Origin of the sequence: Tabrizicola sp. TH137 (genome assembly GCF_002855575.1) — a bacterium.
In the GTDB taxonomy this organism is placed as follows: domain Bacteria; phylum Pseudomonadota; class Alphaproteobacteria; order Rhodobacterales; family Rhodobacteraceae; genus Paragemmobacter.
This window is the reverse complement of record NZ_PKRQ01000002.1, coordinates 1-114570: the sequence shown is the minus strand read 5'-3', so window position 1 is coordinate 114570 and position 114570 is coordinate 1. Positions and strand designations below refer to the sequence as shown.

The 114570-nt window shown below is 65.2% G+C and carries 100 protein-coding genes and 1 pseudogene (1 of these 101 only partly in view); 40 read left to right on the top strand and 61 right to left on the bottom strand.

The features are described 5' to 3' along the window. Positions 1-841, bottom strand: the 5' portion of a protein-coding gene (locus tag C0V75_RS05940; RefSeq protein ID WP_101920015.1) for a LysR family transcriptional regulator. 59 nt of this gene lie to the left of the window's left edge; only the first 841 of its 900 coding nucleotides appear in the window; it begins with the start codon at positions 839-841; its stop codon lies off the left edge, out of view. 135 nt (positions 842-976) lie between these two features. Between C0V75_RS05940 and C0V75_RS05935 the strand changes: the two genes are divergently transcribed. From C0V75_RS05935 to gph, 4 genes are all read left to right on the top strand, one after another. Next, on the top strand, positions 977-2200 hold the full coding sequence (locus tag C0V75_RS05935) for an acyl-CoA dehydrogenase (protein WP_101920014.1): 1224 nt from the start codon (positions 977-979) through the stop codon (positions 2198-2200). Positions 2201-2397: 197 nt separating this feature from the next. Further along, positions 2398-3759, top strand: a complete 1362-nt coding sequence (locus C0V75_RS05930; RefSeq protein ID WP_101920013.1) for a glutamine synthetase family protein — start codon at positions 2398-2400, stop codon at positions 3757-3759. A 9-nt stretch (positions 3760-3768) separates the two neighbouring features. Further along, positions 3769-5151 (top strand): FAD-binding oxidoreductase, encoded by a 1383-nt coding sequence (locus tag C0V75_RS05925; RefSeq protein ID WP_101920012.1) that lies wholly within the window; start codon positions 3769-3771, stop codon positions 5149-5151. Next, positions 5151-5801 (top strand): phosphoglycolate phosphatase, encoded by a 651-nt coding sequence (gene gph, locus C0V75_RS05920; RefSeq protein WP_101920011.1) that lies wholly within the window; start codon positions 5151-5153, stop codon positions 5799-5801. Before C0V75_RS05925 ends, gph begins: the two co-directional genes overlap by 1 nt. Here gph and C0V75_RS05915 read toward each other — a convergent pair. After that, positions 5788-6465 (bottom strand): VOC family protein, encoded by a 678-nt coding sequence (locus C0V75_RS05915; protein WP_143710386.1) that lies wholly within the window; start codon positions 6463-6465, stop codon positions 5788-5790. The genes gph and C0V75_RS05915 overlap by 14 nt on opposite strands. A 212-nt stretch (positions 6466-6677) precedes the next feature. Here C0V75_RS05915 and C0V75_RS05910 point away from each other — a divergent pair, with 212 nt between their 5' ends. Continuing rightward, positions 6678-7817, top strand: coding sequence for an efflux RND transporter periplasmic adaptor subunit (locus C0V75_RS05910; RefSeq protein ID WP_101920009.1), 1140 nt, complete (start codon positions 6678-6680; stop codon positions 7815-7817). Beyond that, positions 7814-10876, top strand: a complete 3063-nt coding sequence (locus tag C0V75_RS05905; RefSeq protein ID WP_101920008.1) for an efflux RND transporter permease subunit — start codon at positions 7814-7816, stop codon at positions 10874-10876. The genes C0V75_RS05910 and C0V75_RS05905 overlap by 4 nt, the downstream gene beginning before the upstream one ends. Positions 10877-10907: 31 nt before the next feature. Here C0V75_RS05905 and C0V75_RS05900 read toward each other — a convergent pair whose 3' ends face one another. Beyond that, the gene (locus C0V75_RS05900) at positions 10908-11195 is read right to left on the bottom strand and encodes a DUF1330 domain-containing protein (protein ID WP_216821419.1); all 288 of its coding nucleotides are present in this window, start codon (positions 11193-11195) and stop codon (positions 10908-10910) included. Next, positions 11192-11872 (bottom strand): GntR family transcriptional regulator, encoded by a 681-nt coding sequence (locus tag C0V75_RS05895; protein ID WP_101920006.1) that lies wholly within the window; start codon positions 11870-11872, stop codon positions 11192-11194. Before C0V75_RS05895 ends, C0V75_RS05900 begins: the two co-directional genes overlap by 4 nt. A 93-nt stretch (positions 11873-11965) precedes the next feature. Here C0V75_RS05895 and C0V75_RS05890 point away from each other — a divergent pair, with 93 nt between their 5' ends. Genes C0V75_RS05890 through C0V75_RS05870 form a run of 5 tightly spaced genes read left to right on the top strand, consistent with a single transcriptional unit; the run spans position 11966 to position 16806 of the window. Further along, the gene (locus C0V75_RS05890) at positions 11966-12568 is read left to right on the top strand and encodes an amino acid synthesis family protein (RefSeq protein ID WP_101920005.1); all 603 of its coding nucleotides are present in this window, start codon (positions 11966-11968) and stop codon (positions 12566-12568) included. After that, a complete protein-coding gene (locus C0V75_RS05885) occupies positions 12540-13370 on the top strand; it encodes an alpha/beta fold hydrolase (RefSeq protein WP_101920004.1) in 831 nt (276 codons plus the stop codon). Before C0V75_RS05890 ends, C0V75_RS05885 begins: the two co-directional genes overlap by 29 nt. Then, positions 13367-14293, top strand: coding sequence for a flavin reductase family protein (locus C0V75_RS05880; protein WP_101920003.1), 927 nt, complete (start codon positions 13367-13369; stop codon positions 14291-14293). Before C0V75_RS05885 ends, C0V75_RS05880 begins: the two co-directional genes overlap by 4 nt. Further along, a complete protein-coding gene (locus C0V75_RS05875; RefSeq protein ID WP_101920002.1) occupies positions 14293-15330 on the top strand; it encodes an LLM class flavin-dependent oxidoreductase in 1038 nt (345 codons plus the stop codon). Before C0V75_RS05880 ends, C0V75_RS05875 begins: the two co-directional genes overlap by 1 nt. Before the next feature lie 9 nt (positions 15331-15339). After that, positions 15340-16806, top strand: a complete 1467-nt coding sequence (locus C0V75_RS05870) for an aldehyde dehydrogenase (RefSeq protein WP_101920001.1) — start codon at positions 15340-15342, stop codon at positions 16804-16806. Between the two features lie 104 nt (positions 16807-16910). Here C0V75_RS05870 and C0V75_RS05865 read toward each other — a convergent pair whose 3' ends face one another. Next, positions 16911-17216, bottom strand: coding sequence for a hypothetical protein (locus C0V75_RS05865; protein WP_101920000.1), 306 nt, complete (start codon positions 17214-17216; stop codon positions 16911-16913). Between the two features lie 258 nt (positions 17217-17474). Here C0V75_RS05865 and C0V75_RS05860 point away from each other — a divergent pair, with 258 nt between their 5' ends. Further along, complete coding sequence (locus tag C0V75_RS05860) at positions 17475-19490, top strand: BTAD domain-containing putative transcriptional regulator (RefSeq protein ID WP_158241788.1); 2016 nt, start codon at positions 17475-17477, stop codon at positions 19488-19490. 13 nt (positions 19491-19503) lie between these two features. Here C0V75_RS05860 and C0V75_RS05855 read toward each other — a convergent pair whose 3' ends face one another. Then, positions 19504-19884: a hypothetical protein gene (locus C0V75_RS05855; protein WP_101919998.1), complete on the bottom strand. Its 381-nt coding sequence runs from the start codon at positions 19882-19884 to the stop codon at positions 19504-19506. 161 nt (positions 19885-20045) lie between these two features. Between C0V75_RS05855 and C0V75_RS05850 the strand changes: the two genes are divergently transcribed. After that, complete coding sequence (locus tag C0V75_RS05850; protein WP_158241787.1) at positions 20046-21104, top strand: YcaO-like family protein; 1059 nt, start codon at positions 20046-20048, stop codon at positions 21102-21104. Between the two features lie 94 nt (positions 21105-21198). Further along, entirely contained in the window at positions 21199-22785 is a 1587-nt protein-coding gene (locus C0V75_RS05845) for a peroxidase family protein (protein WP_158241786.1), read from the top strand. 51 nt (positions 22786-22836) lie between these two features. Here C0V75_RS05845 and C0V75_RS05840 read toward each other — a convergent pair whose 3' ends face one another. From C0V75_RS05840 to C0V75_RS05785, 12 genes are all read right to left on the bottom strand, one after another. Continuing rightward, positions 22837-24084, bottom strand: a complete 1248-nt coding sequence (locus C0V75_RS05840) for a ribulose-bisphosphate carboxylase large subunit family protein (RefSeq protein WP_101919995.1) — start codon at positions 24082-24084, stop codon at positions 22837-22839. 285 nt (positions 24085-24369) lie between these two features. Beyond that, positions 24370-25101 carry a transcriptional regulator NanR gene (gene nanR, locus C0V75_RS05835; protein ID WP_101919994.1) on the bottom strand — a complete coding sequence of 244 codons (732 nt, stop codon included), beginning with the start codon at positions 25099-25101 and terminating at the stop codon, positions 24370-24372. 159 nt (positions 25102-25260) lie between these two features. Next, positions 25261-26898 (bottom strand): AMP-binding protein, encoded by a 1638-nt coding sequence (locus C0V75_RS05830; RefSeq protein WP_101919993.1) that lies wholly within the window; start codon positions 26896-26898, stop codon positions 25261-25263. Positions 26899-26955: 57 nt separating this feature from the next. Beyond that, positions 26956-28407 (bottom strand): APC family permease, encoded by a 1452-nt coding sequence (locus tag C0V75_RS05825; RefSeq protein ID WP_101919992.1) that lies wholly within the window; start codon positions 28405-28407, stop codon positions 26956-26958. A gap of 90 nt (positions 28408-28497) precedes the next feature. Next, a complete protein-coding gene (locus C0V75_RS05820; RefSeq protein WP_158241785.1) occupies positions 28498-29010 on the bottom strand; it encodes a flavin reductase family protein in 513 nt (170 codons plus the stop codon). A 4-nt stretch (positions 29011-29014) separates the two neighbouring features. Continuing rightward, positions 29015-30355 (bottom strand): glutamine synthetase family protein, encoded by a 1341-nt coding sequence (locus C0V75_RS05815; protein ID WP_101919990.1) that lies wholly within the window; start codon positions 30353-30355, stop codon positions 29015-29017. Then, the gene (locus tag C0V75_RS05810; RefSeq protein WP_101919989.1) at positions 30352-31032 is read right to left on the bottom strand and encodes a TetR/AcrR family transcriptional regulator; all 681 of its coding nucleotides are present in this window, start codon (positions 31030-31032) and stop codon (positions 30352-30354) included. The genes C0V75_RS05815 and C0V75_RS05810 overlap by 4 nt, the downstream gene beginning before the upstream one ends. After that, complete coding sequence (locus tag C0V75_RS05805) at positions 31029-32318, bottom strand: alpha/beta fold hydrolase (RefSeq protein ID WP_158241784.1); 1290 nt, start codon at positions 32316-32318, stop codon at positions 31029-31031. The genes C0V75_RS05810 and C0V75_RS05805 overlap by 4 nt, the downstream gene beginning before the upstream one ends. A gap of 4 nt (positions 32319-32322) precedes the next feature. After that, positions 32323-33666: an acyl-CoA dehydrogenase family protein gene (locus C0V75_RS05800; protein ID WP_254216393.1), complete on the bottom strand. Its 1344-nt coding sequence runs from the start codon at positions 33664-33666 to the stop codon at positions 32323-32325. Beyond that, entirely contained in the window at positions 33666-34715 is a 1050-nt protein-coding gene (locus tag C0V75_RS05795) for a peptidase M29 (RefSeq protein WP_101919987.1), read from the bottom strand. The genes C0V75_RS05800 and C0V75_RS05795 overlap by 1 nt, the downstream gene beginning before the upstream one ends. A gap of 179 nt (positions 34716-34894) precedes the next feature. Then, positions 34895-35653, bottom strand: coding sequence for a molybdate ABC transporter substrate-binding protein (modA, locus tag C0V75_RS05790; protein ID WP_101919986.1), 759 nt, complete (start codon positions 35651-35653; stop codon positions 34895-34897). Positions 35654-35715: 62 nt separating this feature from the next. Further along, positions 35716-36081: a winged helix-turn-helix domain-containing protein gene (locus tag C0V75_RS05785; protein ID WP_254216392.1), complete on the bottom strand. Its 366-nt coding sequence runs from the start codon at positions 36079-36081 to the stop codon at positions 35716-35718. Positions 36082-36353: 272 nt separating this feature from the next. On the opposite strand from C0V75_RS05785, the gene C0V75_RS05780 reads away from it, so the two are divergent. After that, a complete protein-coding gene (locus C0V75_RS05780; protein ID WP_101919984.1) occupies positions 36354-37295 on the top strand; it encodes a helix-turn-helix domain-containing protein in 942 nt (313 codons plus the stop codon). A gap of 142 nt (positions 37296-37437) precedes the next feature. Continuing rightward, on the top strand, positions 37438-38958 hold the full coding sequence (locus C0V75_RS05775; RefSeq protein WP_101919983.1) for an aldehyde dehydrogenase family protein: 1521 nt from the start codon (positions 37438-37440) through the stop codon (positions 38956-38958). 347 nt (positions 38959-39305) lie between these two features. On the opposite strand, the gene C0V75_RS05770 is transcribed toward C0V75_RS05775, so the two are convergent. The 13 genes from C0V75_RS05770 to C0V75_RS05710 all read right to left on the bottom strand — a co-directional run bounded on the left by C0V75_RS05770 (position 39306) and on the right by C0V75_RS05710 (position 52446). Beyond that, on the bottom strand, positions 39306-39824 hold the full coding sequence (locus C0V75_RS05770; protein ID WP_101919982.1) for a VOC family protein: 519 nt from the start codon (positions 39822-39824) through the stop codon (positions 39306-39308). 198 nt (positions 39825-40022) lie between these two features. Further along, positions 40023-40355 (bottom strand): hypothetical protein, encoded by a 333-nt coding sequence (locus tag C0V75_RS05765; RefSeq protein ID WP_101919981.1) that lies wholly within the window; start codon positions 40353-40355, stop codon positions 40023-40025. Between the two features lie 55 nt (positions 40356-40410). Then, a complete protein-coding gene (locus tag C0V75_RS05760) occupies positions 40411-41448 on the bottom strand; it encodes a ketopantoate reductase family protein (protein ID WP_101919980.1) in 1038 nt (345 codons plus the stop codon). Beyond that, positions 41445-42230 (bottom strand): SDR family NAD(P)-dependent oxidoreductase, encoded by a 786-nt coding sequence (locus tag C0V75_RS05755; protein WP_371410666.1) that lies wholly within the window; start codon positions 42228-42230, stop codon positions 41445-41447. Before C0V75_RS05755 ends, C0V75_RS05760 begins: the two co-directional genes overlap by 4 nt. 18 nt (positions 42231-42248) lie before the next feature. Next, complete coding sequence (locus C0V75_RS05750; RefSeq protein ID WP_101919979.1) at positions 42249-43112, bottom strand: intradiol ring-cleavage dioxygenase; 864 nt, start codon at positions 43110-43112, stop codon at positions 42249-42251. Positions 43113-43240: 128 nt separating this feature from the next. Then, on the bottom strand, positions 43241-45772 hold the full coding sequence (locus tag C0V75_RS05745) for an ATP-binding cassette domain-containing protein (protein WP_216821418.1): 2532 nt from the start codon (positions 45770-45772) through the stop codon (positions 43241-43243). 76 nt (positions 45773-45848) lie between these two features. Continuing rightward, complete coding sequence (locus C0V75_RS05740) at positions 45849-46892, bottom strand: substrate-binding domain-containing protein (protein WP_216821417.1); 1044 nt, start codon at positions 46890-46892, stop codon at positions 45849-45851. A gap of 10 nt (positions 46893-46902) precedes the next feature. Further along, positions 46903-47934 carry an ABC transporter permease gene (locus C0V75_RS05735; RefSeq protein WP_216821416.1) on the bottom strand — a complete coding sequence of 344 codons (1032 nt, stop codon included), beginning with the start codon at positions 47932-47934 and terminating at the stop codon, positions 46903-46905. Positions 47935-47970: 36 nt separating this feature from the next. Beyond that, on the bottom strand, positions 47971-48951 hold the full coding sequence (locus tag C0V75_RS05730; RefSeq protein WP_101919977.1) for a zinc-binding dehydrogenase: 981 nt from the start codon (positions 48949-48951) through the stop codon (positions 47971-47973). 25 nt (positions 48952-48976) lie between these two features. Next, on the bottom strand, positions 48977-49981 hold the full coding sequence (locus C0V75_RS05725) for a Gfo/Idh/MocA family protein (RefSeq protein ID WP_101919976.1): 1005 nt from the start codon (positions 49979-49981) through the stop codon (positions 48977-48979). Further along, the gene (locus tag C0V75_RS05720) at positions 49981-50265 is read right to left on the bottom strand and encodes a YciI family protein (protein ID WP_101919975.1); all 285 of its coding nucleotides are present in this window, start codon (positions 50263-50265) and stop codon (positions 49981-49983) included. Before C0V75_RS05720 ends, C0V75_RS05725 begins: the two co-directional genes overlap by 1 nt. 10 nt (positions 50266-50275) lie before the next feature. After that, complete coding sequence (locus C0V75_RS05715) at positions 50276-51346, bottom strand: SDR family oxidoreductase (protein ID WP_101919974.1); 1071 nt, start codon at positions 51344-51346, stop codon at positions 50276-50278. 32 nt (positions 51347-51378) lie between these two features. Then, positions 51379-52446 (bottom strand): zinc-binding dehydrogenase, encoded by a 1068-nt coding sequence (locus C0V75_RS05710; RefSeq protein ID WP_101919973.1) that lies wholly within the window; start codon positions 52444-52446, stop codon positions 51379-51381. 275 nt (positions 52447-52721) lie between these two features. Here C0V75_RS05710 and C0V75_RS05705 point away from each other — a divergent pair, with 275 nt between their 5' ends. Beyond that, complete coding sequence (locus C0V75_RS05705) at positions 52722-53642, top strand: NAD(P)-dependent oxidoreductase (RefSeq protein WP_158241783.1); 921 nt, start codon at positions 52722-52724, stop codon at positions 53640-53642. 13 nt (positions 53643-53655) lie between these two features. Continuing rightward, entirely contained in the window at positions 53656-55389 is a 1734-nt protein-coding gene (locus tag C0V75_RS05700; protein ID WP_101919971.1) for an extracellular solute-binding protein, read from the top strand. Between the two features lie 139 nt (positions 55390-55528). Here C0V75_RS05700 and C0V75_RS05695 read toward each other — a convergent pair whose 3' ends face one another. After that, entirely contained in the window at positions 55529-57736 is a 2208-nt protein-coding gene (locus C0V75_RS05695; protein WP_101919970.1) for a heavy metal translocating P-type ATPase, read from the bottom strand. A 72-nt stretch (positions 57737-57808) separates the two neighbouring features. Between C0V75_RS05695 and C0V75_RS05690 the strand changes: the two genes are divergently transcribed. Together C0V75_RS05690 and C0V75_RS05685 are read left to right on the top strand one after the other, a co-directional pair. After that, positions 57809-58258 carry a helix-turn-helix domain-containing protein gene (locus C0V75_RS05690; protein WP_101919969.1) on the top strand — a complete coding sequence of 150 codons (450 nt, stop codon included), beginning with the start codon at positions 57809-57811 and terminating at the stop codon, positions 58256-58258. 107 nt (positions 58259-58365) lie between these two features. Then, positions 58366-59262, top strand: coding sequence for a GNAT family N-acetyltransferase (locus tag C0V75_RS05685; RefSeq protein WP_216821415.1), 897 nt, complete (start codon positions 58366-58368; stop codon positions 59260-59262). On the opposite strand, the gene C0V75_RS05680 is transcribed toward C0V75_RS05685, so the two are convergent. Beyond that, positions 59259-60578 carry an FAD-binding oxidoreductase gene (locus C0V75_RS05680; protein ID WP_101920709.1) on the bottom strand — a complete coding sequence of 440 codons (1320 nt, stop codon included), beginning with the start codon at positions 60576-60578 and terminating at the stop codon, positions 59259-59261. The two genes, C0V75_RS05685 and C0V75_RS05680, sit on opposite strands and share 4 nt — an antisense overlap. Before the next feature lie 187 nt (positions 60579-60765). On the opposite strand from C0V75_RS05680, the gene C0V75_RS05675 reads away from it, so the two are divergent. Then, positions 60766-61242 carry an Lrp/AsnC family transcriptional regulator gene (locus C0V75_RS05675; protein ID WP_101919968.1) on the top strand — a complete coding sequence of 159 codons (477 nt, stop codon included), beginning with the start codon at positions 60766-60768 and terminating at the stop codon, positions 61240-61242. On the opposite strand, the gene C0V75_RS05670 is transcribed toward C0V75_RS05675, so the two are convergent. From C0V75_RS05670 to C0V75_RS05660, 3 genes are read right to left on the bottom strand one after another with little or no spacing between them, the layout of a single operon-like run. Beyond that, the gene (locus tag C0V75_RS05670) at positions 61239-62153 is read right to left on the bottom strand and encodes a glyoxylate/hydroxypyruvate reductase A (RefSeq protein ID WP_101919967.1); all 915 of its coding nucleotides are present in this window, start codon (positions 62151-62153) and stop codon (positions 61239-61241) included. The genes C0V75_RS05675 and C0V75_RS05670 overlap by 4 nt on opposite strands. Next, complete coding sequence (locus tag C0V75_RS05665; protein WP_101919966.1) at positions 62153-63529, bottom strand: aminotransferase class III-fold pyridoxal phosphate-dependent enzyme; 1377 nt, start codon at positions 63527-63529, stop codon at positions 62153-62155. Before C0V75_RS05665 ends, C0V75_RS05670 begins: the two co-directional genes overlap by 1 nt. A 4-nt stretch (positions 63530-63533) precedes the next feature. Beyond that, complete coding sequence (locus C0V75_RS05660; protein ID WP_101919965.1) at positions 63534-64361, bottom strand: GNAT family N-acetyltransferase; 828 nt, start codon at positions 64359-64361, stop codon at positions 63534-63536. Between the two features lie 341 nt (positions 64362-64702). Here C0V75_RS05660 and C0V75_RS05655 point away from each other — a divergent pair, with 341 nt between their 5' ends. Both C0V75_RS05655 and C0V75_RS05650 read left to right on the top strand, forming a co-directional pair. Then, positions 64703-65368: a haloacid dehalogenase type II gene (locus tag C0V75_RS05655; RefSeq protein ID WP_101919964.1), complete on the top strand. Its 666-nt coding sequence runs from the start codon at positions 64703-64705 to the stop codon at positions 65366-65368. Beyond that, positions 65365-66642, top strand: coding sequence for an FAD-binding oxidoreductase (locus C0V75_RS05650; RefSeq protein WP_254216391.1), 1278 nt, complete (start codon positions 65365-65367; stop codon positions 66640-66642). The genes C0V75_RS05655 and C0V75_RS05650 overlap by 4 nt, the downstream gene beginning before the upstream one ends. Before the next feature lie 46 nt (positions 66643-66688). On the opposite strand, the gene C0V75_RS05645 is transcribed toward C0V75_RS05650, so the two are convergent. From C0V75_RS05645 to C0V75_RS05635, 3 genes are read right to left on the bottom strand one after another with little or no spacing between them, the layout of a single operon-like run. Beyond that, on the bottom strand, positions 66689-68128 hold the full coding sequence (locus C0V75_RS05645; RefSeq protein WP_101919963.1) for an NAD-dependent succinate-semialdehyde dehydrogenase: 1440 nt from the start codon (positions 68126-68128) through the stop codon (positions 66689-66691). Continuing rightward, positions 68128-69156: a tartrate dehydrogenase gene (locus tag C0V75_RS05640; RefSeq protein WP_101919962.1), complete on the bottom strand. Its 1029-nt coding sequence runs from the start codon at positions 69154-69156 to the stop codon at positions 68128-68130. Before C0V75_RS05640 ends, C0V75_RS05645 begins: the two co-directional genes overlap by 1 nt. 3 nt (positions 69157-69159) lie before the next feature. Next, positions 69160-70629, bottom strand: a complete 1470-nt coding sequence (locus C0V75_RS05635; protein WP_101919961.1) for an aldehyde dehydrogenase — start codon at positions 70627-70629, stop codon at positions 69160-69162. Positions 70630-70830: 201 nt separating this feature from the next. Here C0V75_RS05635 and argE point away from each other — a divergent pair, with 201 nt between their 5' ends. Continuing rightward, the gene (gene argE, locus C0V75_RS05630) at positions 70831-71970 is read left to right on the top strand and encodes an acetylornithine deacetylase (protein WP_101919960.1); all 1140 of its coding nucleotides are present in this window, start codon (positions 70831-70833) and stop codon (positions 71968-71970) included. On the opposite strand, the gene C0V75_RS05625 is transcribed toward argE, so the two are convergent. Together C0V75_RS05625 and C0V75_RS05620 are read right to left on the bottom strand one after the other, a co-directional pair. After that, on the bottom strand, positions 71964-72317 hold the full coding sequence (locus C0V75_RS05625) for a cupin domain-containing protein (RefSeq protein WP_101919959.1): 354 nt from the start codon (positions 72315-72317) through the stop codon (positions 71964-71966). The two genes, argE and C0V75_RS05625, sit on opposite strands and share 7 nt — an antisense overlap. Then, positions 72308-73579, bottom strand: a complete 1272-nt coding sequence (locus C0V75_RS05620; RefSeq protein WP_158241782.1) for an MFS transporter — start codon at positions 73577-73579, stop codon at positions 72308-72310. Before C0V75_RS05620 ends, C0V75_RS05625 begins: the two co-directional genes overlap by 10 nt. 182 nt (positions 73580-73761) lie before the next feature. Between C0V75_RS05620 and C0V75_RS24180 the strand changes: the two are divergent. The 7 genes and pseudogenes from C0V75_RS24180 to C0V75_RS05590 form a co-directional block, all read left to right on the top strand. After that, positions 73762-73995: pseudogene (locus tag C0V75_RS24180) on the top strand (hypothetical protein); the annotation flags it as partial. A 100-nt stretch (positions 73996-74095) separates the two neighbouring features. Beyond that, positions 74096-74758 (top strand): ABC transporter permease, encoded by a 663-nt coding sequence (locus tag C0V75_RS05615; RefSeq protein WP_216821413.1) that lies wholly within the window; start codon positions 74096-74098, stop codon positions 74756-74758. Further along, a complete protein-coding gene (locus C0V75_RS05610) occupies positions 74748-75617 on the top strand; it encodes an ABC transporter permease (RefSeq protein ID WP_101919957.1) in 870 nt (289 codons plus the stop codon). The genes C0V75_RS05615 and C0V75_RS05610 overlap by 11 nt, the downstream gene beginning before the upstream one ends. A gap of 13 nt (positions 75618-75630) precedes the next feature. Continuing rightward, positions 75631-76626, top strand: a complete 996-nt coding sequence (locus tag C0V75_RS05605; RefSeq protein WP_101919956.1) for an ABC transporter ATP-binding protein — start codon at positions 75631-75633, stop codon at positions 76624-76626. Further along, positions 76623-77681, top strand: a complete 1059-nt coding sequence (locus tag C0V75_RS05600) for an ABC transporter ATP-binding protein (RefSeq protein WP_216821412.1) — start codon at positions 76623-76625, stop codon at positions 77679-77681. Before C0V75_RS05605 ends, C0V75_RS05600 begins: the two co-directional genes overlap by 4 nt. 136 nt (positions 77682-77817) lie before the next feature. Next, the gene (locus C0V75_RS05595; protein ID WP_216821411.1) at positions 77818-79314 is read left to right on the top strand and encodes an ABC transporter substrate-binding protein; all 1497 of its coding nucleotides are present in this window, start codon (positions 77818-77820) and stop codon (positions 79312-79314) included. 79 nt (positions 79315-79393) lie between these two features. Then, entirely contained in the window at positions 79394-80335 is a 942-nt protein-coding gene (locus tag C0V75_RS05590; protein WP_101919955.1) for a cation diffusion facilitator family transporter, read from the top strand. Positions 80336-80950: 615 nt separating this feature from the next. Here the strand turns inward: C0V75_RS05590 and C0V75_RS05585 are convergent. The 5 genes from C0V75_RS05585 to C0V75_RS05565 all read right to left on the bottom strand — a co-directional run bounded on the left by C0V75_RS05585 (position 80951) and on the right by C0V75_RS05565 (position 86368). Next, positions 80951-81541: a DUF1349 domain-containing protein gene (locus C0V75_RS05585; protein WP_158241781.1), complete on the bottom strand. Its 591-nt coding sequence runs from the start codon at positions 81539-81541 to the stop codon at positions 80951-80953. A 187-nt stretch (positions 81542-81728) separates the two neighbouring features. Next, entirely contained in the window at positions 81729-82493 is a 765-nt protein-coding gene (locus C0V75_RS05580; RefSeq protein WP_101919953.1) for a phosphate/phosphite/phosphonate ABC transporter substrate-binding protein, read from the bottom strand. Further along, on the bottom strand, positions 82490-83485 hold the full coding sequence (locus C0V75_RS05575; protein WP_101919952.1) for an Ldh family oxidoreductase: 996 nt from the start codon (positions 83483-83485) through the stop codon (positions 82490-82492). The genes C0V75_RS05580 and C0V75_RS05575 overlap by 4 nt, the downstream gene beginning before the upstream one ends. Before the next feature lie 8 nt (positions 83486-83493). Beyond that, on the bottom strand, positions 83494-84675 hold the full coding sequence (locus C0V75_RS05570) for a mandelate racemase/muconate lactonizing enzyme family protein (RefSeq protein ID WP_158241780.1): 1182 nt from the start codon (positions 84673-84675) through the stop codon (positions 83494-83496). Positions 84676-84751: 76 nt separating this feature from the next. Continuing rightward, positions 84752-86368: an ABC transporter substrate-binding protein gene (locus C0V75_RS05565; protein WP_216821410.1), complete on the bottom strand. Its 1617-nt coding sequence runs from the start codon at positions 86366-86368 to the stop codon at positions 84752-84754. A 187-nt stretch (positions 86369-86555) separates the two neighbouring features. Here C0V75_RS05565 and C0V75_RS05560 point away from each other — a divergent pair, with 187 nt between their 5' ends. Then, positions 86556-87437 carry a LysR family transcriptional regulator gene (locus tag C0V75_RS05560; RefSeq protein ID WP_158241779.1) on the top strand — a complete coding sequence of 294 codons (882 nt, stop codon included), beginning with the start codon at positions 86556-86558 and terminating at the stop codon, positions 87435-87437. 76 nt (positions 87438-87513) lie between these two features. On the opposite strand, the gene C0V75_RS05555 is transcribed toward C0V75_RS05560, so the two are convergent. From C0V75_RS05555 to C0V75_RS05505, 11 genes are all read right to left on the bottom strand, one after another. Beyond that, on the bottom strand, positions 87514-88275 hold the full coding sequence (locus tag C0V75_RS05555; RefSeq protein ID WP_101919948.1) for a GntR family transcriptional regulator: 762 nt from the start codon (positions 88273-88275) through the stop codon (positions 87514-87516). Positions 88276-88395: 120 nt separating this feature from the next. Beyond that, the gene (locus C0V75_RS05550) at positions 88396-89880 is read right to left on the bottom strand and encodes an aldehyde dehydrogenase (RefSeq protein WP_101919947.1); all 1485 of its coding nucleotides are present in this window, start codon (positions 89878-89880) and stop codon (positions 88396-88398) included. 25 nt (positions 89881-89905) lie between these two features. Next, complete coding sequence (locus C0V75_RS05545; protein ID WP_101920705.1) at positions 89906-91855, bottom strand: acetoacetate--CoA ligase; 1950 nt, start codon at positions 91853-91855, stop codon at positions 89906-89908. 5 nt (positions 91856-91860) lie between these two features. Further along, positions 91861-92841, bottom strand: coding sequence for a 3-keto-5-aminohexanoate cleavage protein (locus C0V75_RS05540; RefSeq protein ID WP_101919946.1), 981 nt, complete (start codon positions 92839-92841; stop codon positions 91861-91863). Then, positions 92838-93767 (bottom strand): 3-hydroxyacyl-CoA dehydrogenase NAD-binding domain-containing protein, encoded by a 930-nt coding sequence (locus C0V75_RS05535; RefSeq protein ID WP_101919945.1) that lies wholly within the window; start codon positions 93765-93767, stop codon positions 92838-92840. Before C0V75_RS05535 ends, C0V75_RS05540 begins: the two co-directional genes overlap by 4 nt. After that, entirely contained in the window at positions 93764-94804 is a 1041-nt protein-coding gene (locus C0V75_RS05530) for a branched-chain amino acid ABC transporter permease (RefSeq protein ID WP_101919944.1), read from the bottom strand. Before C0V75_RS05530 ends, C0V75_RS05535 begins: the two co-directional genes overlap by 4 nt. After that, positions 94804-95706 (bottom strand): branched-chain amino acid ABC transporter permease, encoded by a 903-nt coding sequence (locus C0V75_RS05525; protein WP_101920704.1) that lies wholly within the window; start codon positions 95704-95706, stop codon positions 94804-94806. Before C0V75_RS05525 ends, C0V75_RS05530 begins: the two co-directional genes overlap by 1 nt. Positions 95707-95719: 13 nt before the next feature. Continuing rightward, positions 95720-96436 carry an ABC transporter ATP-binding protein gene (locus tag C0V75_RS05520; protein WP_101919943.1) on the bottom strand — a complete coding sequence of 239 codons (717 nt, stop codon included), beginning with the start codon at positions 96434-96436 and terminating at the stop codon, positions 95720-95722. Beyond that, positions 96436-97608 carry an ABC transporter substrate-binding protein gene (locus C0V75_RS05515; protein ID WP_158241778.1) on the bottom strand — a complete coding sequence of 391 codons (1173 nt, stop codon included), beginning with the start codon at positions 97606-97608 and terminating at the stop codon, positions 96436-96438. The genes C0V75_RS05520 and C0V75_RS05515 overlap by 1 nt, the downstream gene beginning before the upstream one ends. A gap of 29 nt (positions 97609-97637) precedes the next feature. Then, positions 97638-98405 (bottom strand): ABC transporter ATP-binding protein, encoded by a 768-nt coding sequence (locus tag C0V75_RS05510; RefSeq protein ID WP_216821409.1) that lies wholly within the window; start codon positions 98403-98405, stop codon positions 97638-97640. Further along, on the bottom strand, positions 98402-100030 hold the full coding sequence (locus C0V75_RS05505) for a choline dehydrogenase (RefSeq protein ID WP_101920702.1): 1629 nt from the start codon (positions 100028-100030) through the stop codon (positions 98402-98404). The genes C0V75_RS05510 and C0V75_RS05505 overlap by 4 nt, the downstream gene beginning before the upstream one ends. Before the next feature lie 548 nt (positions 100031-100578). Here C0V75_RS05505 and C0V75_RS05500 point away from each other — a divergent pair. Genes C0V75_RS05500 through C0V75_RS05490 form a run of 3 tightly spaced genes read left to right on the top strand, consistent with a single transcriptional unit; the run spans position 100579 to position 103548 of the window. After that, complete coding sequence (locus C0V75_RS05500; protein ID WP_101919941.1) at positions 100579-102000, top strand: aspartate aminotransferase family protein; 1422 nt, start codon at positions 100579-100581, stop codon at positions 101998-102000. Next, complete coding sequence (locus C0V75_RS05495; protein ID WP_101919940.1) at positions 101997-102791, top strand: SDR family oxidoreductase; 795 nt, start codon at positions 101997-101999, stop codon at positions 102789-102791. The genes C0V75_RS05500 and C0V75_RS05495 overlap by 4 nt, the downstream gene beginning before the upstream one ends. After that, entirely contained in the window at positions 102784-103548 is a 765-nt protein-coding gene (locus C0V75_RS05490) for an SDR family NAD(P)-dependent oxidoreductase (RefSeq protein ID WP_158241777.1), read from the top strand. The genes C0V75_RS05495 and C0V75_RS05490 overlap by 8 nt, the downstream gene beginning before the upstream one ends. Here the strand turns inward: C0V75_RS05490 and C0V75_RS05485 are convergent. Beyond that, positions 103545-106628 (bottom strand): efflux RND transporter permease subunit, encoded by a 3084-nt coding sequence (locus C0V75_RS05485; protein ID WP_101919938.1) that lies wholly within the window; start codon positions 106626-106628, stop codon positions 103545-103547. The genes C0V75_RS05490 and C0V75_RS05485 overlap by 4 nt on opposite strands. Further along, complete coding sequence (locus C0V75_RS05480) at positions 106625-107665, bottom strand: efflux RND transporter periplasmic adaptor subunit (RefSeq protein WP_158241776.1); 1041 nt, start codon at positions 107663-107665, stop codon at positions 106625-106627. Before C0V75_RS05480 ends, C0V75_RS05485 begins: the two co-directional genes overlap by 4 nt. Positions 107666-107797: 132 nt before the next feature. On the opposite strand from C0V75_RS05480, the gene C0V75_RS05475 reads away from it, so the two are divergent. Next, positions 107798-108508 (top strand): TetR/AcrR family transcriptional regulator, encoded by a 711-nt coding sequence (locus C0V75_RS05475; protein ID WP_101919936.1) that lies wholly within the window; start codon positions 107798-107800, stop codon positions 108506-108508. Positions 108509-108634: 126 nt separating this feature from the next. On the opposite strand, the gene C0V75_RS22930 is transcribed toward C0V75_RS05475, so the two are convergent. Further along, complete coding sequence (locus C0V75_RS22930) at positions 108635-108826, bottom strand: hypothetical protein (protein ID WP_158241775.1); 192 nt, start codon at positions 108824-108826, stop codon at positions 108635-108637. 564 nt (positions 108827-109390) lie between these two features. Next, entirely contained in the window at positions 109391-110272 is an 882-nt protein-coding gene (locus tag C0V75_RS05470; protein ID WP_101919935.1) for a LysR family transcriptional regulator, read from the bottom strand. Between the two features lie 113 nt (positions 110273-110385). Between C0V75_RS05470 and C0V75_RS05465 the strand changes: the two genes are divergently transcribed. The 4 genes from C0V75_RS05465 to istA form a co-directional block, all read left to right on the top strand. Beyond that, the gene (locus tag C0V75_RS05465; RefSeq protein ID WP_216821408.1) at positions 110386-111087 is read left to right on the top strand and encodes a type 1 glutamine amidotransferase domain-containing protein; all 702 of its coding nucleotides are present in this window, start codon (positions 110386-110388) and stop codon (positions 111085-111087) included. Continuing rightward, the gene (locus C0V75_RS05460; protein ID WP_101919933.1) at positions 111084-111524 is read left to right on the top strand and encodes a VOC family protein; all 441 of its coding nucleotides are present in this window, start codon (positions 111084-111086) and stop codon (positions 111522-111524) included. The genes C0V75_RS05465 and C0V75_RS05460 overlap by 4 nt, the downstream gene beginning before the upstream one ends. 66 nt (positions 111525-111590) lie before the next feature. After that, on the top strand, positions 111591-112478 hold the full coding sequence (locus tag C0V75_RS05455; protein ID WP_101919932.1) for an aldo/keto reductase family oxidoreductase: 888 nt from the start codon (positions 111591-111593) through the stop codon (positions 112476-112478). 630 nt (positions 112479-113108) lie between these two features. Beyond that, the coding region (istA, locus tag C0V75_RS05445; RefSeq protein WP_101919931.1) for an IS21 family transposase at positions 113109-114570 on the top strand (1462 nt) is incomplete at its 3' end.

The window sequence follows — 114570 nt, the reverse complement described above, 5'->3', positions numbered from 1 at the left end:
CCGGAGACTCGGCCCCCGTTTGCGGCCAGACCAGCCAGTAGCTGCCCGCCGCCCGCACGGCCCCGCCCCAGACCGGAACAAGGCGCCCCGTCGCAAGATCCTCTTCAATCAGGAACCGGGGGAGGAGCGCCACGCCCAGCCCATGGATCGCCGCCTGCTGCATCGTGGCGAACTGGTCAAAGACCATGCCCGCCGGACGTTGCCCCGGCAGACCATGCGCCGCGAACCATCGTCCCCAATCGCCCTTGCGGCTTTCGATCTGCAAGAGCGGCAGCGACAGCAGGTCACCCGGACCCGTGACCCTCTCGATCGCCAGATCCGGCGCGGCAACCGCCTGAACCTCCTCTTCCATCAGCAAGAGATGTTCGGCCTCCGGCCAGTCGGCCCGCCCATAATGGATCGCCGCATCCACCCCTTCGGCCCGCAGGTCGAAGGGACGAAGGCGCGTGCTGAGGGTCAAGGTCACATCCGGGTTCCGCTGGCGAAAGGCCCGGAGCCGGGGGGCGAGCCAATGCATCCCGAAGGCCGGCAGGATGGCAAGCGACAGGACCGCCCCGCCCCCGCCCGTGCGCAGCCGCAGCGAAGCCTGTCCGAGCAGGTCCAGCGCCCGACGGGCCTGCGCTACATAGTCACGCGCCGCCGCCGTCGGGCGCAGACGCTGCCGGTCGCGGATGAGAAGCGGCACGCCCAGTTGCGCCTCTACCTCCTGAAGCGCGCGGCTGATCGCGCCCGGCGTCAGGTTCAGTTCGCGGGCCGCGGCCGTGGTGGTGCCCAGACGTTCCACCGCTTCCAGCGCCAGAAGGCCGGACAGCGCGGGCAGATGCCTGCGGGAGGGAAGCATGTGCAATTTCCTCAAAATATTGCGATTAAGTTTCGCTATTCTTGCACAATCATCGCTGCCATAGAAGATGCATCCCGGCATGGCGCGACTCGCGGCCCGCTGGCAGACTGCATCGCACCTTTCGGAGGAACCGACATGAGCCTTGACGCCCCCAAACTGAAAGCCAAGGACGCTCCGGATCTGGCCCGCTTCGACTGGGAAGATCCCTTCCGTCTGAACGATCAGCTCACGGAAGAAGAGCGCATGTTGCGCGATGCGGCGCGGGCCTATGCGCAGGAGAAACTGCAACCCCGCGTGATCGCCGCCTATCGCGAAGAGACGACCGATCCCTCGATCTTCCGCGAAATGGGCGAGATGGGCCTGCTGGGCGTCACGATCCCGGAGGAATACGGCGGGCTGGGGGCCTCTTACGTGGCCTACGGCCTTGTCGCCCGCGAGGTGGAGCGGGTGGACAGCGGCTATCGGTCGATGATGTCGGTGCAAAGCTCGCTGGTGATGTATCCGATCTATGCCTATGGGACCGAGGCGCAGCGGGCGAAATACCTGCCCAAACTGGCAAGCGGGGAATGGATCGGCTGCTTCGGGCTTACCGAACCGGATGCCGGGTCCGATCCTGCGGGGATGAAGACGGTCGCGAAGAAGACGGCGAATGGCTATGTCCTGAATGGCGCGAAGATGTGGATTTCCAACGCGCCCATCGCGGATGTCTTCGTCGTCTGGGCCAAGTCCGAGGCGCATGGCGGCAAGATCAAGGGTTTCGTGCTGGACAAGGGCATGAAGGGCCTGTCGGCCCCCAAGGTGGGCGGCAAGCTCAGCTTGCGCGCCTCCATCACGGGCGAGATCGTGATGAAGGACGTCGAAGTCGGCGAAGAGGCGTTGCTGCCCAATGTCGAAGGCCTGAAAGGCCCCTTCGGCTGCCTGAATCGCGCGCGCTATGGCATTTCCTGGGGCGTGATGGGCGCGGCAGAGTTCTGCATGCATGCCGCCCGCCAATATGGCCTTGACCGCAAGCAGTTCGGCAAGCCCATCGCTGGCACGCAGCTCTTTCAGTTGAAGCTGGCCAACATGATGACCGAGATTTCGCTGGGCCTACAGGCCTCGCTCCGCGTCGGGCGGCTGATGGACGAGGCCAATGCCGCGCCCGAGATGATCTCGATCATCAAGCGCAACAATTGCGGCAAGGCGCTGGAGGCGGCCCGCTGGGCGCGCGACATGCATGGCGGCAACGGCATCCAGGAAGATTTCCAGATCATGCGGCACATGGTGAACCTTGAAACGGTGAACACCTATGAGGGCACGCATGACATCCATGCCCTGATCCTCGGCCGGGCGATCACGGGTGTTCAGGCCTTCTTCTGAACCTGCGCCACGGCTGGAAAACTCTTCCAGAAGAGTTTTCCAGACAAACACCGCAAAACTCTTCCCGAAGAGTTTTGCGAGAGTCGGGCCGAAAATTCTTTGCAAAGAGTTTTCGGCCTTTCCCTGCACGACATTCCAGGCGCGTCCCGGTCGTTTTCGGGGATGACAGGGCGGTTTTGCCCGCTACGCTCGGTTTCATGACACATGCGACCCTGCCCCCCGAACTCGACGCCTATCTCGCCGCGCATCCCGGCACCCGCTTCCTCGATGCGGTGATGTTCGATCTTTGCGGCACGGCCATCGGCAAGCGATACCCGATCCGCGATGCGGCGAAGGTCTGGACCTCGGGCGTGGCCTTCTGCGCCGGGATCACCACGCTCGACGCGCTCGGGGCCTGCTGGGATGTCGAAGGGATCGGCTTTTCCGATGGCGATCCCGACGCGATCTCCTACCCGATCCCCGGCACCGTGGCCGAGGTGCCCTGGCAGGCCGATACCGCACAGGTTCTCATCGCCCCTGCCCCGCCGGAAGGGATGGCACAATGGTGGTTCGATCCGCGCAGCATCCTTGCAGGTGTCGTGGCCCGCTTCGCCGATCTGGGCCTTACCCCGGTCACGGCCTGCGAACTGGAATTCTACCTCGTCGATCCTGCCCGCGATGCGGCAGGTCGCATCGCCCCGGCCCGTCCCGCCCGGTCGGGCCGTGCGCCGGAAGCCCCGCGCGTGCTGGCCTTCGACAAGCTGGATGAATGGGCGGACATCCTGGCCGAGATCGACGCGGCCTGCATCGCCCAGGGTGTCCCCGCCGGGGCGGCCACCGCAGAATATGGCGGCGCGCAGTTCGAGGTGAATCTCGGTCACCTGCCCGATCCGGTCCGCGCCGCAGACCATGCGCTGATGCTGCGTCGGATCGTGAAGGGCGTGGCCAACCGGCATGGGCTGGACGCGACCTTCATGTCAAAGCCCTTTGCCGATCAGTCCGGCTCGGGCCTGCACATCCATCTCAGCGTTCTGGATGCCGAAGGGCGCAACATCTTCGACGACCGCCTGCCCATGGGTGACGCCATGCTCGGCCATGCCATTGCGGGCTTGCAGGCCACCACCCATGACGCCATGGCCATCTTCGCCCCCAATCTGAACGCCTATCGCCGCTTCGCGCCCAACCAGTTCGTCCCCGTCAACACCTCCTGGGGCACCAACAACCGGTCGGTCAGTTTCCGCATCCCGGCAGGCGGCGGCGCGGCGCGGCGGATCGAACATCGCATCGCAGGGGCGGAAGCGAACCCTTACCTCGTCATGGCCGCCGTCCTTGCTGGCATCCATCACGGGCTGTCGCAGCGTCTTGCCCCCACGCCCCCCTCCACCGGCAATGCAGGCGAAGAGGCGGATCCTGACATGCCGCTGAAGCTGTGGACTGCGCTGGATCGGCTGGAGGGCTCGGCGCTGATGGCAGAATACCTCGGCCCGCGCTACCCCGCCGCCTATGCAACCATCAAGCGGGCGGAGTTCGAAGCCTTCATGGCCGATGTGCTGCCCCGCGAATATGACTGGTATCTCTGAGGTGATGCGATGACCGCCCCTGCCCGCATCGGCGATGTCTCTTTCTGGTATGCCGATATCGGCCTGCCGCAGACCCGCCGCCCCCCGCTTCCCGGCGACACCACCGCGGATATCTGCATCATCGGTGCAGGCTATACGGGCCTCTGGTCGGCCTATTACCTGAAGAAGGCTGATCCCGGCCTTCGGATCATCATCTGCGAAAAGGAATTCGCGGGCTTCGGCGCCTCGGGCCGCAATGGCGGCTGGCTGACCGGCGGCTTCGCCTGGAACCATGACCGCTATCTCGCCACATCGGACGAGGCGGGTGTGCGCGCCATGGTGCAGGCGATGAACGGCACGGTGGACGAAATCATCCGCGTGGCGGGCGTCGAAGGGATCGAGGCCGACATCCTGCGCACGGATGAATTGATGGTCGCGACCACCCCCGCCCAGTTGGCCCGATGCGAGGCCGAGACCGCCCATCGCCGCCACTGGGGCGAGGACCGCGTCCACATGATCGGCGCAGGCCAGACCGCCAGCCGGGTGAACATCCCCGGTGTCCTGGGCGCGATGGTGGTGGAAGGCGTCGCCCGCATCCAGCCGGCGAAACTGGTCCGCGGGCTCGCGCAGGTGGTCGAGGCGATGGGGGTCACCATCCACGAAGGGACCGAGGTCACCGCCATTTCGCCCGGACGTGTGGCCACAGTTTGCGGCACAATAAGCGCACACACCATCCTGCGCTGCACCGAAGGCTTTACGGCGACCCTGCCGGGGCTGAAACGGGAATGGCTGCCGCTCAACTCCGCCCAGATCGCGACCGAACCGCTGCCGCCCGAGGTCTGGGCGCAGATCGGCTGGCAGGGCCATGAAATCCTTGGCGATTTCGCCAATGCCTATTGCTATTGCCAGCGCACCCGCGAGGGGCGCATCACTGTGGGCGCGCGCGGTGTGCCCTATCGCTTTGGCTCCGCCATCGACTCTTCGGGCATCCCCGATCCGGAAACCATCCGGCGGCTGACCGATATCCTGCACCGCCATTTTCCCGCCGCCCGCCCCTACCGCATCGACCATGCCTGGTGCGGGGTGATCGGCGTGCCCCGCGACTGGTGCGCGACGGCGGGCCTTGATCCCGTCACCCGCATCGGTTGGGCCGGCGGCTATGTGGGGGTGGGCGTTTCGACCTCCAACCTTTCGGGCCGCACGCTGGCCGACCTGACGCTGGACCGGAAAACGGACCTTACCCGCCTGCCCTGGGTCAACCGCCGGGTGCGGAAATGGGAACCCGAACCGCTGCGCTGGCTGGGCGTGCATGGGATGTATGGGCTTTACGGCATGGCCGACCGGCGCGAGACCGCAAGGCAAGGCCCGCCGTCGCGGCTTGCCAAATTCGGCAACTGGCTGACGGGGCGCTGATGACGGCACTCATCTTCGATCTGGATGGCACGCTGGTGGACAGCGCCCCGGATATTCATGCCGGCGTCAATCAACTTCTGGAACAGGAGGGGATCGCCCCACTGCCCTTCGCCGTGGTGCGCGGCTTCATCGGCGGGGGCGTGCCGATCCTGATCAGCCGCGTGATGCGGGCAACGGGCATGGAGGACGATCCGCAGCGTCATGCAACCCTCTGCGCCCGGTTCATCGAAAGATACGAGCGTGATCCGGGTGGGCTGACACGCCCCTATGCCGGGGTCGAGGCCGCCCTGGCCGCGCTTGACCGGCCGCTTGCGCTTTGCACGAACAAGCCGGAAGGCCCGACCCGCGCGCTGCTTGCGCAACTTGGCTGGAGCGGTCTTTTCAGCGTCATCGTCGCTGGCGACACGTTGCCGGTGCGCAAGCCCGATCCTGCCCCCTTGCTGCATGGCATCTCCCTTCTGGGCGGAGGGCCGGTTCTTTTCGTCGGTGACAGCGAGGTGGATGCCGAAACGGCAGAGCGGGCGGGCGTGCCGCTTCTTCTCTTTACCGAAGGCTATTGCAAGACGCCGGTCGCAGAATTGCCGCACCGGGCCGCCTTCGCCGATTGGGCCGCCTTTCCCGATCTGGTTCGCAGCGTCATACCAGCGTGACGCGCAGCCCGTCCGGGCCTGTGCGCAGGCCCGTGCCCATCGCGGCACCGAACAGACGCAGGCCGTGCCACAGACCTCCGCCCCTCGGGGCGAGACGCCGGCCGCGCAGGGCGGGAGGCTCGTAGAGTTCCACCATATCGGTCCCCGAGGTCAGGAAGCGGACCCTGGTCACGCCATCGGCGCGGTCCAGATCAACCGCGGCAACCTGCGTCAAGCCAAGACTGAGGAAGAAAGCCTCGGTCGCAGCAAGATCGGTGCAGGGAATACCGATATGATCATGCCCGGGCAGGCCGGATCGCGGCGGGCCGCCGAGCCGGGCGCAGAGTTCGATCCGCGCGCCTTCCGGCCCCTCGAGAAAGACATAGCGCACGCCGCTGCCCCAGAATTCCGCGATTTCGCGCGGGCCATCCGGCGTTGTCGCCTCCAGCACGGCACCTCGTTCCCGCGCCAATCGAAGGGCAGCATCCAGATCGTCAACCGCCAGCGCCAGATGGTCGATCACCCCATGTTCAGGCGATGGGCCGGCAGGAACAAGGGCGATCCACTGATCCCCGAGGGACAGCATATCCTCGTGTCCCGAAAGCGGCGCGAAGCCGAACACGCGGGCCAGCAGCCCAGCCGCAGCCTCGCGGTCCCTGACGGCGAGTTCGGGAACGATACGCACGATGCCCTTCCTTTGCATGTCTGTTACCTGCCTGTGGCAGAAGCGCTTGCCGCAATCAACCTCGTCTTGCACTATGCCGCCTCCGGCCACCAAGGGAACGGCCCGAAGCCGGGTTCAAGCCGCCCGATTTCTTGACATTCCGGTGGCTAAGGTAAATGCAGGGTTCAGCAATTTTCAGCGGACGTCGTCCCCTCCACCTGAAAGTCCTTCCCATGGTCAAACGCTTCATCCTTGCCATTCTGCTGCTTGGTCTCGTCGGCGGTGGGCTTGTCGGCTTCAATCTGTTCCGTGACAACATGATCACGCAGATCTTCGCCAACATGCCGCGCCAGCCCGCGACCGTGTCCACCATCGAGGCGAAGCCGGTGGACTGGACCCCGACGATCGACGCCATCGGCACGGTGAATGCGGCCCAAGGCGTTGACCTGACGGTCGAAACGGCCGGGGTGGTGAAGGAGATCGCCTTCGAGCCGAATACCGAGGTGGCGGCGGGCGAAGTTCTGCTTCGGCTGGATGATGTGGTGCAGAAGGCGGATGTGGAAGCAGCCCGCACGACGGCGGAACTGGAACGGTCGAACCTGCTGCGCGCGCAAGACCTGACGCGGCGCGGTGTGACCACCAATGTCTCTCTTGATCAGACGCAGGCGGCCGCGCAGGCCGCAGAGGCGCAATTGGCCCGCGCCATCGCGGTGCTGGAACAGCGGCAATTGACGGCCCCTTTCGCAGGAACAGTCGGCCTGCCGCGCGTGGACCTTGGCCAGTATGTGGCCCCCGGAACCATCGTCGCGACACTCCAGGACATTTCGACCATGCGGGTGGATTTCAGCCTGCCGGAGCAGGAGCTTCCCAACCTCTCCATCGGACAGAAGATCGAGGTGAGGATCGAAGGGCTGGATGAAACCTTCCCGGGCGCCCTGACCGGCATCGACCCGCGGGTCGATCCTGCGTCCCGCCTTGTCGCCCTGCGCGGCTCCATCGACAATGCACAGGGCAAGCTGACCCCGGGGCAGTTCGTCCGTATCCGCGTCGTCCTGCCCAGCGAAAGCGGCGTGATCGCGCTGCCGCAAACCACCGTTTCGACCAGCCTCTATGGCGACTATGTCTATGTTGTCCGTCCGTCCGAGGCCGATGCAGAGCAACTGGAACTGCGGCAGGTCTTCGTGCAGCTTGGGCGGCGCTCGGGCGGCGTGATCGAGATTGTCGAAGGGGTCAGCCCCGGAGATCAGGTCGTCACCGCAGGGCAGAACCGTCTGTCGAACGGGCAACCCGCCACCATCGACAACAGCGTCAATCCGGCCGCGACCGCCACCGGCGATGCTGTTTCTGGGGCTGTCTCTGGGGGTGACCAATGAGCCCCTCAGACATCTTCATCAAGCGGCCGGTCCTTTCCACCGTTCTTGGCCTTCTGATCATGCTTCTGGGCCTGCAAGGGTTCTTCAACTTGCAGGTCCGTGAATATCCGGAAGTGGACGAGACCGTCGTGACCATCACCACGGTCTATCCCGGCGCATCCCCGGACCTGATCCAGGGCTTCATCACCTCGCCCATCGCCGCCGCCGTGGCGACGACGGAGAATGTCGATTACATCACATCCTCCTCGCGCCCCTCCGCCTCGACCGTTACGGTGAACATGCGTTTGGGCGCCGATCCCGACGTCGCGCTCACAGAGGTCATGTCGAAGGTGCAGCAAGTCCGCTCGCGCCTGCCATCCGAGGCGGAGGATCCGACCATCGTCAAGGGGACGGGGATGACCTTCGCCACGATGTATCTGGCGTTGCAGAACCCCAACATGACGTCCGAACAGGTGACCGAATACATCGAACGGGTCATCCGTCCGCGCATGTCCACCATTCCCGGCGTGGCGGAGATTCAGGTTCTGGGTGGACAGGTCTATGCGATGCGGGTCTGGATCGACCCGGTTCGCCTTGCAGGCCGCAACGTGACGGCAGCCGAAGTTTTGGCGGCGATCAACGCCTCGAACTTCCTTGCCGCTCCGGGCAGCACGCGCGGGGACCTTGTCTCCTATCCGATCACGATGGAAACGACCCTTCAGACGCCGGAAGCCTTCGGCGCCCTCCCGATCAAGGGCAATGGGGCAGATGTCGTGCGCCTGTCAGACGTTGCGCGCGTAGAACTTGCCGCAGAATCAACCGATACCATCGTGAACTTCAACGGAGAGCCCGGCACCTTCATCGGGGTCTTTCCGACCCCGGGGGCCAACCCTCTGGACATGTCTGCCGCCGTTCTGGCGGAACTGCCCTTGATTCAGAACAGCCTGCCGGAAGGCATGACCCTGACGCTGATGTATGACGCGACCGAGCAGATCAGCGCCTCGATCAACGAGGTGTTCAAGACCATCGCCGAAGCCGTCGCCATCGTCATCGTCATCATCCTTCTCTTCCTCGGCTCGTTCCGGTCTGTCCTGATGCCGGTGGTGACAATCCCCTTGTCGCTGATGGGCGTCCTGTTCGTGCTCTATCTCTTCGGCTATTCGATCAACCTCCTGTCGCTTCTGGCGATGGTGCTGGCCATCGGCCTTGTCGTCGATGACGCCATCGTCGTGGTAGAGAACGTCCACAGGCATATCGAAGAGGGTTTCCGTCCGATCCAGGCCGCCTTCATCGGGATGAAGGAGATTTTCGGCGCGGTCGTCGCCATGACCATCACGCTGGCTGCGGTCTTTGCGCCGCTGGCCTTCACCGGCGGTCTGACCGGGGCATTGTTCCGCGAATTCGCCGTGACGCTTGCAGGGTCCGTCATCATCTCGGGGATCGTGGCTGTCACCATCACCCCGATGATGTCGGCCCGCCTGCTTCAGAAAGGGGGCCATTCCCGCTTTCAGATCGTGGTGGACCGCGCCTTCGACCGGCTTGCGAACTGGTACGAACGCCGCGTTTCCTCGTCTCTCGACTATCGGCCTGTCACGATCCTCATGGTGGTCGTGCTGGCCGGGCTTACCGGGTATCTCTTCACCAAGACCTCCACGGAACTGGCACCGGAAGAAGATTCCGGCGCCCTGTTTTCCTTCGTGAACGCGCCGCCCTACGCGACGTCCGATTACACGCGGACCTATGTGGATCAGATGAGGGAACTGACAGAGGATCTGCCCGAGCTTTCGGCCAATTTCTCGATCACGGGCTTTGGCGGGGGCACGAATACGGCCATCGCTCTGTGGGCCTTCAAGGACTGGTCGGAGCGCGACCGTTCACAAGCCGAAATCCAGCAGGAATTGCAGGCCAAGATCAGTGGCGTCGCGGGCGTGGAGGCCTTTGTCTTTGCGCCGCCCTCACTCCCCGGCGCGGGTGGTGGATTGCCGATCAGCGTGGTGCTGCAATCGACAGGCCCCTCGGACCGCATCTTCGAAGTGGCCGAAGAGGTGAAGGCCGCAGCCATGGCCTCGGGCCGGTTCATCGTGGTCCAGAACTCGCTGTCCTACAACTCGGCGCAGGTCGTTCTAAGGATCGACCGCGACCGCGCAGCCGCGCTGAACCTGCCTGCACGCGACATCGGCACGACGCTGGGTCTTCTGGTCGGCGGCGGGGCGATTGCGCAGTTCGACCGGGATTCGAACAGCTATGACGTGATCATGCAGGTTCCGGCGGAGTATCGGAACAACCCGGAAAAGCTGACGGAATTCTACATCCGTTCGGCCACCGGGCAGATGGTTCCGCTTTCGGCGGTGGTGACGGTGGATACCGAAGTGGCACCGACAGCCATCGAGCAGTTCAACCAGTTGAACTCCACCACCATCTCGGCGCTGCCGATCCCCGGTGTCTCGACAGGCGATGCCTTGCAGGTCATCGTGGACGAGGCGCGCAAGGTGATGCCAGACGGGTTCTTCATTGATTATTCCGGCCAGTCGCGGCTGGAGGTCACGGAAGGCAACACCATCCTTCTCGCCTTCGGGCTGGCCATCGTTGTCATCTACCTGGTACTGGCCGCACAGTTCGAAAGCTTCCGCGACCCGCTGATCATCCTGATGTCGGTTCCGCTGTCGATCTTCGGGGCCATCGTGCCCCTCAACCTCGGTCTGGGAACGCTGAACATCTATACGCAGGTGGGGCTGATCACGTTGATCGGCTTGATCACGAAGCACGGGATCCTGCTGGTGGAATTCGCCAATCAGGCCCGGCGAGAGCGGGGCCTCACCGCGCGGGAAGGGATCGTCGCCGCTGCCAAGGTGCGGTTGCGCCCGATCCTGATGACCACTGCGGCGATGGCGCTGGGGGTGATCCCGCTGATCATCGCTGATGGCGCAGGTGCTGCGGCGCGCTATTCGGTGGGTCTGGTGATCTTCTCGGGCATCACGATCGGAACGATCTTCACCCTTTTCGTGGTGCCTGCGTTCTACACGCTGATCTCGCGCAAGGAACTGGCAAAGCCGGTGGAAGACCCGGTCGCCACGCATTGACCCGTGATCGCGGCCCCTTGCGGGCCGCGCATTACAGGCCTTCGACGATGACCACCGCCACCGTTGCTGCGGTCGCCCGCGCTGCGCGGGCAGTGGCGTATTCCTCGGAATGATAGCAGGCCCGCGCCGCCGCCAGATCGGGGAACTCGATCACCACATGCCGCTCTGCCGGCGGGCCCTCCAGCACCTCGGCCTCGCCGCCACGGGCGAGGAACCTTGCCCCGAAGCGGGCGAAGGCCGCAGGTGCCAGTGCCTGATAGCCCCGATAGGCCTCCGGGTCCGTCACCGTGACATGCGCGATCCAATAGGCGGCCATCACTCCGCCTCCAAGGCCTTCTGCGCCAGAGCGGCGGCCTCGGTCAGGTGATCTTCGACCGCCTGCCGCGCAGCCTTGCCGTCGCGTGCGGCGATGGCAGCGGCAATGCGGGCCATCCGTTCCGGCCCCGGCACGGCACGGTCCCGCGCGGCGAGGGTCAGCGCCCGCAGGCGGCTGATCCGTCCATTCAGGCGCTGCACGATCTCCCACGCGATGTGATGCCCGGCAGCGGCGAAGATTTCCGCATAGAAGCGGGTCGTCGCCGCGAAAACCCGATCTTCCCCACCGGCGCGGCCACCTGTGCGGATCGTCTCCAGCGCATCGGCTAGCGCGGCATCAACAGCCGCATCGGCGACCAGCGCGCAGGCCTCTGCCGCGCTGCCTTCAAGCTGCCGCCTGATGTCATAGACCTGCCGGGCCTGCGGCCAGTCAAGCCGCGCCACCACCGGCCCCCGGTTCGGCAGCGTCTCGACAAGACCTTCCGTTTCCAGCACCCGGATCACCTCGCGCACCACCGAACGGCTGACGCCGAGCTGATCGCAGAGCGTGCGTTCCACCAGCCGCGTGCCCCCCGGGAAGCGGCCGGCGATGATTGCGGCGCGCAGCCTGTCCAGCGCGATGCCGCGCAGCGTCTGCGGCGGACGGTCGATCCGCAATTCGTCTGGTGCCAGATGTTCCATCCCCAACCCCTTCGGCTGCCGCGGCAAACGACTCATTGACATTCTGTCGTATGGTATACCAGCATATGACATATCGAAAGCCCGAGGTTTCCCATGCCCGCCCTGATCCGAAAGACACTCCTGCATGTCGAGACGACGCTGATCGAAGGCGGACGCGCCGCGCCCCGCCCGCTCAAGCTGATCGGGGCGGCGGCGGTGCTGCGGAACCCTTGGGCGGGACTGGGCTTTGTCGAGGATCTGAAGCCCGCCATCCATGACGTGGCGCCGGAGCTTGGCGAGACCCTGACCGCCATGGTTCTGGAGGCGGCAGGCGGTGGCGACAAGGTCGAAGCCTATGGCAAGGCCGCCATTTGCGGCCTGGCGGGAGAGGTAGAACATGCCTCGGCGCTGATCCACACGCTGCGCTTTGGCAATCACTATCGGCAGGCGGTCGGGGCGAAGACCTATCTAGCCTTCACCAACATCCGGGGTGGGGCCAATACGCCGGTGATGATCCCCCTGATGGACAAGCATGACGAAGGGCGCCGGTCGCATTACCTGACTGTCCATTTCTCCATCCCCGACGCGCCGGCCGAGGATGAGATCGTCGTCGCGCTTGGCGCCTCGATCGGCGGGCGTCCGCATCACCGCATCGGCGACCGCTATCAGGATCTGAAGGATCTGGGCCATGAAGTCACGAACCCTGCGGCTGTCTGACGGCCTCTCTGTCGGGCTGATTGAAGTCGGCCCCAAGGACCGCGCAGGGGAACCGCTGGTCCTGATCCACGGTGTCGGCCTGAATGCCCGTGCCTGGGCCCCGCAGATCGCGGCGCTGGCCGCAAGCCACCGGGTCTTTGCTCTCGACATGCCGGGACATGGCGCTTCCTCCCCCCTGCCCGCGGGCGCGCGTCTGCCCGACTTCGTCACCTGGGCCGCTCGCACCATCCTTGCATTGAATGTCGGAGCGGTGAATGTGGCAGGCCATTCCATGGGCGCGCTGATCGCCACTGGCCTTGCCGCCGACTATCCGGAACTTGTCCGCCGCGTCGCGGTGCTGAACGCCGTCCATCGCCGCACGCCAGAGGCCCGCGCCGCCGTCATCGCCCGTGCCAACGCGCTCGTGATCGGTGATTTCGACCCGGAAGCCCCGCTGGACCGCTGGTTCAGCAGGGCCTCTGCCGATGCGGCCCCTCGCGCACAGGTGGCACGCTGGCTGAATGAGGTGAACCCGCAGGGTTATGCCGCCGCCTACCGTGCCTTCGCCGAAGGCGATGATGTCTATGCCGATCGTTGGGAGGCGATCTGTTGCCCGGCGCTCGTCCTTACGGGGGATGGCGACCCCAATTCCACACCCGAAATGACGCGCCTCATGGCGGCCACCGCCCCTTGCGGTCGCGCCGTGGTGATCGAAGGGCATCGCCACATGGTCAATCTTACTGCCCCGGACCGCGTCACCGCCGCCTTGCGCGACTGGCTCAACACGCCGCTGATGGCGGAACCGGAAAGATTGCGGGCATGACAGACACGGGCGATGCACGCCGCGCCCTGCGCGATGCTTTCGGCACCTTCATGACGGGTGTCACGGTGGTAACCACCCTGGACGGAAGCAGGAACCCGCTTGGATTCACGGCGAACAGCTTCGCCTCCGTCTCGCTCGACCCGCCCCTGCTGCTGGTTCAGATTGCACGGAATTCCGTAAATTACGTAAATTTTACCACCAGCCAGCACTTCGCGGTGAACATCCTGGCCGAAGGACAGAAGGACATTTCCTCGACCTTCGCCCGCCCCGTGGCCGACCGCTTTGCCGGGATCGACTGGCAGATCGGCCCGGTCGGCAGCCCCATCCTGCCCGCTGTCGCGGCCTGGTTCGACTGCACCCTGTTCCAGGTGGTGGAAGCAGGGGATCACGCCATCCTGATCGGCAAGGTCGAGGCCTTCCATGCCACGAACGCGCCGGGCCTGGGCTATTACCGTGGCACCTATTTCACCCCCGTCGCGACCCAGGCCAGCATTCCCACCGGTCCGGATATCATCGTTTCGGCCATCCTTGAAAAGGCGGGGCAGGTTCTGCTTGTCGATGACGGCTTCGGCGGATTGACCCTTCCCACCGCCCGCGTCGGGCGCGATGGAACCGGCGCCGCTCTTGCCGCGCTCATCGGGCAGTCCGGGCTGACCGCCGCCGCGGGGCCGCTCTACTCCGTCTATGAAGACGTGGCGCGCGCCCAGCAGCACATTGCCTTCCGTTGTCCCTGCACCGCCGGGCAACCTGCCCGGGGTGCCTTCGTCGATCTCGCGCCCGACAGCTTTGCCGAGGTTACCGATCAGGCGCTTCGCGTGATGCTGGAACGCCTGGCCGAGGAATCGCGGATGGGCAATTTCGGCATCTACTTCGGAAATCAGGACAGAGGCCAGGTCGCGCTGGTCACCGGGGAGACCACGTGATGAAGTTTTCGCTGTTCGTGCATATGGAACGTGTCAGCCCCAACGATCCCGAGCCACGCCTTTATCAGGAAATGCTGGAGCTTTGCCACATGGCCGATGAAGGCGGCATGTGCGCGATCTGGACGGGCGAACATCATGGCATGTCCTTCACCATCGCACCGAACCCGCTGTTGAACCTTGTCGATCTGGCACGGCGGACAAAGAATGTCCGCCTCGGCACCGGCACGGTGATCGCCCCCTTCTGGCACCCGATCAAGCTGGCGGGCGAGGCCGCCATGGCCGACATCATCATGGACGGCCGCCTTGACCTTGGCATCGCGCGAGGGGCCTACAGCTTTGAATATGAACGCATCCTGCCCGGCCTTGACGCATGGAACGCAGGTGGGCGAATGCGCGAACTCATCCCCGCGATCAAGGGGCTTTGGGCCGGGGACTATGTCCATGACGGGCAATACTGGCAGTTCCCCGCCACCACCTCGGCCCCCCAGCCACTGCAACAGCCGCATCCCCCGATCTGGGTCGCGGCACGGGATCCGAACAGCCATGAATTTGCCGTCGCGAACGGCTGCCACGTGCAATGCACCCCCCTGCACAACCCCTTTTCCGAAGTCGAAAGCCTGATGCAGCGCTTCAACGATGCCTGCGCCAAGAACCCCGAAGTGCCGCGGCCGAAGATCATGGTGCTGCAACATGGCTTTGTCGCGAAGGACCGAGCCGATGCCGAGATGGCGGCGCAGGAACTCAACCATTTCTACAACTATTTCGGGGCGTGGTTCCTGAACAAGCGGCCGATCCGGCAGGGCCTGATCGCCCCCCTGACGGAAGAGGAAATCGCCGCCCACCCCTTTTATTCCCCACAGGTCATGCGCGACAACCTACTGATCGGCGACGTGCCCGAAGTGATTGACCGGCTCCACCGCGTAAAGGCCTTGGGATATGATGAATTCTCGCTCTGGATCGACAGCGGGCAAAGCTTTGAACGCAAGCGCGCGAGCCTGAAACGCTTCATCGAAGACGTGATGCCCGCCTTCCAGTAGGATCCCCCGATGGACCGTTTCCAACTCTATATCGACGGGGCCTTCGAGGATGGCGCGGCCCGCTTTCCCAGCCTCGATCCCGCGACCGGCACAGCATGGGCCGAGATGCCCGAGGCCCGTGCCGCCGAGGTGGACCGTGCCGTCGCTGCCGCCCATCGCGCCTTCCTCTCCGGCCCCTGGCCGAAGCTGACCGCCAGTCAGCGCGGCAAGCTGCTGATGCGGCTCGCCGATCTGGTGGCCGAGGCCGCGCCTGATCTGGCGCGGCTGGAAACCCGCGACACGGGCAAGATCATCCGCGAAACCTCTGCGCAGATCGCCTATGTGGCGGACTACTACCGGTATTACGCGGGCCTCGCCGACAAGATCGAAGGCGCGCATCTGCCCATCGACAAACCCGACATGGAAGTCTGGCTGCGCCGCGAGCCTGTCGGGGTGGTCGCCGCCATCGTGCCCTGGAATTCGCAACTGTTTCTATCGGCTGTGAAGCTTGGCCCAGCACTGGCTGCGGGCTGCACTGTGGTTCTCAAGGCTTCGGAGGATGGCCCGGCACCGCTGTTGCACTTCGCCCGCCTTGTGCATGCGGCGGGTTTCCCCCCCGGCGTGGTGAATATCCTCACCGGCTTTGGCCCGGACTGCGGGCAGGTGCTGACCAGCCATCCCAAGGTTGCCCATATCGCCTTTACCGGGGGCCCCGGCACGGCCCGTGCCGTGGTGCGGAACTCGGCCGAGAACCTGGCGTCCACCTCGCTGGAACTTGGCGGCAAGTCGCCCTTCCTCGTTTTCGACGATGCCGACCTTGAAAGTGCCGCCAATGCGCAGGTCTCGGGGATCTTTGCCGCAACAGGGCAAAGCTGCGTGGCAGGCTCGCGCCTTCTGGTGCAGGATACCGTCAAAGATGCCTTCCTCGCGCGTCTCAGGACCAAGGCAGAGGCGATCCGCATCGCAGCCCCCGATGCGATGACGACAGAGGTCGGCCCGCTCTGCACCGCCCGCCAACGCGACCACATAACGGAGGTGATTGCTGCCTCGCTCGCCCAAGGGGCGCGGCTGGTGACGGGTGGAAGTCCCCTGCCCGGCCCCGGATTCTACTTTCCGCCAACCATTCTTGATTGTTCCGCCTCTCCCGACGCCCCGGCCTTGGCCGAAGAATTCTTTGGCCCCGTGCTTGCCGTCGATACCTTCAGGACCGAAGAGGAGGCATTGGAGAAGGCCAATGCCACTGCCTATGGCCTGGCATCCGGTGTCTTCACCCGGTCGCTGACCCGGGCGCACAGGATGATCCGGGGAATTCGGGCAGGTGTGGTCTGGGTCAATACATATCGGGCCGTTTCGCCGATTGCACCTTTCGGCGGTCATGGACTTTCGGGCCACGGGCGCGAAGGCGGGCTTGCCGCCGCTCTGGACTATACACGCAGCAAGACCGTCTGGCTGCGCACCTCCGATGATCCGATCCCGGACCCTTTCGTGATGCGCTGAGGCAGCCATCCCGGAAGGAAGGGAACGGCGTTTCTCGCCTTGGTCGAGAAAAGATGGACGGGCCCGCGAGGGAGCGAGCATACGGGCCCGTCCGCAAGAATGGGTCAGTCGGCGAGACCCATTCTTTCCCGCACTTCCCGATCGCATATCAGCATCCGCGCCCGGTTCGTGTGGGAGTTGTGTGTGAACTGGTCATCGGTGCTCACCGATGCCTTGACCTTCAGTTGCTGCATGCAGCTATCGACACCGTCACGAAAGGTCACGCGCAGCGCCTGGCAGGCCTCGCTTTGCCCGACGGCCGGACCGGTCAGCGGGCATTGCGACAAGGGGTCGATCACGGCACCATCGGCAAGCGCGGGGCCGGCAAGACAGGCAAGGACAATGCTCGTCCAAAGGAATTTGGTCTTCATAAGTTGCTCTCCACTGTTGCTCCGCCAATGCTGTGATCGGCTGGATCAAGACAGCTTGCCCCCGCCTGCGTGATGGCTGCGTGAAGCGAACGGTAATCGCAGCGTGAAGCCGGGGCATGAAATGCGGGACAAGACTTCACGGCAGCCGATTGCGCGCGTCCGGACGAGCCGTCCCGTTGCGGTTTGGTGATCGCTTGTTGAAAGGAACCTGCCGAACGTGCAACTTGACGTTAGGTAATGTTTTCGAGGCCGCCGATCATGGTGCGATTTCAAGTCGATCTCCTAGGCGGCGTCCGCGCCGTACGGGTATCGACAGGTCAGGAGATCGCCTTCCGCACCCGCAAGGCGCGCTGTCTTCTTGGCCTTCTGCTGCTGAGTCCGGGTTACCGGCTGAACCGCGAACAACTGGCTTCGCTGCTCTGGGACCCGGCGCCGGAGGCCTTGGCCCGCAGCAGCCTGCGGCAGGCCCTCAAGGAACTCCGCGATGTGCTGGAGCCCGATGCGGAGCTGATCGACACCGATCGCTTTACCGTCGGCCTGCGGGGCGAAGCCTTTTCTGTCGATGTGCTGCGCCTGCGCGCCCTGATCAGCGACGAAGCGGCGGACCAAGCCGCGCTTCTGACGGCTGCGGGGCTGTGGCGGGGGGAGTTGTTCGGCGCCTCCCAACCCAGCGCGCCGGTGTTCGAGGCCTGGCTGCAAATCGAACGGTCGCAACTCCGCTCGGCCCTCACGATGGCGCTGACGGATCATGTCGGACATCTGATCACGGCCAATGCCTTCGGCGATACAAGGATCGCGGATGAACTGGTCCGGATCGAGCCCAGCCATGAACTGGCCCATCAGTTCCTGATGCGGTTCCATGCCCTGCGGGGGGACCAGTCGGCAGCCTTGCGACAGTATTCGCTTCTGGAACAGGCCCTGGCCGACGAATTGGACAGCGAGCCGAGCGAGGCGACGAATGAGCTGCTGGTGGCGATCAAGTCCGGGCAGGTTGCGCTACAACGCTCTGCGGCCCCGGCTCCTGCCGCGGCGGAAACCAATCCGAGACGCGGTGGACCGCCCCGCCTGACGATCCGGCCACCGCTGACGAGATATCACGATGACAGCAAGGACTATCTCAGCGAGGGCTTCGCCTTCCTTGCCAAGACCTGTCTGTCCCGCTTCCGTTGCTGGATCGTCATTCCCTGGCCCTCGATCGGGTTCGAGTCCGACAGCGTGGTGGATTTCACGGCCATCGGCCGTGCCATCGACGCGGATTTTGCCGTGGATTGCGTGCTGGACTGGCGATCACCGACGGGCAAGCTTTTCGTCGCCCTGATTGATTGCCGCAATGGCAGCGAAGTCTGGTCCGGCCTGTTCCCGACCGCAGAGGATGAGTTGCAGGCGACCTCCTCCTCGGTTGCGGGTGCCGTGGCCGCCAACCTCGCCTCGCAGGTCAATCACATCACCCTCCTGCGCCATGCCCGCAGTTCGGCCAGCGACCCGGCGGCCTATGACCTCTGGCTGCGCGGGCATCAGCTTTCGCGACTGTGGTCAGCCGAAGCGGATGACGAGGCAGAGGCGTTGTTCCTGCGTGCCATCGCGCTTGATCCCGGCCTTGCCGGCAGCCATGCGAGCCTTGCGCAAATCCTGTCCACGCGCGGCATGGTCCGCCCAGGCTACAGGAGGGCCGAGGAGGACCGGACCCGTGCCTTTGCCCATGCGCGGGACGCTCTCGCGCTTGATCCGTTCGATCCGCGCTGTCATGTCAGCATGGCATGGAACTGGTTGATCGCGCGGTCGCCGGAACGGGCGAATACCCATTTCCGCATGGCGGTGGACCTGAACCCCCATGATTCCGAGACCTTGATCGCCGCCGCAAGCGGCCTTGGCTTCCTGGGCCATACGGATGACGCGCTGGATTACGCGCGGCAGGCGGTGCGGCTGAACCCCATCTTTCCCGAATACTACTCGGTCTATATGGCAGGCATCCATTTCATGGCAGCAGATTACGAGGCGACCCTCGCTGCGGTCGAGAAATGCCATGACGGTTTTCCCGATCTGGGCGTCTGGGCTTCGGCCGCCTGGGCGCATCTGGGGCGCAGCGACGAAGCAGGCCGGTCCTATGCCATGTTCCGGGATCTGGTAGCGGCGGCATGGCATGGCGAGGGCCCGGCATCGGACGATGCCATCGAGGGGTGGGTGATGACGACCCTTCCGATCGCCTGGGGTCCGGGACGCGACAGGTTGCTCAGCGGTCTGCGCCTCGCCCGGCGGATGGCCGGGCAAGGCTGACGCGGCACAAGCTTCAGCGGCAGTGCCGCATGAAGTAGCGGGCAAGCAGGACCGGAAACCGTTTCGCCGGATCGCCGCCATAGGTGGGTTCGTCCTGCACGGCAGGCGGATTTTCCAGCAACCCCTTCCACGGGATGCGGACATGCATGATGGTCGGCGTGTCATAGACCGGGACGATGGTCACCGAGGCCGGAATCTGGCCATTTGCGCCCGCCCCGGGCCCGTCATAGCGATAGCCGACCTTGTGCAACCATTTGCGCGGGTCTGCGCTGAAGGCGGCCCATTCCGACTCCGGCCCATCCTGAAAGACGCTCTGGCTGAGGCGCATGATCGCCTCGCCCGTCTTGCGCTGATCGGCAAGGTTGCCGCTCTTGAGATTGAAGAAACCGACCATGCTTCATCCTTCCTGTCCGGTTGCGGGTATCGTTGCGACGGGTCCATCCTGCGCCCTTGTGGCCATCAGAGCGGGGCTTGCGTGAAGCCAGCGTGAAACCGGCTGCGATGGTCCGCAATGGCGGCTTGATCGGACTTCGGGACAGTCGTCCAATGCGGACCATGATGATGAAGCATGACGACATGATCACCCTGCTCAACCGGGCGCTTGCCACGGACTTCCGGCTGATGCCGATGTACACGCCCGACACGCCGGTCTTTCTGGCCGTGGCCTGGCCCACGGCGGAAGGGGTGACGGGGCTGAAACCGCGTCTGCCTGCCGGGCGGGGCCTGACGTTGCAACAGGCGATGCTGTCCGCGGGGGCGGAGGCGATCGAACTGCGGGCCAGCCTCGCGCAGTCGCATCGGGCCATGCTCGGGCAATGCCCCCGGATCGCTGACCTTGCCGTCGTGACCTGCACGGATCTGGCGACGGGTGAAGAAGTGCAGGTGCCCGCTCAGGACGTCTTTCTGGACTGTGCGGTGGTCCTGGGCGAACGGCTGGTCAACGATGCCAATTCCACCGGCTGCGCCGTCGCGCCGACGCGCGCCGAAGCGGCGGATCTCGCGCTATGGGAATGCATCGAACGTGACGCTGTGGCCCTGTGGTGGCATGGCGGTCTGCCACCCGGGACCCTGCCGCAGGATATCATCGACGCCCATCATCCCCGACTGGGATGGTGGCTGGAACAGCGGATGCGGCGCACGCGGTTCCTCGATCTGACGAGCGATATCGGCCTTCCCGTCGTGGCGGCCGTATCCTGTGACGCCGATGGCGGCCGTGTGGCCATGGGGACCGCATCACGCCCCCATCTGGCGGATGCCGCCCTCGCTGCCGTGACGGAACTGGTGCAAACCGAAGTCAGCCTCGAAGAGGCTCTGGCTCAATCCGACCCAGAGGCGGTGGCTTGGGCAGCCCAGGGGCGGATCAGCCAGCCTGCATTCCAACCGGTTGGAGAAAAGGCCGCCGCGGGCCATCTGCACGGAGGCGATCTGCTGGAACGCCTCGGGGCCATGGGTCACCGCGTTCTGACCTTCGACCTGACCCTGCCCGAAGACCCGTTGCCCAGCCTCAGGGTGCTGGTCCCCGGCCTCTGCGCTATGGGCGGTCGGATCGGGACGGACCGTTTCCGCAGGCTCTGCCCCGATGCGGCGCATCCGCATTTTCCCGAACCCTTCTGACAGCGGACATATCCCGATGGTCTTGATTCGCAGCGCGCACGACCTGAGCGAGTCGGCATCCTTCACGCCGCCCCCGGTGGCCGGACCGCCCAGATTGAGGTCGCAGTATCGCTATCTTTTTCCCGACCTTGCCGATGATCCCATGGCAGGGTGCTTTGCAGGGACGGACGAGGCCGGAACCATCGCCCGCCTGAAGGAGTTCGAAGAGGCAACCCGCCTGCCCCTCACGCCACCTGCGGCACTGCTCATGCGCCTGCCTGCCGCCTACACCTATTTCGGCCAGTTCCTGAATCATGACATTTCGGCCCCCATCGGCGGCATCGTGGAAGATCCGGAGGCGATACCGCCCGCAGGCGTCATCGGAACAGCCGACCCGCCCGGCCTGGGCAAGACCTGGCGCGCGGATCGCGCCACCATCCTTGCGCGCATCCTGAACGAACAGGGTAACCCGCTGATGCTGGCCAGTCTCTATGGCGACTGGCCCGATACCGACGATCCCGACATTGCCGCCCTCTACAAGGCTGACGGGATGCGCTTCCGCCTTGCGCGGACGGCGGTGCCATCAAAGCAGGAGTTTTCCGACATCGACCTCGACCCGGAGACGATCATCCATGCGACGGGCGCACCCGATCTGCCCCGCCGGGGACGCGCCGCGCTGATTGCAGACCGGCGCAATGACGGGAACCTGATCCTCTCGCAGCTTCACCTCGCCTTCCTGCGCGTCCACAACCGGGCCGTCGCGGCACTTCAACCAAAGCTGGGGCGCGGCCCGGCCTGTTTCCGCGCCGCGCGGCAGTTGGTGACCTGGCATTATCACTGGCTGATCCTGAACGATTTCCTGCCACGCCTTCTGTCCCGCTCGGTCCTGAGGCGCCCGTTGTCCGAATGGCAGCCTCGGGGGGGCGCTTCCCGCGCCGTGCCAATGGAATTCACCACCGCGGCTTTCCGTTTCGGCCATTCGATGGTGGGCCGGGCCTATGACTTCAATGCGAATTTCGGCGTCGGTGGGCGGATTGCGCGTGCGGCGTCGCTGACCGAATTGTTCCGCTTCACCTCGGCCCAGAACATGGGCCATCTCGACGGCCCCGCGCGACAGGTGCCCGACCATTGGGTGATAGACTGGGATCGGATGACGTCAGGGCGCAACCTCGGGCGACGCTCCGGTCATGGGGGGGCGGAGCGGATCGACCTGAGCTTCGCGCCAGACATGCTGAATGTCGCGGGCGATGCGACGGTGGCCGAACATGGCTCGATCCTGTTTCGCAACCTTCTGCGCGGTTTCCACCGCCGCATTCCCTTTGGCCAGAAGCTGGCCGAAGCCTGCGGCGTGCCGGTCCTGGACCGCGACCAGCTCCGCGCTGCCTTGCCGCGTCACGTGTCACCCAGCGGGGATTTCCCCTCGCCCCTCGCCGCCGCCGAGGCGCTGGGTATGCTGGAAGAAATGCCCGCCTGGCTATACATGCTGTGTGAGTCAAAGGCCCTCGAGCGCGGTGCAAGGGTCGGCCCGACGGCCAGCCGGATCATCGCTGACACCATCGTCGGCCTGATGCTGGGCGAGGATGGGTCCCTGCTTCGGCAGGAAGGTGGCGACTGGCACCCGCGCGACAGCATCCTGCGCGACAGGAACGGCCAGGCGTTGGAAACACTTCGGGGCTTCCTGCTCTTCTCGGCCGAGGACTAGCGGTCGAAGCCGTCGCAGACGCCGGGGCGCAGCCGGAAGCGCCGGCCGGCGTCAGCCAAAGGTGCGCAGCGCCGCTGCAAGGGCCGGACTATCGCCCACCGCCTGCTCCAGCGTCAGCCCCGCCATGGCGGCGGCCCAGGCATCCTGTATCGACCGCACCCCTGCCGCCGGCCCGTCGGGATGGGCCATGATGCCGCCACCTGCCGCAAAGATCAGGTCCGCGCGCCGCAAGACCTGCCATGTGCCGAAGGCCTGAAGCGCCGTCTGGCCCGAGGAAAAGACCGGCATGGTGATCGCGGGATTTTCCGACGTCATCGGCGTCAGCAGTGACCGCGCCGACGCGATGACGCTTTCGTCCGACTCGCAGAACTTGTTGTTCAGGCCGTTGACATGCATGTGATCGGCTCCGGCCAGCCGCCACAACTTTGACCAGGCCGGATAGTCGAAACCCAGCGCGGGATGCCGGGACAGATAACCCCAGCCGTTTCGATGCAGATGGATCGGCAATTGCGCATGGCGGCGCAGCGCCAGCATCCCCGTAAGCCCGATCGAATTCGCGCTGGCCATGATGCAGGTGCCGCCTTCCGACAGCACGAGATCGTGGCGCGCCCGCATCTCGTCCACCTCTCCGGTCAGGTTGAAGGCATACATGACCTTTCGCCCGGTCCGCTCGGCATGGCGCCGGATCACGGGCATCACGGCCCGCACCCGCGCCTCGAAGGGGCAGACCGCCCCATCGGCCTGCAATTCGTCATCCTTGATGAAGTCGATCCCGGCCGTGCAGAGCATGTCCACCATGGCAGCGGTTTCTTCCGGGCTAAGACCGATGGAAGGCTTGATGATCGTGCCGATCATGGGCCGCCCTTCCACCCCCGAAAGCCTGCGGGTTCCGTCCACCCCGAAGGAGGGACGCGGCGATGCCGCCACGAGTTCCGGCGGGAGGCGCAGATCGGTCAGCCGAAGCCCTGCCACGCAGTTCAACTCGAAAAGATTGCCCGCCACTGTGGCCAGGATATTGGGCAGGCTAGGCCCGGTATTCGCCAGCGGCCACGAAATGGTGATCCGGGCACGCCGATGCGACTTGTCCCGGGCGGCGGCCCCCGGCAGGGCCGGGCCGGCCAGGGCACCCAGATCCGCGATCCGCTCGACCCTGGCGGCAGAGCGGGCCTTCAACGCCTCCGTCTCGCCGGGAACTGCCATGAAGGTGCCCGAGGATTGCTCCCCAGCAATTGTCGCGGCTGCCTTCTCGAAAGGCAGCGCCGTCTCAAGAATGTAGTCGGCTTCAAACCGTGCAGACATGGTCCATTCCCTCCGCAGCCGCCAGGCGATTGCTGGTCGCAAGGCGGCTATCTTCCTGCCGCGTGCAACAATGAGAGCCACCCGATGCTTTCGGTGTCTGCGTCCCGACTGAAGACGCACCGCAACGACCCTTTCGCAAGGATCAGGAAACCGGACTGGATCGCCATGTTGCAGGGCGTCGATCAGCAACTGGTATGACCTCATCACAAGTCAGGGTCAAGCCGGATGCCCTGCCCCCTGCCCCGGACTTGCACCGCTGTTCAACCGACGCGATGCGTCCTGCACTCAGTCGGCACGAACATACATCTCGCGGGATCGGTCGAGATGGGCCCGCATGACGGCAACTGCGGCATCCGGAGCATGGGCGGCGATCTGATCTACGATATCGGCATGCTCACCGAGAGTGACCTCCTCCTTTCCGGACCAATGGAGGAGCGACGTGTGATATTCAAACAGCCAGCGCAGCATCGCCTGGGATGCCGCCGTGATGATCGGATTGGCACTGATGGCGGCGATGCGGACGTGAAACTGCATGTCGGCCTCGATGAAGGGCAAGGGATCGCCGCCGAGCCGCGACCGTTGCAGGTCCACGGCTGCGCGCAGATCGGCGATATCCGTCGCCGTCGCCCGTTCCGCCGCCACCCGCACGACGCCCAGTTCGAACATGGTGCGAACTTCCTTCAGATGTTGCAGAGTCGCAGGTGCAACATTCAGCAGAAGCCGGGCAATGTCGTCGCTTTGCTGGAAGAAGGTCTCCGCATCAATGGCGTTGACGCGCGTCCTTTCGCCATGCGTGATCGAGACCAGTCCCGTCTGGTGAAGCGATTGCAGCGCCTCACGTATCGCAGGCCGCCCCACCCCGAACCGCGCCATCAGCACGCGTTCCGACGGCATCGCATCCCCCGGTTTCAACTCGCCGCTGCGGATCATCTCGCGCAGCCGCTCCAGAACCTGATCGGAAAGTTTCCGGCGCACGATCCGTTCGGATTTCCCTGCGGACCCAAGCAGAAAAGACATCAGGCGTCCCCTTCCCCATGTGAGACGCAAGTATAGCGCATGATCGTCCCTTGCAACGAAACTCGCGCCCCCCGCCCGGATAGGGCGGCAGGATCGCGGCCCGGCGCCGGGCGGCCACTGCTTCCCCCCACGGGTGGCACCGCCCAGCGTTCCGCCGGATCAGCCTGTCCGATCAGTGCGGAGCCGGAACCTCTGGATCTTTCCCGTCTGCGTCTTCGGCAAGGCCTCCACGAAGATGACGCGGCGGGGATACTTGTACGGGGCGATCACGGATTTCACATGGTCTTGCAAGGTCTTGACCAGCAGCGCGTCGCCGGTCTGCCCGGAGGCCAGAACGACATGCGCCTCCACGATCTGGCCACGCTCTTCATCCGCTGCCCCCACCACCGCGCATTCCAGCACGGCGGGATGGGACAGCAGCGCCGCTTCCACCTCTGGTCCCGCGATGTTGTAACCGGCAGAAATGATCATGTCGTCGGATCGTGCAGCGAAGTGGAAGCGCCCGTCCTCATCCTGCCAGAAACTGTCTCCCGTCAGGTTCCAGCCGTCGCGGACATAGGCCTTCTGTCGTGCATCGGCCATGTAGCGGCATCCGGTCGGGCCGCGCACCGCCAGCCGTCCGATCTCTCCCCGAGGCAGTTCCGCCATATCCGGCCCCACGATCCGCGCCTCGTATCCTGTCACCGGCCGTCCGGTGCAGCCGGGACGATGGTCATCGAAACGATTGGTGATGAAGATATGCAGCATCTCGGTCGCGCCGATGCCGTCAAGCATCGGCTTGCCAGTCCTGGCCATCCACTCTTCATAGACGGGCGCGGGCAGGGTCTCGCCCGCGCTGACGGCGGCCCTTAGGGACGACAGATCCGCCCCTTCGTCCATCGCCTTGAGCATCACGCGATAGGCGGTCGGAGCGGTGAAACAGACTGTAGCCCGATGCTCCTGAATGATCTGCACCATGTTGGGCGGGCTGGCCTGTTCGAGAAGTGCCGCAGCCGCGCCAAAGCGCAGCGGGAAGATGGCAAGGCCACCAAGCCCGAAGGTAAAGGCCAGCGGCGGCGAGCCGACAAAGACATCCTCGGGGGTGACGGAAAGCACCTCCTTCGCATAGCCATCCGCGATGATGAGAAGGTCGCGGTGGAAATGCATCGTGGCCTTGGGTTCCCCCGTGGTTCCCGAAGTGAACCCCAGAAGCGCAACATCATCGCGGCCCGTCGGCGGCGGGGTGAAGCGAACAGGCTTCTTCAGGGCGATGCGGTCAAGCTCTGCATCATGGTTGGCCGTCCCGTCGAACCCGATGACCGTATGCAGCACGCCCGAGGATTTCTGGCAGGTGACCAGCTCTTCCATCAGGCGGGTGTCGCAGAGCGCATGGGTGATCTGCGCCTTGTCAACGATCGCCGTCAGTTCCCCCGCCCGCAGCATCGGCATGGTGTTTACCACCACTGCCCCGGCCTTCGTGGCAGCCAGCCAACAGGCCACCATCGCCGGATTGTTGGCCGAACGGATCAGAACGCGGTTTCCCGGCCGGACCCCGTAATCCGCGACGAGCGCATGGGCGATGCGGTTCGACCAGTCGGTCAGTTCCTTGTAGGTGCGGGTTCGGCCATTTCCGATCAGCGCGACATGATCGGCGAAGCCGCGATCGACCATGCGGTCGGTCAGTTCCACCGCAGCGTTCAGCCATTCGGGATAGTCGAAACCATCAAGTCGCAGGTCAGGCCATGTCTCCGCGGCAGGAAGATTGTCGCGGGTAAAGCAGTCTTCATGGCCCGAGGGGCCGAGCGAAATCTGGGTCATCGGAAAACCTCTCGGATCAAGAGCGGGGCGCGGTCTTGCCGCGCCCCGGCCCGGCCATCAGGCGCGATTCTCGCCCATGCGGGCAAATCCGGCCGGATCGGCCTTCTCCAGCCGCACTGCCGCCAGCCAGCCCACAAGCGCCGCCACCGGGATGAGGCCGGGAAGAATCCAGCTCAGCCCGCCGCCTGCCGTTCCTGTCAGATCGCCGAAATTGGCGAAGATGTAGAGGAAGAGCGCCGCCATGATTGCCCCCGACACCGCCGGAAGCACCAGGGTGGACATGACGGGAGCCTCGCCCCCCTGACGGCGAAAGAAGACGATCACCGCAAGCGAGGTCACGACCATCATCCCCAGCACCCCGAGCGTGCCGACCTGGCTGATCCAGGTGAACATGTTCAGCACCGGATCGAGCCCGAGCCCGGCAAAGACAGCAAGGACAACCAGTGCCCCCAGCGACTGCACCACCGACCCGACATGCGGGCTGGAATGGGTATCATGCGTGCGGCCGAAGGCAGCGGGCAACAGCCCCTCGCGCCCGGCGACATAGCTGTAGCGGGCGATGTAGTTGTGGAAGGCCGACAGCGCGGCGAAGAGGCTGGAGACCAGCAGGATGCCCGCGATGGGCGGAACCGGGCCTCCGACATACATGTCGGCCAGCATGAAGAAGTATTCGGTCGGATCGGCCAGCCCGCCGATGGTGGGGATAAGGTTCTCGGCACCGACACCGGCAATCATCAGCCAGGTGGTGAAGACGAAGAACAGGCCGATCATCAACACCGAAAGATAGGTCGCGCGCGGGATGGTCCGATCCGGATCGCGGGCCTCTTCGGCATAGATCGTCGTCGCCTCGAACCCGATGAAGGAGCCGAGACAGAACAGGATCGCCGCCGTCAGGGAGCCCGAGAAGATGGCATTGGCATCGAAGAGATTGACCGACAGCCCCCCCGCATCCGCCGCCCCGCCCTGGGCAAGGATGGCGAAATCCACGATCAGCACGATCAGATATTCCAGGGCGACCAGCACGATCAGCACCTTCGCCGACAGATCCACCTGCCGATAGCCGAGGATGCCAACCAGCAGGATGGCGATGAGGCTCCAGGCCCACCAGGGCAGGATGATGCCGAAACTGCCGAAGACGCCGGCCGATATCCCGCCCAGAAGGCCGATCAGCCCGAACTGCATCGCGTTATAGGCCGCCAGCGCGGTAAAGGCCGTGGCCCCCGCCCAGCGCCCGCCAAGGCCGCGCGCGGCATAGGCGTAGAAGGCACCCGCATTCTTCACATGCCGCGACATGGCCACATAGCCCACCGCGAAGGCGAGCATGACCAGCGTCATGAACAGGAAGGTCGCAGGCACCCCCGTTCCATTGCCGATGAGGAAGGCGATGGGGACGGCCCCCGCCACCCCCGTAAGCGGGGCCGCAGCCGAGATCACCATGAAGGTGACCGCAAGCAAGCCCAGCGAGTTCCGGCGAAGCTGGTTCGCCCCGTTCCCTGTGTCGTGTCCCATTCGTTACTCCATGTTGGTTGCGGGCCCCGGTCTTTGTGCCAGGTGCCCCGGTTCTCCCCGGCATCTCGCGTGCCAGTGGATGGCTTTGCGTCAGACCTCCCGTCCGGGCAGATGAACCGCCCGCCGATAGGCACGCTGGCCATAGAGCAGCGCTGCCGGGTGATCTGACAACCGGACGGAATGGACCCGTCCGACGATGATGTGATGCGTCTCCCACAGAAGGGCCGTGGCGAGGCGGCATTCGAATACCGCCGTTGCGCCCGCCAGCACCGGCTGACCCAAAGCGCCCGCTTCCCATTCGGCCCGGTCAAAGCGCGCGGCGTGATCGCTGCCCGCCCGACCGGCGAACAGGTCCGAAACCCCTTGCTGATCCTCCGCCAGAAGATTGGCGCAGAAGGCACGGTTCCGCAGGATCGCGGCGGCGGCAGGGCTCTGGTGATGGATGCAGGCAAGAAGCGAAGGCTGGTCGCCATCCGCCGAGACCGAGGTCAGGGAGGAGATGGTCACGCCCGCCCTTCCCCCATCGCCATCGGTGGTGGCCACCGCGACGAAGGTCGCCGCGCGGCTCATGCCTTCCAGAAAATGGGCGCGCAAATCGTCCATCCCGTCACCCCAGATCGAAGAAGCGTTCCAGTTCCACATCGGGAACCTTGCGCCGGAATTCATCATGCTGCCCTTCGCGAGTGGCGGTGAAGGCTTCCACGAAACGCTCTCCCAGCCAGACTTTGGCGAAATCCGATCCCCGCAGCCGGGCGATGGCCTCTGGCATGGACCGCGCGAAATCGCGCGGCGGGGTCTGGGCATAACCGGAACCGATGGTTTCCGGGTCCGGCTCCACCCCCTCGATCACCCCTGCCACGCCCGCCGCTATGGTTGCGGCAGCGGTGAGATAGGGGTTGGTATCTGCACCCGGCAGCCGGTTCTCCACGCGCAGGCTGCCCGCATCATGGCCGACAATGCGAAAACAGGTCGTGCGGTTCTCGTAGCCCCAGGTCAGGCCGGGCGGCGCAAAGGTGCCGGGGGCAAAGCGCCGATAGCTGTTCACCGTCGGCTGGAAGATCAGGGTCATGTCACCGATGTATTTCTGCAATCCGCCAAGGAAGTGCAGGAAGGTCTGGCTCACCCCGTTCTTGCCCGAAGGATCATGGAACAGCGGCTTGCCCGCCCTGTCCTTCAGGCTCACATGCAGGTGGATCGACTGGCTGTCCGCCTGTTCGTTCCAGCGCGGCATGAAGGTCACCGATTTGCCCTGCCGCAACGCCAGCGCCCGGATAAAGTTCTTCAGCAATACAAGCTGATCCGCCGGTTCCAGCCCCTCGCCCGCCCCGATGCAGGCTTCCATGAAGCCCGCGCCGATCTCTTCATGCATCTTGGCAAGGTCGATCCGCAACGGCTCGCACATCGCGGCGATGCTTTCATACCACTCGGTCTGAAGCGCCTGATAGATCGTCAGGTCATGGCTGGCATGCTGGGTCGCGGGCTTCAGGTTGCGATAGCCCTTCGCGCGTGCACTCTCCGGGGTCTCGTCGAAAAGCGTGTATTCCAGTTCCATCCCGTATTTCGGCACGAAGCCCGCCTTCGCCGCCCGCGCCAACACGGCGGACAGGATCGAACGGGGGCACATCTTCGCAGACTCGCCGGTGAAGTTCGACAGCACCAGCAAGTCATGCCCCGGCTTCGACCAGGGCAGGCGCCGCACCGTCGCCGGGTCGAGCTTCAGGGGATCGTCATGGAAATCCCCGGTTTCGTCATTCACGCCGGGGATCGTCAGCAACACGTCGGTCGGATCGAGTGAAAGCTGCGCCGGGGCCATGCCCATCCCGTTCTTCGCGATGCCCTTCAGGCTGTTGACCGAAACCATCTGCCCGCGCAGGAGGCCGTTGGTATCCGCCATCGCCACGGTAGCAAAGCGGCTCGCCGGATCGGCGATGTAATCGTCCAGTGTCATGTTCCTGTCCCTGTCGTTCGGGCGCTTGCAAGCGCCTCTAGCTGTTCAAGATCGCGTGCCGGATCGGTGGAATAGGCGCGCAGGAAGACGCGCAGACCATTCAGGATGTACCGCGCAAGTTCGGCCCGTCCCGGCACAGCATCCGGGCGGTAGAGCGCCTGGGTGCGAGGCGCGGAAAGGATCAGGCCCCACAGGTCTTGCGCGGCGAGTTCCGCATCCTCGAAGGCAAGCCGCCCGGCATCGCGCTGCGCCGAAACATAGCCGATGATCCCGGCCAGCAGGCGGTCTGGTCCGCTGGCCTGATAGGCCCGCCCGATCTCTGGAAAGCGCTGCACCTCGCCGATGATGAGCCGCGCCAGCGACAGCATTTCGGGCCGCATCACCCCATCCGCGTAATCCCAGGCAAAGGCATGCAGGTCATGCACCATCCCCGCCTCGGAGGGGTGTTCGAAGACCGTCATCATCCGGTCCCGCTGGCCCAGCATCATGGCCTGGAAGAGGGTCTCCTTGCTGTCGAAATACTGGTAAAGCGTGGGCTTCGACAGCCCGACAGCCGCCGCGACGGCATCCATCGTGGTGCCGGAATAGCCTGCCTCGGCAAAGACGCGCAGCGCGCCGTCCAGGATGCGCTGCGTCCGTTCGATCCGGTTCTGGGCGCGGCGTGACAAGGCGGTCATGCCGGCAATCCTGCAAGGAAATCGGCAAGGTGGCGGTTATAGGTCTCCGGCTGTTCCAGATTGCAGACATGTCCCGCCCCTGCGATCACCTCGAAGCGGACATCGGGCCGCTTCGCGCTGTCCCAGATGCGGCCTGCGATCCCGCGGATTTCCGACGAGGGCGCAAGCCGGTCATGTTCGCCGGTCATCATCAGGACTGGCATGGAAAGACGTGAAAAATCAAACCGTTCGCGTGGATTGGTAAAGCAGACCAGCGCATCGCGATACGTCGGCGCAGCTATGGCCGACATGGAGGCGAGGAGTTCGGCGCGCACCGCTTCGGGGGCATCGGGACCCGCCAGAACCTTCACAACGGCCGGGGCGAAATCGGCCGGCACTTGGCCCGCGTTCAAGGGCACTTCACGGCTGAGTCGGAAGGCTTCGCGTTCCTCCGGCCCTGCCTCGGACATGCCGGTGCAGCCCCCGGACAGAACCAGCCCGTCCAGCATCTCGGGATGCCGCATCGCAAAGGACGTGGCGATCCAGGACCCGTAAGACAGCCCGACCAGAACCAGCCGCCGCGCCCCCAGAACCTCGGCCACGCGCAGAATGTCGGCGCAATAGTCATCAACAGTCGATTGCCGCGGCCCCAGCGTGCTGTCGCCATAACCGCGCAGGTCCAGCGCAGCGCAGCGGATGCGATGCCCCGCCGCGCCCAGTTGGGCACGCCAGTTCTGCCGCCCGCCGCCAATCCCGTGGAGGAACAGGCACAGCCGTCCGTCGCCCCGGTCCGGCGTCTCCGTCAGGGCAAGGCGCGGCAGGGCGTCGATGGTCCGCTCCGTCAGGCGCAGGGGCGCAGGCTCCGCCGGCTCCATCACCGGCGTTGTCCCGCCAACCTTGGCCAGCGCCGCGATGCCGGCCTCGAACACCGCCCGCGTGCCATCGCAGATCGCGCTCAGACGGGGCATCGGCGCGCTGACCTGCGCCGTCCATGTCACCGTGCAACCACCCGCCTCCGACGGCGTTACCGTCACCCGCGCGTCATAGGACTCGCAACCTGCGATCCCTTCCAGATGGGTATAGGCCAGCACCCGGTCGCTGTCGGAAAGATAGGTGCGCTGCTCGCGGTAAAGCCCATCCTCCCCCTTCACCGTGAAGACCCGGATCAGGCTGCCGCGCGGATCCCGCTCCACGTTGATCCGGTCGATCCAGGGATGCCAGCCCCCGCCGAAATCCCGCAGCACGGCCCAGACCGCCGCCGCATCGGCCGGAACATGGCCGTGGACATGGACCCCCTCGCGCGGCATCGCCCTAACGCAGCCCCTTGAGCGAACCCGCATCCCCGCGCCAGAGCGAGTTGCGCGCCCCGCCCTCGTCGCCGGGGGCATCGTCGATCTCGTCCATCTCATAAAGCGTCAGGATCGACAGATAATCCTCCATGATTTCAGATGTGTAGGGCAGCATGAGCGCGCCGCAGCGGCTGTCGCGATACATCCGCTCCAGCGGCAATGACCGCAGCATCGACTGACCGCCGCAGGTGCGGATGGCCATGCTCGTCATCTCGGCTGCACCTTCCATCACGTTGTACTGCGCCGCATACATCCGCATCACTTCGGCCTTGGTGGGGAAACCCTTCGCCTCGGAAAAGGCCTGCCACCACAGCGCCCGCATATTGGCCAGACGCGCATACATCTTGCCCACCGCGATCCGCTTCGTCGCATACATGCGGCGGTCGATGGGCGGCTGGCCCGGCACCTGCCCCTTCAGATAGGCCACGGTGAAATCAAAGGCCCCCTGCGCCACGCCCATATAGGTGGGTGAGAGCGTCGCCATCATGTGCGGCCAGTTGGGCAGCGTCTTCCCGAAGATGCCCCGCGGCATCAGCATGTCTTCGGCGGTGACGAAGACATCTTTCAGGATCAGGTCACGGCTGTTGGTGCCGCGCATCCCCAACGGGTCCCAGTCCCCCTTGACCGTCAACCCTGGGGCATCCTTGTGAACGACGAAAAGCATCGTGTCCTCGTGGCGCGGCTCCATGCCCTCGAAGACCTCGGTGCAGACGATGGTGTAGTAATCGCAATAGCCCGCGAGGGAGGCAAACTTCTTGAACCCGTTGATCTTCCAGCCGCCCTCGACAGCCCGACACTGCGTCTGGTTCGGTTTTGACGTCCAGTTCTGCCCCCCTTCGGAGATCGGCTGCGAATAGATGGCCCGCTCTGCAATGGCGCGCTTGAACTGTCGTTCGCGCAGCGGGGCGAAGGCGGCCTTCTCTTCGGGCGTCAGGTTCGGCATCTCGAACATGAAGCGCGACCATGCCATCGACGAGTTATGCATGTTGAAGGTCAGCGCGGTGGCGCCGCAATACTTCGCTATCTCGGCCCCGACCATGGCGTATTCCCACATGGAAAAGCCCATGCCGCCATATTCCTCGGGGATGCAGAGCGTCAGGAACCCTTCCTCGGCCAGATCGCGATAGTTCTCCGTCGGGAACGACGCCTCGTCATCCACGGCCTTCGCGCGGGCCGCAAAGACCGGGCCAAGCGCATTGATCCGCTCCAGCATGCGCAGCACCTCGGGGCGGATGCGCGACAGGTCATAGTAATCGCCGGGATGGCTCATCGGCATCGCGGCGGCGATGGGGCGCTGTTCGGTCATCAGGCAAGCTCTCCCTGCAAAACGCCGTCACGCACGACGACGCGCCCGTCGAGGGCGATGGTGCAATTCCTCATCGGAAGGTCGAAATGGCCCAGCGTGTAGCGCCCGGCATATTGGTTCGCGCCGGTGGACCACAGAAACGAACCGGCAATCGCGCGGAACTCCACGGCCTGCATGTCGCGCTTGTCATACATCGCGGCCGACACCCATTTCGCGCCGTGGTTCATCCCCCAGCCGACATGGCTCAGGCCATAGGCGTTCCTGTCGCCCCAGGCCTCCATGTATTCGCGGAAATGCAGGGCATCTATGCCATCGCCATCAATGCGGGTGACGAAGTCATTCTCGATGGTGAAGTCGATCCGGCTGGTGAGAAAGGTCTTGAACGTCAGGTTCATGTCGCCGACGTCCATCACGATGCGGCCATTCACCGCCTGTTTCCCCGGAAAGGCGAGGCAGAGCCCGCCCGGCCAATGCGCCACAGCCCCCGGCGAGGTGCCGAAACCCGCCGTCCCGCCACAGGGCGCGCCGCGCAGATCGACGGTCAGGTCCGTGCCTGCCTTCGACGTGACGCGCATTTCCGACGCCTCGCGCAGCATCTGGATACCCAGTTGCAGCTTTACATTGTCTTCCGCCTTCGGCTCCGTCCGTTCCAGGATCTCGGGATGTTCATTGGTGATGACGAGAAGCCGCGTCCGGCCGGCCTCTTCGATCTCCGGCCATTCCGGGGCGTGGATCAGCCCCTCGACCGTGCAATCCACGATCACATCCACCAGCTTCAGCGCCTCGATCACCGCGCGATTGCCCTGGATCGCCCAGCTCGTGCCGGTGGATTTCACAGGCACAGGGGCCGATTGTGGCGGCGTGGGCATCTGGATCATGCAGAATTCAGCGCCAAGGTCATAGGCGGCCAGTTCGCAAAGCTGCACCAGCACGGGGCGCGACTGCGTCTCCGAAAGGATCGCGATCCGGGTCCCCTGCCCGATTCCGTTCAGCGCAAAGACACGCCGAAAGGCGGCAAGCCATTTGCCTTCGATGCGTTCCTGAAGCATCGCACCATCCCTGTTGTGACGATTCGCATTGGCGCGAATTTCTTAACTGTGAAGTTAAGATTTCACCGCAAACATGAGTCTGTCAACCGAAACTTCAAACTTGAAATTTCAACAACGGGGCCGACCCGGCGCGCCCTTATCAGTCGCGTGGCTGCCTCTTTCACGCCAGCGGAATGCCGTCAGTTCAGGATCAGAAAGCCCTGCGCCGAAAAGATCGCGTCGCCCTGTTCCGAGGCCAGCGCCTCGAAAAACGCCGAGTCAGCCGCATCGCCAGCCCCGGCCAGCAGCGCGCCGGGATAAAGGATCGGCGGATGGCTGTCTGCCGGGAAGGTGCCGACGACAGAAACATTGTCATCTGCCGCCGCATCCGTCGCATAGACGATCCCGTAAGGCGCCTCGCCCGTGGATACGAGCGTCAGCGCCGCACGAACATTCTCCGATTGCGCAACGGAAGCCTCGACCTGAGACCAGACCCCGAGGCTCTCCAGCGCGGCCTTGCCATATTGACCTGCGGGCACGGCATCGACCATCGCCATCGAAAGGCGCCCATCCCCCAGAAGACCCGCCAGATCAAAACCGGGACCGACATCAACCGACGCCGCCTCCTTGCCATGGGCGATCAGCACGAGCCGGTTGCCCAGCAGATCCCTGCGCGTGCCATCGACCACCATCCCCGCCTTCTCCACCTCGTCCATCCAGTTGACGGCAGCGGAAAGGAAAATGTCGGCCGGTGCCCCTTCGATGATCTGCTTGGCCAGGGCGTTCGAACCGCCATAGCTGATCGTAACCTCATGGCCGGTGGCAACCTCGAACTCGGCGGCGAGTTCGTCCAGCGCGGTCTTCAACGAGGCCGCGGCGAAGACCACCACTTCTTCCGCAAAGCCGGGCGACGCGAAGAGAAAGGCAAAAGCGGATGCGAGGGCAGCAGGGCGTGACATGATTCCTCCAGTCGATATGTTCTGAAAAACATATCAGCGCGAGGCCAGTATTGCTGCAAGCGTTATTTTCGGTCGGAAATATCCCCCGGCTGGGCAGGACGCAGCATCGCTTCCAACGTTCCGATCCGGGCCGCAGCGGCGTTCTCAGCCTTGGCGACGATGTCGTGATACAGTTCAAGCACCCTCGCACCGCTTTCGGTCAGTTGCGCACCGCCTCCGCCAGGCCCGCCCCGCGTGCTGATCACCAGCGGTTCCCGGAACGCCCGGTTCATCTCTTCCACCAGCATCCAGGCGCGCTTGTAACTCATCCCCATGTCCCGGCCTGCCGCCGCGATGGAACCGGTCTTTCCGATCCGTTCCAGAAGCTCGGCCTTGCCGGGACCCAGCATCGCATCGTCGAATACAATCCTCAGGCGCAGGATGGTCATGGCGCAGGCCTTTCTCAGCATCACCGAAGTGTTCCCCAGCCGCAGTTTGCAGGCAAGACCCCATCAGTCTGGCCGACCGGCCCAAGGACAGGCCGCTGTTCCCGTCATCTTGCGGCGCAAGGGCGCCGGGGGAAATCGGCATAGGCCTAATGTCGCGTTGCACCCATGCGTCTTCGGGTGTTCACTGTCGCGGTTGCTGATGACCGCTGCCGTCACCCTTGCGTGACGACGGGCGCAGCCGGGGCAGAACGGGAAGCTTGAAAGGGCGATCCATGCCGACACCTACGACAGCCCACATCACCCGCATCGAAGCGGCCATTTCAGGCGGCTTGGCTGCAAAATCCAGCGTCGCGGCCTCGTGGGTCCGATCGGCGCAGCTTTACCGCCTCGACCCCGCCTCGCGATCCGGCGACAGCAGGATCACGGCCAGCGAGCTTGCCCTTGCCCGGGATCAACTCGGACCGCTGCTGCCGACAGCGGCCCCGCATCTCGACCGGCTGTTCCAGATCGTCAGCGGTCTTGGGGCTTGCATCGTTCTGGCCGATTCCCGGGGCGTGGTCGTGGATCGGCGGGGGGCGCCGGGGGATGATCGCAGCTTCGAGCAATCGGGCCTGTGGACCGGAACGATTTGGTCAGAGGCGGATGTCGGTACCAACGGGATCGGCACCTGCCTGGCCGAGGGACGGGCGGTGACGATCCACCGCGACCAGCATTTCCTTGCCCGCAACATCGGGCTCAGCTGTTCCTCGGCTCCGGTGCATGGGCCAGACGGGCGGCTGGCCGCCGTGATCGACGTCTCGACCGCGCGCACCGATCTTGGCGATGCTGTCGCCGGGCTGATCGGCAGCACGGTTGCCGAGGTGGCCCGCAAGGTCGAAGCCGACCTCTTCCATCTGGAGTTCCCTCGCGCAAGGGTGGTGCTGGTGCCCGGGCTGGACCGGGGGCTTGGCGCGCTCCTCGCCGTTGATGCCGATGATCTGGTGATCGGGGCCACCCGCGCCGCGCGTCAGCATCTGGGCGTGACAGGCGATCTCGCCACCGCACCGCGCCTGCTGTCCGATCTCCTGGGTCTCGACAGCCATGACACGATGGACAAGGCCGAAAGGGGCGTCCTTACCCGCGCGCTGGTCCGCTCGTCCGGCAATATCTCGGCAGCGGCGCGCGCCCTCGGGCTGAGCCGGGCGACGCTGCACCGCAAGCTCGACCGCGGCTGACCCACATTCCCGCTCCCACCTGTCGCAGTTCTGCGACAACCGCCCTCCCCCATCCTCTCCCCCCCGGATGACCGACTCGGCAAGGCTGCGCAGTCTCTCTGTCAGGCCGCGTGGAGGCGGCCCCGTCAGGAGGAGTTGACCCATGAACGTGATGACCAAGGAAACCGGCCTTGCCGGATCGCCCTTCAAGACCCGCTATGACAATTTCATCGGAGGCCGCTTCCTGCCGCCGGTGAACGGGCGCTACTTCGACAACATCACCCCGATCACCGGCGCAAAGATATGCGAGATCGCCCGTTCCGACGCCGCCGATATCGCGCTGGCGCTGGATGCTGCCCATGCCGCCAAGGATGCCTGGGGCAAGACCAGCGCCGCGCATCGTTCCAACATCCTGCTCCAGATCGCCGACCGGATCGAAGCGAATCTCGAACTCATCGCCACGGCGGAAACCTGGGACAACGGCAAGCCGATCCGCGAAACGGTGAATGCCGACATCCCGCTTTCGGTGGATCATTTCCGCTATTTTGCGGGCGTCCTCCGCAGCCAGGAAGGCACGATGTCCGAGATCGACCATGACACCGTTGCCTATCACTTCCACGAACCGCTGGGCGTGGTCGGCCAGATCATCCCCTGGAACTTCTCGATCCTGATGGCGGCCTGGAAACTGGCCCCCGCCCTGGCCGCCGGCAATTGCATCGTGATGAAGCCTGCGGAACAGACCCCCGCGGCGATCATGGTATTGGTGGAACTCATCGCCGACCTTCTGCCCCCCGGCGTCCTGAACATCGTCAACGGCTATGGCGCCGAAGCGGGCGACGCGCTGGTCCGTTCTGGCCGCATCGCCAAGATCGCCTTCACCGGCTCCACCGCCACCGGCCGCAAGGTGGCCGAAGGCGCGGTGGCCAGCCTCATCCCCTTCACGCTGGAACTGGGCGGCAAGTCCCCCAACATCTTCTTCTCCGACGTGATGGCCGCCGATGACGCCTTCCTCGACAAGGCCGTCGAAGGCTTCGTCCTCTTTGCCTTCAACCAGGGCGAGGTCTGCACCTGCCCTTCGCGCGCATTGATCCAGGAAGACATCTATGACGCCTTCATGGAACGCTGCATCGCCCGGGTGAAGGCGATCAAGCAGGGCGATCCGCGTGACATGGCGACCATGGTCGGGGCGCAGGCCTCCCGCCAGCAGCATGACAAGATCATGTCCTACTTCACCATCGGCCGCGAAGAGGGCGCAGAGGTGCTGGTTGGCGGCGACGCCGCGCGGTTCAACGGCGATCTCGCGCAGGGGTTCTACATCCAGCCCACGATCCTGAAGGGCCACAACAAGATGCGGGTCTTCCAGGAGGAAATCTTCGGGCCCGTCGTCTCTGTCACCACTTTCAAGGACGAAGCCGAGGCGCTCCAGATCGCCAATGACACGATGTATGGCCTCGGCGCCGGCGTCTGGACGCGCGACGGAACCCGCGCCTACCGCTTTGGCCGAAACATCGAGGCGGGCCGCGTCTGGGTGAACAACTACCATGCCTATCCTGCCCATGCGGCCTTCGGCGGCTACAAGCAATCCGGGATCGGGCGCGAGACGCACAAGATGATGCTCGACCACTATCAGCAGACCAAGAACATGCTGGTCAGCTACAATCCGAACAAGCTGGGCTTCTTCTGACGCTTGCCCGGAAGGGCCATGACAACGGGCGCGGGGAAAACCCCGCGCCCCGACTCCTCGGCCCGGGATTCTGCCCAAGTGCGGCCAGCCGATAGAGAATAGTCTTTGGCATCACCCGTGTTCAGCGGGGGCCAAAGCAGGCGTGGTCCGGACCATGCTCACGCAGAGGATGAAACAGGCCCTCAAGGCGCGCATGGAACTCGCCGCAGACTGCGCCCTGCCGGACCGTGACGTCCAGGTTCTTGTTGGAATGCGTGAAGTCAACGGCGGCCCTGCCGATTGACACGACTTCGCCCCAGCCGGACGGCGCGCGGGTCGCCGACAGCGCCGGACGCCCCCTTGCCCGATCACTCCGAAGGCTTGGCCCGCCAGATCCTCTCCTCCGTATCTTTCTCATAGCCGAGGGAGGTGAAGCTTGCGATTTCAAGCGACTGCCCCCAGGGAGCATTGAAATAGATCCAGTTGAAGCCTGCCAAAGGCCCTTCGGTCACGGTGTTCGGCCCCTCAAGGAAGTCGATCCCCTCTGCGCGCAGCCGCTCGACCGAAGCGAAGACATCCTCCACCTCGAAACAGAGATGCGTGCCACCGACCTCGGAGTTGCGGCGGGGGCGGGCAGAACTGTCTTCGCCACTGTATTCGAACAGCTCCACATTCGTCCCGGCACCGCAACGCAAGAACACCAGATCGCGGATGCGTGTATGCGCGGGCGTGCCAAGCCTGCGCTCCATGAAGGACTCGTCCACGTCGAACGCGCCTGTGCGAAAGACCTCAACCGCCCCGAAGACGGCCTTGAAGAAGCGGATGCCCTCTTCGATGTCGGGCACTGTGATGCCGATATGGTGCATGCCATAGACCCGTTCCGCCATGATGTTTCTCCTCCTGGTTACTGCGGCTTGATCCTGATCTTTGCTTTTGCAGCCGGCCCGTCTCTCACCCAGGAAGGGGCGGGAGTGGCAGCCTGCCGTCCATCCATGCAAGTGAAGCGGCTCGCCACCGCCGTTCCGACAATCCGAACGGCGAGAAGTTCCTCGGGACAGGCTAGGATATCTGCCATCCGCCCCCCGCTATTTCAGGGCAACATAGGTTGCGGGATCGAGCGTCGAAATCCGGACGGCGACATGGCCTCCGGTTGCTGCGCCCACCACGTCGCGCAGCTTCGCACAAAGGGCCAGCAGCGCCGCGCGGGTGCGCTCCGGGCGCGGCATGATCTGCAATTCCACATTGACCGGGGGAAGGTCAGGCAAGGCGAGCACCGGAATCACGGCGATCTGGCAGGCAGGCCGGTCCACGACAAGATCCTCGCATAACATGTCGAGGATCGGGCCAAGCGCAGCGGGCAGCCCTTCGCGGCAGGCGGGATAGATCGCTTCATCGACATAGATTTTCACATTCGGCATCTTGGCCCCTGCCCTTGCCCGGGTCGCTGGTCATCCTGCGCCTCGCCACCCGCGGTCACGGGTCCGATGTCCGATCGGCGGTCAGCAGGCGGATATTCTCGGGCTGCGGGCGAAGCGTTCCCGCCTCGATCTGAAAGGCAATCTCGACCACGCGCTGATTGACCGGCGCGCTGCGGCCATGCCGAGCCAGGGTCTGCACCACCCAGCCATTCACCTCTGCCACTTCGGCCCGTCGTCCCTTGCGCCAATCCTGAAGGGACGTGGTCAAGGTATCCTCGCGCGAGAAGGTCCGCAGCACTTCCTCGAAGATCTCATCGACATAGCGTTCCGGGTCATTGCTCATGCTTGGTGGCATTCCGATGATCGGCATGATCGTGGCCCCATCCACCAGCGCAGCCTGCATCGCCTCATAGCCTGCGGCTCGCATCACTTCGAGCATGCCGGGCGCACGGGCCGCATCGTTCAAGGCCGTGTCGATGATGGCGGAAGGGATCAGCTCCGCCGCATTCACCACCAGCTTCATCCATTTGGCGGACCGGATGTCATCCACGACCTCGACCCGCCCCGAATGGCGCAAAAGAACGGCCACATCCTCGACCCGGTGCTGCTGCGCGGGGTCGAGCGCGCCCAGCGCGAACCAGGACTCGTCATGATCGTTCTGCCGGTTCGTCACGCCCGGCACCCACATGTTCGAGGCAATCTCGATCACCGCGCCGATGGTGCGGTGACGCCCCACGATGGCGGCAATCTCTTCATGCGTCATCCCGTTCTGAAGGCCGATCACGAAACCATCCTCGGCGAGGACCGGCTTGATCAACTGGGTGGCCCAGCTCGTGTCATAGGCCTTGACCACGAGAAAGATCAGATCGAAGGGCTGCCGGACCTCGGCCACCTGGCACAGATGCAGCGCCGGGACGCGCACGTTGATCTGCCTCGCGGGCAGGTTCACCGTAATGCCATTTGCGCGGATCGCCTCGATATGGGCAGGCCACTGGTCGATGAAAGTGACGTCCAGCCCGGCAAGCGCAAAGTCGGCCGCGATAGAGGCTCCCTGTGCGCCGGTTCCAAGAAAGGCGATGCGGGGTCCGGTCATTGCATCACCATCCCGCCGTCGATCATCAGGCATTGGCCGGTCATGTAGGCCGAAGCGGGCGAGATCAGGAAGGCGACGGTCCCGACAATGTCTTCCGGCCTGGACGTCCGCCCAAGTGGAATGTTCCGGGAAAAATTCTCCATCGCCTCCCCCGGGCGCGATGCCGCGCCAAGCGCGATCAGGTCAAGGTCAAGCTGCGTCCAGAGATCGGTTTCAACCACGCCCGGAGCAAAGGCATTCACCGTGATCCCATGGGGCGCAAGCGCGCGGGCTGCGGCCTGCGTCAGGCTGATCACCGCGGCCTTGCTGGCGCAATAGGGGGCCCATTGCCCATCTCCGCTACGCCCGGCGATGGAGGCGGTGTTGACGATACTGCCCCCATGTCCGGCCGCGATCATCGCCTTGGCGGCCTCCTGGATGCCGATCAGCACACCCAGCCCGTTGACCTTCATGATCCGGTTCCAGTTGTCTTCCGTGGTTTCCAGGAAGTTCTGGGGCTTGTTGAAACCTGCATTGTTGACGATGGCGTGGATGTGGCCAAAGGCTTCCTGGCAGGTCGCGACCGCTGCGGCCACCATGGCCCGGTCTGCGACATCGACCCGGCAGAAGACCGCCCTGCCGCCTTCGGACTTGATGTCGCTTGCGGCCGCCTGCCCCGCCGCCTCGTCCAGATCCGCGATGACGACGCCATGGCCCGAACTGGCCAGATTGCGCGCGATCGCAAGGCCGATGCCCCGAGCGCCCCCTGTAACGACCACTCCTCCAGTATCTGCGCCCATCATCCCATCCTCCCTTGAAGCTCAGGCCGCCGCCTGGCGTGTCAGAACGAAATCGAACGAAGACACCCATTTCGTGTCGCCGCCGATGCGAGGTTCAAAAGGAGCGATCAGCGAGTCCTTGACCCCGAAGACGGCATCCGACTGCAAGTAGTCGTCACCTTTCACGAAAGTATGGGTGATGACGGTCTCGAAACCCTCTGCGCTGACGATGAAATGCATATGGGCCGGTCGGAAGGGATGGCGGCCCAGATGGCCCAACATCTGCCCCACCGGGCCATCATCCGGTATCGGATAGGAGACGGGCTTGATCCCGCGGAACCAGTAGCGTCCATCCGCCCCCGTGACGAAAACCCCACGATTGTTGTGCCGCGGCTGAAGATCAGGTTGCTGGACGTCGTAGAAACCATCCTCGTTGTCCGACCAGACGTCGATCCGTGCGCCCGCCAGCGGATTGCCGTCAAGGTCGGTCACCCTGCCCTCGAAGAGGCAGGTCTCCCGGCCTCCGGCAAGCGAAATGTTGGCGCCCATCGGATATTCCGGCACGCCCCCGACGTGAAAAGGCCCCAGGACGGTGTTTTCGGTCGCCCCTGCCGGACGGCGATTGTTGATCGCATCCACCAGCATGGAGACGCCCAGCACATCCGACAGCAGGATGAATTCCTGCCGGTTGCCATCGCAGGTCTGGCCAGTGCGCGTGAGGAAGTCTATCGCCGCAGCCCATTCCGGCTGTGTGAGTTCGACATCCTTGATGAAGGCATGCAGATGCGTCGCCAGCCGCGCCATCACATGCGCAAATCGCGGATCGGTCCCCTTGCCAACGCGGCCATTCACGGCCTCCACTGAATGGCTTTCGGTAAAATACTCAATGGCGCCTTGTGCAGTCATCCTCTTGTCCTCTCTCGCATGGCATCGCAGGGGTCAGGGCGCAGTCTCCGCCCATCCCGGGGGCGGCACGGGGCAAGGCCCCTGAACCGAACCGCACCGGCAGGCATGTCCGGTCAGCCCCCGCCGCATCAGCCGTGACCCGCCTGCCGCCGTGCCGTCGAATAGATCAGAGCGGCAGCAAGGATCAGCGCCCCCTGGAACAGGTATTGATAGGTCTGCGACAGCCCCAGGAAGGCCACGGCATTCAGCACTTCGGTCAGCAGAACGGCACCCATGACAGTGCCGACGAACGTGCCTCGCCCGCCACGCAGGCTGGTTCCGCCCAGAACGACGGCGGTGATGCTGGCCAGCGTATAGTTCACGCCCTGCGCCGGATCGCCCACGCCGATCTGCACCATGAGCATGACGGCCCCCAGCGCCGTGAACAGCGCCACGGCGATATATCCGCCAATGACCACCCGGTTCACCCGGATGCCCATCCGCCGCGCCGATTCCTCATGCGACCCGACGGCCCGCAACTGCCATCCAAGGCGGCGCCTGCGCAGCATGTATTCGGCCAGCAGCGCCACCAGGACCAGAACGATGAAGGCCAAGGGCAAGGGCCCGAGCTTCCAGCCGATCGCATCCATCACCGCAAAGTTGATATATCCCCCCGGCCCGTCGCGCAGCACGAAGCTCAGTCCCTGCAAGCCGATATACATGGCCAGCGTCGCGGCAATCGGCGTGAAATTGGCAAAGCGGATCAGGCAGCCGTTGATCGCTCCGACCACCAGCGCGGCCAGGAACATCAATGCGAAACCCAATGCGATCGTCTGCGGCGACTGTCCGTCATTGATGAAGAAAGAGGCCACGACCACAAGGAAACCGGCCAGTGGACCCACCGAAAGGTCGATCCCGCCCATCAGCAGGGCAATGGTCTGGCCAATCGCGATAAAGCCGAGCGCGGTCGCCAGAAGCAGGATGTTCGAGATGTTGAAGGCCGACAGAAAATTCTCGTTCTGCCCGAAGACATAGAGCCCCAGCAGCACCACGACGGCGGCAAGCGGCGCCACGGTGGCATTGTCGCTCTGGATGAACTGGCGCAGCCCGCGACCGGCGGATTGCGTCGCCTTCGTTGCCGCCTCGAGTCCCGCGACATGCGACTGCGCCTTGACCGCCGCCGCGATGATGCGGCTTTCCGTCACCTCGTCGCCCCGCAGGGTTTCCGCAACGCGCCCGCGCGACATCACGATCACGACGTCGCACAGCCCTTCAAGCTCTGCCGCGTCCGAAGAATTCACGATGACAGGCGTCCCGGCCTGCGAAACCTCGCGCAGGATGCGATAGATCTCGAACCGCGCGCCGACATCCACGCCCTGTGTCGGTTCATCGGCCAGAATGAAGCCCGGCTGCGACATCAGCGCCCGCGCCATCACCACCTTCTGCTGGTTGCCGCCCGAAAGGGACAGGATGCCCGCATCCAGCCCCGGCGCCTTCACGGCAAGAGAACCGAACACCTGCCGCACTTCGCCCAGTTCCCGGCGGCGGCTCAGGATGCCGAGCGTGCTGAACTGGTCCAGCGCCGAAAAGGTCGCGTTCTCCCGCACCGTCAGGTCGGCAATGATCCCCTCTTCATGGCGGTCCGACGGCATATAGGCCGACTTTTCCTTCACCTCCGCCGAAGAGAGCGAGATGCCGTTCAGGGTCACGTCGCCCTTCCAGGCTTCCAGCCCGGCGAGGGCACGCATGACGCCGGACTGGCCGTTGCCCTCGACGCCTGCAATCCCGATTATCTGGCCACGTCCGACCTCAAAGCTGACATCGCGGAAGGATCGGCCCGTGAGGTTCCTGACAATGAAATTGGTCTCCGGCGCTGCCTCCGCCGACTTGGGCGGAAAGGCGGATGCAAGACTGCGCCCGACGATCATGGCAAGAAGATCATCATCCGTCACATCGCGGACCAGAGCGCTGCCCGCATGATGGCCGTCGCGCAGCACGGTCACGCGCTGGGCGATCTGGCGCAGTTCGGCCAGTCTGTGGGTGATGTAGATGACCGCCGTCCCCTGCGCCACGACAGTCCGGATGCGGGCGAAAAGCATCTCGGTCGCATCCTGATCCAAAGCCGCCGTAGGCTCGTCGAGGATCAGAACCGGGGGGCGTGTCGCCAGCGCCTTGGCAATCTCCAGCAGATGTTTCTGCGCCACCGTCAGGCCATCTGCCCGCGCAGTCAGCGGCACATGCAGCCCCACGTCATCCAGCATCCGGCGGGCGATGATGGCCGGGTCATCGCCGTCGAAGACGCGATCGGGCAAGGCCACGCGCAGATTTTCAAGCACCGACAGATCATCCAGCACAGCCGGATGCTGATACGATATGGATACGCCCAGCGCGGCGGCGCGCTCTGGCGTCATCGGCGAGATGACCTCGCCGTTGAATTCGATCACGCCGATATCCGGCTGAAGCACGCCCGAGATGATGTTCATCAGCGTGGATTTGCCCGCGCCGTTCTCGCCAAGTATGGCATGGACTTCGCCGGGATGAATCTCCACCGACACATCCGACAAGGCCACGACGCCAGAGAACAGCTTGGTGATGTTGGACAGCCGGACAGCCGGCCTGGCCGTGACCGCAACGGTCAACTCTTCCGTTTCCATGCGCTTCATCGCTGCGACCTCGGGCATCTCGCGTCTTGCCTCAACTGCGGCTGTTACGAAGGGCGCGGCCCCGGGCTCCTCCCACCCGGGGCCGCGACCATGCTCACTGGCCGACGGCTTTCGCCTGCGCATCATCGGCCATTTCCGCCGACAGATAGATGGAGCCGGGCAGATCGGGGCGGCAGGTCACGGGGTTCGGCTCGCCTGTGACCGAGTTCTCGAAGACCGGCGCCTTGAAGATTTCTTCCGCAGGCGGGGTGCCCCCGGTGGCAAGGGCCACGGCCCATTGCACTGCAAGGCGGACATTGTCGTTCCCCGTGGCGACGGTAAACAGCTTGAAGTCCGGGTTCGCCTCCTTGTTCTGCTCCCAGAAGCAGGACAGCGAATTGCCGTCCGACGTCGCCAGCGCCGGGATGGACCGGCCGAACTCCGCAAAGACAGGCAGCGCGCCAACCAGCGACGGGCCGAAGTCCGACACGATCACGTCAATCTTGTCATTCTTGGCAATCTCGGCAGAAAGCACCTGCTGCGTCAGCGACGGGTCCCAGTTGGTGACGGCGAAGGGCTCCGGGTTGATGAAAACGTATTTGTCATCCAGCACGGATTTCATGCCGGCAAGCTCGTCAATGCCCTGGCTGTTGCCGGCCGGTCCGCTGAGGAACAGCAGGTTCCCACCTTCGGGCAGGATCTCCTTGATCCAGTTGCCCCAGCTCACGCCATCCTCGAAGAAGGACGATCCGATGAATTTGGCGTAGTTCACGCCTTCCTCGCCACCGACATTCACGCGGTAGGGCACGACGATGGTTCCGGCGCGATGGGCGTTGGTCAGCGCGGGCAGGACCGCAGGCCCCGCATCCCCGAAGACCACCATCGCGTTGATGCCGCGCGCCGCCATGGAATTGATGTCCGAAATGGCCTTCTGGGTGTCGCCCTGCCCGTCGGCATATTCATACTGCGTGATGCTGGGGCATTTCGCGGCTTCCTCCGCACCCGAGGCCGTCGTGACAAGCCGCCAGCTATTGCCGCCGAACCCGTCCAGCAGCGCCAGCGAAGCCTCATTGGGCCCGCACCAGGACGGCGTTTCGGCAAGTGCCGTCGATGCGGCAAGGCCCATGGTCAGGGCCGCCGCCGCACAAGCGGCGGTCATCATCTTTTCCTTAAGCATTGTCCGTTTCCTCCATTTTGGACTTGAGTGCACGTTTCGTTGCCGCCTGTTTCCAGCGCAGCGAATAGACGCCGATCCCGAAGACCAGGGCCAAGGCCTGGATGATGGTCTGGGCCGAGAAGGGCACGCCGACCGCCAGCGCGAACTGGCTCAACTGGTTCAGGAAGAAGGCCGCGATGACGGTCGAGATCGGAAAGCCGCGCCCGCCCAGAAGGGACGTCCCCGCCAGCACGACCACCGCGACCGACGGCAGCAGCAGGCTGTCGCCCTGAAAGGCCGTGGGTTCCCGCGTGATGCCCGAAATCAGGATGCCTGCCACGCAGTAGTGCAACTGGGCAAAGACATAGGCCATCGCCTGATAGAGTTGCACCTTCAACCCGGCCGCATGGGCGGCGGCGGGATTTGCGCCAATCGCTTCGAACCGCCGCCCGATCACCGTCTTCTTCAGGACGAAGGCCACCAGCAGCATGATCCCCAGCGCAAAGAGAACGGAATGCGGGATGCCCAGGGTCTTGCCACCCGCGATCTCGGCCATCAGCGGCGTGGTGATCCGCGGAACGCCCCCCGACACCGCGAAGACCGCACCATACAGCAGCGCATTCATCCCGATGGTCGCCACGATCGCGTTCAGCCGCAGCACACCAACCAGAAGGCCGTTCACCACCCCGGCGACCACCGCGCAGCCGAAGGCAAAGGCGATGGAGGTGAAAAGCTGCGCATCATCGCCGCCCGACATATGGGTGGTGATCACCACCGCCAGCGACACGCCCCCTGCAAGGGACAGGTCGAACCCGCCCTGCTGCACGACCAGCATCTGCCCGAGACCCACGATTGCGATGATGGCCGCAAAGGGCAGACTGCCGGCAAGACCACCCGCCGAGATGGCCGAAGGGGCGAAGACCGCACAGACGACGATCAGCGCAAGAGTCGAGATGACGACCGTCACGAAGCCGCGCGCTGGCTTGAGGGACCGCAGATCAAGGCCCGGCGCATCCTGGCCCGCCGCCTGATGGTATTGTGCCATGCTCCCTCCTCCCCCCTTGCGCCGCGCCTTTTGGCGTCAGGCGATTTCCAGCGTGATCTTCACGGCCTTCGACGGGTCCTTCCCAAGACTGAAGGCCTCGATCGCGTCATCCAGCGCAAAGCTGTGGGTCTGGATCGGCGACAGGTCGATGCCCGTGCGTTCCAGAAACCGGATGGCGGCAGGCCAGACGCCGGGCGACCCGATGCAGCCGCGCACCGTCAGATCCTTGATCTGGATCTTGCCCAGCTCGACCGGGATCTTCTGCCCGATGCTGATCCCCACCATCGAAACGAAGCCTTCGGGCCGCGCATAATCGAAGACATTTGCAAGCGAGGCCGGATGACCCGCCGCCTCGATCACCAGATCGGCGCCGCCCCTCGTCATCTCGGTGACCGCCTCGACGGCATTCCCCGCCGCAGGGTCCACCGTCCCCACCGCGCCCAGCTTCATCGCGATTTGCCGCCGCAGCGGCACCGGATCGACGACAATGACCTGCGCGCCCATCCCGATGGCCGCCGCTGCCGAGACAAGGCCGATCGTCCCGCCGCCCGATACCACCACGGTCTGCGAGGCATCCACCCTGCCATGCCGCAGCACCGCGTAATAGCCGCAGGTGAAGGGTTCGATCAGCGCGCCTTTTGCATCATCTACCCCGTCCGGCAGCTTGTGCAGCCATTCCGGCCGCGCCGCAAAGAACTCACGGTTCGCGCCATCCATCGAAAAGCCAAAGTGATGAATGCGCTCGGGGGTGCGGATCACGCATTCGCCGACCACACGGTCGCCGGGCCGCAGCCCCTTGACGTTGCGCCCCACCTCCACAACCTCGCCCACCCATTCATGGCCCGGAGTGACGGGATAGGAGATCGGGATGATGTAGTTTCCCGAAAGCAGTTCGTAATCCGAATGGCAGATGCCCACGCGGCGCGACCGCACCATCACCTCGTTGTCGCCGATGGTCGGCATCTGGATGTCGGCGACCACGGGCTTGTTCGGTTGATCGAAGATCAGGGCTTTCATCGGTGTCTCCATCAGGTTGGGCAGCTCAGGCCACGGTTTCGATGCGGCCGCTCTTGGCCGATGCAAAAACCGCCTCCAGCAGAGCGATGTTGTTGATTAGATGGTCCGCAGTGATCGGATAGTCGCCGCCGCGCACGGCACGGGCGAAGGCAACCAGATTGTCCTTCACAGGTTCGGCCTTGCCGATTTCGCGGGTGGTGATCGGCCCGCCGGCCATGGCCGATGTGACGATCCAGCCATCGGGGGCTTCCACATGCGCCTTGTCGCGGATATCGACCCAGCCCTTTGACCCGAAGACCGCGAAGCGCGAGATGAAGGGATTGGCAAGCGAGGCCGAAACATAGGAGGTGCCGCCGCCCCTGAACTTCACGAAGGCCGCCACCGTGTCGCCCTGCGGCAGGTCCGAAGACAATTGCTCGCAGATGCAAAGCACGCTCTCCGCCGCGCCCAGAAGGCGCACCGACAGGTCCAGAAGGTGGATGCCCGTGGCTGTCATGCCGCCGGCCGGGGCCTGATCCGCCTTCAGCCGCCAATTGTCACGGGCAAGCGAAAGGAACTTGTCATGGCTGAAATTCGCCTCGATCTGCTGGATGCGCCCCAATGTGCCGGCATCCGCCATGGCCAGCATCTCGGCCACCGGCGGCTCGAACCGCCGTTCATGCCCCATGCCCAGAACAAGCCCGGCCTCACGGCACAGCGCCACGGACCGCTCCGCCTCGACCTTGGTCAGGGCCAGCGGCTTTTCGCAGAAGATGTGCTTGCCTGCCGCCGCAGCCGCAGCGATCTGCGCCGTATGCAGCGCATGGGGCGTGGCCAGAACCACCGCCTCGACTTCGGGATCGGTCAATGCGTCGGCATAATCCGCAGACAGGGCGATACCGTGCCCGGCGCAAAGTGCGCGCACACTGTCCAGGTTCGGCTCCACCGCGCGGATGACGCGAATATCCTCCGGGGCGGATTGCAGGACGGACAGCATCTTCTGCCCCCACCACCCCATGCCCACGAGGGCGATCTTGACCGGGCCAGCCATCAGCGGTTGTCCACGCGCTTGGCAAAGGGCCGGATCGACACGGTCTTCCACAGCCCGACCCGTGCAAAAGGATCGTTGCGATTGAACTCCTCGACTGCGGCAAGGCTGTCCGCCTCCAGCACGAAGCAACTGCCGATCATCGTCTTTTCGTCATCCGCCAGCAGCGGGCCGGAGATCACGGTCTTCACCGGGGCCTGCGCCAGATAGGACTTGTGCGCTTCGTAATTGGCCAGACGCTTTTCGACGGCTCCGTCATGGTCCAGGCAATGAACGACATAATGCATGGCTGTATCCTCAGGCCGGGATGATGCGACGGGCGCGCAGTTCATCGAAGACGTCGGTGAAGCTGCTGCGCGTGGATTGATAGGCATCGAAGCCCAGCGTCCGGCTGTTGGTCATGTCGGTGAAGCACTCCAGCGTGCGCCCCAGATCGGCATCGCTGTGCCACCAGGAGGCAAGCTTGTTCACCGGAATGTCCTGAAGGCCATGCTTGGCCACGATCTCGGACCAGACGGCCTGTGCATCGGTCATCTGTGCCTCGAGGGGCGTCGGATGCCCCGGATAGGGCGCAGCCGCGATGCCGAAGTAGTCGGCTATCTGCTGCCAGAGCCATGTCCAGCGGAACAGGTCCCCATTCGCTGTGTTGAACGGCATGTTTGCCGCTGCGGGAGTCGTCGCCGCCCAGTGCAACTGCTTGGCCAGAAGGCGCGCATCGGTCACGTCGGTGACGGCATTCAACTGCTCGGGCGATCCCGGATAGACGAAGGGCCGCCCGGTATGCTTGCAGATCGAGGCATAGACGGCCAGCGTCACCGCCATGTTCATCGCGTTTCCGATGACGAAGCCGATCATCGTATGCGGCCGATGCACGGACCATGTGAAGCCGCGCTTCTCAGCCATCTCGAACAGCACGTCTTCCTGTGCGTAGTAGAAGTTGAGCCCCGGCAGGCGCGGGCTGCCTTCAAGAAACGGGGTGTAGGGTTTGACCTTGGCGTAATCGTCGAAGGAACCCAGATAGTGCTTCAGCCCCGTCACCAGTGCCGCGTGCCGGATTGGCGCGGCAGACAGCCCGTCGAACAGGTTGCGGATCATCCCGGCATTGACGCGGACATTCTCCGCTTCGTTCGCCTGGCGCGACCAGGTGCAGAAGAACACATGGGTCACATCCGACGCGGCCCGCAAAGCGGCCACCGTCGCCGCCGGATCCGACAGATCGACAGCAACATGCCTATCGGAAAACTCCAGATCAGCCGCCCCGCGTGACAGCGTCACAACCGTCCAGCCCTCGTCCTTCAGAAGCCTTCCGGCGTAACTGCCGGACAGACCCGTGGCCCCGACAATGAGAGCGACGTTTTTTGCAGCCATTTTTCCCGTCTTCCTGCTTTTGGGGTCCGAGGTCACGTCGTGACCAGAATCTTCAGATGCTCGCCCGACGGATCGAGTAGGGCTTCAAAGCCCTTGGCGACCACGTCCCGGGCGTCAATCCGCGCGGTGATCACCTTCTCCACCGGGAAGATGCCCGCGGCGATCATCCGGGCGATGCGGGGCCAAATTTGCGTCGGGTAGCACCACGTCGCCTCGACCGTGATGTCCTTCAAGGCCCAGAGCATCGCGTCGATGCTGGCAGGCTTCATGTGCAGCCCGACCTGCACCACCTTGCCCTGGCGCCGAACGGCCTGGACACAGGCATTCAGCGAAGTCTCCAGCCCGACGCATTCCAGCGCCACATCGACACCGACGCCTTCCTCCGTCAGGTCGCCCACGACCTGCGCCAGCGTGCCGTCGCGCGGATCCACGACATGGGCATAGGGCGCAATCTCGGTCACGATGCGACGACGGTTCGGGTTCGGCTCCGACACGATGATGGTCGCGGCCCCGGCCGCCTTGGCCGCCAGAATGGTCAAGGCCCCAATCGGACCCGCACCCGATACAAGCACCGTCGACCCCGCCGCGATCCCCCCGCGGTCCACGCCGTAAAGCGCGACTGCGGCGGGCTCGATCATCGCCGCCTGCTCGTCCGTGATGCCGTCCGGCACGGGCTGGGCATTGTAATCCTTGATCACCGCCTTCTCGGCCATCCCGCCCCAAGCCCAACTCAGCCCGACGCAACCCATCTGCGGTGACAGATGATACAGGCCGCGCTTGCCGTAATAGTCGTTCCGTGGCGACAGCAGAGGCTGGATCGAGATGCGATCCCCCGCTTTCACATGACCGACCGCGCCGCCCACCGCCAGAACGCGGGCCGAAAACTCATGACCCAGGATTTGCGGATTGCTGGCCCCCGTGAAAACATGCGGCGCCTGTGGCGTGACGATCGGCCCGGCGATGAATTCGTGCAGATCGGTGCCGCAGATGCCCGAGACGGCGGGCGCAATCAGCACCTCATCCGGCGCAAGACGATCAGACGGTTCGGCAACGTCCTCGACCCTGATGTCCCTGGCCCCGTGGAAACGAACCGCTCTCATTCCATATCCTCCCTCACCACCGAAGCCCTGCCCCAGCCTGCCGACGCACCGCGCAGAACAGCCGCCACCGCCCGGGCAAAGCGACCTTTGCACCGGCACCCACCTAGGGTTGCCCATTCACGGAAACTGCTGTGGCGATGACTCACTCCCGCCATCAGTGTTACCAAAAGCCGCCGGGCCGAAATGATGAAATTTAGCCGATCCGGATAATTTATCCCGAACGCCGCCACTCCGGCGATTTATGGTCAATGCCGGAGCGAGGGGTGGATAACGGCATGCAGACGAACAGGGCAGAGACGCCACGCATGGACTCGGGCCGCCCGGCCATCGGCTGGATCGGCGCGGGAAAGATGGGCGCGCCGATGATCCGGAACCTGCTCGCAGCCGGCACCACGGTCTCGGTCACCGAACCGGATGCGCAGGTCCTGCGCGATCTTGAACGCGCAGGGGCGATAGGCGCTGCCACACTCGACCTGCACAGCGGGAACGACATCGTCTTTGCGACCCTGCCGAATGATCAGGTGCTGCGCGAGGTGGTTTTGGGAAAGGAGGGTGCGACCGGTCTTGTCCACCATCTGGCCCCTGGGGCGATCTTCGTGGAAATGAGCACGGTTTCCCCCGAATGCTCGACAGAGATTGCCCTCGCTCTGCGCAAACATGGCATTGCCTATCTTCGCGCGCCCTTGTCCGGCAGCACGACCCTTGCGGAAAAGGCCGCACTGACAGTGCTTGCCTCGGGCGACGAAGCGGCCTGGGAAACGGTGCTGCCGACGATCCGGCTCCTGTCAACGCGGCAGTTCTTCCTCGGCCCGGGCGAAGAGGCCCGCTACATGAAGCTTGTGATCAACACGCTCGTCGGCGCAAGTTCCGCAATCCTGGCCGAGGCCGTCGCGCTGGGCGAAAGCGGGGGGCTTTCGCGGGCAAGCATGATGGACGTGATCTGCGAAAGCGCGGTCGCCTCGCCGTTGCTACGATACAAGGCCGAGGCCGTGGTGAAGGCCGACTACACCCCGGCCTTCACCATCGCGCAGATGATCAAGGATTTCAGCCTCATCAGCGATGCGGGACGCGCCAATGGCGTGCCGCTCCTGACAACGGGGCTGATCCTGGAACTCTATCGTGCCGCGGCCAATTCCGGGTTGCGGGATCAGGATTTCTTCGCTTTGGTGAAATGGCAGTCCGAAATCTCCGCATAGCAGGGTTCCGTCCGTGCAACAGTTGAACAGCGCTCCTGCCCCCGCATCGGAACTGACCAGCCACGAGCTTTCGCGCATCGTCGATTTCCTGCGCAAACTGCGCGCGCCTTTCGATACAGGGGTTCCGGGCGCAACGAAGGATGTGTTCTGGAACATCGTCCTGGAACTGGTGGATGCCCATCTGCGCCGCCGGCCGATCGACAAGTCCGGTCTGGTGACGCTGGCTGGCGTCCCCTACAGCACCGGCAACCGGATGATCATCAAGATGATCGCCGACGACCTGATCCGCCAGGTGCCGCGCGGAGGCGGGCTCAAGACCCATTTCCTCGAACCGACCGATACGCTGCTGCACAGCTTCATGGACTATGCGACCCATGTGAAGGGGCACTTGGCCAAGACCTTCGGTCTGCGCAAGGGGACCGAGGCGAACGAATACTATTTCGGCGGCAGTTACTTCGCGGCCCAGATCATCTCGCCGGTCCGGGGCGATGATATCGCAGGCAAGGTGCCGGGCGACATCCGCTTCCTGCTCAACGACGACAATTACTTCTCCTCGATGCGCAACATGTGGTCTGATTTCCGCAACGACCTCGGCCGCAAGAGCAGCTTTGAACTTCAGCGTCTTCAGGAACTCTACGTCAGCGCCCAGGCACATTTCGCCAAGCCGTCGCCGGAATATGACGTGATTTCCATCAACATGCCCTGGCTTGGCGAATTCGCCGAGAAGGGCCACCTCGCCCCGCTTGACGAGTTGTTGCAGGATGCCGCGATCAACCCGCTCGACTTTCATCCTTCGGTCTGGGGAACCGGCAACTGGAAGGGGACGCAATATGGCATTCCGCTCTATTGCACGATCGAGATCCTCGCCGCCCGCCGCGACCTCTTCGACGAGCGCGGACTGACCTACCCGCGCACCTTCGACGAAACCATCGCCGCAGCCCGCGCCCTGCATCGTCCGGCCGGCGAATTCTACGGGATCGCATGGAACGGGCAACGCGGGATGCCCATTGCGAATTCCTTCATGTTCTTTCTGGCCGCCTGCCAGAAGACCATCATCGACATGCCGATGCACAATCAGGAAAGCTGGACCTTCGACCGGTTCGAGAAGCTGAAGCTCCAGATTGAAACCGATGATGCGGTCGAGGTGATCGACTACATGAAGCAACTGGTCGAGGTCTCGCCCCCCGACATCGAATTCATGGATTGGGAAAAGCGCATCCAGTGCTTCATGTCCGGTCGCGCCGGTCTCGCCTATTGCTGGACGATGCGCGCAGCCCGCTTCGAACATGAACTCAGTTCTCAGGTGGCGCGCCGCGTGGCCTATCTGCCCCCGCCCTCGCGCAGGATGCGCAAGATCGCCGCGCCGATCGGAGGCTTCCTGATGACGATACCCGCCAATGTGCCACCTGCGCGCCAGCGGCAGATCATGAACGCCATCGCCTGGATGGTGTCCCCCGAGGCGATGAAGGCACATGTGAAGAACGGCTTCCCCGTTGCGCCACGCTTTTCCGTCTGCGCGGATCCCGAGGCACTTGCCTCATCGCCCATCGTCAGCATGGTCGATCAACTTGCCCGCAGGAACGAGATCGTGACCTGGGCCCGTCCGCCGATCCCCGAGTTCAGCTTGATCGAAGCGATACTCGGAACGGAGATCCACGACGCGGTCTTCCACGGCAAACCGCCCGCCCAGGCCCTCAGGGACGCGGAGAACCGCATTCACGCCGGATTGCTGGACAGACAGTCCTGACGATCCACCGGCATCCCGCCTGCGCCGCACCCGCACAGGGACAGGCGTGGTCAAGACCTGCGCCAGCCGTCCGGTCCATGTTCCTCCCTACCCGCAGCCGAACCAGTGGGAACCTGATCGGAAGCGGAACGACGCGGGCTCAGCCCGGCATACGCCAGCGTTGCAACCTCAACGCGTTCAGCGTGACTAGAACCGTCGCCCCGGTATCGGCCAGCACCGCCATCCACAGCGTTGCCTCCCCCGTCACCGAAAGTCCTAGGAACACCGCCTTCAGGCCAAGCGCGAAGATGACATTCTGTAGGATGTTCGCCCGCGTCCGCCGCGCAAGGTCGATCATAGCCGGCACGCCGCGCAGGTCATTGTGCAGGATCGCGGCATCGGCAGCCTCCAGCGCCACATCGGTGCCGCTGCCCATGGCCACCCCGATCGTCGCCCGTTTCAGTGCGGGCGCATCATTGATCCCATCCCCCACCATCATCACGCCCCCTTCAACCGAAAGCGCGCCCAGCGCCGCAAGCTTGTCCTGCGGCAGAAGGTTCGCTTGCGGATCAAGGCCCAGTGGCTCTGCCACCGCCCGCGCTACACCGGCATTGTCGCCCGTCAGCATCACGGGATGCAGCCCCTGCCCTCTCAGCGCCGCCAGTGCAGCCCCCGCCTCGGCACGCGGTCGGTCGGCCAGGGCAATCAGGCCCAGCGCCTCACCGTCGCGCAACAGCACCACAAGGCTTTCGCCACGCGCCTCGGCCAGCCTTGCCCGATCCAGCAGGTCGGCAGGAAGGTCTTCCCCGGCATGGCGCAGGCCCACGGCGCGGATCAACGCGCCGCCAAGCTGCGCCTCTGCCCCGACCCCGGGAAGTCCCCGCGCATGGCGCGTGGCAAGCAGCGGCAATCCTCGCGCCTCCGCGCCTTCGAGGATCGCCCGCGCAAGCGGATGGGTCGAACCCGCCTCGACCGATGCGGCAAGTGTCAGAACCTCCTCCTCGCTCCGGCCCGCGACCGGGTAAACGGCAACGATTGAAAAGCGGCCCTCCGTCAGGGTTCCGGTCTTGTCGAAGGCCACATGACGCAAGCGGGCCGTCGCTTCCAGCGCGGCCCCGCCCTTGAACAGAATCCCTGCCCGCGTGCCGGTCGCCAGCGCCGATGCAACCGCTGCCGGAACCGAGATCACCAGCGCGCAGGGGCAACCGACCAACAACAGCGCAAGGGCGCGATAGGCCCAGTCCCCCCAGGCCCCGCCAAACACAAGCGGCGGCAGGATGGCCACGGCAACGGAAAGACCCAGAATGACGGGCATGTAGATGCGGGCAAAGCGCTCGATGAACCGCTGCGTCGGCGCACGGGTGGCCTCGGCTTCCTCCACCATCCGCGCGATGCGCGCGATGGTGTTTTCCGTGGCCGCAGCCGTCACCTCCACGTCAATCACCGCATCGGTGCAGATGGAACCGGCCATCACCGCATCGCCGATCCCGCGCAGAACGGGCAGGCTTTCCCCCGTTATGGCGCTTTCGTCCAGCCCGGCCTGCCCGCGCAGGATGCGCCCATCGCAAGGCAAACGGTCGCCGGGGCGCAGACGGACGCTCTGGCCGGGTCGCAGGCTCGCAGCCGGTACGGAATGGGTGTGATCGCCATGGATCAGAAGCGCCGTCTCGGGCAGCAGCGCCGACAGCGCCCGAATGCCCCGCCGGGCGCGCGCCGCAGCAAGCGATTCCAGCATCTCGCCCACTGCGAACAGGAAAACGACCAAGGCCGCCTCCTCGGCAGCCCCGATGACCAACGCACCTGCAGCAGCAATGGTCATCAGCGCTTCGATCGTGAATGGCACACCGGCCCGCAGCAGTGCCAGCGCCCGCCGGGCCACGGGAAGCGCCCCCAGGACACAGGCCAGAACGAAGGTCCAATGCACCACTGCCCCGGAAAGCAGAAGTTCGGCACTCCAGGCAAGGGCCAAGAGCAGCCCGGTCGTGATCAGATGGCGGCCCCGGACGCTTCGGTGCCATGGCGTGTCGGACCGCAGCTCTGTCACCACAGGTGCTGCCCGCTGCTCTGCGTGACTGTCGTGCTCATGGTGGGGACCTTCCTCATGCAGCCGCTTATGCGGATCGCAGCACGGCGCCGGATCGCCCCGCAGCGTGGCACCAAAGCCGATGGCACGGATGGTCCGCTCGATCTCGTCACCGCTGGCCCCACCGGGCAGCACCTGCAGGCGCAGCCGCTCCGCCATCAAGGCCACCTCAGCCCCCTGCACGCCCGGCAACCGTTCCACCGCGCGCTGCACCTTTGCCGCGCAGGACCCGCAGTCCATGCCGGTCACAGTGAATTCAAGGGTTTGGCCCGTCTCGTCGCGCATCCGATTTTCCTGTTGTCTGTCGCGACTCGGATATCTAATGTCTCTAGTAGCTATAGGTTCAAGGACAAAGTGATGCTCTCGATCGGAAAGCTGGGTCAGGCGGCAGGGGTCAAGGTGCCGACCATCCGCTACTATGAACAGATCGGTCTCCTGCGCCCGGCGACGCGCAGCGAAGGCAACCAGCGGCTCTATGCCCAGTCCACCCTCTCGCGGCTGGCTTTCATCCGCCATGCGCGCGATCTGGGTTTTCCGCTGGAGGCGATCCGCGATCTGCTTGCCTTGCAGGACGACCCCAACCAGCCCTGCTTGGCGGCCGATGCCATCGCGCGGGCGCAGCTTCAGGCCGTGAACCGGCGCATCGCGCAACTGGAGGCCCTGCGCTGCGAGTTGGAGCGGATGGTGCAGCATTGCGCCCATGGAAAAGTTGCCGATTGCCGGGTGATCGAGGTTCTGGGCAATCACGATCTCTGCCTGCATCCCGATCATGACAACGGGGCCGGGGATGATCATCACCATCACTGACAGGCCCTTGCCTTGGCAGCTTCTGCGCTTTCGGCGGGATGAAACCGCCAAAGATGCTTTCCGGCCACCCCTAGACTGCACCGAAACCCAGTGATGGAGCGCGCCGGATGCACCAGACGATGCAACTGACCAAGATGCTCGACCCATACGAGTTGCGGGCGGTCCCGATGACGGCCGCCGACATCCCGCAATTGCACGAGCTTTCGGTGTCCGTCGTCTGGCCGCATCGCCCCGAAGACTGGGACCTCGTGATCCGTCACGGTCATGGACTCGTCGCCCGGGACGAGATCGAACGGCTGGTCGGATCGACGATGTGGTTTCCCCTCGGCGAAAGCCATGCGGCGGTGGGAATGGTGATCACCTCCCCCCGCTTGCAGGATCACGGAACCGGACGTTGGCTCATGGGGCTCGTGATGGATCAGATCGGGGATCGCGGTATGGTGCTGAACGCCACGCGACCCGCCTATCGGCTCTATATCTCGTTGGGCTTCATGCCGCTGGCCCCGGTGTTCCAGCACAATGGCGAAGTGACGGCCAGCCCTGATACAGCCCAACTTCCCGCGCTCGGCCCCGGCAAGGTCAGACCCCTGCTCCCCGAGGATCGGGCCGCCATCCTGGGCCTCGACCGCGCCGCCTTCGCGCTGGACCGGACAGCCGTGATGGACGAGGTGATCGGTCTGTCGCATGGCACGGTGCTGGAGCGTGGGGGTCAGGTGCGGGGCTTCGCGCTGTGCCGCAGGTTCGGGCGGGGCCATGTGATCGGCCCCGTGGTCGCCGAAACGGAGGCTGAGGTTCTGCACCTGATCGCCCCCATCGTGGCCGAGCATCGGGGGCAGTTCCTGCGGATGGACACCCGCGCACCCGACGGCCCGCTGCGGCGCTTCCTTGTGGCGCATGGGCTGGTGCATCACGACACCGTCACACGCATGGCGCTGGGCCGCGCACTCCCCGCGCCAGAGGGCGACGCACGCACCTTCGGGCTGCTGAACCAGGCCTTCGGCTAGAACTCCGCCACCTTGCCCCAGGCCGACCGAGCAAAGCGGGCCGGGTGGTACGGCACCGGATCGACGATCGGGCGGGCATCGGTGACCAGATCGGCAATCAGATGCCCCGCCCCCGGGCCGATGCCAAAGCCATGCCCCGAAAAACCCGCCGCAAGGATCAGGCCCGGCACTTCCGCCGTTTCACCGATTGCCGGAACACCATCAGGCGTGCTGTCGATATAGCCTGCCCAGGATGCCGTGACTGGCACATCCGCCAGGCCGGGAAACAGCGCGCGGGCGCGCCGCAGGGTTTCCGCAATCTGCACTCGGTCAACCTTCGGATCGAGAATCCGCCGCGCCTCCATCGGCGTGGGCCGGTCCAGCGCCCAACGGGCCAGCGATTCATGCCCTGACCGCAATCCCTCCAGCCCACCGGGGGCCAGCGACCGGCGCCGCTTGAAGAACATCGGCAGGAAAGAGGTGGCAAAGCGCATCTGTTGCGGCGTGACGTCCACCCGCGCCCGCCCCGATATCGCCAGCGTATGCCCCCGCCCACGCCGGGTCACCGAAACCTCTGCGGTATGCAGCGCATCGGGCAGAGCGGCTCCTTCCGCCACCGACAGGATCGACGACCGGATCGAGGCCTGAGGAAACCGCACGCCATATTGCCGACAGAAGGACGAAGCCCAGGCTCCCGCTGCCAGAACCGCGACGCGCGTCCGGATCGTGCCCCGTTCGGTGATGACACCCGCCACCCGCCCCCCCTCAAGCTCCAGCCCGCGCGCCGCGCAATACTGCAGCACCGCCCCGCCCCGCTCGGCAAGGCCGCGGGCAATCAGCGGGGCGGCGCGTTCCGGATCGGCGATCCCGTCCGATGGGGAAAAGACCCCGCCTTTCCACGTCTTGCCGGTGGCCGCACCGCGCGCCGACGCCTCCTCCGCCGTCAGAGGATGACTGATCACCCCCAGGTCGCGCGCAAAGCGGCACCAGTTGGCCCAGCCTTCGATCTCGGCCTGATCGTTCGAAAGATAAAGAAGGCCACAGCGCCGAAAGCCCAGATCCTGCCCGGTGGCCGCGCTCAGATGCTCCCAAAGCGCAAGGCTCTTGGTGGACATGGGCAATTCGCGCGCATCGCGGTTCTGCTGGCGACACCACCCCCAGTTGCGGCTCGACTGTTCCGCGCCAACGCGCCCCTTCTCCACCAAGGCGACCTTCAACCCGCGCTCCGCGAGGAAAAAGGCCGCAGACGTGCCGACGATCCCGGCCCCGATCACCACCACATCCGCCTGTGACGGCAGATTGGCCGGGATGTCCACATGCAGAAGAGGCGCTGGCATCATGTCACCGTCGTGAGGAGATCGGGGAGACCATACCAGCCATGGCGCGCGCTTTGCGCCACATCCGCACCCGATCCAGCATAAAATTCTGCAAAGCGCAGAGGATTTGGTTTGAGCTTCGCCAGCCACCGCGCTAAAATACGTTACATTATTACAGTATTGCCCATCAGAGGCGCGGAGCATCGGCTTGAAACTGGACAGGATCGACATCCGCATCCTGCACGAGTTGCAGAAGAACGGTCGCATCACGAATGTGGAACTGGCCGAACTGGTGCATCTGTCGCCCAGCCCCTGCCTGATGCGGGTGAAGAAGCTTCAGGAGGCGGGCTTCATCACCGGCTATTCCGCGCAGATCGCCCTGTCAAAGCTGGGACCGACGATCACGGTCTTTACCGAAGTCACACTCAAGAACCACCGCCAGATCGACTTTGCCCGCTTCCAGCAGGCGATCGAGAAGGTCGAAGAAGTCATCGAATGCCACCTGATCTCTGGCGGCTACGACTATCTTCTGAAATTCGTCGCGGCCTCGATCAGCGATTATCAGGAAATCATGGAACGTCTGACCGATCAGGATATCGGGATCGACAAGTATTTCTCCTTCGTCGTGATGAAGACACCCTTCATCAAGTCCCACCTGCCGCTGAAGACCCTCTTCCCGATCTAATATCCACGCGCGCGGTCGATCAGCCCGGGGATCGGCTGCCCCGCTCTCCAGGCCCCCAGCACCGCCGCCACATGGCGCGCCCCATCTTCGGCGCGGGTCTGGCAGGCCACATGCGGCGTCACGATCACGCGCGGATGGGTCCAGAGCGGGTGCTGCGGCGGCAACGGTTCCGGGTCGGTGACATCCAGCATCGCAGCCGAGATCTGGCCCGTCGCCAGCGCGGCGATCAGATCCCCCGCCACAAGCTGCGCGCCCCGCCCGGCATGCACAAGCGCCGCCCCATGTGGCAATCCGGCAAAGAGGCGGGCATTGAGCATGCCGCGCGTGGCATCCGTCAGGGGCAAGAGGCAGATCAGCAGATCGGTCCGTGCCAGAAAGGCGCCAAGGTCCGAAAAACCCTCCACCCCGGCCGGGGCTGTCCCGGCCCGGCTGAACCCCGCCAGCGGAAAGCCGAAGGGCGCAAGCGCGGCCAACACTGCCGCACCCAACTGGCCCATGCCCATCACACCCACCCGCCGTTCGGCGGCAGGTCGGTTGCGTCCGGCCCGCCACTCGCCACGCCGCGCCTGGTCAAGATAGGTCGGCAGGTCGCGATGCAGCGCCAGCGTGGCCAGGGTCACGTATTCGACCATCTGCTCCGGCAGGCCAGGCTCCAGCATCCGCACCACCTGCACCTCGGGCGGTATGCGCGACAGGTCCAACTGATCCACCCCTGCCCCGACCGATATCAGCAGCGACAGGTTCGGATGCCGTTCGAACAGGTCCGGCGGGCAGGTCCAGGCGATGGCGACCGTCACTTCCGCAGGGTCGGGCGCGGTGCCTTCGTGAAATGGCAGATCGGGCATGGCCTGCGCCAGATGGGCACGGAATACCGCGCCGCGCTCCGGCGTGGACAGGTAGAGTATCGCCATCAGCGCAGAACCGCGCGGATATCGGGGTCTTCCAGCGTGGCATCCAGCACGGCCCGCGTGCGGGCCAGCATAGCATCAACCTCCGCCTCGGTGCAGCAAAGCGGCGGGGCAAAGCCGATCACCCCCTGCGCAAAGGCGCGGATCACCAGCCCCCGCTCCCAGGCGCGGGCGAAAATGCGGGTCGCGGCCTGCGCGGCGGCAGGAAGCGGGGTCCGCTTCGCCTTGTCGGTGACAAGTTCCACCGCCGCCAGCATTCCCCTGCCCCGCACATCACCGACCAGCGGATGATCGGCCAGCGCCCCTAACCCGGCCTGCAATTGCAATCCGCGCTGCACACCATTTGCGAAAAGCCCGCCCTCGTATAGGTCCAGCACGGCCATCGCCACAGCGGCGGAAACGGGATGCGCCGAATAGGTCTGCCCATGACCGATCACCGAAGCCCCCGCTGCATCGGCGATGGCATCAAAGATGGCGGATCGGATCAACACCGCCCCCATCGGAACATAGCCAGAGGTCAACCCCTTGGCGCAGGTCAGGAAATCCGGCACCACCCCCTCGTCCGCGCAGGCAAAAGCCGGGCCGGTGCGCCCGAAGGCGGTGATGACCTCATCGGCGACGAACAGAATGCCATGCGCCGCACATTCCGCCCGCATGGCCGCATACCAGCCGGGTGGCGGCACGATCACCCCACCCGACCCCTGGATCGGCTCGGCATAGAAGGCGGCGACCCGGCCCGGCCCGCCAAGGCGACCGATCAGATCACGCAATTCGGCAAGCGAGGCGGCAATGATATCCTCGGCCCACGGCCCCGCAGGATGGCGATAGGGATCGGGCGAGGCGATCTTGTGCTGCCAATCCAGCGGCACGCCGAAACCCGCGTGGAACAAGGGAATGGCCGTCAGCCCCGCGCCCGCACTGCTCGACCCGTGATAGCCAGCCTTGACCGAGATGAACTGATCCCGTCCCGGCTGGCCCATCGCCTGCCAGTAATAGCGGATCAGGCGGATCGTCGTATCCACCGCATCCGACCCGCCAAGCGTGAAATAGACATGGTTCAGATCGCCCGGCGCCATCTCGGCCAGCCTCGCGGCAAGTCGGATGGGCGGCTCGCTTGCCAGCCCGAAATAGCCCGTCGCGTAAGGCAGCCGCGCCATCTGTTCGGCGGCGGCCTGCACGACGCTGTCATGGCCATAGCCGGCATTCACGCACCACAGCCCGGCAAAGCCGTCCAGCAAGTGCCGCCCCTCGGAATCGGTCAGGGTCGCGCCCTGCGCGGCAGTCAAAACCCGCGCTCCGGCCGCTTGATGGCCACGCCACGACGCGACGGGATGCACCAGATGGGCGCGGTCCAGTTCGATCAGATCATTGGCGAACATCGGTCTAGCCCAGTGCCTGCGCAGCCAGCGCAAAGGATTGCTGCGGGCCTTCGATCGCCACCGCCTTGCCCAGCCGCATCTGTACGCCCCCTCCCGCATGGCCAAGACCCTGCGCCGTCAGCCATGGCGCCAATCCGGACGACACCGGCGTATCCACCCGCAGGAACCGCCCCACGCAGGACGCGATCAAGGGCGCCATGATCGCCCGCGCCGCATCGGCGGACCCGGCGATGACCGGCCCCAGAACCTCTCCCCGTCCAAAGTGGCGAAGGGCGGCAAGGGCCGTGATCGCCCCGCCCTCTCGCAGGACATGGACGGAACCTTGCCGCAGCAAGGCGGCATAAAGCGACCTGCGATCCATTCCCGTCGCCGCGCGGTCAAGCGCCGCCAAAGCGTCTATGTCGCATTCCGAGGCAAGATCGGGCAGCGCACCCCCGTTGGCCTGCGCCGTCACGATGCCCTGATGCTGAACGATCTCTCCATAGGCCACGAAGCCCAGCTTCCGATACAGCGGCAACCCGTCCACCGTGGCTATCAGCCGCCATTCCTCGGCGCCAACCTGCGCCATGGCGGCCTCCATGACCCGCCGGCCAAGCCCCGCACCCCGCCTTGCGGCATCGACAATGATCATGTTCGCGCAGGCGACGGGCCCGAATTGCGTTGCCAAAGCCGTGGCGACCACATCCGTCCCGTCAAGCACCACCGCTCCCCGCGACAGCGACAGAAGCAGCGCCCAGTCTTCGCTCCGGTGCGGCCATTGCGCCGCCCGCGACAAGGCCAGCGCACCGTCAATATGGGCGCTTTCGAAGGGGCAGAAGGTCAATGTTGTCATGGCGCTGTCCGGACTGGCTGGCATTACTCCTTCAGCCTAGCGGCAGGCGGGGCGCAGGGCGTTCCGAGGACGCCCCCCAGGCGGTATCTTTGACCGAAGGCAGGCCCCGACGCGGAACGATATGCCAACCGACGCGGGAATCGCCCTGCCCTGCCCCAACCCACAGCGCGATGCGCCGATGCCAACGGCAGAAGATGCTGCCGACAGCGGCAAGGCAAACGGCGCAAACTGCCCCTGCGCCCTGTTTTCCCGGACACGGGTGCCGCGCCGGGCCGTCTATCCTGCCCCCGATGGCGCCATCGCGCCGCCGACCACAGCCGCAGACCGGACAGGGGCCCCCGATGACATTCCGACCCAAATTCGTGACCTTCGATTGCTATGGCACGCTCATCAACTTCGACATGGCCGGTGCGGCCCGGCGCATCTATCAGGATCAATTGGCTCCCGATCTGATGCAGGCCTTCATCCGCAGCTTTTCGGCCTTCCGTCTCGACGAGGTTCTGGGTGCCTGGAAACCCTATGCCGAGGTTGTCCACAATGCGCTGGAACGGACCTGCCGCCGCCACGGCATCCCCTTTCGCCCCGAGGATGCCGAACGCATCTATAACGAAGTGCCGACATGGGGCCCGCATCCCGATGTCCCGGCGGGTTTGGCGCGCCTCGCGCAACATATCCCGCTGGTGATCCTGTCCAATGCGATGAACTGCCAGATCATGTCGAATGTCGAGAAACTGGGCGCGCCCTTCCACCGTGTCATCACGGCCGAAGAGGTGGGCAGCTACAAGCCGCAGATGAACGGCTTTGAACGGATGTTCGAGATCCTCGATTGCGGGCCGCAGGACGTGACGCACGTGTCTTCGTCCTTCCGCTACGATCTGATGACGGCGCATGACCTCAACATCACCTCGAAAGTCTGGGTGAACCGGGGGCACGAACCGGCGAACCCCTTCTACGGTTATACCGAGATCGCCGATATCGGCGGCCTGCCGGGGGTATTCGGGCTGTGATCCGCTTCACCTCCTATTGGCATGACAGCGCCGAACCTTTCGCCGCGACCGGTGCCGAGGTTCCGCCGCAGGCCGACATTGCGGTGATAGGGGGTGGCTTCACTGGATTGGGGGCTGCGCGGCGTCTGGCCATGACCGGCCGCCGAGTCGTCGTGCTGGAGGCGCGGCATGTGGGCTTCGGTGCTTCGGGGCGCAATGGCGGGCATCTCAACAACGGCCTCGCGCATTCCTACCTCGCCGCCCGCGACGCTTTCGGCCCGGACCGCGCAAGGGCCATGTGGCGCGCCTTCGATGACGGGATCGACACGATCCGCCGCATCATCGCAGAGGAAGGCATCGACTGCGATTTCCGGCTGGCCGGAAAGCTGAAGCTGGCCTCGAAACCCGCCCATATGGAAAGCCTTGCCCGCAATTTCGAAGCGATCCGAGCCGAGGTGGACCCTGAAACAGACCTGCTCTCCCGCGCCGACCTGGCGGGCGAGATCGGGTCAGACATCTTTCATGGCGCGATGCTGCAAAGGCGCAGCGCGATGATGCATATGGGCCGCTTCGTCGCCGGGCTGGCCAATGCCGCCGCCCGCCACGGTGCCAGCGTCATCGAAGAGGCGCCCGTCACCGCTCTGGCAGGCAGCGAGGGCGACTGGCGCCTGACGACGCCGAAAGGCACCCTCGCGGCGCGACAGGTGCTGGTGGCCACCGGGGCCTATACCGGGCCCGTCCTGCCCTGGTTCCGCCGTCGCCTCGTTCCCGTGGGCAGTTTCCTGATCGCCACCCGCCCGCTCACACCCGTTGAGGCGCAGTCGATCATGCCGGGCAACCGGACCTGCGTGAATTCGATGAATGTCGGAAACTACTGGCGGCTTTCTCCTGACAACCGCCTGATCTTCGGCGGACGCGCCCGCTTTTCCGCCCGGTCCGACCAGACCAGCGACAGCAAGGCCGGAGCGATCCTGCAACAGGCGATGTTGCGCGTCTTTCCGCAACTGGCCGGGGTTGAAATCGCGCATTGCTGGGGCGGGCTGGTTGACATGACTGCCGACCGCTACCCCCGCGCCGGGCAGGCACAGGGGCTCTGGTATGCGATGGGCTATTCCGGCCACGGCGCACAGCTTGCCACGCATCTGGGTGAAACCGTTGCGGAACAGATGGCAGGGCTGCGTCAGGGCAATCCCTTCGACCATCTGCCATGGGGCGCAGTGCCGGGCCACACCGGCAGCCCGTGGTTCCTGCCGCTGGTCGGTCTCTATTACCGCGCGCTCGACCTGGTGAAGTAGGTGGTTCGGTGCAGGGGGCGGCGCGCGCGCCCTGCACCACACGTGGTCAGACGATCATGTGAAAGGCTTTGGTCTCCAGGTATTCCCCGATCCCTTCCCGCCCGCCTTCGCGCCCCAGTCCCGAAAGCTTGACCCCGCCGAAAGGTGCAACCGTCGTCGATACACTTCCGGTGTTCAGCCCCACCATGCCGAATTCCAGCGCCTCGGCCACCCGCCATGCGCGGGACTGGCTTTCCGTGAAGAAATAGGCGGCAAGGCCGAAAGGCGTTGAATTGGCCAGGGCAACGGCCTCTTCCTCGGTTTCGAACCGGAAGAGAGGCGCCACCGGACCGAAGGTTTCCTCCTGCGCCAGCCGCATCTCCGGTCCGGCCCCGGTCAGCAGCACGGGGCGAGCCCAGGTCGCCCCCTCCGGCGCCTCGGCATGGGCGGCGATCCGCGCCCCCTGCCGAAGCGCATCGGCAACATGCAGCTCGATCTTCTCCACCGCGGCCGCGTTGATCATCGGCCCGATCTCCACCCCCGGCACGGTGCCGGGGCCGACCCGCAGCGCCGCCACCCGGGCCGCCAGCCGGTCCATCAGCGCCTGATGGATGCCAGCCTGCACAAGGATGCGGTTGGCGCAGACGCATGTCTGCCCGCCATTGCGAAACTTCGACGCCATGATCCCCTCGACCGCCCGGTCAAGATCGGCATCCTCGAAGACGATGAAGGGCGCATTCCCCCCGAGTTCCAGCGACAGCCGCTTTACCGTCGGCGCGCATTGCGCCATCAGAAGCGATCCGACGCGGGTCGAACCCGTGAAGGAAAGCTTCCGCAGCGCCGGATTGCCGGTCATCTCGGCACCAATCCCGTCCGGCAGTCCCGTGACGACGTTCACCACCCCCGGTGGAATCCCCGCGCGCTCCGCCAGAACAGCCAGAGCCAGCGCCGAAAAGGGCGTCATCTCTGACGGTTTCACCACCACAGTGCAGCCCGCTGCCAGTGCCGGGGCCACCTTTCGAGTGATCATCGCATTGGGAAAGTTCCACGGCGTGATGATCCCGCAAACCCCGACAGGTTCGCGCAATGTCACGATGCGGCGGCCCGCATCGGGCGCGGGAAGGACCGCCCCCTCGATCCGCCGCGCCTCTTCGGCGAACCAGCGCACGAAGGACGCACCGTAAAGCACCTCACCCCGCGCTTCGCCAAGCGGCTTGCCCTGCTCTCTCGTCAGGATCAGTGCCAGATCATCGGCATGGGCAAGCATCAGGTCATGCCAACGCAAAAGCGCCATTGCCCGCGCCTCATGCGGGACGCGCCGCCAATCGGCAAAGGCCGCTTCGGCCGCAGCGATGGCCCGGGCAGTCTCCGCAGCCCCCATCGCGGGAACCGCGCCCAGCGCCTCGCCCGTGGCAGGATCGGCGACCGTCAGCCCACCATCCCCCACCCATTCGCCACCGATCAGCGCCGCCTGCCGGAACAGGCCCGGATCGCGCAACCCTTCCATCACATCTCCTCCAGAATGGCCGCCGTGATCACTTCGGTCCGGTCGCGTCCCGGCAGCGTGCCGATACCCCGCCCCGTGACGCGGCCCAGCGCCGCCATGATGCGCGCGGCTGCCGCGCCCTCGCCCAGATGATCCAGCATCATCGCCCCCGACCAGACCGCCGCGATCGGGTTCGCAATCCCCTGCCCCGCAATGTCAGGGGCAGAGCCATGGACAGGTTCAAACATGCTGGGCGCATCGCCATCGGGGTTGATGTTGGCCGAAGCGGCAAAGCCCAGACCGCCCTGTATCGCCGCCCCCAGATCGGTCAGGATGTCACCGAAGAGGTTCGATGCCACCACCACATCAAGGCTCTCCGGCGCCATCACCATCCGCGCGGCCATGGCATCGACATGATAGCGCGTCACCTCGACATCCGGGAATTCGGCGGCGACAAGGTCCGTCATCTCGTCCCAGAAAACCATCGAATGGCGCTGCGCATTCGACTTGGTGACCGAAGCCAGCCGACCGCTCCGCGCCCGGGCCTGACGAAAGGCGAAACGCAGGATGCGTTCCACCCCGGCGCGGGTGAAGATCGCCGTCTCCACCGCGACCTCGTCCCGCGTCCCCTGATGCACACGCCCCCCGGCCCCAGAATATTCGCCCTCGGTATTCTCGCGGATGCAGAGGATGTCGATCTCCGCCTTCCGCAACGGGCCTGCCACTCCGGGCAGCAGGCGATGCGGGCGGATATTGGCATATTGTCGAAACGCCTTTCGGATCGGCAAGAGAAGGCCATGCAGCGACACGGCATCCGGCACCGTGGCAGGCCAGCCCACCGCGCCAAGCAGAATGGCATCGAAACCGCGCAGGGTCTCGATCCCGTCCGGGGGCATCATCGCGCCGGTCCGCAGGTAATGGGTGCAAGACCAGTCAAGGCTCACGGTCTCCACCCCGCCCGGCAGGGCGCGGTGCAGCACCTCCAGCGCGGCGGTCGTCACGTCCAGGCCGATCCCGTCACCCGGAATCACGGCAATGCGATGGGGCATCTCTCACTCCTGAAGGTCGATCAGCACGGATTTGCGGCGGCGACAGGCCAGATAGGCCTCGCGCCCCAGATCATGGCCCAGGCCCGACTGCTTCCAGCCGCCGGTCGGAAGGATATGATCGCGCGACCGGCCATAGCGGTTGACCCAGACCGTCCCCGCCTGAAGCCGCCGCACGACCCGCAACGCCCGGCTGAGGTCTCGCGTGTAAAGCCCGGCGCAAAGGCCGTAGGTGGGGTGGTCGGCCAGAAGGAGCGCCTGCTGCTCATCCGCGAACGTCTCGAAGGTCAGAACAGGACCGAAGATTTCCTCGGTGACGGCGGGATTGGTTGCATCACCCGGCGCCAGGATCGTCGGGGCATAGAAGAAGCCCGGCCCTTCCTGCGGCGCACCACCGATGAGCAGTTCGGCCCCTGCCGCCCGCGCCGCCTGCACGATGCCATCTATCCGCGCGCTCTGCCTTGCACTGATGATCGGATAGTATTCCGGTTGCGGCCCCCAGGTGGGAGAGGCGGCACGAGGCTGCATCCGGGCAATCAGCCTTTCCAAAAGCGGTTCGGCAACGGCCTGCGCCACGATCACACGCGCCCCCGCCACGCAGGCCTGCCCGGCATTGAAAAGGATGGACCGTGCGATGCAATCGGCGGCAAGGTCCAGATCGGCATCGGCAAAAACGAGCTGCGGGCTCTTCCCCCCCAGTTCCAGGGTGAGCGGCTTCACCCCCGACCGGGCGACATTCCCCATGATCGCCGCCCCTGCCCCGGTCGATCCGGTAAAACTGACCTTGGCCACATCCGGATGGGCCACCAGCGCGGCGCCTGTTGTTGCACCATCGCCCAGGATCACGTTCACCAATCCGGGCGGCAGCCCCGCCTCCACCGAAAGCTCCGCCATCCGCAAAGTGGCGAAGGGCGTCATCTCCGATGGTTTCAGCACCACGGCATTCCCGGCCGCCAGAGCCGGGGCCATCTTCCATCCCGCCATCGAAAGCGGAAAGTTCCACGGCGTGATCGCCCCCACCACCCCGACAGGCGCGTCGAGGATCAGGCCGAGACTTGTCTCCCGTGTCGGGACGGACAGACCGCCCTCCTTGTCGGCAAGCTCCGCGAAGAACCGGATCTGTTCCGCCGTGACCGCGATGTCGCCCCCCGGCAATTCATCCACGGGGCGGGTGGACACCACCGCCTCCAGCCGCGCGAGTTCCGCGGCATGGGCCTCGATCAGGTCAGCCCAGCGATGCAGGGCACGGGTGCGGTCACGCGGCGGGCAAGTGCCCCAGCCGCTGCCTGACTGCGCAGCCCGGGCCGCCTGCACGGCGCGGTCCACGACATCGGCCCCAGCAACGGGGATCTCGCCCGCGACGCGACCGTCCGACGGGCGGATCACCGAAAGGCCGGGGGCATCCGCAACACGCCCCCCTCCGATCAGGTGGCAGGAATCGAGAGCGAGGCTGTCGGGATCGAAGGCAAGGGTCATGACGGGCTCCTGTCCGCCAAGGGTAGCGGCACCCCGCCACAGGCGAAGCGCGATCCGGGCAGGCCGCGCAGCGCTTTGCTTCTTTTGCGGGGGGCGGAACGGCACAGGCTTCTGCGGCAGGGAATTCCGCGCGGCGCGGCATCTTCGGCAGGCGATGCCAGCCCGGCCTGCGATGATCATCCGGTCAGGCGGAGAAATGACATGACCGAGATTTGCCCCGAAGAGGTTCTGGACAGGCTGGTGGCCATGCCCTGCCTTCCCGGCCAGCCCAATGCCCAGATTGCCGACTGGATATTCGAACGCCTCCGGGCGGCAGGCCTGACCGTCCATCGCCTTCCCGGCCCGGAGGGCGACCGCGTGAACCTCCTTGCCAGCATCGGACCGGCCGACCGTCCCGGCATCCTCCTGTCGGGCCATATGGATGTGGTTCCGGTCGAAGGGCAGGCCTGGTCAAGCGATCCCTTCCGGCTGACCGCCCGAGACGGGCGGCTGTTCGGGCGCGGCACTTCGGACATGAAGGGTTTTCTGGCCTGCATGATTGCCGCTGTCCCACTCTTCCAGGCAGCCCCCCTGAAGCGCCCCCTCCACCTTGCCTTTTCCTATGATGAAGAGATCGGCTGTCGCGGCGTGCCGCATCTGATCGCCGCCCTGCCCCGGCTTTGCGCCCTTCCCGAAGGCGCGATCATCGGTGAACCCTCCGCCCTGCAACCGGTCCTGTCGCACAAGGGCAAGCTCGCGCTTGAACTGGCCTTCACCGGACGCTCGGCCCATTCGTCGAACCCTGGCGCCGGTGTGAATGCGCTTTACGCTGCGGCGGCACTGGCCGATGGCCTGCGGCAAGCGGCCGAGATGCTGGCCCTGCACGGCACCCGCGACACGCGCTTTGAACCCGATCACTCCACTCTGGTCGCCGGGCTGATGCAGGCCGGAACGGCGGTGAACATCATCCCCGCTCATGCGACCCTGGCAATGGAGGTGCGGACGATCCCCGCCGACAGCGCGCAGTCGATCATGGATCCGATCCTTGCCCGGGCCGAAGCCCTGGTCGCCGAAGGACGCGCCCTTTCCTGCACGGTCCGCGAACTCGCCTCCTATCCCGCCCTTCCGCCCGAGGCTTCCGGGCTGGCGGAACTTCTGTCAGGCTGGACCGGCCGCCCCATCCGTCAGGCGGTCAGCTATGGCACCGAAGCCGGGCTGTTCCATGCCGCGGGCATTCCCTCGATCGTCTGCGGGCCGGGCGACATCGCCCGCGCCCACCGACCCGACGAATACATCACCCCGCAGGAATTGCAGGGTTGCATGGAAATGCTGGCACGGCTGGCCCGCCACCTGTCTCAATAGACGACGACATAGATTTTGCGCACGGTCTCGATCGTGCGCCAGGTGCCGACGAAGCCGGGTTTCATCACGAAACTGTCGCCCGCCGTGAAGGTCCAGCTTTCACCATCCTCTGCCGTGATCTCGACCAGCCCCTCAAGGATATGGCAGAACTCGAAGGTCTCCCCCTTGATCGACCGTGTCAGCCCGGGCGTCGCCCGCCAGATGCCGGATTTCACCTGGCCACCACGGCTTTCATCCATCGCCCAGGTGTCGAACTCCGGCGTCCCCTCGATCAGCCGTTCCGGGTCCGGATAGGCACGCTTGGGAGTGAATTCGGGATTATGGTCGATGCGCTGGATCAGGGACATGGCGGACACTCCTTCAGAGTTACATGATCAGGACAAGGCAGGCGGGCAAGCCGCCAGGCAAGGATGAAACAGCTCAGCGCCATGGCCGCAATCACGGCCAGGCCGAGCAGAGGCGACTGTGCCAGCAGCGTCGCCAGAAGCGCGGGCGTCACGGCGCTTGCCGCGTCCGAAACCCGCGACAGCCGCCCCAGCCGGCTGCCATAGCCACGCGTGCCGAAGATATGCTGCACCAGCGCCGGCCGCATCAGACCCGCCAATCCCTGCGGCGCGCCATAGGCCAGCGCAGCAAGCGCAGCCAGCCAGAAGGGTAAGGCAGCCCCGACCACGGCCCAGCCGAGAAGCAGAAGAAACGGAACCGGCAAGGTGCCGAAAACCAGCAAGGTCATCCGGATCGGATCAAGACGATTGCCGAAGGCGATCTCGGCCCCACGCGCCACCAGAAAGGCAATCCCGATCAGCGAGGCCGCATGGACAGCCTCTGAGCGCGACAGTCCAAGGCCGTAAAGGATGTCGATCATCAAAATGCCAACCGCGTTGCCAATAGCCGCACTGAAGGCGAAGATCACGGCCAGCAACCGGAAACTGCCTTCCGGCGGCCGATGGACGCTCTCCTCGGACAACACCTGATCCGGCTGTGGCGTCATCGCCGTGAGCACCGCGCGCCCCCGCAACGTGAAGGCCAGCACTAGATTTATCGGCACCACAGCGCAGAGCGTTGCCGCGGCATAAAGCAGACAGATGCCCCGCCAATCCATGAACCCCTGAAGAAACTCGGTCAGCGGCCAGATCACCGTCGCACAAAGACCGGTGGCAAGGGTCAACAGCCCGATCACGCGCCGCGCCCGATCCCTCCAGACCTGTGCAATCGTGGTGTAGCAGGCCGTCATCAGCATGAAATGAAAGGCCAGCCCTTGCAGGCCCCAGGCCACGAAATAGCCCAGCACCCCCTGCGCCTGCGACAAGAGCGCCAGCGAGGCCGCGCCCAGCACCGCGCCGGGTGCCAGAAGCCACGCCCCGCCGATCCGGTCGGCTAGCCGCCCCGCAAGGGGCGCACAAAGCGCGGCACAGCCGTAAAGCACCACCGCGGCCGAGAACACCACCCCCGCCGACAGACCGAGGTCATCACCGATCGGCTGCCCCAGAACCCCCAGAAGCGCAAGGCTCGTCCCCCAGCCGAAGGTCTGCGTCGCCATCAGCGCCGCGAGCACCGCTCCTCGCCCGAGGCGGGTCAAGTCCCGCGGCGCATCTTCCCGTAGCTGCATCAGGCTCAGGCCCTTTCGCCTTGGCTGCGATGCCGGCACGATCCTGCGGCTCACCCGGCAGAATCTGCTGGTCGTGCCTAGGACACTACCCATTCGACGCGGCGAAGCCATGCCGGACAACTGCTGAAACGCGGCAGAAGCTGCTATGAAGCAGGGCCAGAACGATATCATTTGCCTTTGCCATGGACCGAACATCCGCCATGGCCCGACTGACCGGAGCCGGAGGTGCTGCCATGTGGAAAATCGCCCTTCAAAGACTGGCGATGCTGGTCCTGATGATGCTGACCGTCTCGCTTCTCGCCTTTCTGGTCCCGATGGCCAGTGGCAGCGATCCGGCGCGCACGATCCTGCTGTCGCATGGCAGCGATCTGGCCCTCGACACCGCGCAGGTCGCGGCCCTGCGTCAGGAACTCGGGCTGGACGAACCGCTGGCGACGCAGTTCCTGATCTGGCTGGGCAATGCGGTGCAAGGCGATTTCGGCAATTCCTTCGCCTCGCGCCAGCCGGTCATCGAAGATGATCGGTCGCGCCTTGCTGGTTTCGGCAACGCTGGCCCTGACCGCCCTCGCCATCGCGGTGATCGTTGCACTGCCGGTCGGCACCCTTGCGGCCTCGCGCCCCGGCGGCAAGGTGGATGGCGCCGTCACCCTGATGGTGCAGACCTTCGTCGCCGTCCCGGAATACTGGCTGGCCCCGATCCTCATCCTTGCCTTCTCGCTGCATCTCGGCCTGCTGCCTTCTTCGGGCTGGTTCGGGCCATCTTCGGTGATCCTGCCCGCTTTGGCACTGTCGATCCGGCCCATGGCCTATTTCACCCAGGTAACCCGCGCCGCCATGGTGGACGTGCTCAACGCCTCCTACATCACCGCCGCCCGTGCACGCGGGCTGTCCATGCGCCAGACGGTGCTGCGGCACGGGCTGCGCAACGGGTCGATTCCGGTCGTGACCTTCTTCTCGCTCTGGTTCGCAAGCCTTCTGGGCGGCTCGGTGGTGATCGAGGTGATCTTCGCCATCCCGGGCATGGGACGCCTGTTCTATGAAGCCGTCATCAACAAGGACATTCCCCTCCTGCAAGGCGGTTTCGTCGCGATCGTCGCGCTGGCCATCACCATCAACACGCTGGCCGATATTCTCTACGTCGTCATCAACCCTTCGCTGCGGGGTGCCCATGGCCGCTGAACTCTCCCTCACCCCGGCCCGCCGCGACATCGGCCCGCTGCGCCGCTTCCTCGCCACCCGGCACTGGACCTTCGCGGCAGGCTGCACGATCTTCAGCATCGTGCTGGCCATCCTGCTGGCAGGCCCCTGGCTCTGGTCGCTGGACCCTGCGGCACAGAACATCGTCCAGCGGCTCAAGCCGCCATCCGAAACCTATTGGCTCGGCACCGACAATCTCGGCCGGGATGTCTTTGCCCGGCTGGTCGAAGGCGGCCGCTTCACTGTCACCATCGCGGCCGTATCGGTGGTGATCTCGGTGGTGATCGGGGTCGCCGTGGGCATCCTCGCGGGCCGCATCGGCGGCTGGTTCGAAGAAATCTCGATGCGCCTCGTCGATCTGCTCATCGCCATCCCGGACACCGTCATCGCCATCTTCCTCGTCGCGATCTTCGGTCCCGGCCATGTGACCCTGATCGTGGCGCTGACAATCGTGGGATGGACGCCCTATGCCCGGCTCGCCCGCGGTCTCGCCCTTCAGGTCAATGCGATGGATTACATCCGCGCGGCCGAGGTGCTGGGCATGACCCGCCGCTTCATCCTGATCCGGCATTTCCTGCCCAACCTCATCCGCCCGATCTCCGCCGTCACCTTCCTTCGCTTCGGCCACAAGCTCATCACCGTGGGCGGGCTGTCCTATCTCGGGCTCGGCGTGCAACCTCCAGCCCCGGACTGGGGCCTGATGCTCGCGGCCGCCCAACCCTATCTTGACCGCGCTCCCATGCTGATGATCGCGCCCGGCCTCGCCATCTTCGTCACCGCCCTCTCGGTGACGTGGATCGGCCACGGGCTGGAGATCGACCGCACCAGACCGCATAACTGAAGGACCCGCCGCGATGTCCCATGATGCAGAGACACTCCTGTCGGTCCGCGACCTGACCGTGACCCCAACCGGCGGCGGCAAGCCGATCATCGACGGCCTTTCCCTGCAAATCCGGCGGGGAGAGATCGTGGCCCTGGTGGGTGAAAGCGGATCGGGCAAAAGCATGACCGCCCTCGCCATTACGCGCCTTCTCCCCCGTGGACTGCGGATCACCTCGGGCGAGGTCGTCTTCGCCGGGCGCGACGTGACGGCGATGTCGGGGGACGACCTCAACCACCTGCGCGGCGCGGGCATCGGCATGCTGTTCCAGCAGCCCCATGCCATGCTGGACCCGACAGCCCGTGTGCGAACGCAGGTGGCGGAACCCCTCACTATCGGCAAGGGTCTGTCGCGCCGCGCGGCCTTCGCCCGGGTGATCGACCTGATGCGCAGCGTGCGCATCCCCGCCCCCGAGGCCCGCGCCATGGCCTATTCGCATGAACTTTCCGGCGGCATGGCACAACGGGTGATGATGGCCACCGCGCTTGCTGCCGAACCGGACCTGCTGATCGCCGACGAACCTACCACCGCGCTCGACGTCACCGTGCAGGCGCAGATCCTGCAACTCCTGAAGGCCGAACAGGCGCGGCGGCATTTCGCCATCTTGCTCATCACCCACGACCTGACCGTCGTGCAGGCCTTCGCCGACCGCATCGCCGTCATGTATGCAGGCCGCATCGTCGAGGAAGGCCCCGCCGCCCGCATCATGGACGCGCCGCAGCACCCCTATACCCGCGCCCTCATCCGCTGCTCGTTGCTTGAACCCGAGGCGGATGGGCGACTGCTCTCCATCCCCGGATCGGGCTCCACCGCCCGCGACATCGGCTGTGGCTGCCGCTTTGCGCCGCGCTGCACCCTTGCGCGGGGTGACAGCCACCTGCATGACCGCTGTCATCAGGCCGAACCCGGCCTTGCCGGGCATGACCACACCGTCCGTTGCCACGCCAGCCAGACCGCGAGCGCCGCATGATGAAGGCCACCATCCCCAGCATCGCCCGCCGCGCCGCGCCGGATTATGCCGAAACCTCGCGCCGTGATCCGGCCTTCCTGTCGGTCGATGGTCTGTGCAAATACTATACATGGCGCAGCTTTGGCGGCTCCCGCCCGATCAAATCGCTCGATGGCGTCACCCTCCGCGTCGCCAAGGGCGAGATCATGGGCATCGTCGGCGAAAGCGGATGCGGCAAATCCACCCTCGCCAAGGTCGTCACGCGGCTGACATCGGCCACGGCCGGCCAGATCACGCTGGATGGCGAGGATTGGCTTGCCCCGCGCGGCGAGGCGCTGCGCCGCCGCCGCCCTCAGGTGCAACTGGTCTTCCAGGACCCGCATGGCGCGCTCGACCCGCGCATGACGATCGGCACCGCCATGGCGGCCCCGATGGCGGCACATGGCATTGGCACTCCAGCAGACCGGCGCGACCGCGTGCTTGCCATGTTGGCCGAGGTGGGGCTGGACGAAAGCTTCCACGACCGCCTGCCCGCCCAATGCTCCGGCGGCCAGTTGCAGCGTGTGGTGATCGGGCGGGCGCTGCTTCTGGAACCGCAGCTTCTGGTCTGCGACGAACCCACCTCCGCGCTGGACGCGTCCATGCGCACGCAGATCCTGAACCTGCTGATGGACCTGCGGGCCAGACGTGGCCTGACCATGCTGATGATCAGCCACGACCTTCGCGTCGTCCGCTACATGTGCGATAGGATCGCCGTGATGTATGCAGGCCAGGTGGTGGAACTTGCGGACCGCGATCATCTCTTCGACCATCCCGCCCATCCCTACACCCGCGCCCTGATCGCCTCTTCCCTGCTTGAACCGGGGGGGATCGACCTGTCGCGCCACCTGCGCGAGGGCGAGGTGCCAAGCCCGCTCGCCATGCCCGAAGGGTGCCGTTTCGCCAGCCGCTGCCCCTATGCGCAACCCGATTGCACCGCCTTGGAACCGGCGTTGAAACAGGCCGGGTCGCGCCACTTCGTCCGCTGCCGGCACTGGAACACCCATGCGGCTGCAACCATGCCGCCGCGGGGCTGACATTCGCAAAAGATTCTGCCGCACCCGCGCCAAACGGCAAATGCTGCGGCAGAGTGGTTCCTAACCTGATCCTTGACGGCAGCCGATCCGCAGAAACCGGCGCCGCATCTGTGCAACGTCCATCCAGGGGATTCCCATGTCCATGCTCTCCCGCCTGTCTGCCAGCGTCGCCCTGCCGATGCTTCTGGCCCTGCCCGCCGCCGCCGAAACCACCGTTACGCTGACCGAGGCTTTCGGACCCGCCGCCAACTGGGCGCTGCATTCCGATGACTCCTGGCTGGCGATGCGTGCCGGCTGCTACGAAGGCCTGACCCGCATCTCCAACTCGATCACCGTGGAGCCCGCCCTGGCGACGGAATGGAAGCAGACCGGCGATCTGACATGGGAGTTCACCATCCGCGATGGCGTGACCTTCCAGGACGGCACCGCCGTCACGGCCGAAACCGTGGCCAATTCGCTGAACAAGCTTCTGACGGCGGAAGTGCCGGCCCGCGCCTTCTCGCCCACCGTCGTCGCCAAGGTCGAGGCGACGGGCCCGATGACCGTCACGATCACCACCGTCGATCCGCTGGTCACCCTGCCGGGTCGGCTCGCCTCGCCGCCGGCCGCCATCCTGTCGCCCGCAGCCTATACCGAAGCCGGCATCAACCCCGTCGGCACCTGCACCGGGCCCTTCAAGATCGCGGCCATCGACCCCGAACAGTCGATGACGCTCGAGGCAAACCCCGCCTATTGGGGCGGCGCGCCGCAGATTGCCGGGGCCACCGTGCGCTTCGTGCCCGATGCCGACACCCGCACCACCATGGCTCGCTCGGGCGAGGCACAGATCGTGCGCCATGTCCCGGCCTATTCGGTTGCCCAACTTCAGGGCGATGCCAATCTCACCGTGTCCGAAGTGACCACGCCGCGGGTGATCCAGCTTCTGCTGAACAACAAGACCGGCATCTTCGCCGATGAACGGGTGCGCCTTGCCGTGAAGCTGGCGCTGGATACCCAGGCCATCGACGATGCCGTCTTCGAAGGCCTCTACTCGCCCGCCGCATCGCCCTTCCGCCCCGAAGAGCTCTGGGCCCCGAAAGGCCTTGCCGCACCGACCCCGGATCTTGAAAAGGCCAAGGCGCTGCTGGCCGAGGCAGGCGTCGCGGAAGGGACCGAAGTCAGCTTCCTGATCTACAACACCAAGAAGGAACTCGCCGCGATGGGCGAGGTGGTCCAGGCGATGCTGGCCGAGGTGGGGCTGAAGGCGAATATCCGGCTGGCCGAATATGCGGCGCTGGAACCCGACATGCTCGCCGGCAACTACGACATGGCCTTCATGTCACGCGGCTATCTGACCGATGCGCCGGAACCCGGCGGTTTCCTCGCCGCCGACTACAGCTGCGCCGGCAGCTTCAACATCAGCCAGCACTGCAATGCCGATTTCGACGCAAAGCTTGCCGCGATCAACGCGAACCCCGATCCGGCCGCACGCAATGCGGGCTATGCTGAACTGGCGCAGTATCTCTTTGACAAGACCGTATCGGTCTTCGTGGTGAACGAGACAGCCTTCGACGTCAACGCCAACACGATCAGCGGCTATGTGCCTCACCCGCTGAACTACGTCGGCCTGTCGGCCGCCATCGCGCCCAAGTAAGCGCGGGCCGCTCCTGCTCCCTGTCTGCGCCGCCGCGGGTTGCCGTGGCGGCGCTTTTTCAACCGACCCGGGCCCTATGATGTCGCCTCTGCCAACCCCGCCTGACCATGCCAGCCGACTGAACCGCCTCGCCGTCATCAGCATCCTCGTCGGCCTGCTGGTCCTGGCGCTCAAGCTGCTGGCCTGGTGGGTCTCCGGCTCCATCGCCCTTCTGTCGGACGGCCTTGAAAGCCTCGTCAATGTGGCCACTGCCGTGACCACGCTTATGGCACTACGATATGCAGCCCGCCCGGTGGATCACAACCATACCTACGGCCACCATAAAGCCGAACTGCTCAGCTCCGCCCTCGAAGGCGTGCTCATCGTCGCCGCGGCGCTGCTGATCCTGCATCAGGCCCTGACCGGGCTGCGGACCCCGCCGGAACTGGTTGCCGGCCCGCTCGGCCTGGGCATCAACATCGCGGCCTCGGTGCTGAACGCGGTCTGGGGCTGCATCCTGCTGCGTGAGGGACGCAGACTGCTTTCCCCCGCGATCGAGGCCGATGGCCACCACCTCCTGTCAGACGTGATCTCTTCTGCCGGGGTCCTCCTCGGCACCGCTGCGGCGATGGCGACCGGCTGGACAATCCTCGATCCGGCCACGGCGGCCCTGGTCGCGCTGCATGTGCTGGCGACGGGCCTGCGCGTCCTGTGGTCGGCCGGCCGCGAGCTCATGGACGAGGCCCCGCCCCCGGAAACCATGGAAGTGTTGCACCGGACGATCGCGCGCACCGCTCTCGGCGCGACCGAGATTCACGACCTGCGCGCCCGCAAGGCCGGACGCTCCGTCTTCGCCGAATGTCACCTTGTGGTTCCCGCCGGGATGACGGTGGACGCCGCCCATCGCATCTGCGACCGGATCGAGGCCGCAATCGCAGGCGCCCTGCCCGGCTGCCACCTCACGATCCATGTCGAACCCGCAGAAAGCCAGCCCGCCACAAGCGCAGACGGCGACAGCAACCTGATCAGGATCGTCATCTAGGGCGTCCGTTTGGCGTCGATCCACAAGCCGTGCGATCGTCCGAGGGCAGTCCGTTCGGGGTTTGGGGTGCATCCGGGCACGCGGGCGGCCACCCTGACATTCGGCATCGCCAGGACATGGCTGTTGATCCCACGGTCCTGTCCACGGCCCACGCGATCCGCCACCATGCGCAGACCCCGCATTCATGAACGCCGCCGAAGAGCCCGACTGCCACCAGATCGGTGCGCATCTTCTTCTCAGGGTCTGCTGTTCATGGCATGGCCCACCGGCATGGGTCTTCAAACAATGCTTCTCGGCAAATGGGTCAAGCATGATCGCCCGCTCCGTCGTCACGAAATGCGGCTCGATGACACTTGGCCATAGTCATGTCTTGGTGGCGATCCGCGGCAACTTTCATCCGAGATCGACAGCGCAAGCCCGCCCCTTGCGAAGCGTCGTGGTCCAGGGTCTTCATTCCGAAGGCCTCGGACCACCTTCCATTCTTCTCAGCGCTTTCTTTGGAAAGACGCGTTCGATCCCGAACCCACCGAGGCAGCATGATCCGCAACCGACCGTCCGCTCTGTGCCGGGCGCAGACATGGGTTCGTAGCCTGGAAAAGCGGCGTCACGCGCGCCTCAACTCCCATCCCGCAGATTGTCCGGGGCGCTTTCCGCCACGGCCGCATGATCGAACCGCACCCTGCAACCTGCGCCCGTGGGCGACTGCGCGACGATGTCCACGCAGGATACCTGTCCCGGCAAGGCAAAGAAGCGCAACAGGTCCCATCGTGCTCCGTCAAGTGAATGATGGAATGCACATGCCTTTCCCGTGAAGCATGCTCTCAGAAAAATGAACGGAGACGCGAAAGTCGGGCCATTGGCATCATCCGACGTGTCTTTCGTGACGATGCTCACGGCCATTTTCCGTCCATCCGGCGCCTGCTCGAAAGCCAGCTTGGCCCAGGCGCCAGTCCTGCTCCGAACCATCAGGGCACCCGCATCGAAGGCGGCGGCGAAATCGGGCGTGACGCGCATGGCAAGGGCCCAGGGACCGGACGGACAGGCAAATCGCAGACCCGGCAGACGGTCAATCACGGCGGCACCATCCGGCGGCACAAAGGCATCCGTCGACGCCGATGCCGAGATGAGGGTCACCGCACCGTCATGCACGATCCGCCCGTGGTCAGCCCCCACGACGGGCAAGGATGAAAGGTCAAACTGTCTCAAGGAACATCTCCGCTTCTGTAGGACACCCCGGTCGCACCCCCCCTCGCCTTGCCTGCCGCTCGCCCGGTGCTGTGCCACGCAAAAGCATTCCGGACGGACCTGGCGGTTGGAAAGGGACCGGAGCCTGGTTCGCCCCGTTGCTTGCGACTGCGATCCTCAGCCGCCAGCTGGACCAAGGGAGCATCTCTCACTTCTCAACCGCCGGATCGACGACAGCGACGTAGTGCTGCCGATCAATCGAGACCAGATCAATCATGGTCAGATCCTGTCGCATGACCCTCGGGAGCGCTCTCAACGCCCTGGCGAGGCAGGCACCGAGGATCGGCGCAAGTGAGGCATGGGCGGTAATGAACGGAAGTCCCGGGGTAGGAGATGTCCAATCCAGCACGCGCAGATTGCCCGTCCAGGGATCAAGGCGCGTCATGTGCCGCCATGAAACCGCATCAATCCCTGCAATATCCGCCTCCCCCTGCTCTACCATGCGCGCCGAGGCATGATGCGACCCGCTTAATTGCAAGGCCCCGAAGCGTAGGCCCGCCTCCTGTGCGGCCAGCAGAGGGGCGGCATAGCCGGATTGGGAATGACGGTCATTGCAGGCTATCGTTGCCCCGTGAAACTCGACCAGCCGCTGTCTTGGATCATCGCGGCGCACGACAAGGGCACTGCGGTAGTATCCGGGCGGACATTCCTCCAGCCCGAAGTCGGGCGTCCCCACCAGCGTCACCTGATCCTTCAGGAAATGCCGGTAGGGAAAGCCGCAGGTCTGGCTGAGAAGAAGGTCGGGGCGCTGCCAGAACGCAAGCAATCCCTCGTCCACCACCGTCAGCCTGTCCGGCACATCCTCCTCGCCCTCCGCGCGCAAACCGTCCCGCGTCCCCTCCCACAGCGCATCGAAGGCCGGTCGCAATTCCGGGCGATTATACATCGGGAAGGCTGCAACCCGGCCGGTCATCGCCGGCCCGCAAGACTGTTCAACCGGCCCATCAGCGCATCATCCACAGCGACACCCTCCACCTCGGCCCTTTGCCTGTGGCTGTGGCGCCGGTCTCCGGGGATGCGAACACCGGGTTGACTTGCCATCTCGGCAAGCAGCCCTTCGATCCGCGCGGCAAAGCCCGCCTGACCCGGATGAATGGCAATCAGCGTCTGGCCAAGACGGGGCGGCCCGCCGAGATCGTCACCCAGTGACGAAGCCTCATGCGAGAAATGCGCCCCCGTCAGACCCGCCGCCAGAACCTCGACCATCAGGGCAAGCGCGCTGCCCTTGTGACCGCCCGCCGGAGCGATGCTTCCTTGCAAGGCGGCCTCGGCATCCGTGGTGGGCTGCCCCTCGGCATCCAATGCCCAATGGGGCGGGATCAGCTCCCCCCGTGCAGCGGCCGTGGCGAGGTTCACATAGGCCGTGGCGGAAGAAGAGGAATCAAGGATCAGCGGCGCGCCGTTCCTTGGGGCCGCAAGCGACCAGGGATTGGTTCCGAAGAACGGCTTGCATCCGCCCCAGGGCGCCATGGTGGAAGAGGCATTCGCGAACATCAGCGCCACAAGGCCCTGGCGTGCCAGCCGGGCGGTGAAGTAGCCCAGCACCCCGCAGGCATAAGCATTTGAAATGCCGATGAGAGCGATCCCCTGCGACCGCGCGGCCGCCACCAGCGCGGCCTCGCCTGCCTCATAGGCAGGATGGGCAAAACCGTCACCCGCATCGACCATCACCATGCCGGGCGCGGTCTGCCGGACTGTCGGCAGCGCATGCCCTGCGATCTTGCCCACCTTCAGATGCCCGCAATACCAGGGCAGATAGCCCAGACCGATGCCGCGGGTTCCCTCCGCCTCGGCATCGCGGATCGACCGGGCCACCGCCCCCGCCTGAAGCGGCGACCCGCCGCTGGCCGTCAGGCAGTCAAGGGCAAGGGTCTCGACCTCATCAAGCGAAAGTCTGTGCGCCATATCCTGCCTCATCGCTTCCGGAAGGTGCTGCCATAGGCCGAACCGGGCGGGGCTGAGGCCCCGGCCGGAAACCGGCCTTCCGCCAGATACCTTTCGTGGCAACGCTTCAGCGCCTTTCGGTCCAGCGTCACACCCAGGCCGGGGCCCTCGGGCAGGCGCAACACACCTGATTTCGGCACGAAAGGGCCGCCCTCGATCACGTCATCCGCATACCAGCGCAGCAAGGTCTGGCTTGCCCCGCGGATATGGTCGAGGGCTGCCGAAAGATGCAGATAGGCCGCCGAGCCCACGCCGGTTTCCCCCGAATGGAAACGGAACGCCACCCCCATCGCTGCACAGGCCGCCACGAAGTCCAGCGTGCCGCGAATGCCGCCCAGTTCGTTGATATTGGTCACGATGGCATCAGGGCAGCCAAGCCGCACAGCCTTTGGCAGATCGACGAGATGGGTGGAGAAGGAACAGGCGAAATGCTGCCGCAGGGCGAACATCTCTTCATAGCTTTCGCAAGGCTCTTCGAACCAGGCGATATCAAACGGCATCAGGGCGCGCAGTGCCTGCCTTGCGGTGGGCAAGGTCCAGATACCATTGGCATCCAGTTGCAAGGGCCGCGCGCCGATGGCAGCGCGCACCTCGGCCACCATCCTCACCTCTTCCGCAAGGTCCACCGTGCCGACCTTGCCCTCAAAGATCAGGGCATCGTGCTCTTCAACCATCCGTGCGCAATAGCGCGCTACCGCGCCGGGGCTGTCCTCCCCCGCTTCGTCCCGACCGGGCAACCGATAGCTGAAATACTCCGTCAGCGGTATTTCATCCCGCACCGCGCCGCCCAGGAGGGCATAAAGCGGCACGCCCTCGCTGCGCGCCCGCGCATCCCACATCGCCATCTCGATCCCGGCAAAGACGCGGCGATGCGCCGTCACATTGTCCCAGGGCGTATAGGCCATGCCCTGCATGCAGGACCTTGCCAAAGGCCCGATGTCGCGCAGATCGCGTCCGATCAGGCGTTGCGCCATCCGGCCCACATCCGCCGCCCGGTCCCCGTCGGCACATTCGCCCAGACCGGTGACGCCGTCCTCGGTCATCAGTTCGATCACAGTCTTGGTCAGCGACCCGGTCGAGCCATAGCTGAAGCGGTAGGGCGCGCGCAGCGGGATGTTCACCGGCGTCGCGCGGATTTCTCTTATCTTCATCTCGTTGTCCCGGTGGGCCGGAAGACCCGGCGCCAAGCGCCCCCCGCAGCATCCATGCCGCAGGGGGCGATGCCGTTCAGCGGTCCAGCCAGACCGCCTCCAGATGCATTTCGCGCAGGGGATGGCGCTTGTATCCCTGCACCGCCTCAACCCGGTGCATGATAAGCTCATTCCAGTAGGGCTGGATGATCACCCCGCTGTCCTGAAGCATCTTCTGCATCTCGGCCATCAACGGGCGGCGCTTGTCCGGATCGAAGATACCCAGAGCCTGCTCCAGCTTGGCGTCGAATTCCGGGTTGGAATGGGCGCTTTCGTTCCATGCCTCACCGCTGCGATAGGCCAGCGCGTAGATCTGCACACCCAAGGGCCGCGCGCCCCAGGAAGTGGTCGAGAAGGGATATTTCGTCCAGCCATCCCAGAAGGTCGCGCCCGGCAGGACGGTGCGCTTCACCTTGATGCCTGCATCCCGCAACTGCCCGGCGATGGCATCCGATGTAGTGGCCAACCAGCCTTCGTCGATGGAAATCAACTCGATCTCCGTCTCTGCGTGACCAGCCTCGGTCAGCATCGCCAGGGCCTTTGCCGGGTCGGGGGCGATCTTCGGGATTTCGGCATATTCCGGATGAACGGGCGCGACATGGTGGTTCTCGGCCACCGAGCCAAGGCCCGCCACCCCCAGTTCCAGTACCACGGCATTGTCGACGGCAAGCTGCATCGCCTGACGCACCTTCTGGTCCGTGAAGGGGGCAACCTGCGTGTTCATCCGCGCCACCATCGTTGTCGCCGTGACCGCAGATTCCCGCACGAGCCCCGCCGCATCATTCGCGTCGGCGAAATCCGGGCTTGTCTCGTCATTCATGTCGATCTCACCCGCCGAGAAGGCGGCAAGGAAGGCCGACTCGTCGGTTCCCATGTCGATGAACTCGATCCCGTCCAGATAGGCCTCGCCCCCCCACCAGGCCCCCGCTTCGCGCCGCTTGACGACAGCCCGCACCCCGACCTCGAAGGAAACCAGCTCGAACGCCCCCGTTCCGATCGGGGCCGTCGCCAGATCGCCGCCATCCGGGAAGGACGGATGCACGCAAAGCGCCGGGTAATCGCCAAAGCTGGGGATCAGGGTGATGTCAGGATTGCGCAAGTTCAACTGAACCGTGAAATCATCGACCTTGACCACCGCATCCTCGGCCGCCGTCAATTCCTCGCCATTGCGCAAGGCAACAAGCCGCGCGGCCATCGAATTGCCCTCGACCGTCGCATCGGCCATCCGGCGGATGTTGAAGATCACATCATCGGCGGTGAAGGCGTCGCCATTCGTCCAGGTCGCGTTCTGACGGACCTTCAGCGTATAGGTGCGCGCGTCGTCGGAGACTTCCCAGCTTTCCAGAAGCGACGGGGTGAAACTCCCATCCGGCTGCCACCGCACGAGCGGTTCGCAGAACTGGCGGGCGACATTGGCCTTCTGCGGCCAGTCATAGACCCGCGGGTCATTGATCGCCAGCACCTGCTGACCCACCCGCAGGACACCGCCCCGCTTGGGGGTCTGCGCCAGCGCCGGGCCCGGCAAAGAGGAAAGGCCGACCGCCGCCCCAAGACCGAGGACGCTTGAAAGGGCAAGAAATTCACGCCGGTCGATCCGGCCTTCCTTGGCGGATCTGGTGAGGCTATCGAAAAGCCTTTTCCGGGTCTCAGTCATGGTCTGGTTCATGGCAGGGTTTCCTTGGCTGGCTTTGGTTCGGGAGGAGCAAGAGGAGGAGAGGCCGCGCATTGATTTTGCCCGATGCGCCAAGATTGGAATGCCAGAAGCCTTGCGCCAATTGACAAGTTCGCCGCCTGACTTTTACCTGAGGTAAAAGGGCAAGGTGATGCGCAACGCACCAGCAATGACCGGTCTGCGCGCGCTGGAGGCGGTTCTCCGCACCGGCTCGCTTTCTGCGGCCGCCCGCGAACTCTGCGTCACACCGGCGGCCATCAGCCACCGGCTCCGCGACCTCGAAGCCCGCTGCGGTGCGCCGCTGGTCTACAGGTCCGGCAATCGCTTCGAGGCAACAGAAACCGGGCGCGCCATCAGCGCCGCCCTCGGAGATGCCTTCCAGCGGATCCGTCTGGCCGACGAATTGCTTCAGGATGGGCATTCGGGCGAATTGCGGATCACGGCCTCATATTCCTTCGCCGTCCTGTGGTTGATGCCGCGGATTCCCATGCTGGAAAGGGTGTTTCCCGAAACCGACCTGGTGATCAACCCGACCCATGACCCGCTTGGCCTCGCGCCGGCCGATGTGACCATCGTCCACGCCGCCCATCGCCCCGAGGGTCCGGGCTGGTCGCTGCTGTTCAATGACCGCTGCGCCGCCGTCGCCAGGCCGGAGCACCCGTTCTTCACTTCGGCAGAAACTGACATGCAGAAGGTCCTCGACAGCCGATTGCTGCATATCTCCCATCATCAAGGCCGCGACTGGGGCGAGTACAGTTGGCGCGACTGGGCCGCGCAACTCGGCCTGAACTGGTCTGAGACCAAGAAGAAGGGGCCATCCGTCTCGGCCGAGCATCTTGCGGCCGAAATGCTTCCGACATCCGATCTCTTCGCGCTGATCAGCGTGGTCAATGCGTCGGATCTGCTGGCCGCCAACCGGCTCAGGGTTGTCGCCGGAAGCGAGGTCGCAACAGGGTGCAGCTACTGGATTGGCAGTCGTTACGCCACAGGACCGCGGGCAACCCGGGCAAAAAGGTTCATTGATCGGATGATCGAAAGCCTCAAGGCCTGAACGCCCGACACGGCTGCCGGGTGGGGTAGCCCCCCTGAAACGGCTGTTGCCCGCTTCAGGCAAAGGTCGGCGTCGGTCAGGCCGGCAACTGCGGCACGATGGCACCAAAGGCGGCGTTCAGGTCATAGCGCAGGGCAAGTTCGGCCCCCTCCTCGTCGCGCCGTTCAAGGGCCGCGATGATGCCTTCGTGCAGATCAGGCATCGCCACCGCCCCGCTGCCGCCGAAATAGCGGTGCAGCATCGGGCCGACGCGCAGCCAGAACCGCTCGATCAACTCGACCAGGGTCGTGGACCCGCAGTGGCGGTAGATCTCGAAGTGGAAGCGAAAGTTCTGCGCAAGGGCGGCGCGGACGGCCTCCAGCATTTCGGCGCGCGGCAGCCCGGCTTCCACGCCGCAGGCCCGGTTGATCTGCTTCAGCCGGGCGATGTCTTCATCGCCCAGGTTCCGCACGGCCCGGCGGATCGCCATCACCTCCAGCGTGAGGCGGATATCCAGTATCTCGCGGAATTCATCCTTGCCGGGTTCGGCGACGTAAAAGGCGCTGCGGTTGCGGCTTTGCAGGGCATGGTCCGCCTCAAGCCGTTTCAGCGCAACCATGATCGGCGTCTGGCTGACACCCAGTTGTTCTGACAGGGAGCGCGAGGTCAGCATCTGGCCGGGCAGCATCTTGCCCGACATCAGCGCATAGCGCAGCGAGTCATAGACCCGCCGTTCGATCGGATCGTCGCTGTCGTCGAGATGCAGGTCGGGCGCAGCGGTCTGCCGCCTGCCTTGCGTCTGACGGGCGAGGATCGTGACCTCGGCGTCCTTCTCACGGATCGGATTTGGCGTATTCATGGCCTGTGTCGTTCTCTTTCCTGGGGCAGCCGGGGCCTGCAACCGCAAGACGATGCCCGATCAGTCTGTTGCATGAGCCGGGCGGGCGCAAGCTGATGCGTCCGCCCGCCGTCCCGACGCTTAGAACTTGATCCAGACGGTCTTGAGATTGGTATACTTGTCAAAGGCATGAAGCGACTGGTCGCGTCCGATGCCCGATTGCTTGAACCCGCCGAAAGGCACGATGTTCCCCGCCGCATCCATGCAGTTCACCGACAGGGTGCCGACATGAATGCTGTCCGACAGCCGCATCACGCGCTTGAGGTTGTTCGACCAGACCGAGGCCGCCAGCCCATAGATCGACGAATTGGCGATGCGCACGGCCTCTTCCTCGGTCTTGAAGGTCATCACCGACAGGACGGGGCCAAAGATTTCCTCTTGCGCGATGGTCATGTCGTTCGACACCCCGTCAAAGATTGTGGGCGTGACGAAGTTGGACGATCCGCCGATGGTCTTCTGTTCACCGCCCGCCACCAGCCGGGCCGAGGCCTTGCCCTTTTCGATATAGGACAGGATGCGGTCGGTCTGGCGCGCCTCCACGATGGCTCCCATCGGCGTGGCGGGGTTCAGCGGATCGCCCGGCTGCCAGTTCTGCGCGCGGGCCTTGAGCAGATCGACAAAGCGGTCCTTGATGCTCTCCTCCACCAGAAGGCGCGAGTTGGCGGTGCAGACCTCGCCTTGATCATACCAGATGCCAAAGGCAGCAGCATCGGCGGCGGCCTCAAGGTCGTCGCAATCGGCAAAGATCAGGTTGGGGCTCTTGCCGCCACATTCCAGCCAGGCAGGCTTCATGTTGCTTTCGGCCGAGTATTTCAGGAAATACTTGCCCACCTCGGTCGATCCGGTGAAGGCAAGGCAATCCACATCCATATGTCGGCCCAGCGCCTGCCCCACCGTCTCGCCATAGCCCGGCAGCACGTTCAGCACACCCTCCGGCAGCCCCGCCTCGGCGGCCAGTTCGGCCAGGCGCAGCGCGGTCAGGGGCGATTGTTCGGCCGGCTTCAGCACCACCGAATTGCCCGCGGCCAGCGCGGGCGCGATCTTCCAGCAGGCCATCATCAGCGGATAGTTCCACGGCACCACGCAGGCCACCACGCCCAGCGCATCGCGCTTGATCAGGGCCAGATTGCCGGGTCCGGCGGGGGCGATCTCGTCATAGACCTTGTCGATGGCCTCGGCGAACCACTGGATCGTGTCCGCCGACAGCGGGATATCGGCCGTCAGCGCGTTGGTGATCGGTTTGCCGGTATCCAGCGACTCCATCAGCGCGAGGTCTTCAAGATTGGCGCGGATCAGGTCCGCAAGGCGCAAGAGCACGGCCTTCCGCTCACCCGGCGCGCAGCGTGACCACACGCCACTGTCGAAGGCGCGGCGCGCGGCAGCCACGGCACGGTTCGCATCCTCGACATCGCATTCGGCGACGGCGGCAAGGCGGGCATTGGTGGCGGGGTTGACGCTGTCGAAGGTCTTGCCAGACGCCGCATCCACCAGCTTGCCGCCGATGAAGGCCTTGGTCTGAAAGGTCAATCCCTTGGCGCGGTCATGCCAGGTCAGGTGCTTGTTCATGTCTGTCTCCCGTGTTGGCTTTGGGTCAGGTCTGCAAGGCGGAAAGGTCGCGGAAATGGGTCAGGCTTTCTGGATTGGCCAGCGCATCGGCATTGCCGGCGCTGCGGCCATTCACGACCCTTGCGATTGCGGTTTCGCTGATCTTGCCCGATACGGTGCGCGGCAGATCCGGCACGGCCAGGATGCGGGCGGGCACATGCCGGGGGCTGGCCTCGCGGCGCAGGGTGGCGCGGATGCGCGCCTCAAGCTCGGGCGTCAGGGCCTGCCCCGCTGCAAGCCGCAGGAACAGCACGATCCGGCTGTCGCCCTGCCAGTCCTGCCCGATGCAGGCCGCTTCGCTGATCTCCGGGATGCCTGCCAGCGGGCCATAGATTTCCGCCGTCCCGATCCGCACGCCGGCGGGGTTCAGCGTGGTGTCGGACCGGCCATGGATCACGATGCCGCCGGTCGGGGTGACCTCGGCGTCATCCCCGTGATGCCAGAGACCGGGAAACCGCGCGAAATAGCTGGCATGGTAGCGCGCGCCATCCGGGTCATTCCAGAATCCCAGCGGCATCGACGGAAAGGGCTGGCGGCAGACCAGATCACCGCGCCGGGCGGGCTGGCCCGCGGCATCGACGACATCGACCGCCATGCCAAGGCCGGGGGCCTGGATCTCTCCGGCATGAACCGGATCGGTCGGCACCCCAAGGACAAAGCACGACAGGATATCCGTCCCGCCCGAGATCGAGGCGAGATGGACATCCGCCTTCACCGCCTGATGCACATGGCGGAACCCTTCCGCCGACAGGGGCGACCCGGTCGAGGTGATGCAGCGCAAAGCCGACAGGTCATGCGTGTCGATGGGTCGCGCGCCCGACCGCCGCAGCGCATCCAGCCAGCCCGCCGAAGTGCCGAAATGGGTGGCCCCCTCGTCTTCCGCATAGTCCAAGAGCGAGGTCGCCTGCGGATACATCGCCGCCCCGTCGAACAGCAAAAGCGTCGCCCCGCTGGCCAGCGCCGAGACATGCCAGTTCCACATCATCCAGCTTATGGTGGAATACTGGAACACCCGGTCACCCGGTCCGATATCGCAATGCAGGCGGTGTTCCTTGAGGTGTTGCAGCAGCACCCCGCCCGCCCGATGGATGATCGCCTTGGGCTTGCCCGTGGTGCCGGAGGAGAACATCACGCAGAGCGGATGATCGAAAGGCAGGCGCGGGAAATCGGGCACCGGGGCCCCTGCCCCGACCAGCGCGTCCTCCATGGGCAGCGCATCCGCGATGGCAGGCCCGCCGCCCACCTGCACCACCCGCGTCAGGCCGGGAAGGCCCTCTGTCACCGCGCGCGCCTTGTCGGTCAGGTCAAAGCGCTTGCCGCCGTGGTGGTACTGGCCCGCCACGAACAGGATCTTCGGCGCGACCTGGCCAAACCGGTCCAGCACGGCCGGCGCGCCGAATTCGGGCGCGCAGCCGACCCAGACCGCCCCCGTCGCCGCACAGGCCAGCATCAGGGCCACCGCCTCGGGCGTGTTGGGCAGAAGGGCCGCAACGCGGTCACCGGGCACCACCCCTTCGGCCCGCAGGAAGCGCTGCAACCGGGCAACCATGGCACGCAGATCGCCCCGCGTCAGGCGGCGTTCCTCACCCGCCTCGGACCGCCAGACGATGACCTCGTCCCCGTCCGGCCCCCGCAGGCAGGCTTCAGCAAAACTGAGCCGCGCCTCGGGAAAGAACCGCGCCGCGGTCAGGGTCGCATCGGGGACGAATACGGGGCCAGGCCTGTCACCGGGCAGATCGGCAAAGTCCCACATCAAGCCCCAGAACCCGGCCAGATCGGTGACTGACCAGCGGTGCAAGTCGGCGTAACGCGACAGGTCACGCCCCGCGACGGCCCCCGCGCGGGCAGCGAACCGCGCCAGCGCCGTCCCCGCCGCCCGCGCCGGGGCGGGCGACCAGAGCGGGCCATCGGTACCGGCGGCAAGGGTCGGGGCCATGACGGTCATCCGTTCAGCGCCGTATCCGCCGCGCCCTTCAGGTCCAGAAGCGCGCGGGTCTCTGCGGGGGTGGCGACCTCCAGAGACAGTTCGCTCAGGATGGTGCGGATGCGGGCCACCTGGGCTGCATTGCTCTCCGCCAACTGCCCCTTGCCCAGATACAGGCTGTCCTCCAGCCCGACGCGCACGTTGCCACCCATGATGGCACCCATGGTGCACAGGCCCATCTGGTGCCGCCCGGCAGCGAGGATCGACCATTGATAGGCATCGCCGAACAGCCGGTCCGCCGTTTCGCGCATATGCATCAAGTGCTGCGGATCGGCCCCGATACCACCCAGAATGCCAAAGATGGTCTGGATGAACAGCGGTGCCTTCACCAGACCCCGGTCCAGGAAATGCGCCAGCGTATAGAGGTGGCCGACGTCATAGCATTCGAACTCGAACCGGGTGCCGCAATCTTCGCCCAGATGCTTCAGAATGTATTCGATGTCCTTGAACGTGTTGCGGAAAATGAAATCGCGCGAGTTCTCAAGGTAATCGGGTTCCCAATTGTGCTTCCAGGTCGGATAGCGGTCCTTCAGCGGGAAAAGCCCAAAGTTCATCGACCCCATGTTCAGCGAACACATCTCTGGCCGGAAGGCCAGCGGCGCGGCCAGCCGGTCCTGCACCGTCATGTTGTGCCCGCCGCCGGTGGTGATGTTGATCACGGCATCGGTCGCGTCATGGATCTGCGGCAGGAAGGCGCGGAACACCTCTGGGTCGGGGGTCGGCCGACCGTCAAGCGGATCGCGGGCATGCAGATGCAGGATGGACGCCCCCGCCTTTGCCGCCGCAATCGCGCTGGTGGCGATCTCATCCGGCGTGATCGGCAGATGGGGCGACATCGTGGGGGTGTGGATCGACCCCGTCACCGCGCAGGTGATGATCACCTTGCGGCCCACCGGTCGCGCGCGGGTCGGGCTGACCGTCTGGTCGATGCGGGTCATTGCGGGGATCCTTTCGGGAAGGTGGGAATGGGGGTGTCCTTCAACTGGCGCAGCCGCAGCACCTGCGCATCGCGCCAGGCCTGGCGGGCGGCATGCGCCCCCATCGGCAGGGTTGCGCGGCGGCTGGCGGCAACCTCTGCGGGCGCATCGCCAGCCCATGGGTCGGGCACGCGGGCGGCCATGTCCTGACGCAGCGCCGCGAACATGCCACCGAAGACCTGCGCATATTGGCCAAAGCCGCCCGCCGCGTTCAGGTCCATCGTCTCGAACGGGCCGATGAAGGCCCAGCGCAGCCCAAGACCCGACCGCACGGCGATGTCGATATCCTCGGGATCGGCCACGCCCTGTTCCACCAGCGCCAGCGCCTCGTTCACCAGCGCCGCCTGCAAGCGGTTGACGACAAAGCCCGGCAGCACCCGCTTCAACACCAGAGGGTCCTGCCCCGCCGCCTGCATCAGTGACCGGGTTTCCGCCAGCGCCTCTCCCGCCGTCCAGCGCGAGGCGGCAAGTTCGACAGCAGGCAGAAGATGCGGCGGATTGGTCGGATGGGCCACCAGCGCGCGGTCGCGGAAGGCGCACCCCTCGAACAAGACGTCGGGCACCAGCGCCGAGGTCGAGCTTGCTACCACCGCGCCGGGCGCAAGGTGGGGCGCAATGGCGGCATAGATCGCCTGCTTCACCTCCAGCCGTTCGGGGCCGTTCTCCTGCACATGCACCGCCCCGGCCAGCGCCGCCGCCAGATCGTCGGTCAGCACCACCGATCCGGGCTGCTCACCCTGCGCCCGCAGCCAGTGGTCGGCCCGATCCAGCGCGGCAGCATCGGTGTCATAAAGCGCCACCGGATGGCCCGCCCGGGCAAAGAGATGCGCCCAGCTTCGCCCGATCAGCCCCGCGCCGATCAGCGCGATCTTCGGCTTCGCGCTCATGCCTCACCGCCCTTCGAAGGGGCCTTGCGGCGGCGGAACAGCGTCTCGAACTCGATGTCGCCAAGGATGCCGTCGCGCCGCCAGATCATCGTGGCCACGATCACCGCGCCCAGGAAGAACCCGGTCAGGCCGAACATCTCGGGCAGGTCCACGCCCAGCACCACCGGGCCGCTTTCCAGCGTCCGCGCAATCTCGTTGCCCACGGAAATCGCCAGCACCCCAAGGATCGTCCCCGAGACGGACCGCATCCCACCCAGGATGATCATCGCCATCACAAGGAAGGTCTGCGAGAAGTAAAAGCTGTTCGGCCCGATGGCGCCCAGATAGGTGGCGTGCAGCACGCCCGCCGCCCCCACGATCAGCGCCGAGATCACCCAGGCAATGTGACGCAGCCGCCCGATATGCACGCCCATGGCGCGGGCGGCCAGCGTATCCTCGCTTGAGGCGCGCAGTTGCAAGCCAAGGTCGCTGTCGCGGAACAGCCGCGCCACCACGACCGACACGCAGGCCACCGCCGCCGCAAAGCCAAGGCCCGAAGTGACGGGGATGCCATAAAGCGACCGCTGGCCCCGCGTCAGATCAATCCACGCGGTGAAGACCACATAGGCGATGACCAGCAGCGCCAGCGTGAAAATCTCAGCCGCCGCCCCCGACAGGCGCGAGACGAGGAAACCCGACAGGAAGGCCAGCACCAGCACCAGCGCAAAGGCGATGAGAGCGGCGACCAGCGGCGACAGTTCCACCCCGGCCAGACCGAAGGGCGCATCGGGGATCATCGTCGCCTTCAACGCGACCGGGATCGTCAGGATGGCAACGGCATAGCTTGCCACCCCCATGAACCCCAGATGGCCAAAGCTGACCACGCCGGAATTGCCCATGAACACCTGCAAGCCCAGCGCCAGCACCAGGTTCATGAAGAAGGCATAGGCCAGCCGCACCTGGAACGGCTCGGCAAAGGTCTGGATCAGGGCCGCCAGCGCCAGAAGGCACAGCACCGGCAGCGCCGAAACGGCAAGGGTTCGTCCAAGATGCCGCATCATGCTTCCTTGTCCCCCAGTTCGACGCGCTTGCCCAAAAGGCCCTGCGGATAAAGCACCAGCACCAACCCCACGACCGAGAAGGCGATGGCATCGCGATAGGCCGCGGCATCGGCGGGCAGGACGACCTGCAAGAAGACCTCGAACATCCCCAGCAAAAGCCCGCCCAGCACGGCCCCCGGCAAGGACCCAAGGCCCCCGATCACGCAGGCCACAAAGGCCTTCAGCACCGGAACAAACCCCATGAAGGGATCCACAGCCCCCCGGCGGCTGAAGATGAAGACAGCGGCGATCCCGGCCAGAAGGCCCGAAATCAGGAAGGCCACCTGAATGACCCGGTTCGCCCGCACCCCCATCAGCCGCACCGTGGTGAAATCCCGCGCCGCCGCCCGCATCGCCAGCCCGATGGTCGTGGACCGCAACAGGACAACCAGCGCAAGGATCGCCACCGCCGTCGTCAGCGTCTCGACCACCTGCAAGACAGGAAAGCGCAGGCCGCCGATCGTGACGATCTCGGCCAGAAAGGCCGGGGTCTGCACGGCGCGGGGCCGGGTCGCGACGAAGATGACAAAGACATTCTGGATGATGATCGACACGCCGAAGGCCGTCAGCATCCCCGTGTTCAGCGAGGCATTGCGGATCGACCGGAAGGCCACGCGTTCAAGCGCGGCGGCCGCCAGCGTGGAACACAGGACCGCAAGCGCGATCAGCAGCCAAGGATTCTGCACCCAGACGGCGGCCGAGAAGAACAGCGCATAGCCGGATACCGTGATCAGCTCGCCATGGGCGAAGTTCACCAGATTGACGATGGAATAGACGATGGCCAGCCCCAGCGCCAACAGCGCATATTCGCTGCCCACGGCCAGCGCGTTGACCATCTGTTGCAGGATGTATTCGGTCATGCTTGCGTTCCTTTCAGCCGTGCGCCGCGGCGCCCAGATAGGCATCCGTCACGTCCTGCGACCCGATCAGGTCGGCCGCCTTGCCGCCATGCACGATCCGGCCATTGGCCATCACATAGGCCCGGTCCGAGATCATCAGCGCCTCCGTCGCGTTCTGTTCGACCAGAAGGATGGTCATCCCGTCCTGCTTCAGCGTCACCAGAAGCTCGAAGATCTGCTCGACGATCCGCGGCGCGAGGCCGAGGGAAGGTTCATCCAGCATCAGAAGCCGCGGGCGGCACATCAGGGCGCGGGCGATGGCCAGCATCTGCTGTTCACCCCCCGACAGCGTCTTCGCCTCGGTCCCGGCGCGGTCGCGCAGGATGGGGAACATCCCGAAAAAGCGGTCGATATCGGCCTCGACCCCGGCGCGGTCGCGGCGGGTGGCCGCGCCGAGGATCAGGTTTTCCCGCACCGTCAGGTCGGCAAAGACGCGACGGCCTTCCGGGCACAGGGTGAGGCCGACGCCCACCACCGCTTCGGCCGGCAGGCGCGTGATGTCGCGCCCTTCGAACCGGATCGTCCCGCCCGCCACCGGGATGATCCCGACCGCCGCCGAAACAAGCGTGGTCTTGCCCGCCCCGTTCGCGCCGAGAAGCGAGACGATCTCTCCCTTCCCGACGGTCAGGGAGGCACCGCGCACGGCCTGTGTCGCGCCGTAGCGGACCTGGATGTCGGCCAGTTCCAGCATCACGGTGCGGGGATGTAGTCGGGGACGAACTTCGCCACTGGGACAAAGGCACCGTCCTGGATCTGCACGATGGTCAGCTCTTTCGACGGAACGCCGGCCCTGCCCTTGTAGGAGATAGAGCCCGAGGTTATGCCCTTGAAATTCTCGGTCTCGGCCAGCGCCGCATTGATCGCCGCCGGATCAGCCGAGCCCGCGCGTTCGATTGCGCCCTTCAGCAACAGCACCGTCTCGCCCGCCAGCCCAAAGAAGATGTTCTGCACCGTGTAACCCCGCGCGGTGCAATCGTCGTAGAACGCCTTCAGGTCAGACCCTTCCGACGGAAAGCCATGCGTCGCGAAGGTGATGGTGTCGGCCGCGTCCCCTGCAATGGGCAGAAGGTTCGGGTCATCGAACCCGTCGGTGCCAAAGAACTTCACGTCCATCCCCGCCGAGGCGAACTGGCGCGGCATGACGCCCGCTTCGGGGCTGATGAAACCGCCGACAATCAGCTCGGGCTTGGGGTCCATCGCGGCCACCTCGGCCACCTGGGCGCTGTAGTCGGACAGGCCGATGTTGTAATTGACCCGGCCCACGACGGTGCCACCGTGATGTTCAAAGGCATCCGCCCAGTATTCCGGCAGCGCGATGCCATAGGACCCGAAATCGCGGCTGATCATCAGCGCCACGGTCTTGTGCCCCTGTTCGGCGGCGTATTGCGCCGAAGCCGCAGCCGAAAGGTTGTCGCCGAAGGCAGTAAGATAGGAATTCGTAGGCGAAGCCATCGGGAACTGCACCTGGGTCGAACCCACGGTCATCACCGCCATGTTCAGAGGCAGGGCAAGCGCGGCAATCGGGATCGCAGTGTCGTCGCTGGGCGGCGCGATGATCGCCGACACACCCATGTCGATCAGCTCTTGCCCGACGACCGACGACAGGACCGCATCGCTTTTCATATCACGCGCTTCCAGCGCAAGCGGACGGCCCAGCACGCCGCCCGCCTCGTTCAGCCGGTCGATCATGCAGCGCGCGCCGTCAACACTGTCATAGGTGGCAAGGGGACCGGTCATCGCGGCGGCATAGCCGATCACGATCGGATCGCCCTCTTGCGCCAGCACCGGGACGGCGGTTCCCGACAGCAAGGCGGCAAGCAGGGTGGTTCGGCAGGCAAGGGTTCTGGCAAGCGCAGCAGACATCGGAGAAACCTTTCTGTTGGAAGTTCGGGTCATTTCTTGCGTCCGAGGTAGATTTCGGCGACGCGCGGGTCGTGCCGCACGGTTTCGGGGTCGCCCTGAACCAGGATCTGGCCCAGATGCATGACGTAAAGCCGCTGCGAGACCTGCATGATGAAGCCAAGGTCATGGTCGATCACCACGACACCGCAGCCAAACCGGTCGCGCAGGCCCCGCACGGTGGCGATCAGGCCTTCGGTTTCCTGCTCGTTCATCCCGGCGGCCGGTTCGTCCAAGAGCAGGATGCGCGGACCAAGGGCCAGCGCGCGGGCAATCTCGACCCGGCGCTGATGGCCATAGGACAGCGTGCCCGCCGGTCGGTCGGCCAGCGCACTCAGCCCGGCGAAGGCGATGATGTCCTCGACCGCCGCGCCATCCACCGCCCCGCCCTTGACCCGCGCGCGGGTGATCGCGGCGACACGGATGTTTTCTCGCACGCTCAACCGCTTGAAGAGGCGGATGTTCTGGAAGGTGCGCCCGATGCCGCGCTCGGCGCAATCCACCGCCGAAGGCGCGGCAAAGGCACTGCCGTCCAGCCAGACCTGACCTTCCGACGGGGTGATCGTGCCGGAAATCAGGTTCATCAGCGTCGATTTTCCCGCGCCGTTCGGCCCGATCAGGCCGACGATCTCGCCCACCGCGCAATCCAGCGTCACGCCGCGCACGGCATAGACGCCGCCGAAATTGCGCGACAGGCCGCGCACCGAAAGGCCCGCCGCAAGGATGCCGTCATGGCCGCTGCTGGAAGGAAGAGCGTTCACGCCGCCACCCCCTGATCCCCACGCTCCCACTGCGCCGGATTCAGCGCAAAGTCGGCCGCGCGTTCGGCGATCATGATGGTGGGCGCATTGGTATTGCCGCTGACGATGGCCGGCATGATCGACGCATCGACCACCCGCAGCCCGGCCACGCCATGCACCCGCAGCCGGTCATCCACCACGGCCATGCTGTCCTGGCCCATCTTGCAGGTGCCGACAGGGTGATAGACCGTCTCGACCGCGTTGCGCAGATATTCGTCGATCTCGGCATCGGTCCGCACATTGGGGCCGGGCGCATATTCGGTGCCCCGGAACGGGTCAAAGGCCTTCTGCGCGATGATCTCGCGCCCGATGCGGATGCCCTCGCGATACAGCGCAATATCGTCCGGGTCCGAGAAATAGTTGGGCTGGATGGTCGGATGTCTGGTCGGATCGGTCGAGGCGATCCGCAGCCAGCCCCGGCTTTTCGGACGCGAGATGTTGAGATAGGGCATATAGCCGTGTTCCGGCACCACATACCGGCTGTGATCGCGGTACATGATCATCTCGAAATGATACTGGATATCGGGCGCGATGGCCTCGCGCCGCGCCTTGACGAAGGCCAGCGCCTCGATCCCGTGATAGGCGCCATCCCCCTTCTCGGTCAGCAGATACTGCGCCAGGGCCAAGGCCGCCCGGTGCAGGCGCACATAGGTCAGCAGCGTGTTCTTCTTGGTGGACCGGGTCTGCACGCCCACGGCCAGATGGTCATGCAGGTTCTGCCCAACGCCCGGCAATTCGGCCTGCACCTTGATGCCAAGGCCATGCAGATGGTCCGGATCGCCCACGCCCGACAGTTGCAGAAGCTGGGGCGAGTTGATCGACCCGCCCGACAGCAGCACCTCGCGGTCACAGCGCAGTTCCTTGCGGCGGCCGCCTTGCAGATATTCGACACCCACCGCGCGCCCACCCTCGATCAGCACGCGGGTCACAAGCGCGCGGGTGATGATGGTCAGGTTCGGCCGGTCCTTGGCAGGGTGCAGATAGGAATAGGCCGTGCTCGCCCGCCGCCGCACCTCGCCCATCTGGTGGATCGTGCTGTCGCAGGGGCCGAAGCCTTCATTGTCGCCCCGGTTGAAATCATCGGTCTCGCGATAGCCCATCTGCTTTCCGGCCTCGATGAAGGCCTTGGAAAGCTCGTGGCGCACGCCAAACCGGCTGGTATGCAGGAAACCGCCCTTGCCGTGGAAGGGGTCGTCCGGGCCGTTCCAGTTCTCTGCCTTCTTGAAATAAGGCAGACACTCCGCGAAAGACCAGTTGCGGTTGCCCATCTGCTGCCAGCCGTCATAGTCGCTGGCCGCACCCCGGATATAGACCATGCCGTTGATGCAGCTGCACCCGCCCAGCACCTTGGCGCGCGGCCAGAACAGGCGGCGGCCGTTCAGGTGCTGTTGCGGTTCCGTGTGATAGCCCCAGTCGATCTGGCCGGTTTTCATGAGCTGGAAGTGGCCTGCGGGCATCCGGATGAAGGGGCTCTTGTCCCAACCGCCAGCCTCCAGCAGCGTGACCTTGACCGCCGGGTCGGCCGACAGCCGGTTGGCCAGCACGCATCCGGCCGATCCGCCACCCACGATGATGAAATCCGTCATGCTGCCCCCGTTCTCGGCATGACACATCCGGGCCCGCGCAAGGCAGGTGGCGTGTCGGCTCTATCTGCTGTCTGCGCCCCCGGCCGTTCGCCGGAGGCAGGTCTCGCTGTTGGTCGATGCGGCCCGGGTTCGGTCCGGGCTCTGGTCTGCGGCTGCCCCACTTCGAGGCAACGCTGCATTTCTGCAATGTCAGATAACATGCGCAGAGAGCGCCGCCCTGTCAACTGTTTTCCCGGCAACCCGACGGACGGGCGAGTCGCCCGAACAGAACGGGAGAGACGAGAATTATGTAGCTGTTTTTATTTTATTATTTCGAAAATCTGGCCTCACCATAACGCCCACCTAATCACCCCAAGGCGGCAGGCGATCACCGCACCAACCAACGGAACCCACCCACCAGAACCCCGCCGCATCGCAGCATGATTCGTCCGAAACCATGGGAAAGGCGCAGGAAGAACACCCTTATTGCAATCTCAAAAAACTGCCGCTACCGTAAACTGACGTTTCAGAAAGCCACCCGCATCCTCTGCTGCCCATGGAGTCCCCCGATGACCCGCCCGCTTGCGAACCGCACCCTTGCCGAAATCGACATCGCCTCGGTCTTTCATCCGGTCAGCTCGATCGCCGATGTGGCGGCCAACGGGCCAGCGATCTTTTCCCGCGCGGCGGGCGTGCAGGTGCGCGACCTTGACGGGCGCGCGCATATCGACATGGGATCCGGCCTCTGGTGCGTGAACGTGGGCTATGGCCGCGCCGAACTGGCCGACGCCGCCCACCGCGCCATGCTCGACCAAAGCTTTCAGCACCTCTTCGCCGGGGCCTCGGCCGAAACGACGATCCGGCTCGCCGACCGCCTGCTCACCCTGTTTCGCGAAACCACCGGGGCCACGGACATGGCCCGCGCCTTCTTCGGTGCCTCGGGGTCGGATGCCAACGAGACCGCGCTGAAGCTGGTTCGGCTTTACCACAACCTGATCGGCCAGCCGCAGAAGAAGAAGGTCATCGCCCTGGAAGGCAGCTATCACGGATTGACCACGGGGGCGGCCAGCCTCACCGGCATCAACGCCTATCACAAGGCATTCGACCTGCCATCGCCTGGCATCCTGCACGCGGGCTGCCCGCACCACTTCCGCTTTGCCCTGCCGGGCGAGGATGAGGCCGCCTTCTGCACCCGCCGCATCGCCGAGATCGAGGCGCTGATCGCCCGCGAAGGCCCCGACACCATCGCCGCCCTGATCGTGGAGCCGATCCTCGGCACCGGCGGCGTGCTGATCCCGCCCGCAGGCTATTACCCGGCCTTGCAGGCACTCCTCGATCGCCATGCCATCCTCTTGATCGTGGACGAGGTCATCACCGGCTTCGGCCGCACCGGCCACTGGTTCGGCACGGGCGCCTTCGCTTTGCGGCCGGATATCGTGTCGCTCGCCAAGGGCATCACCAGCGGCTACTTCCCGATGTCGGCCTCGCTCGTCGGTGACCGCATCTGGCGGGTGCTTGAGGACGCCTCACCCCGCATGGGCGCGGTGATGCACGGCTTCACCTATTCCGGCCATCCCGTCGGCGCGGCTGTGGCTATGGCGAACCTTGATGTGATGGAGCGGGACGGTCTGGTTGACTGTGCCGCGGCCAATGGCCCCTATCTGCTGCAAGGCCTGCGCGACCGTCTGGGGGATCATCCCTTCGTCGGCGATATCCGGGGGCGCGGGCTGATGTGCGCGGTCGAATTCGTGGCCGACCGGGCCGATGGCCGTGCATTTGGCGCAAGTCAGGCGCCGCACCGGCTGGTGTCCAAGGCCGCGCTGGCCGAGGGTGTGCTGACCCGCGCCCTGCCCTTCGTTCCCGCCAATGCCTTTGCCCCGCCACTGCCGATCAGCCGGGCGGAGATCGACGCCGCACTCGATGCCTATACCCGCGCGCTGCACCGGGTAACGCCCGATCTGGCCGCACTTGCCCAAGGGGGGAATGCATGAAACTTGACCTGACGGGGGCTCGTGTCGTCGTGACGGCGGGCTGTGGCGGCATCGGTCGCGCCATCGCTGATGCCTATGCAGGCGCCGGTGCGCGCGTTGCAGTCTGCGATGTGGACCCAACGCTAGTCGCCGCCTCTCCGCACCTTGCCGCGCTCTGCGACGTCGCGGACGAGGCGCAGGTCGCCGCCTTCTTCGGCAAGGTCCTGGCCGATCTGGGTGGCATCGACGTGCTGGTGAACAACGCAGGCATCGCCGGGCCGACCCTGCCGGTGGAACAGATGCCGCTGGCCGCCTGGAACCAGACGCTGGCCGTGAACCTCACGGGCCAGTTCCTCTGCGCCCGCGCCGTCATCCCGGCGATGAAGGCGCAGGGCAGCGGCGCGATCATCAACCTGTCCTCCACCGCGGGGCGCATGGGCATGCCCCTGCGCAGCGCCTATTCCGCGTCGAAATACGGCGTGCGCGGATTGACGGATGTCCTGGCGATCGAACTTGGCGAATATGGCATCCGGGTCAACGCCATCCTGCCCGGCATGGTGGCGGGGCCACGGCTTGACCGGGTCGTCAGTGAACAGGCCGCCGCGCGCGGCATGACGCAAGAGGAGTATCTGCCCCTGATGCTGCACAACATCTCGATGCACAGCACCGTCACCGCAGACGAGGTTGCCGCCATGGCGCTGTTCCTTGGCTCACCGGCTGCACGGCATGTGTCGGGCCAGTCCATCGGCGTTTGCGGAAACTTCGAAAGCTACCGCGCGCCGCTCGCGGCGGGGGGGCTGGCCAATGCGTGATCCGGCGTCGCTCTTCACCTTGCAGGGCCGGACGGCCCTCGTCACCGGCGCCTCTTCGGGCATCGGGCTGGCAGCGGCGCAGACACTGGCGGCTGCGGGCGCAAGGGTGATCCTGGCCGCGCGCGGGGCCGAACGGTTGCAAACCGCCGCCCGCGCTATCGGCGAAACCGCCGTGGCCATTCCCTGTGACCTGAGCACCGCGACCGGCATCGAGGCGCTGACCGACGGGCTTGCACGGCGTGGGCTTGCCCCCGACATCCTGATCAACAACGCCGGCGCCATCGACCGCGCCGGGTTCGACGATGTCGCCCGCGCCGATTGGGATCGGGTCATGGCGCTGAACGTGACAGCGCCGATGCTGCTGGCGCAGGCCCTGGTGCCCGCGATGCGCGTCCGGGGCTGGGGGCGGATCGTCAATGTCGCCTCCATACTCGCGATCCGGGGCAAGCCCAACGCCCATTCCTATGCCGCCAGCAAGCACGCCATCGCCGGGCTGACCCGGTCGATGGCGGCAGAGCTGGGCGGAAGCGGCATCTGCGTCAACGCGCTCTGCCCCGGCTATGTGCGGACCGAGATCAACCAGACCCTCCAGGCCGACCCCGCCTTCACCGCCATGCTGCAAGCCCGCGTCCCCCTTGGCCGCTGGGGCGAAACGGGGGACCTTGCCGGTCCCCTGCTGCTTCTTGCGTCCGATGCCGCGTCCTTCGTGAACGGGCATCTTCTTGTCGTCGATGGCGGGATGACCGCGACCCATTAGGTCGCGGTCTCCCCCCCATCCGGCACCACGGCCGCCTTGCGCCCCTCGGCCGCCAGCAGAAGCTTCAGCATGGCAGGCAGAAGCGACAGCGTCAGAAATGTCGCCACGGCAAGCCCGCCGATCATAGCAAAGGCCATCGGCCCCCAGAACACCTGCGGCGCGATGGGAACCATGCCCAGGATCGCGGCCATCGCCGTCAGCAGGATGGGCCGCGCCCGGTGCAGGGTGGCCGCCCGCACCGCCTCGACCGGGGCCTGGCCACGGGCAACATTGCCGTCCACCTCTTCGATCAGGATCACCGCGTTGCGGATGATCATGCCGATCAGCGCGATGATGCCCAATTGTGCGACAAATCCCATCGGCACCCCCGTCAGCAAAAGCGCCGCGACCACGCCGATCAGCCCGAAAGGTGCCATCGCCATCGCCACCCCCATGCGGGTGAAGCTGCGGAGCTGGATCATCAGCAGGGTCACCATGATCCCCAGCATCAGCGGGATCACGGCAAAGACCGAGGCACTGCCCTTCGCCGCCTCCTCGACCATGCCCCCCTCTTCGACGGCATAGCCGGGTGGCAACTCTGCGGCAAAAGCCGCGACAGCAGGGGCCAGCCGGGCCGACAGCGTCGTCGCCTCGAGTCCCGGCGCGACATCGGCCTGCACAGTGATGATGGGCCGTTGCGCGCGCCGCCAGATCACGGGGTCCTCCACCCCCCAACCGATCCGGGCGATCTGGCCCAACGGGACCGACCGGCTGCCGTCCACCGGAATCTGCAAGTTGGCAACCGTCGCAGGGTCGGTCCGCGCCGAAGCCTCTGCCCGCAACACCACATCGACCAACCGGTTCCCGTCGCGCAATGCCGTGACGGTCGTGCCGCCATGGATCAGTGCCAGCATCGAGGCAACGTCCTGCGACGACAGGCCCAGGGCCCGCGCCTCGGTCTGGTTGACCTCGACCCGCAGCACCTTCTGCGGCTCGCCCGCCGACAGGGTGACTTCGCGCGCGGCGGGGTCTGCGGCAACGAGGTCGGCCAATTGCAAGGCAAGTTCGCGCACCTTTGCCGGATCGGGGCCGGTCACCCGGTATTTCATCGGCCAGCCGACCGGCGGGCCGAGTTCCAGCGGCGTCGCCCGGGCGGTGATCTCGGCGAAATCAGTGGCAAAGGCCGCCTCCAGCCGCGCCTTCAGCGCATCGCGGGCCTCAAGGTCCTTGGCCACCACCACGGCTTGCGCGATGTTGTCATTGGTCAGAAGCACGTCCATCGGCAAATAGAACCGGATCGCCCCTGCGCCGATGTAAGTCGAGAAGTGATTGACCGCCTCATCCTCCTTCAGGATCGCCTCCAACCGCTTGGCCGCCGCATCCGTCGCTTGAAGCGAGGCATTCTGCGGCAAGGTCAGGCTGACCAGAAGCTCGGGCCGGTCCGACGCCGGGAAGAATTGCTGCTCCACCTTGCCCAACCCCACGACCGACAGCCCCAACGCCAGCACCGAAGCCGCGATCAACGTCTTGGGACGCGACAGCGACACATCGGCCACCGCCCGCACGGCGCGCATCATCCGCCCCTCGCCATGCCCATGCGCGGCCATCTTGTCCGGCAGGACCCAGGCGCCAAGAATTGGCGAGAACAGCACCGCCACCACCCAGCTTGCCACCAGCGAGATCAGCACGACAATGAACAGCGAATAGGTGTATTCCCCCGCGCTGGACTGGGCAAAGCCCACCGGCACGAAACCCGCCACCATCACCAGCGTCCCGGTCAGCATCGGCATCGCGGTCGAGGTCCAGGCGAAACTGGCGGCGGCGGTCTTGTCCCAGCCTTCCTCCAGCTTCGAGACCATGGTTTCAACCGTGATCATCGCATCATCGACCAAAAGCCCCAGCGCGATGATCAGCGCGCCAAGCGAGATGCGCTGCAAGCCGATGCCCAGAAGCTCCATGCCGACGAAGGTCATCGCCAGCACCAGCGGGATTGACAAGGTAACGACGATCCCCGCCCGCGTGCCCAGCGACAGGAAGGACACCGCCAGCACGATGGCGATGGCTTCGGCCAGAACCTTGAGAAAGCCCTTGACCGCATCCTTCACCACAACCGCCTGATCCGCGACCTCGGTGATCTCGATCCCATAGGGCAGTTCGGCCTGCGCCTTGGCGATTTCCGCGCCGACCGCCTTGCCGAAGTCCAGAAGGTTGCCGCCTTCGGCCATCGACACCGCCAGCCCGATCGCCGGTTCGCCGTCGACGCGAAACATCGGCGCGGGCGGGTCGGCGGGTGCGCGGGTGATCGTGGCAAGCTCAGTCAGCGGCACGAAACGGTCGTTCACCCGGATCTCGACCGCCCGCAGACTGGCTTCGGTCGCAAAAGCGCCCGAGACGCGCAGCGCCATCTTTTCCTCGGGCAGGATCACCGTGCCCGCAGGGGCGACGGCGTTCTGCCGCGACAGGGCATCGGCCACGGTCTGCACATCAATTCCATAGGCCGCGAGCCTGGCCGGAGAGAACTCCACCAGAACCTGCTCTTCCTGCACGCCGATCAGGTGGACCTTGCCTACACCAGGCACGCCCAGGATACGGCTCCGCGCGGCATCGGCCGTATCGCGCAGCTCGGCCATGGAAAAGCCTTCGGCGGTAAATCCGTAGATCAGCCCGAAGGTATCACCGAATTCGTCGTCGAAGACCGGCCCGATCACCCCTTGCGGCAGCAAGGGCGCAAGATCGCCCACCTTCTTGCGCACCTGATACCAGACATCCGGGACCGCAGCCGGTGGCGCATCGTCGCGCAGGTGGACGAAGATCACCGCCTCGCCGGGGCGGGTATAGCTGTCCAGCCGGTCCAGATGCGGCGTTTCTTCCAGCCTGTCTTCCAGCCGGTCGGTGACAAGATTCATCATGTCTGTGCCCGAGGCACCGGGCCAGTAGGCCGCCACGACCATGGTCTTGATGGTGAAGGGCGGGTCCTCGTTGCGCGACAGGTTCATGTAGCTGAAGGCCCCCGCAACAAGGGTGGCGATCATCAGGAAGATCACCAGCGACCGGTTCGCCAGCGCCCAGGCCGAAAGGTTGAACTTGGGTGCAGCGGTCATTGCGCAGCCTCCCACAGCGTCACGTCCTGGCCGGGGCGCAGCTTGCTGACACCCGCCGTCACCACACGGTCCCCCACGCCAATGCCGCCCGACAGGATTGCGGTCGCCGTCTCATAGCGCAGGATGGTGACAGGCCGTCGTTCCAGCTTCATCCCGGCGTCAACCACATAAACCGCGGGCGCGCCGTCCTGCACGGTGATGGCCGCGGCAGGGATGGTGAAACGGCCCGCGACCGGCACCAAGACCTTGCCTTCAACCACAGAGCCGAAAGACATGGCGTCAGGCGCGTCGGGCAAGGTCACAAACACGCGATAGGTGCGGGTGACAGGATCGGCGACGGGGCTGACCTCGCGCAGAGTGCCTGTGGTCGTGACCGTTGGGTCCGACAACAGCATCACCTCGACCGCAAGGCCCGGCTTCGCCTGCGAAGCCAGCTCGGCCGACAGGTTGAAGGCCGCCTCGCGCGCACTGCCCGCGGCGACCTGCACGACGGGTTGACCAGAGGCCACCACTTCGCCCGGATCGGCCATGACTGCCGTGATGATCCCGTCAACCGGCGCCCTCAGATCGGCATAGCTGCGCTGATCCCGGGCCGAGGCAAGTTTCGCCCGCTCTGAATTGAGACGCCCCTTCGCCGCTTCGGCCTCGGCCTCGGCGGCCTGAAGGGCGGCCTCGGCGACAATCCCCTTCTCGAAAAGCTGGCGCTGCCGCTCTGCCTGCGCCCGCGCAGCCGCCTCCGCCGCTTCGGCCGCCGCAACTTCAGCCTCGGCCATGGCGACCGAATTCTCGATGTCGCGCGGGTCAATCGTGGCCAGAAGGTCGCCCGACCGCACCCTGTCGCCCGGGGTCACATCACGCTGCAAGATGCGCCCCGGAACCTTGAAGGCCAGGTCCAGCGCCCGCATCGGAACGATCTCGCCCGTCCGCGTAACCGCCTCCTCCGTGGCTTCCGCCGTGACCTCGACTGTCCGCACCGCCCGCGCGGGCTCCGGCGCAACCGCCTCTTCCTTGCACCCTGTCAGGACCGTAACGGCCATAAGGGCTCCCAGAATCCACCATCTTCCCATCCGCATCACCGTTCCAGAAATCTGACAATCATTCAGGTTATATGCATTGACCGAAACGCATGGTCAAGCTAAATCTGAATTGTATTCAGCTTTTGAGGCCAGATGAGACAGGACCGGACAAGAGCGGACGAACCGCGCGCCCCGCGTCAGGACCGCAGCCAGAAACGCGTCGACCAGATCCTTGCCGCCGCGCGTGAAATCATTGCCGAAAAGGGCTGCGCCAATCTGGCGATGACCGAGATCGCCGCGCGGGCCGGCATCACGGCGGGGTCGATGTATCAGTATTTCTCCAACAGGACGGCCATCGTCGGCGCCCTCGCGGGGGATTACCTCAGGGCCTTCAGCGATCACCTCGTCGGCACGCTCGAGGCCGCGCGCGATGAAGGAAGGGGGGCAGACGCGGTCGCGGGCATGATCGGTGACCTGCTCAGGAGTTACGAGACGCTTCACAGCGAAGACCCGGTCGCACGCGATGTCCTGGCGGGCTTCTCCGCGGACAAGTCTTTGCAGGCGTTAGATGCCGAACTGACAGAGGCACTTCTGGACAGGCTCGTCGGCATCTTCCTTTCGATGGATCCGCAGTTTGACCCGGCATCGCTGCGCATCCAGGTACGGCTCCTGCTGCAATATGCCGATGCCGCCGTACGCGTCGCTCAGGACAAGACGGGCTTGGAGCGCGACGAAATCCTGCATCGAGCGGGCCAGAACCTTGCAGACCTGTGGCAGGCCTTCTGTAAGACGACGCAGCAAGCCACCCTTGAAGCGCGAGGCCGCGAAGAGCCACAAGACACGCGGGCAAGAGGTCAAAGGTGATACGACCGGCCGAAGGGGAACGGTCATACAACTGTCTTTCCTGCCGGGTGGCAGCGGCCCGCTGATCCGGCTTCTGGCTGGCGATCCCCAAACCAGCGGCGGGGCAGTCAATGCGCGGCGGCCGGATCACCCCTCGCGCAGCGCCTCTTCCTTCGCATCCGAAACATCGCGAAGGTCGGCTTCTGTCACCCAAGGCACGCTGTCCGGGGGCGTCAGCGCATTCAGCAGCATCCGGGTGTTGTCGGCGATCACGCGGTCCAGTCGGTCGGTGAAATCGGCCCGCAGGTCCGCATAGCTGGATGAAGCGGGTGATGCCATTCGCTCCCTGATCGAGAAGACCGTCCTCACGCCAGACCCCAACGGCGCGGGCTTGACCGTCGATCTGCACGGCGCTATGGCCGCACTTTTGCGCCTTGCGACGGGTCTTCCGGCGCATCGGGCGAAAGGTCGGGCACAAATGCAAAAAGCGCCCCGAGGGGCGCTGTGCATGTATCTTATAAGAACGGTAAATTTGGTTGCGGGGGCAGGATGCATTGAAGCCCCTACCCTGCAAATCGCTGCTAAAGAGCGCGGGCCAGCGCACCGGCAAGACGCCCATATGCCATCCAGCAGAGTTAAGTACGAGCCAAAGCACCAAGTGCCTAGCTACGCAAAGAGCCCATAGCCGTCGGTCAGGCAGGGTGTGGCAAGGTGGGCTCTTGGCAAGCGCAGCATGGCGATATCGGCCCAAAGCGGACGGCCGATCAAGTCTCTCGAACGCCCGCGTCTGGGCAACAAGACGGTCCATTTCCGTGGTCTAGATTGGCGAGCGTTGGGAGGCCCGGGTCTGAAGTGGAACCTTCTTCACTTTTCACGACAGGGCCTTCTTGCCGGGTTGGGCCGCTAAACAGTCCAGGTGGATTTCAGTCGAGGGGTATCGAGCGCGTCGAGCAAGAGGTCGCGTGCATAAGCTATCCTCGGGTGCCGCAAGGCACCCCTAGCCCAGACGAGGCGCAGCCCATTGCCTGGACGCGCAGCAGGGGCGGGAATTTCAGCGAGCCGGTCCGTTTGGATATCTCCTTGGCACAGGTAGTCGGGGAGCACTGTCCAGCCGGCCCCCGACAAGACAAGTGATCGTAGGACGCGAAGGTCGGGTACAGACGCCACCGGGCGCCGTGCGCCTAACGACAGGCCATTAACGTCAATCCAGTTGCGAAGTAGTGGAAGATCAAGGTCATAAGACACGAAGGGTGCGTCAATGCCTGCGCTTGCCATCGAAGGCAGCGTCACGGCGATCAGCGTCTCGGTTCCGATCAGGTGGCTGTCAAGGCGCGAGTCTTCCGGCGCGGAAGCGGTAACCGCCAGATCGACTGCGTCGGACAGCAGTAATTCGTAGAGGATCTTCTTGTTGCCAGTCTGAATGCGGACCTCAAGCCCTGCTTCGGTTAGCCGAGGCAAGACCGGAGCGACACAAGAGCCCAAGTATTCGGCAGGACCCGCCAGATGGACCACCCCGGACAACTTGGCCGACCGCGCCTTGACTGTAGCCAGCGCGGCCTCGGCACGGTCTAGCGACTGGCCCAGATTGGCGGCGAGGTCGTCGGCAACGGCGGTCGGCACGACCCCGCGGGCATGGCGTTGGAACAAAGGGCGGCCCAGCTGCGCCTCTAGGGCTGCGATATGGCCTGAAACGGCGGGTTGCGTGAGGCCGAGCAGTCGCGCGGCCTCGCTGATCGAGCCGCGCCGGTGCACCTCGACGAAGGTGCGCAGATGGACGAGGGACATGGGGGCTCCAAAAGACAGGTATAAGTTTTCTGATGGGTGATACCAAAATGCGAAAGATGTCGCGATGAGTAAAGGGATCTATCTAGGGTCCATCACCAAGAATGGAGACCAAAATGAACCCCAAAATCCTGATCATCACCACGTCGGCCGCGACCATGGGCATCAGCGATGATCCCACCGGCCTGTGGCTGGAAGAGTTGACCACCCCCTGGTACGCCTTCGTCGACGCCGGCGCGGATTTGACGCTCGCCTCGATTGCGGGCGGAAAAATCCCGGTTGATCCGCGCAGCTTGAAACCCGCGGGCGAGAACGATGCCTCTGTCGAACGTGCCCTCAACGACGCGACATTCCAGCGCCTCATCGCCGAGACCCCGAAGTTCGACACGCTGGATGCCTCGGGGTACGATGCGATCCTGCTGCCTGGCGGCCACGGGACGATGTTCGACTATCCCCAGAACGCGGCGCTTGCCCGCCTGGTGGCCGAGTTCGACGCAGCGGGCAAGGTCGTCGCCGCAGTCTGCCACGGTCCGGCGGGACTTGTGGGCGCGCGCAAGGCAGACGGGACGCCGGTTGTCGCTGGCCGTCGCGTAGCGGCTTTCACCGACAGCGAAGAGCGCGCGGCCGGGCTGGACAAGGCTGTCCCCTTCCTTCTGGAAACCCGCCTGAAAGAATTGGGCGCTCGGCATGAGTCCGGCCCCGACTTCAAGCCCTTCGCGTTGCGCGACGGCAACCTCGTCACCGGGCAGAACCCCGCTTCGGCCGAACCGCTGGCGAAGCTGGTGATGGAAGCTCTCGCAGCCCGGGTCGCCGCATGACGCGCTATCTGCACACCATGATCCGGGTGACCGATCCCGAGGCGACGATCCGGTTCTTCAACCTGATCGGCCTCACGGAAACCCGGCGGATCGAGAACGAAAAGGGGCGCTTCACCCTGATCTTCCTTGCCGCCGACGAGGACCGCGAGGCAGCTCTGGCGCGCCGCGCGCCCGAGGTGGAGCTGACCTGGAACTGGGATCCTGAGCCCTATTCCGTCGGGCGGAACTTTGGCCACTTGGCCTTCCGCGTGCAGGACATCTACGCGACTTGCGCCCGCCTGATGGCTGCGGGAGTGATCATCAACCGCCCCCCTCGGGATGGCCACATGGCCTTTGTGCGCACCCCAGACGGCATTTCGCTGGAGCTCTTGCAAGAGGGCGAACACCTTGCCCCGGCAGAGCCCTGGGCGTCGATGCCGAACACAGGCAACTGGTGAAAGCCGGACCCGGGCGATATATCCGCCCGGGTCGCAACCTTGATGACAAGCCGGAAGGAAATCGGAATGGAACGAGTCCCCCTGTCAAACGGCGTCAGCCTGTCGCGCATCGTCTACGGGATGTGGCGGCTTGGCGATGACCCCGACACATCCGACCGTCACATCCGCGCCAAGGTCGATACCTGCCTCGAACAGGGCATCACCACGATGGACCATGCCGACATCTACGGCGGCTACACGGTCGAGGCCTTGTTCGGAGAAGCGATCCGCGGGACCGACCTGCGTGACCGGATCGAGATCGTGACGAAATGCGGCATCATCGCGCCCGTGGGTGACTATGCGGAGGCACGGCTCAAACATTACGACACCTCGCGCCGTCATGTGACAGCTTCGGTCGAACGATCCCTTCGCCATCTGGGAACCGACCGGATCGACCTTCTCCTGATCCATCGGCCCGACCCGTTCATGGATTTCGACGAAACGGGGCGCGCGCTGGACGACCTTGTGGCGTCGGGCAAGGTGCTTGCGGTGGGCGTATCGAACTTTCGCCCGTGGGATAGCGCGCTGCTGCAATCGCGAATGCAGACCCCGCTGGCGGTGAACCAGATTGAACTGAGCCTTCAGGCCCGCGAGGCATTTACGAACGGCGACCTGTCCGAGATCCGCCTCGCCGGCATGCGGGCGATGGCTTGGTCACCTCTGGGCGGTGGCAGTCTGATGACCGGGGAGAGTGCGCTGGGTCAAAAGCTTGCCCGCATGGCGGCAGAGTTCGGCGTGGACCGTTCGGCGGTCGCGGTGGCGTGGCTTCTTGCGCACCCCGCGGGGATCATGCCCGTGATGGGAACAAACTCCCTCGACCGGATCCGCCGCCTTTCTGAAGCGCTGTCCGTGACCCTGACACGCGAAGACTGGTTCGACCTTTACAGCGAAGCCGAAGGGCGGGAAGTGCCGTGACCAACACGGGGTCGAGCGCCGGGCGGCGATCAGACGATCAGCTCCATACTGGATTATCCATGCGCCCAGCGGTCCGCGACTCTGGGCATGCCGGACAGTTCGCCTTCGCTTGCCAACATGCGCTGGTCCAAGGGGGTTCGTTTCCCAATGCCTCTGCTCGGAATCTGCCCCCTAAGGCTGCCTCGATGGTAATCATTCCGCCTGCGCTGCTGGCCCTTTTGCCGCCAGCGCTGCCTGACGGATGGGGTAAGCGCCTCCGCTCCCTTCAACACTGATGGCCTGGTGCCGGTTTCGTGGACAGTAGGCCAGATCGTCAGGACCAGCAGGTGGTGGCGGACTGAAGGTCGACTGCCGCCTTGTGCGACTGATGGAGTCTCAAGAAGGCGTCTTTTTGCATTCTAGGCCGTTGCAGCCATGACCTCGATCTCGACCTTAAACTCTGGTCGCGAAAAGCCTGCAACCAACAGTAGTGTCGAAGCAGGCAGAACTCCCGAGTCGCCGAGGAAGGCGTCTCTTGCCTGTGTTTCGGCGTGCAATTTTGACCCCCTAAGGCGGGGTATCGGCGTCCAATTTTGACCCCCCTGACGTTCTGTCAGACCGTTCGTTGCGAGGCAGCGGACGGAGGGAGGGATGAAGCGGGTGGATACGATCGCGCGGGTTCGGCGAGCCTTCTATGTTCAGGGCTGGTCGGTGAAGAAGATCGTGCGGGAACTGCACGTGTCGCGGAATACCGTGCGCAAGATCCTCCGGACGGACGAGACGGATTTCAGCTACGAGCGCGAGCGCCAGCCGATGCCGCGGATCGGGCCATGGCAAGGGCAGCTCGAGCAGTTCCTGTCGACCAATGCGAACAAGCCGTCGCGGGAACGGCTGACGCTGATCCGTATCTTCGAGGAACTGCGCGGGCTCGGATACGAGGGCGGGTATGATGCCGTGCGCCGCTTCGCCAAGAGTTGGTCGCGGAACCGGGGTGCGGTGACGGCGGAAGCCTATGTGCCGCTCTACTATGCGCCGGGTGAGGCTTACCAGTTCGACTGGAGCCATGAGGTGGTGGTGATCTCGGGCGTCACGGTGACGGTCAAGGTGGCGCATGTCCGGCTTTGCCACAGCCGGATGATGTTCGCCCGCGCCTACATGCGCGAGAGCCAGGAGATGGTCTTTGACGCGCATGACCGGGCCTTCGCCTTCTTCAAGGGCACCTGCACGCGGGGCATCTACGACAACATGAAGACGGCGGTGGAGGCTGTGTTCACCGGCAAGGAGCGGCACTACAACCGCCGCTTCCTGCAGATGTGCAGCCATTACCTTGTCCAACCCGTCGCCTGCACCCCGGCGTCCGGCTGGGAGAAGGGTCAAGTCGAGAACCAGGTCGGGCTGGTGCGGGAACGGTTCTTCACGCCACGCCTGCGCGTAAAGAGCCTCGATGAGTTGAACGCCTGGCTGCTGGACAAGTGCGTGGCCTATGCCAAGGCGCATCGCCATCCCGAAGAGGCCGACAAGACGATCTGGGAGATCTTCGAGGCCGAGCGCCCCCACCTTGTCCCCTACGTTGGCCGCTTCGACGGCTTCCACAGCGTGCCTGCTTCCGTGTCGAAGACCTGCACGGTGCGGTTCGACAACAACAAATACTCGGTCCTGGCCACGGCGGTCGGACGTCCCGTCGAGGTGCATGCCTATGCCGAACGCATCGTGATCCGGCAGGATGGCGTGGTGGTGGGCGAACACGCTCGCGCCTTCGGGCGGGGCCAGACGGTCTACGACCCATGGCACTATGTGCCTGTTCTGGCACGCAAACCAGGGGCGCTGCGCAATGGCGCGCCGTTCAAGGACTGGGTGCTTCCACCCGCCATGGCCGCGATCCGGCGCAAGCTGAAGGGCAGCGATGACGGCGACCGGCAGATGGTCCAGATCCTGAGCTGCGTGCCCGATGATGGGCTGCAGGCTGTCGAAGCCGCCTGCCGCGAAGCCATGGATCAGGGCGTCCATTCCGCGCCAGTTGTCATCAACATCCTCGCCCGACGACGCGACCCGACCCCGCCACCACTTCTACTCACCCCCACAGCGCTGCGCCTGACCCACGAACCCGTGGCCG

What these genes read in the sequence shown, in the direction of transcription:
- C0V75_RS05935 (WP_101920014.1), top strand. Translation starts at nt 977, where the DNA reads ATGAGCCTTGACGCCCCCAAACTGAAAGCCAAGGACGCTCCGGATCTG.
- C0V75_RS05930 (WP_101920013.1), top strand. Translation starts at nt 2,398, where the DNA reads ATGACACATGCGACCCTGCCCCCCGAACTCGACGCCTATCTCGCCGCG.
- C0V75_RS05925 (WP_101920012.1), top strand. Translation starts at nt 3,769, where the DNA reads ATGACCGCCCCTGCCCGCATCGGCGATGTCTCTTTCTGGTATGCCGAT.
- gph (WP_101920011.1), top strand. Translation starts at nt 5,151, where the DNA reads ATGACGGCACTCATCTTCGATCTGGATGGCACGCTGGTGGACAGCGCC.
- C0V75_RS05910 (WP_101920009.1), top strand. Translation starts at nt 6,678, where the DNA reads ATGGTCAAACGCTTCATCCTTGCCATTCTGCTGCTTGGTCTCGTCGGC.
- C0V75_RS05905 (WP_101920008.1), top strand. Translation starts at nt 7,814, where the DNA reads ATGAGCCCCTCAGACATCTTCATCAAGCGGCCGGTCCTTTCCACCGTT.
- C0V75_RS05895 (WP_101920006.1), bottom strand. Translation starts at nt 11,872, where the DNA reads ATGGAACATCTGGCACCAGACGAATTGCGGATCGACCGTCCGCCGCAG.
- C0V75_RS05890 (WP_101920005.1), top strand. Translation starts at nt 11,966, where the DNA reads ATGCCCGCCCTGATCCGAAAGACACTCCTGCATGTCGAGACGACGCTG.
- C0V75_RS05885 (WP_101920004.1), top strand. Translation starts at nt 12,540, where the DNA reads ATGAAGTCACGAACCCTGCGGCTGTCTGACGGCCTCTCTGTCGGGCTG.
- C0V75_RS05880 (WP_101920003.1), top strand. Translation starts at nt 13,367, where the DNA reads ATGACAGACACGGGCGATGCACGCCGCGCCCTGCGCGATGCTTTCGGC.
- C0V75_RS05875 (WP_101920002.1), top strand. Translation starts at nt 14,293, where the DNA reads ATGAAGTTTTCGCTGTTCGTGCATATGGAACGTGTCAGCCCCAACGAT.
- C0V75_RS05870 (WP_101920001.1), top strand. Translation starts at nt 15,340, where the DNA reads ATGGACCGTTTCCAACTCTATATCGACGGGGCCTTCGAGGATGGCGCG.
- C0V75_RS05865 (WP_101920000.1), bottom strand. Translation starts at nt 17,216, where the DNA reads ATGAAGACCAAATTCCTTTGGACGAGCATTGTCCTTGCCTGTCTTGCC.
- C0V75_RS05860 (WP_158241788.1), top strand. Translation starts at nt 17,475, where the DNA reads ATGGTGCGATTTCAAGTCGATCTCCTAGGCGGCGTCCGCGCCGTACGG.
- C0V75_RS05855 (WP_101919998.1), bottom strand. Translation starts at nt 19,884, where the DNA reads ATGGTCGGTTTCTTCAATCTCAAGAGCGGCAACCTTGCCGATCAGCGC.
- C0V75_RS05850 (WP_158241787.1), top strand. Translation starts at nt 20,046, where the DNA reads ATGATGATGAAGCATGACGACATGATCACCCTGCTCAACCGGGCGCTT.
- C0V75_RS05840 (WP_101919995.1), bottom strand. Translation starts at nt 24,084, where the DNA reads ATGTCTGCACGGTTTGAAGCCGACTACATTCTTGAGACGGCGCTGCCT.
- nanR (WP_101919994.1), bottom strand. Translation starts at nt 25,101, where the DNA reads ATGTCTTTTCTGCTTGGGTCCGCAGGGAAATCCGAACGGATCGTGCGC.
- C0V75_RS05830 (WP_101919993.1), bottom strand. Translation starts at nt 26,898, where the DNA reads ATGACCCAGATTTCGCTCGGCCCCTCGGGCCATGAAGACTGCTTTACC.
- C0V75_RS05825 (WP_101919992.1), bottom strand. Translation starts at nt 28,407, where the DNA reads ATGGGACACGACACAGGGAACGGGGCGAACCAGCTTCGCCGGAACTCG.
- C0V75_RS05820 (WP_158241785.1), bottom strand. Translation starts at nt 29,010, where the DNA reads ATGGACGATTTGCGCGCCCATTTTCTGGAAGGCATGAGCCGCGCGGCG.
- C0V75_RS05815 (WP_101919990.1), bottom strand. Translation starts at nt 30,355, where the DNA reads ATGACACTGGACGATTACATCGCCGATCCGGCGAGCCGCTTTGCTACC.
- C0V75_RS05810 (WP_101919989.1), bottom strand. Translation starts at nt 31,032, where the DNA reads ATGACCGCCTTGTCACGCCGCGCCCAGAACCGGATCGAACGGACGCAG.
- C0V75_RS05805 (WP_158241784.1), bottom strand. Translation starts at nt 32,318, where the DNA reads ATGCCGCGCGAGGGGGTCCATGTCCACGGCCATGTTCCGGCCGATGCG.
- C0V75_RS05800 (WP_254216393.1), bottom strand. Translation starts at nt 33,666, where the DNA reads ATGACCGAACAGCGCCCCATCGCCGCCGCGATGCCGATGAGCCATCCC.
- C0V75_RS05795 (WP_101919987.1), bottom strand. Translation starts at nt 34,715, where the DNA reads ATGCTTCAGGAACGCATCGAAGGCAAATGGCTTGCCGCCTTTCGGCGT.
- modA (WP_101919986.1), bottom strand. Translation starts at nt 35,653, where the DNA reads ATGTCACGCCCTGCTGCCCTCGCATCCGCTTTTGCCTTTCTCTTCGCG.
- C0V75_RS05785 (WP_254216392.1), bottom strand. Translation starts at nt 36,081, where the DNA reads ATGACCATCCTGCGCCTGAGGATTGTATTCGACGATGCGATGCTGGGT.
- C0V75_RS05780 (WP_101919984.1), top strand. Translation starts at nt 36,354, where the DNA reads ATGCCGACACCTACGACAGCCCACATCACCCGCATCGAAGCGGCCATT.
- C0V75_RS05775 (WP_101919983.1), top strand. Translation starts at nt 37,438, where the DNA reads ATGAACGTGATGACCAAGGAAACCGGCCTTGCCGGATCGCCCTTCAAG.
- C0V75_RS05770 (WP_101919982.1), bottom strand. Translation starts at nt 39,824, where the DNA reads ATGGCGGAACGGGTCTATGGCATGCACCATATCGGCATCACAGTGCCC.
- C0V75_RS05765 (WP_101919981.1), bottom strand. Translation starts at nt 40,355, where the DNA reads ATGCCGAATGTGAAAATCTATGTCGATGAAGCGATCTATCCCGCCTGC.
- C0V75_RS05760 (WP_101919980.1), bottom strand. Translation starts at nt 41,448, where the DNA reads ATGACCGGACCCCGCATCGCCTTTCTTGGAACCGGCGCACAGGGAGCC.
- C0V75_RS05755 (WP_371410666.1), bottom strand. Translation starts at nt 42,230, where the DNA reads ATGATGGGCGCAGATACTGGAGGAGTGGTCGTTACAGGGGGCGCTCGG.
- C0V75_RS05750 (WP_101919979.1), bottom strand. Translation starts at nt 43,112, where the DNA reads ATGACTGCACAAGGCGCCATTGAGTATTTTACCGAAAGCCATTCAGTG.
- C0V75_RS05745 (WP_216821418.1), bottom strand. Translation starts at nt 45,772, where the DNA reads ATGCCCGAGGTCGCAGCGATGAAGCGCATGGAAACGGAAGAGTTGACC.
- C0V75_RS05740 (WP_216821417.1), bottom strand. Translation starts at nt 46,892, where the DNA reads ATGACCGCCGCTTGTGCGGCGGCGGCCCTGACCATGGGCCTTGCCGCA.
- C0V75_RS05735 (WP_216821416.1), bottom strand. Translation starts at nt 47,934, where the DNA reads ATGGCACAATACCATCAGGCGGCGGGCCAGGATGCGCCGGGCCTTGAT.
- C0V75_RS05730 (WP_101919977.1), bottom strand. Translation starts at nt 48,951, where the DNA reads ATGAAAGCCCTGATCTTCGATCAACCGAACAAGCCCGTGGTCGCCGAC.
- C0V75_RS05725 (WP_101919976.1), bottom strand. Translation starts at nt 49,981, where the DNA reads ATGGCTGGCCCGGTCAAGATCGCCCTCGTGGGCATGGGGTGGTGGGGG.
- C0V75_RS05720 (WP_101919975.1), bottom strand. Translation starts at nt 50,265, where the DNA reads ATGCATTATGTCGTTCATTGCCTGGACCATGACGGAGCCGTCGAAAAG.
- C0V75_RS05715 (WP_101919974.1), bottom strand. Translation starts at nt 51,346, where the DNA reads ATGGCTGCAAAAAACGTCGCTCTCATTGTCGGGGCCACGGGTCTGTCC.
- C0V75_RS05710 (WP_101919973.1), bottom strand. Translation starts at nt 52,446, where the DNA reads ATGAGAGCGGTTCGTTTCCACGGGGCCAGGGACATCAGGGTCGAGGAC.
- C0V75_RS05705 (WP_158241783.1), top strand. Translation starts at nt 52,722, where the DNA reads ATGCAGACGAACAGGGCAGAGACGCCACGCATGGACTCGGGCCGCCCG.
- C0V75_RS05695 (WP_101919970.1), bottom strand. Translation starts at nt 57,736, where the DNA reads ATGCGCGACGAGACGGGCCAAACCCTTGAATTCACTGTGACCGGCATG.
- C0V75_RS05690 (WP_101919969.1), top strand. Translation starts at nt 57,809, where the DNA reads ATGCTCTCGATCGGAAAGCTGGGTCAGGCGGCAGGGGTCAAGGTGCCG.
- C0V75_RS05685 (WP_216821415.1), top strand. Translation starts at nt 58,366, where the DNA reads ATGCACCAGACGATGCAACTGACCAAGATGCTCGACCCATACGAGTTG.
- C0V75_RS05680 (WP_101920709.1), bottom strand. Translation starts at nt 60,578, where the DNA reads ATGCCAGCGCCTCTTCTGCATGTGGACATCCCGGCCAATCTGCCGTCA.
- C0V75_RS05670 (WP_101919967.1), bottom strand. Translation starts at nt 62,153, where the DNA reads ATGGCGATACTCTACCTGTCCACGCCGGAGCGCGGCGCGGTATTCCGT.
- C0V75_RS05665 (WP_101919966.1), bottom strand. Translation starts at nt 63,529, where the DNA reads ATGTTCGCCAATGATCTGATCGAACTGGACCGCGCCCATCTGGTGCAT.
- C0V75_RS05660 (WP_101919965.1), bottom strand. Translation starts at nt 64,361, where the DNA reads ATGACAACATTGACCTTCTGCCCCTTCGAAAGCGCCCATATTGACGGT.
- C0V75_RS05655 (WP_101919964.1), top strand. Translation starts at nt 64,703, where the DNA reads ATGACATTCCGACCCAAATTCGTGACCTTCGATTGCTATGGCACGCTC.
- C0V75_RS05645 (WP_101919963.1), bottom strand. Translation starts at nt 68,128, where the DNA reads ATGGAAGGGTTGCGCGATCCGGGCCTGTTCCGGCAGGCGGCGCTGATC.
- C0V75_RS05640 (WP_101919962.1), bottom strand. Translation starts at nt 69,156, where the DNA reads ATGCCCCATCGCATTGCCGTGATTCCGGGTGACGGGATCGGCCTGGAC.
- C0V75_RS05635 (WP_101919961.1), bottom strand. Translation starts at nt 70,629, where the DNA reads ATGACCCTTGCCTTCGATCCCGACAGCCTCGCTCTCGATTCCTGCCAC.
- argE (WP_101919960.1), top strand. Translation starts at nt 70,831, where the DNA reads ATGACCGAGATTTGCCCCGAAGAGGTTCTGGACAGGCTGGTGGCCATG.
- C0V75_RS05625 (WP_101919959.1), bottom strand. Translation starts at nt 72,317, where the DNA reads ATGTCCCTGATCCAGCGCATCGACCATAATCCCGAATTCACTCCCAAG.
- C0V75_RS05620 (WP_158241782.1), bottom strand. Translation starts at nt 73,579, where the DNA reads ATGCAGCTACGGGAAGATGCGCCGCGGGACTTGACCCGCCTCGGGCGA.
- C0V75_RS05615 (WP_216821413.1), top strand. Translation starts at nt 74,096, where the DNA reads ATGATCGGTCGCGCCTTGCTGGTTTCGGCAACGCTGGCCCTGACCGCC.
- C0V75_RS05610 (WP_101919957.1), top strand. Translation starts at nt 74,748, where the DNA reads ATGGCCGCTGAACTCTCCCTCACCCCGGCCCGCCGCGACATCGGCCCG.
- C0V75_RS05605 (WP_101919956.1), top strand. Translation starts at nt 75,631, where the DNA reads ATGTCCCATGATGCAGAGACACTCCTGTCGGTCCGCGACCTGACCGTG.
- C0V75_RS05600 (WP_216821412.1), top strand. Translation starts at nt 76,623, where the DNA reads ATGATGAAGGCCACCATCCCCAGCATCGCCCGCCGCGCCGCGCCGGAT.
- C0V75_RS05595 (WP_216821411.1), top strand. Translation starts at nt 77,818, where the DNA reads ATGTCCATGCTCTCCCGCCTGTCTGCCAGCGTCGCCCTGCCGATGCTT.
- C0V75_RS05590 (WP_101919955.1), top strand. Translation starts at nt 79,394, where the DNA reads ATGTCGCCTCTGCCAACCCCGCCTGACCATGCCAGCCGACTGAACCGC.
- C0V75_RS05580 (WP_101919953.1), bottom strand. Translation starts at nt 82,493, where the DNA reads ATGACCGGCCGGGTTGCAGCCTTCCCGATGTATAATCGCCCGGAATTG.
- C0V75_RS05575 (WP_101919952.1), bottom strand. Translation starts at nt 83,485, where the DNA reads ATGGCGCACAGACTTTCGCTTGATGAGGTCGAGACCCTTGCCCTTGAC.
- C0V75_RS05570 (WP_158241780.1), bottom strand. Translation starts at nt 84,675, where the DNA reads ATGAAGATAAGAGAAATCCGCGCGACGCCGGTGAACATCCCGCTGCGC.
- C0V75_RS05565 (WP_216821410.1), bottom strand. Translation starts at nt 86,368, where the DNA reads ATGACTGAGACCCGGAAAAGGCTTTTCGATAGCCTCACCAGATCCGCC.
- C0V75_RS05560 (WP_158241779.1), top strand. Translation starts at nt 86,556, where the DNA reads ATGACCGGTCTGCGCGCGCTGGAGGCGGTTCTCCGCACCGGCTCGCTT.
- C0V75_RS05555 (WP_101919948.1), bottom strand. Translation starts at nt 88,275, where the DNA reads ATGAATACGCCAAATCCGATCCGTGAGAAGGACGCCGAGGTCACGATC.
- C0V75_RS05550 (WP_101919947.1), bottom strand. Translation starts at nt 89,880, where the DNA reads ATGAACAAGCACCTGACCTGGCATGACCGCGCCAAGGGATTGACCTTT.
- C0V75_RS05545 (WP_101920705.1), bottom strand. Translation starts at nt 91,855, where the DNA reads ATGGCCCCGACCCTTGCCGCCGGTACCGATGGCCCGCTCTGGTCGCCC.
- C0V75_RS05540 (WP_101919946.1), bottom strand. Translation starts at nt 92,841, where the DNA reads ATGACCCGCATCGACCAGACGGTCAGCCCGACCCGCGCGCGACCGGTG.
- C0V75_RS05535 (WP_101919945.1), bottom strand. Translation starts at nt 93,767, where the DNA reads ATGAGCGCGAAGCCGAAGATCGCGCTGATCGGCGCGGGGCTGATCGGG.
- C0V75_RS05530 (WP_101919944.1), bottom strand. Translation starts at nt 94,804, where the DNA reads ATGCGGCATCTTGGACGAACCCTTGCCGTTTCGGCGCTGCCGGTGCTG.
- C0V75_RS05525 (WP_101920704.1), bottom strand. Translation starts at nt 95,706, where the DNA reads ATGACCGAATACATCCTGCAACAGATGGTCAACGCGCTGGCCGTGGGC.
- C0V75_RS05520 (WP_101919943.1), bottom strand. Translation starts at nt 96,436, where the DNA reads ATGCTGGAACTGGCCGACATCCAGGTCCGCTACGGCGCGACACAGGCC.
- C0V75_RS05515 (WP_158241778.1), bottom strand. Translation starts at nt 97,608, where the DNA reads ATGTCTGCTGCGCTTGCCAGAACCCTTGCCTGCCGAACCACCCTGCTT.
- C0V75_RS05505 (WP_101920702.1), bottom strand. Translation starts at nt 100,030, where the DNA reads ATGACGGATTTCATCATCGTGGGTGGCGGATCGGCCGGATGCGTGCTG.
- C0V75_RS05500 (WP_101919941.1), top strand. Translation starts at nt 100,579, where the DNA reads ATGACCCGCCCGCTTGCGAACCGCACCCTTGCCGAAATCGACATCGCC.
- C0V75_RS05495 (WP_101919940.1), top strand. Translation starts at nt 101,997, where the DNA reads ATGAAACTTGACCTGACGGGGGCTCGTGTCGTCGTGACGGCGGGCTGT.
- C0V75_RS05490 (WP_158241777.1), top strand. Translation starts at nt 102,784, where the DNA reads ATGCGTGATCCGGCGTCGCTCTTCACCTTGCAGGGCCGGACGGCCCTC.
- C0V75_RS05485 (WP_101919938.1), bottom strand. Translation starts at nt 106,628, where the DNA reads ATGACCGCTGCACCCAAGTTCAACCTTTCGGCCTGGGCGCTGGCGAAC.
- C0V75_RS05480 (WP_158241776.1), bottom strand. Translation starts at nt 107,665, where the DNA reads ATGGCCGTTACGGTCCTGACAGGGTGCAAGGAAGAGGCGGTTGCGCCG.
- C0V75_RS05475 (WP_101919936.1), top strand. Translation starts at nt 107,798, where the DNA reads ATGAGACAGGACCGGACAAGAGCGGACGAACCGCGCGCCCCGCGTCAG.
- C0V75_RS22930 (WP_158241775.1), bottom strand. Translation starts at nt 108,826, where the DNA reads ATGGCATCACCCGCTTCATCCAGCTATGCGGACCTGCGGGCCGATTTC.
- C0V75_RS05470 (WP_101919935.1), bottom strand. Translation starts at nt 110,272, where the DNA reads ATGTCCCTCGTCCATCTGCGCACCTTCGTCGAGGTGCACCGGCGCGGC.
- C0V75_RS05465 (WP_216821408.1), top strand. Translation starts at nt 110,386, where the DNA reads ATGAACCCCAAAATCCTGATCATCACCACGTCGGCCGCGACCATGGGC.
- C0V75_RS05460 (WP_101919933.1), top strand. Translation starts at nt 111,084, where the DNA reads ATGACGCGCTATCTGCACACCATGATCCGGGTGACCGATCCCGAGGCG.
- C0V75_RS05455 (WP_101919932.1), top strand. Translation starts at nt 111,591, where the DNA reads ATGGAACGAGTCCCCCTGTCAAACGGCGTCAGCCTGTCGCGCATCGTC.